At 71.4% G+C, this 115,343-nt stretch carries 97 protein-coding genes and 3 pseudogenes (1 of these 100 running past the window's edge); 61 read left to right on the forward strand and 39 right to left on the reverse strand.

Going from position 1 to position 115,343, the window contains the following annotated elements; genetic code table 11:
* Positions 1-154: 154 nt before the first annotated feature.
* From ABFX50_RS21780 to ABFX50_RS21800, 5 genes are all read right to left on the reverse strand, one after another.
* Positions 155-964, reverse strand: a complete 810-nt coding sequence (locus tag ABFX50_RS21780; protein WP_346149038.1) for an ABC transporter ATP-binding protein — start codon at positions 962-964, stop codon at positions 155-157.
* Positions 965-987: 23 nt separating this feature from the next.
* Complete coding sequence (locus ABFX50_RS21785) at positions 988-1,356, reverse strand: hypothetical protein (RefSeq protein WP_346149040.1); 369 nt, start codon at positions 1,354-1,356, stop codon at positions 988-990.
* A gap of 425 nt (positions 1,357-1,781) precedes the next feature.
* On the reverse strand, positions 1,782-2,204 hold the full coding sequence (locus ABFX50_RS21790) for an SHOCT-like domain-containing protein (protein WP_346149041.1): 423 nt from the start codon (positions 2,202-2,204) through the stop codon (positions 1,782-1,784).
* A gap of 11 nt (positions 2,205-2,215) precedes the next feature.
* The gene (locus ABFX50_RS21795) at positions 2,216-2,473 is read right to left on the reverse strand and encodes a hypothetical protein (RefSeq protein WP_346149043.1); all 258 of its coding nucleotides are present in this window, start codon (positions 2,471-2,473) and stop codon (positions 2,216-2,218) included.
* On the reverse strand, positions 2,473-2,850 hold the full coding sequence (locus ABFX50_RS21800) for a DUF2089 domain-containing protein (protein WP_221241452.1): 378 nt from the start codon (positions 2,848-2,850) through the stop codon (positions 2,473-2,475). Before ABFX50_RS21800 ends, ABFX50_RS21795 begins: the two co-directional genes overlap by 1 nt.
* 299 nt (positions 2,851-3,149) lie before the next feature.
* On the opposite strand from ABFX50_RS21800, the gene ABFX50_RS21805 reads away from it, so the two are divergent.
* The gene (locus ABFX50_RS21805) at positions 3,150-4,034 is read left to right on the forward strand and encodes a TIGR03619 family F420-dependent LLM class oxidoreductase (RefSeq protein ID WP_346149046.1); all 885 of its coding nucleotides are present in this window, start codon (positions 3,150-3,152) and stop codon (positions 4,032-4,034) included.
* A gap of 193 nt (positions 4,035-4,227) precedes the next feature.
* On the opposite strand, the gene ABFX50_RS21810 is transcribed toward ABFX50_RS21805, so the two are convergent.
* Genes ABFX50_RS21810 through murQ form a run of 3 tightly spaced genes read right to left on the reverse strand, consistent with a single transcriptional unit; the run spans position 4,228 to position 8,127 of the window.
* Entirely contained in the window at positions 4,228-6,138 is a 1,911-nt protein-coding gene (locus ABFX50_RS21810; protein WP_346149048.1) for a S9 family peptidase, read from the reverse strand.
* On the reverse strand, positions 6,135-7,235 hold the full coding sequence (locus tag ABFX50_RS21815) for a serine hydrolase domain-containing protein (RefSeq protein WP_346149050.1): 1,101 nt from the start codon (positions 7,233-7,235) through the stop codon (positions 6,135-6,137). The genes ABFX50_RS21810 and ABFX50_RS21815 overlap by 4 nt, the downstream gene beginning before the upstream one ends.
* Complete coding sequence (gene murQ / locus ABFX50_RS21820; protein ID WP_346149052.1) at positions 7,225-8,127, reverse strand: N-acetylmuramic acid 6-phosphate etherase; 903 nt, start codon at positions 8,125-8,127, stop codon at positions 7,225-7,227. The genes ABFX50_RS21815 and murQ overlap by 11 nt, the downstream gene beginning before the upstream one ends.
* 48 nt (positions 8,128-8,175) lie before the next feature.
* Here murQ and ABFX50_RS21825 point away from each other — a divergent pair, with 48 nt between their 5' ends.
* Positions 8,176-9,255: an exo-beta-N-acetylmuramidase NamZ family protein gene (locus ABFX50_RS21825; protein WP_346149054.1), complete on the forward strand. Its 1,080-nt coding sequence runs from the start codon at positions 8,176-8,178 to the stop codon at positions 9,253-9,255.
* 2 nt (positions 9,256-9,257) lie between these two features.
* Here the strand turns inward: ABFX50_RS21825 and ABFX50_RS21830 are convergent, their stop codons facing one another.
* From ABFX50_RS21830 to ABFX50_RS21860, 7 genes are all read right to left on the reverse strand, one after another.
* Positions 9,258-10,091, reverse strand: a complete 834-nt coding sequence (locus tag ABFX50_RS21830) for a GNAT family N-acetyltransferase (RefSeq protein WP_346149056.1) — start codon at positions 10,089-10,091, stop codon at positions 9,258-9,260.
* Complete coding sequence (locus tag ABFX50_RS21835; RefSeq protein WP_183659578.1) at positions 10,088-11,086, reverse strand: ABC transporter ATP-binding protein; 999 nt, start codon at positions 11,084-11,086, stop codon at positions 10,088-10,090. Before ABFX50_RS21835 ends, ABFX50_RS21830 begins: the two co-directional genes overlap by 4 nt.
* Positions 11,083-12,069: an ABC transporter ATP-binding protein gene (locus ABFX50_RS21840; protein ID WP_346149059.1), complete on the reverse strand. Its 987-nt coding sequence runs from the start codon at positions 12,067-12,069 to the stop codon at positions 11,083-11,085. The genes ABFX50_RS21835 and ABFX50_RS21840 overlap by 4 nt, the downstream gene beginning before the upstream one ends.
* Before the next feature lie 3 nt (positions 12,070-12,072).
* Complete coding sequence (locus tag ABFX50_RS21845; protein WP_346149061.1) at positions 12,073-12,966, reverse strand: ABC transporter permease; 894 nt, start codon at positions 12,964-12,966, stop codon at positions 12,073-12,075.
* A gap of 64 nt (positions 12,967-13,030) precedes the next feature.
* Positions 13,031-14,038: an ABC transporter permease gene (locus ABFX50_RS21850; protein ID WP_183659580.1), complete on the reverse strand. Its 1,008-nt coding sequence runs from the start codon at positions 14,036-14,038 to the stop codon at positions 13,031-13,033.
* A gap of 5 nt (positions 14,039-14,043) precedes the next feature.
* Positions 14,044-15,870, reverse strand: a complete 1,827-nt coding sequence (locus tag ABFX50_RS21855) for an ABC transporter substrate-binding protein (RefSeq protein ID WP_346149063.1) — start codon at positions 15,868-15,870, stop codon at positions 14,044-14,046.
* 318 nt (positions 15,871-16,188) lie between these two features.
* Positions 16,189-16,947 (reverse strand): aminotransferase class IV, encoded by a 759-nt coding sequence (locus ABFX50_RS21860; RefSeq protein ID WP_346149064.1) that lies wholly within the window; start codon positions 16,945-16,947, stop codon positions 16,189-16,191.
* A gap of 63 nt (positions 16,948-17,010) precedes the next feature.
* Between ABFX50_RS21860 and ABFX50_RS21865 the strand changes: the two genes are divergently transcribed.
* Positions 17,011-17,442: a nuclear transport factor 2 family protein gene (locus ABFX50_RS21865; protein ID WP_346149066.1), complete on the forward strand. Its 432-nt coding sequence runs from the start codon at positions 17,011-17,013 to the stop codon at positions 17,440-17,442.
* A 79-nt stretch (positions 17,443-17,521) separates the two neighbouring features.
* On the opposite strand, the gene ABFX50_RS21870 is transcribed toward ABFX50_RS21865, so the two are convergent.
* The gene (locus ABFX50_RS21870; RefSeq protein WP_346149068.1) at positions 17,522-18,733 is read right to left on the reverse strand and encodes a M20 metallopeptidase family protein; all 1,212 of its coding nucleotides are present in this window, start codon (positions 18,731-18,733) and stop codon (positions 17,522-17,524) included.
* 62 nt (positions 18,734-18,795) lie between these two features.
* Here ABFX50_RS21870 and ABFX50_RS21875 point away from each other — a divergent pair, with 62 nt between their 5' ends.
* Together ABFX50_RS21875 and ABFX50_RS21880 are read left to right on the forward strand one after the other, a co-directional pair.
* On the forward strand, positions 18,796-19,575 hold the full coding sequence (locus ABFX50_RS21875) for an HAD-IIA family hydrolase (protein WP_183659585.1): 780 nt from the start codon (positions 18,796-18,798) through the stop codon (positions 19,573-19,575).
* Between the two features lie 4 nt (positions 19,576-19,579).
* Positions 19,580-20,200, forward strand: coding sequence for a hypothetical protein (locus ABFX50_RS21880; RefSeq protein WP_346149070.1), 621 nt, complete (start codon positions 19,580-19,582; stop codon positions 20,198-20,200).
* Between the two features lie 8 nt (positions 20,201-20,208).
* Here ABFX50_RS21880 and ABFX50_RS21885 read toward each other — a convergent pair whose 3' ends face one another.
* Positions 20,209-20,661 (reverse strand): NUDIX domain-containing protein, encoded by a 453-nt coding sequence (locus tag ABFX50_RS21885; protein ID WP_346149071.1) that lies wholly within the window; start codon positions 20,659-20,661, stop codon positions 20,209-20,211.
* Between the two features lie 71 nt (positions 20,662-20,732).
* On the opposite strand from ABFX50_RS21885, the gene ABFX50_RS21890 reads away from it, so the two are divergent.
* Positions 20,733-21,656, forward strand: coding sequence for an acyl-ACP desaturase (locus ABFX50_RS21890; RefSeq protein ID WP_428834699.1), 924 nt, complete (start codon positions 20,733-20,735; stop codon positions 21,654-21,656).
* A gap of 7 nt (positions 21,657-21,663) precedes the next feature.
* On the forward strand, positions 21,664-23,580 hold the full coding sequence (locus ABFX50_RS21895; protein WP_346149073.1) for an ABC1 kinase family protein: 1,917 nt from the start codon (positions 21,664-21,666) through the stop codon (positions 23,578-23,580).
* A 3-nt stretch (positions 23,581-23,583) separates the two neighbouring features.
* Here ABFX50_RS21895 and arfB read toward each other — a convergent pair whose 3' ends face one another.
* A complete protein-coding gene (gene arfB / locus ABFX50_RS21900) occupies positions 23,584-23,991 on the reverse strand; it encodes an alternative ribosome rescue aminoacyl-tRNA hydrolase ArfB (RefSeq protein WP_183659589.1) in 408 nt (135 codons plus the stop codon).
* 122 nt (positions 23,992-24,113) lie between these two features.
* Here arfB and ABFX50_RS21905 point away from each other — a divergent pair, with 122 nt between their 5' ends.
* From ABFX50_RS21905 to ABFX50_RS21925, 5 genes are all read left to right on the forward strand, one after another.
* Positions 24,114-24,923, forward strand: coding sequence for a hypothetical protein (locus ABFX50_RS21905; RefSeq protein ID WP_346149075.1), 810 nt, complete (start codon positions 24,114-24,116; stop codon positions 24,921-24,923).
* A gap of 8 nt (positions 24,924-24,931) precedes the next feature.
* Positions 24,932-26,707: an HSP90 family protein gene (locus ABFX50_RS21910; protein ID WP_344840800.1), complete on the forward strand. Its 1,776-nt coding sequence runs from the start codon at positions 24,932-24,934 to the stop codon at positions 26,705-26,707.
* 2 nt (positions 26,708-26,709) lie between these two features.
* Positions 26,710-29,229, forward strand: coding sequence for a hypothetical protein (locus ABFX50_RS21915; protein WP_346149077.1), 2,520 nt, complete (start codon positions 26,710-26,712; stop codon positions 29,227-29,229).
* Positions 29,230-29,291: 62 nt separating this feature from the next.
* A complete protein-coding gene (locus ABFX50_RS21920) occupies positions 29,292-30,785 on the forward strand; it encodes an alkaline phosphatase D family protein (RefSeq protein ID WP_346149079.1) in 1,494 nt (497 codons plus the stop codon).
* Positions 30,786-30,906: 121 nt separating this feature from the next.
* Positions 30,907-31,473 carry an HAD family hydrolase gene (locus ABFX50_RS21925; protein WP_346149081.1) on the forward strand — a complete coding sequence of 189 codons (567 nt, stop codon included), beginning with the start codon at positions 30,907-30,909 and terminating at the stop codon, positions 31,471-31,473.
* Positions 31,474-31,479: 6 nt separating this feature from the next.
* Here ABFX50_RS21925 and ABFX50_RS21930 read toward each other — a convergent pair whose 3' ends face one another.
* The gene (locus ABFX50_RS21930; protein WP_346149083.1) at positions 31,480-32,892 is read right to left on the reverse strand and encodes an FG-GAP-like repeat-containing protein; all 1,413 of its coding nucleotides are present in this window, start codon (positions 32,890-32,892) and stop codon (positions 31,480-31,482) included.
* A 66-nt stretch (positions 32,893-32,958) separates the two neighbouring features.
* Between ABFX50_RS21930 and ABFX50_RS21935 the strand changes: the two genes are divergently transcribed.
* Complete coding sequence (locus ABFX50_RS21935) at positions 32,959-34,188, forward strand: cytochrome P450 (protein ID WP_346149084.1); 1,230 nt, start codon at positions 32,959-32,961, stop codon at positions 34,186-34,188.
* On the opposite strand, the gene ABFX50_RS21940 is transcribed toward ABFX50_RS21935, so the two are convergent.
* Positions 34,170-35,558: an MFS transporter gene (locus ABFX50_RS21940; RefSeq protein WP_346149086.1), complete on the reverse strand. Its 1,389-nt coding sequence runs from the start codon at positions 35,556-35,558 to the stop codon at positions 34,170-34,172. The two genes, ABFX50_RS21935 and ABFX50_RS21940, sit on opposite strands and share 19 nt — an antisense overlap.
* Before the next feature lie 174 nt (positions 35,559-35,732).
* On the opposite strand from ABFX50_RS21940, the gene ABFX50_RS21945 reads away from it, so the two are divergent.
* Positions 35,733-36,611 (forward strand): AraC family transcriptional regulator, encoded by an 879-nt coding sequence (locus ABFX50_RS21945; protein WP_346149088.1) that lies wholly within the window; start codon positions 35,733-35,735, stop codon positions 36,609-36,611.
* 59 nt (positions 36,612-36,670) lie between these two features.
* Positions 36,671-37,123, forward strand: coding sequence for an SRPBCC family protein (locus tag ABFX50_RS21950; RefSeq protein ID WP_346149090.1), 453 nt, complete (start codon positions 36,671-36,673; stop codon positions 37,121-37,123).
* A gap of 45 nt (positions 37,124-37,168) precedes the next feature.
* Here the strand turns inward: ABFX50_RS21950 and ABFX50_RS21955 are convergent, their stop codons facing one another.
* Positions 37,169-37,549: a VOC family protein gene (locus ABFX50_RS21955; protein WP_346149092.1), complete on the reverse strand. Its 381-nt coding sequence runs from the start codon at positions 37,547-37,549 to the stop codon at positions 37,169-37,171.
* Positions 37,550-37,757: 208 nt separating this feature from the next.
* Here ABFX50_RS21955 and ABFX50_RS21960 point away from each other — a divergent pair, with 208 nt between their 5' ends.
* The 3 genes from ABFX50_RS21960 (at position 37,758) to ABFX50_RS21970 (ending at position 40,156) form a co-directional block, all read left to right on the forward strand.
* The gene (locus tag ABFX50_RS21960) at positions 37,758-38,654 is read left to right on the forward strand and encodes a glycosyltransferase family 2 protein (RefSeq protein WP_346149094.1); all 897 of its coding nucleotides are present in this window, start codon (positions 37,758-37,760) and stop codon (positions 38,652-38,654) included.
* 254 nt (positions 38,655-38,908) lie between these two features.
* Positions 38,909-39,547 (forward strand): biliverdin-producing heme oxygenase, encoded by a 639-nt coding sequence (locus ABFX50_RS21965; protein WP_346149096.1) that lies wholly within the window; start codon positions 38,909-38,911, stop codon positions 39,545-39,547.
* A 9-nt stretch (positions 39,548-39,556) separates the two neighbouring features.
* Positions 39,557-40,156, forward strand: a complete 600-nt coding sequence (locus ABFX50_RS21970; RefSeq protein WP_346149098.1) for a TetR/AcrR family transcriptional regulator — start codon at positions 39,557-39,559, stop codon at positions 40,154-40,156.
* Between the two features lie 19 nt (positions 40,157-40,175).
* On the opposite strand, the gene ABFX50_RS21975 is transcribed toward ABFX50_RS21970, so the two are convergent.
* Both ABFX50_RS21975 and ABFX50_RS21980 read right to left on the reverse strand, forming a co-directional pair.
* Positions 40,176-40,829: a response regulator gene (locus tag ABFX50_RS21975; RefSeq protein ID WP_346149100.1), complete on the reverse strand. Its 654-nt coding sequence runs from the start codon at positions 40,827-40,829 to the stop codon at positions 40,176-40,178.
* Positions 40,826-42,055: a sensor histidine kinase gene (locus tag ABFX50_RS21980; protein WP_346149102.1), complete on the reverse strand. Its 1,230-nt coding sequence runs from the start codon at positions 42,053-42,055 to the stop codon at positions 40,826-40,828. Before ABFX50_RS21980 ends, ABFX50_RS21975 begins: the two co-directional genes overlap by 4 nt.
* Positions 42,056-42,222: 167 nt before the next feature.
* Here ABFX50_RS21980 and lon point away from each other — a divergent pair, with 167 nt between their 5' ends.
* Positions 42,223-44,580, forward strand: a complete 2,358-nt coding sequence (gene lon / locus ABFX50_RS21985; RefSeq protein ID WP_346149104.1) for an endopeptidase La — start codon at positions 42,223-42,225, stop codon at positions 44,578-44,580.
* Between the two features lie 82 nt (positions 44,581-44,662).
* On the opposite strand, the gene ABFX50_RS21990 is transcribed toward lon, so the two are convergent.
* Positions 44,663-46,108 (reverse strand): pyridoxal phosphate-dependent decarboxylase family protein, encoded by a 1,446-nt coding sequence (locus tag ABFX50_RS21990; RefSeq protein ID WP_346149106.1) that lies wholly within the window; start codon positions 46,106-46,108, stop codon positions 44,663-44,665.
* An 85-nt stretch (positions 46,109-46,193) separates the two neighbouring features.
* Between ABFX50_RS21990 and ABFX50_RS21995 the strand changes: the two genes are divergently transcribed.
* The 9 genes from ABFX50_RS21995 (at position 46,194) to ABFX50_RS22035 (ending at position 55,639) form a co-directional block, all read left to right on the forward strand.
* The gene (locus ABFX50_RS21995; protein WP_346149108.1) at positions 46,194-47,162 is read left to right on the forward strand and encodes a GlxA family transcriptional regulator; all 969 of its coding nucleotides are present in this window, start codon (positions 46,194-46,196) and stop codon (positions 47,160-47,162) included.
* A gap of 288 nt (positions 47,163-47,450) precedes the next feature.
* Positions 47,451-48,401, forward strand: coding sequence for a methionine ABC transporter ATP-binding protein (locus tag ABFX50_RS22000; protein ID WP_346149110.1), 951 nt, complete (start codon positions 47,451-47,453; stop codon positions 48,399-48,401).
* Complete coding sequence (locus tag ABFX50_RS22005; protein WP_346149112.1) at positions 48,398-49,054, forward strand: methionine ABC transporter permease; 657 nt, start codon at positions 48,398-48,400, stop codon at positions 49,052-49,054. Before ABFX50_RS22000 ends, ABFX50_RS22005 begins: the two co-directional genes overlap by 4 nt.
* 13 nt (positions 49,055-49,067) lie before the next feature.
* Positions 49,068-49,874: a MetQ/NlpA family ABC transporter substrate-binding protein gene (locus ABFX50_RS22010; protein WP_346149114.1), complete on the forward strand. Its 807-nt coding sequence runs from the start codon at positions 49,068-49,070 to the stop codon at positions 49,872-49,874.
* 142 nt (positions 49,875-50,016) lie between these two features.
* Entirely contained in the window at positions 50,017-50,589 is a 573-nt protein-coding gene (locus ABFX50_RS22015) for a hypothetical protein (RefSeq protein WP_346121429.1), read from the forward strand.
* Between the two features lie 99 nt (positions 50,590-50,688).
* Positions 50,689-51,747 (forward strand): C39 family peptidase, encoded by a 1,059-nt coding sequence (locus ABFX50_RS22020; protein WP_346149116.1) that lies wholly within the window; start codon positions 50,689-50,691, stop codon positions 51,745-51,747.
* 10 nt (positions 51,748-51,757) lie between these two features.
* The gene (locus tag ABFX50_RS22025) at positions 51,758-53,278 is read left to right on the forward strand and encodes an acyl-CoA synthetase (RefSeq protein ID WP_346149118.1); all 1,521 of its coding nucleotides are present in this window, start codon (positions 51,758-51,760) and stop codon (positions 53,276-53,278) included.
* A gap of 96 nt (positions 53,279-53,374) precedes the next feature.
* Complete coding sequence (locus ABFX50_RS22030) at positions 53,375-54,031, forward strand: DUF4352 domain-containing protein (protein WP_346149120.1); 657 nt, start codon at positions 53,375-53,377, stop codon at positions 54,029-54,031.
* Between the two features lie 174 nt (positions 54,032-54,205).
* Complete coding sequence (locus ABFX50_RS22035) at positions 54,206-55,639, forward strand: trypsin-like peptidase domain-containing protein (protein ID WP_346149122.1); 1,434 nt, start codon at positions 54,206-54,208, stop codon at positions 55,637-55,639.
* A gap of 74 nt (positions 55,640-55,713) precedes the next feature.
* On the opposite strand, the gene ABFX50_RS22040 is transcribed toward ABFX50_RS22035, so the two are convergent.
* The 5 genes from ABFX50_RS22040 to ABFX50_RS22060 all read right to left on the reverse strand — a co-directional run bounded on the left by ABFX50_RS22040 (position 55,714) and on the right by ABFX50_RS22060 (position 60,716).
* Positions 55,714-56,454, reverse strand: a complete 741-nt coding sequence (locus ABFX50_RS22040; RefSeq protein WP_346149124.1) for an ABC transporter permease — start codon at positions 56,452-56,454, stop codon at positions 55,714-55,716.
* Positions 56,447-57,328 (reverse strand): ABC transporter ATP-binding protein, encoded by an 882-nt coding sequence (locus ABFX50_RS22045; RefSeq protein WP_346149126.1) that lies wholly within the window; start codon positions 57,326-57,328, stop codon positions 56,447-56,449. Before ABFX50_RS22045 ends, ABFX50_RS22040 begins: the two co-directional genes overlap by 8 nt.
* Positions 57,325-57,627, reverse strand: a complete 303-nt coding sequence (locus ABFX50_RS22050; protein WP_183659615.1) for a transcriptional regulator — start codon at positions 57,625-57,627, stop codon at positions 57,325-57,327. Before ABFX50_RS22050 ends, ABFX50_RS22045 begins: the two co-directional genes overlap by 4 nt.
* Positions 57,624-58,238, reverse strand: a complete 615-nt coding sequence (locus ABFX50_RS22055) for a hypothetical protein (RefSeq protein WP_346149128.1) — start codon at positions 58,236-58,238, stop codon at positions 57,624-57,626. The genes ABFX50_RS22050 and ABFX50_RS22055 overlap by 4 nt, the downstream gene beginning before the upstream one ends.
* A 117-nt stretch (positions 58,239-58,355) precedes the next feature.
* On the reverse strand, positions 58,356-60,716 hold the full coding sequence (locus ABFX50_RS22060) for an ExeM/NucH family extracellular endonuclease (protein WP_346149130.1): 2,361 nt from the start codon (positions 60,714-60,716) through the stop codon (positions 58,356-58,358).
* 113 nt (positions 60,717-60,829) lie between these two features.
* Here ABFX50_RS22060 and ABFX50_RS22065 point away from each other — a divergent pair, with 113 nt between their 5' ends.
* Positions 60,830-61,969 carry a pentapeptide repeat-containing protein gene (locus ABFX50_RS22065; RefSeq protein ID WP_346149132.1) on the forward strand — a complete coding sequence of 380 codons (1,140 nt, stop codon included), beginning with the start codon at positions 60,830-60,832 and terminating at the stop codon, positions 61,967-61,969.
* A gap of 1 nt (position 61,970) precedes the next feature.
* Here the strand turns inward: ABFX50_RS22065 and ABFX50_RS22070 are convergent, their stop codons facing one another.
* Entirely contained in the window at positions 61,971-62,414 is a 444-nt protein-coding gene (locus ABFX50_RS22070; RefSeq protein WP_183659619.1) for an SRPBCC family protein, read from the reverse strand.
* Positions 62,401-62,733, reverse strand: a complete 333-nt coding sequence (locus ABFX50_RS22075; RefSeq protein WP_346149134.1) for an ArsR/SmtB family transcription factor — start codon at positions 62,731-62,733, stop codon at positions 62,401-62,403. Before ABFX50_RS22075 ends, ABFX50_RS22070 begins: the two co-directional genes overlap by 14 nt.
* A gap of 91 nt (positions 62,734-62,824) precedes the next feature.
* Here ABFX50_RS22075 and ABFX50_RS22080 point away from each other — a divergent pair, with 91 nt between their 5' ends.
* Entirely contained in the window at positions 62,825-63,493 is a 669-nt protein-coding gene (locus ABFX50_RS22080) for a permease prefix domain 1-containing protein (protein WP_346149136.1), read from the forward strand.
* Positions 63,494-63,557: 64 nt separating this feature from the next.
* Here ABFX50_RS22080 and ABFX50_RS22085 read toward each other — a convergent pair whose 3' ends face one another.
* Positions 63,558-63,902: a helix-turn-helix transcriptional regulator gene (locus tag ABFX50_RS22085; RefSeq protein WP_346149138.1), complete on the reverse strand. Its 345-nt coding sequence runs from the start codon at positions 63,900-63,902 to the stop codon at positions 63,558-63,560.
* Between the two features lie 90 nt (positions 63,903-63,992).
* Between ABFX50_RS22085 and ABFX50_RS22090 the strand changes: the two genes are divergently transcribed.
* The 7 genes from ABFX50_RS22090 to ABFX50_RS22120 all read left to right on the forward strand — a co-directional run bounded on the left by ABFX50_RS22090 (position 63,993) and on the right by ABFX50_RS22120 (position 75,812).
* A complete protein-coding gene (locus ABFX50_RS22090; RefSeq protein WP_346149140.1) occupies positions 63,993-65,165 on the forward strand; it encodes a cytochrome ubiquinol oxidase subunit I in 1,173 nt (390 codons plus the stop codon).
* A gap of 1 nt (position 65,166) precedes the next feature.
* On the forward strand, positions 65,167-65,895 hold the full coding sequence (locus ABFX50_RS22095; protein WP_183659624.1) for a cytochrome d ubiquinol oxidase subunit II: 729 nt from the start codon (positions 65,167-65,169) through the stop codon (positions 65,893-65,895).
* A gap of 7 nt (positions 65,896-65,902) precedes the next feature.
* The gene (gene cydD / locus ABFX50_RS22100) at positions 65,903-67,648 is read left to right on the forward strand and encodes a thiol reductant ABC exporter subunit CydD (RefSeq protein WP_346149142.1); all 1,746 of its coding nucleotides are present in this window, start codon (positions 65,903-65,905) and stop codon (positions 67,646-67,648) included.
* Positions 67,645-69,369 carry a thiol reductant ABC exporter subunit CydC gene (cydC, locus tag ABFX50_RS22105; protein WP_346149144.1) on the forward strand — a complete coding sequence of 575 codons (1,725 nt, stop codon included), beginning with the start codon at positions 67,645-67,647 and terminating at the stop codon, positions 69,367-69,369. Before cydD ends, cydC begins: the two co-directional genes overlap by 4 nt.
* Positions 69,370-69,460: 91 nt before the next feature.
* Positions 69,461-72,649 (forward strand): FtsX-like permease family protein, encoded by a 3,189-nt coding sequence (locus ABFX50_RS22110; protein WP_346149146.1) that lies wholly within the window; start codon positions 69,461-69,463, stop codon positions 72,647-72,649.
* Positions 72,646-75,381: an FtsX-like permease family protein gene (locus ABFX50_RS22115; protein ID WP_346149148.1), complete on the forward strand. Its 2,736-nt coding sequence runs from the start codon at positions 72,646-72,648 to the stop codon at positions 75,379-75,381. The genes ABFX50_RS22110 and ABFX50_RS22115 overlap by 4 nt, the downstream gene beginning before the upstream one ends.
* Positions 75,382-75,434: 53 nt before the next feature.
* Positions 75,435-75,812 (forward strand): thioredoxin domain-containing protein, encoded by a 378-nt coding sequence (locus ABFX50_RS22120; protein ID WP_183659627.1) that lies wholly within the window; start codon positions 75,435-75,437, stop codon positions 75,810-75,812.
* Between the two features lie 160 nt (positions 75,813-75,972).
* Here ABFX50_RS22120 and ABFX50_RS22125 read toward each other — a convergent pair whose 3' ends face one another.
* The 3 genes from ABFX50_RS22125 to ABFX50_RS22135 all read right to left on the reverse strand — a co-directional run bounded on the left by ABFX50_RS22125 (position 75,973) and on the right by ABFX50_RS22135 (position 79,778).
* On the reverse strand, positions 75,973-77,301 hold the full coding sequence (locus tag ABFX50_RS22125) for a class II 3-deoxy-7-phosphoheptulonate synthase (RefSeq protein ID WP_312895982.1): 1,329 nt from the start codon (positions 77,299-77,301) through the stop codon (positions 75,973-75,975).
* Between the two features lie 276 nt (positions 77,302-77,577).
* A complete protein-coding gene (locus ABFX50_RS22130) occupies positions 77,578-78,756 on the reverse strand; it encodes an FAD-dependent oxidoreductase (RefSeq protein WP_346149150.1) in 1,179 nt (392 codons plus the stop codon).
* A gap of 38 nt (positions 78,757-78,794) precedes the next feature.
* Positions 78,795-79,778, reverse strand: a complete 984-nt coding sequence (locus ABFX50_RS22135) for a phosphotransferase family protein (protein WP_346149152.1) — start codon at positions 79,776-79,778, stop codon at positions 78,795-78,797.
* 328 nt (positions 79,779-80,106) lie between these two features.
* Between ABFX50_RS22135 and ABFX50_RS22140 the strand changes: the two genes are divergently transcribed.
* The 5 genes from ABFX50_RS22140 (at position 80,107) to ABFX50_RS22160 (ending at position 85,694) form a co-directional block, all read left to right on the forward strand.
* A complete protein-coding gene (locus ABFX50_RS22140) occupies positions 80,107-81,873 on the forward strand; it encodes an ABC transporter substrate-binding protein (RefSeq protein WP_346149153.1) in 1,767 nt (588 codons plus the stop codon).
* Between the two features lie 75 nt (positions 81,874-81,948).
* The gene (locus ABFX50_RS22145; protein ID WP_183659631.1) at positions 81,949-82,941 is read left to right on the forward strand and encodes an ABC transporter permease; all 993 of its coding nucleotides are present in this window, start codon (positions 81,949-81,951) and stop codon (positions 82,939-82,941) included.
* A complete protein-coding gene (locus tag ABFX50_RS22150) occupies positions 82,938-83,825 on the forward strand; it encodes an ABC transporter permease (protein ID WP_183659632.1) in 888 nt (295 codons plus the stop codon). Before ABFX50_RS22145 ends, ABFX50_RS22150 begins: the two co-directional genes overlap by 4 nt.
* Before the next feature lies 1 nt (position 83,826).
* On the forward strand, positions 83,827-84,771 hold the full coding sequence (locus ABFX50_RS22155) for an ABC transporter ATP-binding protein (RefSeq protein WP_346149155.1): 945 nt from the start codon (positions 83,827-83,829) through the stop codon (positions 84,769-84,771).
* Entirely contained in the window at positions 84,771-85,694 is a 924-nt protein-coding gene (locus ABFX50_RS22160) for an ATP-binding cassette domain-containing protein (protein ID WP_346149432.1), read from the forward strand. Before ABFX50_RS22155 ends, ABFX50_RS22160 begins: the two co-directional genes overlap by 1 nt.
* 16 nt (positions 85,695-85,710) lie before the next feature.
* On the opposite strand, the gene ABFX50_RS22165 is transcribed toward ABFX50_RS22160, so the two are convergent.
* From ABFX50_RS22165 to ABFX50_RS22180, 4 genes are all read right to left on the reverse strand, one after another.
* Positions 85,711-86,850, reverse strand: coding sequence for a 2-oxo acid dehydrogenase subunit E2 (locus tag ABFX50_RS22165; RefSeq protein ID WP_346149157.1), 1,140 nt, complete (start codon positions 86,848-86,850; stop codon positions 85,711-85,713).
* Entirely contained in the window at positions 86,847-87,851 is a 1,005-nt protein-coding gene (locus tag ABFX50_RS22170; RefSeq protein WP_346149159.1) for an alpha-ketoacid dehydrogenase subunit beta, read from the reverse strand. The genes ABFX50_RS22165 and ABFX50_RS22170 overlap by 4 nt, the downstream gene beginning before the upstream one ends.
* Positions 87,848-88,744: a thiamine pyrophosphate-dependent dehydrogenase E1 component subunit alpha gene (locus ABFX50_RS22175; protein ID WP_346149161.1), complete on the reverse strand. Its 897-nt coding sequence runs from the start codon at positions 88,742-88,744 to the stop codon at positions 87,848-87,850. Before ABFX50_RS22175 ends, ABFX50_RS22170 begins: the two co-directional genes overlap by 4 nt.
* Positions 88,745-88,876: 132 nt before the next feature.
* Entirely contained in the window at positions 88,877-89,899 is a 1,023-nt protein-coding gene (locus ABFX50_RS22180; RefSeq protein WP_346149163.1) for an aldose 1-epimerase family protein, read from the reverse strand.
* A 1,203-nt stretch (positions 89,900-91,102) separates the two neighbouring features.
* Here ABFX50_RS22180 and ABFX50_RS22185 point away from each other — a divergent pair.
* The 19 genes and pseudogenes from ABFX50_RS22185 to ABFX50_RS22265 form a co-directional block, all read left to right on the forward strand.
* Positions 91,103-93,040, forward strand: a complete 1,938-nt coding sequence (locus ABFX50_RS22185; protein WP_346149165.1) for a class I adenylate-forming enzyme family protein — start codon at positions 91,103-91,105, stop codon at positions 93,038-93,040.
* A 1-nt stretch (position 93,041) separates the two neighbouring features.
* Complete coding sequence (locus tag ABFX50_RS22190; protein WP_346149167.1) at positions 93,042-94,607, forward strand: condensation domain-containing protein; 1,566 nt, start codon at positions 93,042-93,044, stop codon at positions 94,605-94,607.
* A 68-nt stretch (positions 94,608-94,675) separates the two neighbouring features.
* The gene (locus tag ABFX50_RS22195) at positions 94,676-94,933 is read left to right on the forward strand and encodes an acyl carrier protein (RefSeq protein ID WP_346149169.1); all 258 of its coding nucleotides are present in this window, start codon (positions 94,676-94,678) and stop codon (positions 94,931-94,933) included.
* Positions 94,930-96,288, forward strand: coding sequence for a condensation domain-containing protein (locus ABFX50_RS22200; protein ID WP_346149171.1), 1,359 nt, complete (start codon positions 94,930-94,932; stop codon positions 96,286-96,288). The genes ABFX50_RS22195 and ABFX50_RS22200 overlap by 4 nt, the downstream gene beginning before the upstream one ends.
* A complete protein-coding gene (locus tag ABFX50_RS22205; RefSeq protein ID WP_183659639.1) occupies positions 96,285-96,473 on the forward strand; it encodes an MbtH family protein in 189 nt (62 codons plus the stop codon). Before ABFX50_RS22200 ends, ABFX50_RS22205 begins: the two co-directional genes overlap by 4 nt.
* The gene (locus ABFX50_RS22210; RefSeq protein ID WP_346149174.1) at positions 96,470-97,882 is read left to right on the forward strand and encodes a condensation domain-containing protein; all 1,413 of its coding nucleotides are present in this window, start codon (positions 96,470-96,472) and stop codon (positions 97,880-97,882) included. Before ABFX50_RS22205 ends, ABFX50_RS22210 begins: the two co-directional genes overlap by 4 nt.
* Positions 97,879-99,720, forward strand: coding sequence for a non-ribosomal peptide synthetase (locus ABFX50_RS22215; protein ID WP_346149176.1), 1,842 nt, complete (start codon positions 97,879-97,881; stop codon positions 99,718-99,720). The genes ABFX50_RS22210 and ABFX50_RS22215 overlap by 4 nt, the downstream gene beginning before the upstream one ends.
* Entirely contained in the window at positions 99,717-102,857 is a 3,141-nt protein-coding gene (locus ABFX50_RS22220; protein ID WP_346149178.1) for an amino acid adenylation domain-containing protein, read from the forward strand. Before ABFX50_RS22215 ends, ABFX50_RS22220 begins: the two co-directional genes overlap by 4 nt.
* Positions 102,857-104,194 carry an FAD-dependent oxidoreductase gene (locus ABFX50_RS22225; RefSeq protein WP_346149179.1) on the forward strand — a complete coding sequence of 446 codons (1,338 nt, stop codon included), beginning with the start codon at positions 102,857-102,859 and terminating at the stop codon, positions 104,192-104,194. Before ABFX50_RS22220 ends, ABFX50_RS22225 begins: the two co-directional genes overlap by 1 nt.
* Entirely contained in the window at positions 104,191-104,868 is a 678-nt protein-coding gene (locus ABFX50_RS22230) for a DUF6875 domain-containing protein (RefSeq protein ID WP_346149181.1), read from the forward strand. The genes ABFX50_RS22225 and ABFX50_RS22230 overlap by 4 nt, the downstream gene beginning before the upstream one ends.
* A pseudogene (locus ABFX50_RS51340) lies at positions 104,865-106,253 on the forward strand (condensation domain-containing protein); the annotation flags it as partial. The gene ABFX50_RS22230 and the pseudogene ABFX50_RS51340, both read left to right, overlap by 4 nt.
* A gap of 9 nt (positions 106,254-106,262) precedes the next feature.
* A pseudogene (locus tag ABFX50_RS51345) lies at positions 106,263-107,627 on the forward strand (amino acid adenylation domain-containing protein); the annotation flags it as partial.
* A gap of 435 nt (positions 107,628-108,062) precedes the next feature.
* Positions 108,063-109,397: pseudogene (locus ABFX50_RS51350) on the forward strand (SDR family oxidoreductase); the annotation flags it as partial.
* Positions 109,390-110,706, forward strand: coding sequence for an MFS transporter (locus tag ABFX50_RS22240; protein ID WP_346149185.1), 1,317 nt, complete (start codon positions 109,390-109,392; stop codon positions 110,704-110,706). The pseudogene ABFX50_RS51350 and the gene ABFX50_RS22240, both read left to right, overlap by 8 nt.
* Positions 110,707-110,728: 22 nt before the next feature.
* Positions 110,729-111,781, forward strand: a complete 1,053-nt coding sequence (locus ABFX50_RS22245) for a methyltransferase (RefSeq protein WP_346149187.1) — start codon at positions 110,729-110,731, stop codon at positions 111,779-111,781.
* Complete coding sequence (locus ABFX50_RS22250) at positions 111,778-112,614, forward strand: Cof-type HAD-IIB family hydrolase (RefSeq protein ID WP_346149189.1); 837 nt, start codon at positions 111,778-111,780, stop codon at positions 112,612-112,614. Before ABFX50_RS22245 ends, ABFX50_RS22250 begins: the two co-directional genes overlap by 4 nt.
* Positions 112,611-113,819, forward strand: a complete 1,209-nt coding sequence (locus ABFX50_RS22255; protein ID WP_346149190.1) for a class II D-tagatose-bisphosphate aldolase non-catalytic subunit — start codon at positions 112,611-112,613, stop codon at positions 113,817-113,819. The genes ABFX50_RS22250 and ABFX50_RS22255 overlap by 4 nt, the downstream gene beginning before the upstream one ends.
* Entirely contained in the window at positions 113,812-114,801 is a 990-nt protein-coding gene (locus ABFX50_RS22260) for a glycosyltransferase family 2 protein (RefSeq protein WP_346149192.1), read from the forward strand. Before ABFX50_RS22255 ends, ABFX50_RS22260 begins: the two co-directional genes overlap by 8 nt.
* Positions 114,798-115,343, forward strand: partial view of a ribulose-phosphate 3-epimerase gene (locus ABFX50_RS22265; RefSeq protein WP_346149194.1) — the 5' portion only. 96 nt of this gene lie beyond the right edge of the window; 546 of the gene's 642 nt are visible here — the first part of the coding sequence; it begins with the start codon at positions 114,798-114,800; its stop codon lies beyond the right edge, outside the window. Before ABFX50_RS22260 ends, ABFX50_RS22265 begins: the two co-directional genes overlap by 4 nt.

Genomic DNA, 115,343 nt, shown 5'->3' on the forward strand with positions numbered 1-115,343 from the left:
GACCCTGTCTTGATCGCACCGCCGAACACGTAGACGAACATCAGCATCATGGCGATCGGCATGATCGCGGTCGTGATGATGGTGTCCGGGCTGCGCGTGATGTGGCGCAGGGATCGTCCCAGCAGGACGGTGGTGTCGCCGAAGAAATGCTTGGTCATCGGTGTTCCTTACTCGTTCGTGCCGACGTCGCGTCCTTGCTGTTGGCGCCGACGAGCGTGAGGAAGACGTCCTCGAGGGTCGGCTGCTTCTCGACGTATTCGACCTGGGCGGGCGGCAGCAGCTGCTTGAGCTCCGTGAGGGTGCCGTTCACGATGATCCGGCCCTCGTGCAGGATCGCGATCCGGTCGGCGAGCTGCTCGGCCTCGTCCAGGTACTGCGTGGTCAGCAGCACCGTCGTGCCGTTCGTGGCGAGCTCCTTGACGGCCTGCCACACCTCGATGCGCGCCTGGGGGTCGAGCCCGGTCGTGGGCTCGTCGAGGAAGATGACCGGCGGGTCGCCGATGAGGCTCATCGCGATGTCGAGGCGGCGGCGCATGCCACCCGAATACGTCGAGACCTTCCGCGCGCCCGCGTCGGTCAGTGAGAAACGGGCGAGCAGGTCATCGGCGATCTTGCCTGGATCCTTGAGGTGCCGCAGCCGGGCGACCAGCACGAGGTTCTCCCGCCCGCTGAGGATCTCGTCGACGGCGGCGAACTGTCCCGTCAGGCTGATCGACTCCCGCACCTCCGCCGGGTGCGTGGTGACGTCGAAGCCGTGGACGCTCGCCGTGCCCGCGTCGGCCTTGAGCAGCGTGGACAGGATCTTCACGACCGTGGTCTTGCCGGCCCCGTTCGAGCCGAGCAGGGCGAAGATGCTGCCCCGCGCCACGTCGAAGTCCACGCCGCGCAGCACCTGCAGCTCCTTGTACGACTTCTGCAGGCCCTGCACGTGGATCACAGGCCCTCGGACCTTGTTGGCTGTCATTCAGATGTCCGTTCTCTGTTTCGTCACGACTTGTCGCTTGTGACGCGATCGATGGTGTTCCTGACCCTGCGGGTGATTCGTGAGAAACGCTTCGGTGAACTCGACAGGGGCCTGCCCGGCGACTTCGTGGATCGGGGGGTTCCGTCCACCGCGCTCCGCTCGAACAGAGCGGCGAGATCCTCCAGCGTCGACAGCAGGCTGTCCGCCTTGTCCGGTGGGCCGAGGAACCGCAGGTACCGCTGCAGCGCATCGGTCGTCGTGTGAGAGGTGGTGGGAAGCCGCTGCTCGCGCGCCTTGCATGGCCGATCGCACCGCTTGTCCTCGATCGGCCCGGCGACCGTCTCCGGGTACCGGCAGTAGCGCCGCTCCGGCTCGCTCGGCCCTACGGCCATGAATGCTCGCCTCGATCGCGGAGCTGTGCGAGCCGTTCGGTGAAGCTCCAGGTCCTCCGGAACTCGTCGAGATACTCCCGCCCGTGTGGGTTCAGGGAGTACACCTCGCCACGCATGAGAGCTCGAGGTGGTCGTCGCGGTGAGCGTGCCGTGCGCGTGGTCGGCGAGGTGTCGCCGCCGGCCGAGTTCACCCGCAGGTCGCCGGTGGCCTCGCCGGTTCGGAGTCATCCGCCGGAGTTCTTTGATTGGCCCGCAGGCGCCGATCGTGCGGACGCGGACCTAGCCGCTGCCGGTGTGGAGGTCGACCGGGCGGTGTCGCTGAGCGGCTGAAGTTCAGGTTGGCAGTTCAATCGTGCTCTGCTGTAGCGGGCGCGGCCTCGGGGGGCGTTCCAGCACCCTCCCGGTGGTCCGTCCCAGTGGACGGCCTACTCGCAGAAGACACGCAGGTGGCCATCGGGCTGCTCGAGCTCCACGATCGTCTCGTCGAGGTGCTCCACGAGCGCCTCGAGGTGTTCGGGCTTGAGCTGCGTGAGGTCGAACGGCACGCCCGACTTGCTCAACTCGGCGTTGGCCCGATCCAGTGCCTGCGGCGGGATAAGGGCCGCCAGCTGTACGCCGGCCCGCAGCAGTTGCAGCGGCACCCGCACGTTGAGCCGCCCCGACTCGCCCTCATCGAGGAACTCCATCATCACCCTCAGGTACTTCGCCCTGGCTTTCGGTCGGGCGGCGGGACTGGCCGCCGTCGGCGACTGGGCTCGTTCGAGCGCGGCGATGAGCTGCTCCGCCTCCTCTGCGGTGATCTTGCCCTCGGCCAGCATGTCGAGGATGTTCTTACGCTCTTCATTCATCGGAACCTCTCCTATCGGATGGCTACGAGCACGGCTGTACGGCTGAACTCGAGGTCGACCCGGGTGCCGGGCAACGCGGAGACGATGCGCCAGCCGGTGCCCAGTGCACGCACCACATCGATGCGGAACACGTGGCAGGCCACGGCCGCTCCCAGGACGGCCAGGACCACGACCGGTGAGAACACGAGCACCACGGGGAGCAGCGGGACCCAGACCCGGATGGGACGACGGTCGGGGCGTTTGACCCGTACGGTCAGCAACTGCGGCATCACGTGCGCCCCTCCAGTTCGGACAAGGCCTGCTGTGCGGTGATCTCGCCGCGGCGCAACCGATCGATGACGTCGGCCCGCGACGGCGCCGGATCGGTCTCGACGAAGTCGAGCATCTGCGTGATCCGCTTCAGTCGCGATTTGATCGTCGGGTAGCTCACCCCGAAGATCCGCTCCATCTCCTTGATGGAGCCGTGGCACCGTACGAACGCCGTGACGAAGACCTGATCCTCGACGTTGAGCTGAGCCAGTTGCGGCAGCTCGAACTCACCCTCGATCGCGACGCCGCTGCCAGTCAGACGCACCCGCTCGACGACGAACGGCTGGCCCCGGGTCAGGTTCGTGAGTTCCTGCCAGTCCATCGCCTGATCTCTCATGTTTCAAGTTATACCCGTCTAGCTCTTAACTTTCAATAAGATGATCTTGATTTTCTTAAGTTGGCATCCCTGGTGAGCGAGATGACGGAAGCGGCGTCGCAGGCCCGGAGCTCCCGCTGTGGAGCGGTGGTGCCGTCGTCGGACGTCCCCCGCAGGGTTTCTGTGCCTCGGTACTCCCGCATCACCGCCTTCCACCGCGGCGGCTCCTCGGGGAGGGATCTCGCTGCGCCCTGTCTCTCACCGTCCGCCCGTCCGCGGGACCGGAGGGCGGTGGGGAGGGTGTTCTAGGGTGGCGGTCTATGAGGATCGGATTTGCCGCCCCCGTGTCCGGGCCCTGGGCCACTCGCGACAACCTGCGCAGGATCGCCACGCGCGCCGAGGAGCTGGGGTACCAGGAGCTCTGGACCTTCCAGCGTCTTCTCTACCCGGAGAGCCATCCGATGGGGCCGACCTATCGCAGCGTGCACGATCCCCTCGTCACCCTGGCCTATCTGGCCGGCGTCACAGAGAGCATCAGGCTCGGCGTGGCCGTGGTGAACATCTTCGAACCGCCCGTGCTGGTGGCCAAGCAGGTCGCGACTCTCCAGGAGGTCTCGGGTGGGAGGGTGACGTTCGGGCTGGGGCTCGGGTGGTTGCCCGAGGAGTTCGAGGCCATGGGGGTCGACTTCGCCAAGCGCGGCCGGAGGGGCGAGGAGTTCGTCGAGGTGCTGCGCGCGTGCTGGGGTGAGGAGGTCGTCCGGCATGAGGGGGAGTTCTACCGGGTCCCTGCCTCCCATCTGGACCCCAAGCCGTCGCCGGTGCCGCCGCTGCTGCTGGGCGGTGGAGCAGAGGTGGCGCTCAGGAGAGCGGGACGGCTGGGCGACGGCTGGGTGAGCGCCAGCAGGGAGGATCTCTCTGGCATCGCCGAGAAAATCTACACTGTAAAGGCGGCGGCCAGTGAGGCGGGACGCGATCCCGAGGCGTTGAGGTTCGTGTGCAGAGGCGTCACCAGGGTGAGTGATGCCATCGATGGGCCGCCGCTGAGCGGGCCGTACGCGAAGATCAGGCAGGATGTGGCGGCGCTGGCCGAGCAAGGGGTGACGGAGGTGTTCCACGATCTGAACTTCGACCCCGCGATCGTGACCGCGGATCCCGACGAGGCCATGCGCAGGGCTGAGGAGGCGCTCGAAGCGCTGGCTCCCTGACGCCGTGGCGAGCGCCGCGAGCCGCGGGCGTTCATGAGAGGCCCACGAGGCTCCGGCATGGCCGCCAGGTCCGAACGCGCCTCGCGCACCATGGTCATGGGTGGCCATCGCAGGCCGCGTGGAGTGCATGCTCGCCGGCGCAGGCGAGCATGCGCTCACTGGGGTGGAGCCCGTCCCGGACGGGCGGCGGGGGCTACGTCGTGGGGAGGTGGCGGTTCCACCAGTCGAGGATGGCCTCGAAGCGGGCCACTCGGTGGCTGGGCAGGCCTGAGCGGGACATCTCGTGTCCCTCACCGGGGAACAGCAGCAGCTCCGTCTCGACCCCTCGCAGCTTCAGCGCGACGAAGAGCCGCTGGGCCTGCTCCACAGGGCAGCGCCAGTCGTTCTCCGAGTGGATGATCAGGAACGGCATCCCGATCCGGTGCGCGTGGCTGAGCGGGCTCAGGTCGCGCCAGCGCTCGGGGTCGGGGCCGTAGAGGTCGTGGGCGAAGGACCAGCCGATGTCGCTGGAGCCGTGGAAGCTGTCGATCGCGTTGACGGCCCGCTCGCTGATCGCCGCCTTGAACCGGTCGCCGTGATGGGCGGCCAGCCAGGTGGTCATGTAGCCGCCGTGCGAGCCGCCCAGGACGCCCACGCGGTCGGCGTCCAGGCCGCCGGTGGCCAGGGCGGCGTCGAGGAGGGCGAGCAGGTCGACGGCCGAGACGTTGCCGACGTCGCCGATGACGGCGGCGCCGTGGGCCTGGCCGTACCCGGAGGAGCCGCGCGGGTTGCCCATGACGACGGCGTATCCGGCGGCGGCGTAGACCTGGGCCTCGTCGAACAGGTGCCAGCCGTACTGGGTGAAGGGGCCGCCGTGGATCATCAGCAGCGTGGGGTGCGGGCCCTCGCCCGTGGGGCGGACCACCCAGCCGTGGACGGGGTGGCCGTCGGGGGCGGTGGTGGTGATCTCCTCCAGGGGGAGGGGGGTGAGGGCGGAGAAGGCGGTGGGGGTGCTCTCCTTGCCGTCGCGCAGCACGACGAGCTCGCCTGCGCTGTTCTGGTCGGCGACGGTGGCGACGATGGTGCCCCCGGCGTGGGCGGGCGCGAAGACCTCGCGCCGGCCCGCGATGAGGACCGTGGGCTCGCCCCCGTCGTACGGCACGAGCAGCAGGTCGGAGGCCCCGCGGTTCTCCGAGGGGAACAGCACGCCGTCCGCCGTGGGGACGATGGTGCCTTTGCCGGCCAGATGGTACGGCTCGGCGGCGGTGAGGCGGCGGGGGGCGGCGGAGCCGTCGGCGGGCACGGAGAAGACGCCGTGGTGCCTGGCGATCAGGGTGCGGCCTTCCGGTCCTGGCTCGGCGGCGACGAAGCAGATGGTCTCGCCGTCGGGGGTGAAGCGGGGCAGGCCGACCGAGAGGGTGGTGTCGGTGACCCTGCGCAGGCCGGTGCCGTCGGGCGCGCACGTCCACACGTCGGAGTAGTGGTCGAACCCGCGGCCGTCGTGGCGGGCCGCGGCGAAGGTCAGCCGCGCGCCGTCGGGGCTCCACGCGGGTTCGTCGTGGTCGTGGTCTCCCTCGGTCACCTGGACGGCGGGCGAGGGGGAGGTGCGGGAGGCGAACGGGTCGACGACGAAGACGTGGGACCTGCGGTCGGTGTAGAAGCCGAGGTTGTCCAGGCGGTACTTCAGCCCGGTGATGCGGCGGGGGCGCTCTTTTTCCGGCTTGGTGTCGCCGTACCTGCCCTCCTCGGGCACGCGGGCGACGAAGGCGAGCTGCCGCGAGTCGGGGCTCCACGTGGGCTTGCCCGCGCCGAGGGGCTGGTCGGTGACGCGCCAAGGCTCGCCGCCCGCGGTGGGCATGACGTGCAGCTGAGGCTTGCCGCCGTTCTCCGCGCGGGTGAAGGCGAGCCACCTGCCGTCGGGGGAGTAGGCGGGCTCGGCGTCGCGGCGGCCGCCGGTGAGCTGGCGGGGCTCGCCCGAGCCGTCGGTGGGGACCAGCCAGAGCTCGCCGCGGTACTCGTCGGCGTCGAGGTCGGGCCGGGTCACGGCGACGACCGCCTGCGTGCCCTCGGGGGACACGCTCGGGGTGCCGAGAGTGTGCAAAAGGGAAATATCGCGGGGTTTCATGGCCGAAACACTATCTGTAGCGCCTCGGCAGCGACGGCATGGCGAAGTTCTCTGATGCCCGGACGTCCGCGGACCGGGTGGACGGCGTTGGTCAGCAGGACGACGGTCAGCCGGCGGGCGCGGTCGACGAGCAGGGAGGTGCCGGTGAAGCCGGAGTGCCCGAAGGCGTCGGTGAGCGGGCCGACGACGGCGGGGTCGCCGATGCGGACGCCGAGGCCGTGGCGGAAGGGCGCGTTCTTGACGTCGTGGTCGCGGGTCATCTCGTCGGTGAGGGGCAGGTGTCCGAGGCGCAGGGCCTCGCCGTAGCGGAGCACGTCGTCGGCGGTGGAGAAGACGCCCGCGTGGCCGGCGACGCCGCCGAGGGAGTGGGCGGTCTCGTCGTGCACCTCGCCGATGGCCCTGTGGCACTCGGTCTTGGCGATGCGGGAGACGTCCGCGGGCGCGTGTCCCTGCCCTGCGGAGACCTGGGACTCTCGGGAAGGGCCCGTGGCTGCCGAAAGGGGCGGCGGGGCGGTGTCCTCCAGGAACGGGAGGCGGCGGTAGGCGGTGTCGGTGAGGCCGAGCGGTTCCGTCACGCGGGCACGGACCAGTTCGTCCAGTGGCGCCGCTCCGGCGATCTCCGCGATCCGTCCCACCGTCACCATGCCGACGTCGGTGTACAGGTAGGGACCGCCGACGGGCGAGGTGATCGGGGTGGCGAGGATGGTGTCCATGCGCGCGGCGGGCGGCACGTGGTCCACCCGGTGGGTCGGCTGCAGGCCGGCCGTGTGGGTGAGCAGGTGGCGCAGGGTGATGTGCGGGCGGTCGGCGTAGAAGGCGGGCAGCCAGGTGGCCACCGGCGCGTCCAGGTCGAGCCTGCCCTCGGCCACCAGTGACAGGATCACCGAGGTGGTGAACAGCTTGCTGATGGAGGCCAGGTCGAAGACGGAGTCGCGGCGGGCGGGTGGGCGCACGGGCGCGAGCGTCCCGTCGGGGTCGGTGTAGCGGACCAGCTCGCCTGCGGCCTCGGCGGCCACCACCTCGCCGTCCACGGCGATCACCGCGACGGCGGCGGGCACGACCGAGGGGACGGTGGCGGACAGGACGTCAGCGAGCATGCCGTACCTCGCCGAGCCGGGAGCCGTGCGACTCCAGCAGGGTTCGCGCCCCGTCGGCGTCGACGCCGTGCTCGATCATCACCACCGCGATCTTCGCCTGGCCGCCCGCCGCCTCCAGCGTCTCGCGGGCGGTCTCGGCGGAGACGCCGGTGATGTCGCTGACCATGCGGGCGGCGCGCCCTGCGAGCTTCGCGTTCATCGCCGACATCTCGATCATGTTGTTCCCGTAGGTGCGGCCCAGCCTGATCATCGAGATCGTGGAGATCATGTTCAGCACCAGCTTCTGCGCGGTGCCCGCCTTGAGCCTGGTCGAGCCGGTCACCACCTCGGGCCCGACGACCACCTCGATGGCGTGGCCCGCCGCTGCCGACAGCGGCGTCCTGTGGTTGCACGACAGCGCCACGGTCAGCGCGCCCCGCCTGCCGGCCTCGGCGAGCGCGCCCAGCACGAAGGGCGCCCTGCCGCTGGCCGAGATGCCCACGACGGAGTCGAGCGCGCCGACGCCGCGCTCGGCGAGGGCCTCCTCGCCCGCGGAGGTGTCGTCCTCCGCGCCCTCCACCGACCTGGTCAGCGCGGGCAGTCCGCCGGCGATCACGCCCTGCACGAGGGAGGGGTCGGTGCCGAAGGTGGGCGGGCACTCCGAGGCGTCGAGGACGGCCAAGCGGCCCGAGGTGCCCGCGCCGACGTAGAGCAGCCGTCCTCCCGCCGCCATGCGGGCCGAGATCGCGTCGATCGCCGCGGTGATGGCGGGCAGGACGGCGCCGACCGCGGTGGGAACCGTGGCGTCGGCCTGGTTCATCAACTGGGCGATCTCCGAGGTCGGCAGCCGGTCGATCTGGCTGTAGCGCGGATCGCTCTGCTCCGTGGACAGCTCGGGGAGTGGATCAATCATGACGCTAATTTCCACCTTTGGCATCTCGTATGCAAATAAGCTTCAGCTATGTCTTACGTACGCACCGGAGCCGAACGGCTGGCCGCGGATCCCGGTCTGGTCAAGGGCGGCAGAATCGGCCTGATCACCAACCAGACGGGAGTCCTGAGAGACCTGACCCCCACGCCCACGGCGCTGCGGAACCTCGCCGCGCTCTTCAGCCCCGAGCACGGCGTGCGCGGCACCGTCCAGGACGGCGCCAGCGAGGGCTCGGGCGAGAGCTTCGGCCTGCCCGTCCACGACACCTACCTCAAGGAGGGCGCCGAGCTGGACGGGCTGGTGGCCGCCTCGGGGGTGGACACGCTGGTGTTCGACCTGTTCGACGTGGGAGCCAGGTTCTACACCTACGTCTGGACGATGAAGGACCTGATGGGGTCGGCCAAGCGGCTCGGTCTGCCCTTCGTCGTGCTGGACAGGCCCAACCCGATCGGCGGGACGGTCGCCGAGGGGCCGCTGCTCGACCCGGCCTTCGCCAGCTTCGTGGGCGGGGCGCCGATCCCCAACAGGCACGGGCTGACGGTGGGCGAGCTGGCGCTCTCCCTCGACCCCGGCGTCGAGGTGATCAGGGCGGAGGGGTGGCGCAGGGATCTGCCGTTCGCCGCGACCGGGCTGCCGTGGGTGATGCCCTCGGTCAACATGCCCACGCTCGACACGGCGCTGGTCTATCCGGGCACCGGTTTGTTCGAGGGCACCAACCTGTCGGAGGGGCGCGGCACCACCAGGCCGTTCGAGCTGGTCGGGGCGCCCTATCTGGACGACAGGTTCGCCCCCTCGCTCAACGCCCTCGACCTGCCAGGGGTGCGTTTCCGGGACCTGTGGTTCATGCCGATGTTCAGCAAGCACGCGGGCACGGCCGTCCGGGGGGTGCAGTTGCACGTCACCGACGCGCGGACGTTCAGGCCCGTGCTGACGGCGGTGTCGATGATGTATCTGGCCCGTACGCAGCATCCCGAGGAGTTCGCGACCACCCCGTTCCTCGACAAGCTCTGGGGCTCCGACACGCTCGCGCGCTGCCTGGAGGCTGGAGGGGACCCGCGCGAACTGTGCCCGGAGCCCGCCACCCCCGAGGGCGGGCTCCTGTACGCGTGACCTCAACGCAGATCGCGCCGGTAGAGCCAGAAGACCCGCTCTACCCGTGCGCCCACGGCGCGCGAGTAGAAGCGGAGCGGGCCCACCCAGCCGATCTGCGCCTCGGACAGCCCCGCGGCGTGCTGCTCGGCCAGGCAGCGGCGCAGCAGCACGCCGCCGAGGCCGAGCCCGCGCGCCGCGGGCGAGGTGCCCATCGGGCCGAACCAGCCGGGCCTGGCGCCCCAGGCGGCGAACGCGACGATCTGGCCGTCGCGCCTGGCGTAGTGCAGTCCTGTGGCGCTGCTCGCCTCCCATGCCCAGCGCTCGTTCCACTCCTTCTCGACGAAGGCGGCGACCTCCCTGCGGTCCTGGTCGCCGGCCTTGTGGAGCGTGACGCCCTGCCGTACGGGCGGCTCCTCGGCGGGGGGCGGCAGCGGGGCCGTCATGTTCCACGCGACGTGGTAGCGCTCGTATCCCGCGCTCTCGGCCAGGCAGGCGGCGGCCGTGTATCGCACGTCGATGCCCGGCCACGCGTAGGCGGGCGGGTTGCCCGCGAAGCGCGCCTGCGTCGCCCCCTCGGCACGCAGCCACTCCTCCGCGGCGCGCAGCAGCTCGCGTCCGCGCCCCTTGCCCTGATGGGCGGGGTGTACGGCCAGCAGGTCGATGTGCCCGACCGTGGGATCGCGCTCGGCCAGCGAGGCCATGACGAAGCCGCCCTCGGTGGCCAGCGCCGTCCACCGCCGGGTCTGCGGCGGCGCGGCCAGCCGTGCGACCAGCGCGGGGGCCTCGTCCGCGTCGAGGGTGAGGGCCGCTCTGGCGATCTCGCCCAGCGCGGGCAGCTCGGCCGCGGTGATCACACGCGCCCCAGGTGGGTGGCGACGACGTCGCGCGACTTGGGATGGAAGCACGCGTGCTCCTGCGGGACGCCCTCGGTCAGCCCGAGCACGGGACGGCCCGTCTCGCACTCCTCGGTCCTGAACGGGCAGCGCCTGGCGAACAGGCACCCGGCGTCCTCGTGGCCGGCGTCCAGCGCCTCGGTCGGCACCACAGGCTCGGGTCCCGGCTCCTCCAGGCCGTGCAGCACGGGGATGGCCGACAGCAGCGACTGGGTGTAGGGGTGCACGGGGTCGGAGATGATCGTGTCGACCGAGCCGCGCTCGATGACCTGGCCGCGGTAGATGACGTACAGCTCGCCGTCGTCGCCGATGTAGCGCGCGGTGGCCACGTCGTGGGTGATGAACAGCACGCTCACGCCGAGGCGTTCGCGCAGGTCCTTCAGCAGCGCCAGGATACCGAGCCGGAGCGAGACGTCGATCATGGAGGTGGCCTCGTCGGCGACGAGCATCTCGGGGTCGACCGTGAGGGCGCGGGCGATGACCACGCGCTGGCGCATGCCGCCGGACAGCTGGTGCGGGTAGCGGCCGATCACGCTGGCGGGGTCGAGGCCGACCAGGCCGAGGACCTCGTGCGCGCGCTCGTCGATCCACGACTTGGGCCTGCGCGTCTGCTTGGCGCGCAGCTCCAGCGGGGCCCGCAGCGTCTGGTGGATGGTGCGGGTGGGGTTCAGGGCCGAGTAGGGGTCCTGGTGGATCATCTGGACCTTGCGGAAGAGCCGGTCCTTCGGCGAGGTCACGCTGACGCCGTCGATGGTGATCTCGCCGGTGTCGTAGGTCTCCAGGCCGGCGATGATCCTGCCGAGCGTGGTCTTGCCGCACCCCGACTCGCCGATGAAGGAGGCGGCCCCGCCCTTGGGGATCTGGAAGTCCACCCCGCGCAGCGCCTGCACCGTACGGCCCGCCAGCACGCTTCCGCGCTGCTTGAAGGTCTTGGTGATGCCCTTGCCGCTGATCATGCGTGCTCCTTCACCTTGACCGCGTGGCAGGCGATGATCCGGTCCCCGTGGGGGATGGCCTCGGGGTCGACGGTGTCGCACACGTCCATGCGCAGCGGGCAGCGCTCCCTGAACACGCACCCCTCCTTCGGCACGGTGGTCAGCGTCGGCGGCCTTCCCGGCAGCGCCTGCGCCTGGTTGATGTCACCCGTCAGGCGCGGGATGGCCCTGATCAGGCCGCGCGTGTAGGGGTGCTGCGGGTCGGCGAGCACCTCGCGGGTGGGGCCCTGCTCGACGATGCGGCCGCCGTACATGACCGCGAGGCGGTCGGCGACCTCGGCGACCACGCCGATGTCATGGGTGATGATCATGGTGGTCAGCCCGCGCTCGGCGTGCACCTCGCGGATGATCCGCAGGATCGTCGCCTGGGTGATCATGTCGAGCGCGGTCGTCGGCTCGTCGAGCACGACCAGGTGGGCGTTGAGCACCAGCGCCAGCATGATGCCGACGCGCTGGCGCATGCCGCCGGACAGCTCGTGCTGGTGGGAGTCGAGCACCCGCGCGCCGTCCAGGCCCATGCGGCCCAGCAGCTCCTTGGCCTCCCTCACCAGTCCGCGCAGATCCTCGACGCCGTGCGAGCGGCCCAGGTCGAGCAGCTGCTTGCCGACGGTCTTGAGCGGGTTGAGCGAGTTCTGGGCGGCCTGGAAGACGTAGCCGATGTGGGCGCCCCTGGCCTTGCGCAGCTGCTCGCCCTGGAAGGACACCACGTCGCCGAGGTCGTCGATCTCGACGCTGCCTGCGCTGATGCGTCCGGGCGGTTGCACCGCGTTGAGCAGCGAGAAGGCCAGCGTGGACTTGCCCGAGCCCGACTCGCCGACGATGCCGGTGATCGTGCCCGCCGCCAGCTCCATGCTGACATCCCGTACGGCGGGCAGCTCGCCCGCCGGGGTCTTGTAGACGACCGTGAGGCCGTCGATGCGCACTCCCGGCGCTTGTTTCGCCACTTCCTACTCCTCGCGCAGCCGGGGGTTGAAGATCTCGTCCATGGCGTCCACCACCAGCACGATCCCCAGCGTGAGCAGCAGGATCGCCAGCAGCGGCGCCAGCAGGTAGCCGAGAGCGGTCGGTGTGATCATGGCGCCGGCCTGGAAGACGGCGAGGTTCAGCATCACGCCCCAGTTGTCCGACTCGTAGGGGAGCACGCCCAGGAAGAACAGGCCGACCTGCGCGTAGACGGCGCCGGTCACCGCGATGAGCATGTTCATCGCGATGTAGGGCGCCATGCTGGGCAGCAGTTCCTTGCCGATGATGTGCGTCGTGGACAGGCCGAGCCCGCGCGCCGCCTCGATGAAGCCGCGCTCGCGCAGGGAAAGCGTCTGCGCGCGGACGGCTCGGGCCACCCCGCCCCAGCCGAGCAGGCCGAGCACCAGCCCCATCTGGACGGGGTTGCCGAACTTCCACACCGTCGCCAGCACCAGCAGCAGCGGCAGACCGGGGATGGTGAGCTTCATGTCGGTGATCCGCATGAGCACCGTGTCCCAGCGGCCGCGCTTGAAGCCCGAGTACAGGCCGAGCGCGGTGCCGAGGACCACCGTGATGAGCGCGGTCACCGCGGCGCTGAGCAGCACGTAGCGCGAGCCGGTGATGACCAGCGCGAGCACGTCCCTGCCCTGCGGGTCGGTGCCGAACCAGTGCTCCCAGCTGGGCGGCTGGGTGATGGCGTCGGGGTTGTCGGGCAACTGGGCGGGGAAGAACATCGGCCCGAAGACGCCCATGAACGCGAAGCCGAGAATGATGACGACCCCGACCATGCGGCTGGGCTTGCGCTTCATGACGCGCCAGACGCCGTTCCAGAAGTTGCGGCGAATGGTCGCCGAGGTGCTCTCCAGCACGATGCTCATGGGACCTCCTTCGTCGGCCCCATGAGCGAGCCGCTGTGTCTCATTGTTCGTTCGCTTCGCTCACTCACGAGGCCTCCTCCCCGCTGCGGACCCGTGGGTCGATCACGGTGTAGAACAGGTCGGCCACGATGTTGGCCACGATGACCGACACGGTGATCAGCAGGAACGCGCCGCCCATGAGGGCGTAGTCGCGCAGGGTGATGCTGTCGATGAGCAGCAGGCCGAGCCCCGGATAGTTGAAGATCTTCTCGATGAAGACGGCGCCGCCGAGCAGCAGCCCCAGCGAGAGCGCGAGGATCGTGAACAGCGGCAGGATCGCGTTGCGGGCGATGTAGCGGAAGATGATCGAGCGCTTCATCCCGCGCAGTTCGGCGGCCAGGATGAAGTCATCGCCGAGGACCGTCACGACGCTCGACTTCATGGCCAGGATCCAGCCGCCGTAGGCCGACAGCGCGTAGGTCGCCACCGGCAGGACGGCGTGTTCGGCCAGAGAGCCGAGGTATCCGGCGTTGAAGCCCGGCTCGAACAGGATGTCCACCGGCCCGTCGTGAGGCAGGATCGGGATCAGCGTCGCGAAGATGACGACCAGCAGCATCGCCAGCACGTACTGCGGGATGCCGTGCAGCAGCGAGCCGGAGATGGCCAGGGCGTCGCCCAGCTTGCCGGTGCGCTTGATCGCGGCGTACACGCCCAGGATCACACCCACCAGGAAGCTGAGCAGGGTGCCGAGCAGCACCGGTAGAACGGTCCACTTGGCCGCGTCGGTGAGGACGTCGAGGACGGGCGTGCCAGGCCTGGTGACCGAGACGCCGAGGTCGAAGCGGAGCAGGCCGCTCATGTAGTCGACGTACTGCTCGCCCATGGATCCCGACGGCAGGAACCCGTACATCACCTTGGTGGCCTGCATCGCCGCCTCCGGCGACATGCCGCCCTCGACGAGCTTCTCGTAACGGGCGGCGACCGGGTCGCCGGGGATGTTGTTGACGATGAAGAAGCTGATCGTGGCGACCACGAGGATCATGACGAACCCGCGGGCCAGGTGGCCCGCGAGTCGGCGTGCGATAACCGTCATGGGCGCTACTGCTTCGCCTTGACCAGACCCTGCTGGATCCAGACACCCGAGGGAAGGACGCCGGTTCCCAGACGCAGGACCTCGTCGTCGTGGGGCCAGCCGGTGAAGCGGCTGTTGTTGACGAACTGGTTGTTGATGTAGTCCCACAGCTGGATGACCGGGAGGTCCTGGTTGGCGGCCATGGCCAGCTGGCTCATGATCGGCTTGGCCTCGTCGGGGCCCACCGAGTTCAGCTTGGCGGTGAGCTCGCCGGGGTTGATCTTGGCGCCGTCGACCTCGATCTCCTCGGGGCTGCCCATCCAGTTGCCGGACTTGCCCGCGGGGGAGTGCTTGATCTTGCCGCCGACGTTGGCCCAGCCGTTGGAGACGCCGTAGAGGCGCTGGAAGATGTCGTAGGGCGCGGGGCCGAGCGCGATCAGCCAGAAGCCGACGTCGTACTTACCGGCCGCCAGCTCCTCGAGGTAGACCGGGTAGTCGGCGGTGGTCACGACCTCCGCGTCGATGCCGGCCTTGATGAGCTGGCTCTTGATGTTCTCCTGGGCCGACAGCCAGTCGGAGAAGCCGGCGGGCGCGTGCATGGAGACCTTCCACGGCGTGCCGTCGGCCAGGGTCCACTTGCCGTCCTTCTTGGTCAGGCCCGCGGTCTTGAACTCCTCCTCGGCCTTGGCCAGGTCGGCCTTGTACGGCTCCAGCTTGGGCAGCGTGTCGGGGATCCAGGCGGCGGCGGCCTTCTGGTGGATGCCGCTCGTGGTGGTCGCAGGGGTGCCGCCCTCGGGCGAGGCGACCTTGGTGACCTGCTCGCGGTCGATGAGGTAGGCCAGGCCACGGCGCACGTGCACGTTGTCGTACGGCTTCTTGCTCTGGTTGAAGGCCATGCTCACGGCCACGGGGGAGTAGCCCTTGATGACCTCGCTGCCCGGCGCGGCCTTGATCCGGTTCATCACGTCGGTCGGAGCGGCGACGAAGCCGGAGTGGTCGAGCTTGCCCTGGGTGAGGTAGTTCCAGATCTGCTCGTTGCCGGTGTAGTTGAGGAACTTCACCTGCGAGGGGGCCACGTTGGCGGCGTTGAAGAAGTGCTTGTTCTTGACCAGCAGCGCCTCGCCGGGGTTGACCCTCTCCAGCACGAAGGGGCCGCCGGCGACGTCCTTCGGCGGCGCGAAGGCGATCACCTTCTGGCCGAGCGCGGTGATCTCCTCGCGGGCCTTCTCCGCCTCGGGACCGTCACCGCGGGCGGTCTTGATCGTGTCCCAGATGGTGGCCGGCACCGCGCTGCTCCACACGTGGGAGGGCAGCACCGTGGTGTCGAGCACGCCGCGCGCGAACTTGGGGCTGGGGTTGGCGGGGTCCTGCGTGATCTTGATGGTCTTGTCGTCGACGACCGTGACCTCGGCCGCCGCGCCCGCCGCGCCGGGGGTGACCGCGAAGGCGGTGCTGCCCTGGGTGTAGGCGAGGGCGATGGAGAGCTTCACGTCCTCGGCGGTGACCGGCTTGCCGTCGGACCACTTGGCGTTCGGCTGCAGCTTGAGCGTGATGGCGGAGTTGTCCGGCTCGATCTCCCAGCTGGCGGCCATGCCCGGCAGCGCCTTGTTGGGGTCGGTCAGGTGGTTGACGACCCACCCGATCTTCATCGTCGTGTAGCCGGGGAAGGCGTTGCCCTTGGGGTTGTAAGGGTTGGCCGGCGCGCTCGCGTCGATGCCGGGCCTGTTCACGTCGATCGTGGTGAAGAGGCCGCCACTGGCGCTCCCACCGCCCGCGGGCTTGTTGTCGGTGCTGCTGCACGCTGTCGCCGTGGCGAGACCGAGCAGCGCCACTACGGCTGCTAGTCGCTTCATGTACCGCTCCGTGGGGGGCTTATCGATGGGTCCGGATAGATCGGGGATTGTCCGGACCCTATGGTCAGCCCGCGGATGCGTCAATAATCTCCAGAGGTTGTGAGGTGAATGTAACTTTCCTTCATCGCACGTCACGCTGGAGAAAGGCTGTCACAGGGGGGTGGGGTCGGACGGCGTGCCGGGGCGCGCAGGGACCTGCGTAGTGTATCCGCTGGTCAGCCGGTGTCGAAGAGCCCGTTGACCCGCGTGTTGGCGGCTTTCGGCGCCGCTGTGATGGTGCCGGTGCAGACGAGGAAGTGCGCTGTCGGGTGCCTGCCGCTAGATCGTCTCCCAGGGCTCGTCGGCGTAGAGCCCGAGCAGGCGGGCGGCGAAGGCGCCGTCGAGCGGCAGCGGCGCGTCCTCCAGTCTGCCCACCATGACCACGCCGTGGGAGTTGGTGAGGAAGACCGACTCGAAGGAGGGCAGGTCGCCGATCGCGACGGGGCGGCGCTCCTGCGGGATGCCTGCGGCCCGCAGGCGCCGCTCCATCACCTGCATGGTGACGCCGTGCAGCATCGGCGCGTCCGGCCAGATCACCGCGGCGCCGTCGAAGCAGCCCACGTTGGTGATCGTGCCCTCGGACACCAGCCCCTCCGCCGTGGTGAACAGCGCCTCGTCGAAGCCCCGCGCCCGGGCGCGCGCGCCGTAGTAGCCCTGGGCGAAGCCGCCGGTGTGCTTGATGTGCGGCAGGAAGCGCTGGTGGACGACGGACGTGACGGTCCTGGGCGAGGTGGCGGCCTCCTGGGGCGGCCGCACGGTGACGAACAGGTGCAGCCTGTCGGCCTCCAGCACGTGGACCCGCACGCTGGCGTCGTCGATGTCGTCGCCGAGCGCGGTCCTGATCGAGTCGAGGACCGACCCGGTGTCGAGCCCGGCGTCGTAGAGTTCGAGGTTGGCCGCTTCGAGACGGGCCAGGTGCAGCTCGAGCCCCCTGGTGCGGCGACCGCGCACCTGCATGGCGGTGAAGTGCCCGTTGCGGGCGAGCATGGGCAGGGTGGCGTCGGGCCCGGCGATCCTGCCGTCGATGACCGTGATCACGTGTCCAGGCTACGTTCGCCGCCAGGGGATGCGAAGGTAGCAAGCGTTTGGTTTGATCTGGCCATGGACGAACGTGAGGTGGCCGACCGGCTCGAGATCACCGGGCTGCTGGCCCGCTACACCAGGGCGATCGACACGGGCCGGTGGGAGGTTCTCTCGGAGGTGTTCACCCCCGACGCGGTGATCGACTACCGGGCGGCGGGCGGGATCGCCGGAGGGCTCGAGGAGGTGCGGGCCTGGCTGGCCGAGGTGCTGGCGCACTGGCCTGGAAGGCTGCACCTGGTCGGCGCGCCGGTGATCGACTTCGCGGACGGCGAGGCCGTGGTCGTCGCGCCGTTCACCGACACGCTCTCGCCCTCCAGGGAGATGGTCGGCGCGGACGCCAAGGGGCTGTGCCAGGGCGGCGGGTGGTACCGCCACCGCATGGTCCGCACGCCGTCGGGATGGCGCAGCAGGGAGCTGGTCGAGGAGCAGGCCTGGCGGACCATCGGGTGAGCCGGCCTCCGCGTGACCAGGCCCGCCCCGCACGCCCGGGTGGCGTGATGGACGGGCCCTGGCCGGTGACCTCGGTGGGCTATAGGGGGCCTGCCGCCGTACCCGCGGAGAGCCTGGACAGCGCGAGAGAGGCGTACAGGGCGGCGCCGTCCGGCAGGACGGCGTCGTCGAACTGGGCCTCCGGCGAGTGGTTGTACGGCGCGTCGGCGGGGTCGCGGTCGCTCGGGCACGCGCCGAGGAAGATGAAGGCCCCTGGGACGTCCTCCAGCACGTAGGAGAAGTCCTCCGAGCCCGTGACCGGCTGGGGGGCGACGAAGAAGCGGCCGGGGCCGAACAGTTCGTCGATGGTCCTGCCGGCGAAGGCGGCCTCGTCAGGGGCGTTGACCGTGACCGGGTAGCCCATGCCGAACGAGGCCTCCACGCTCAGACCGTGCGCCGCCGCGATGCCCTCGACCAGCTGCACGGCGCGCTGCTTGACGCGGGCCCTGTTGTCCTTGCTGAAGGTCCTGATCGTGGCGGAGAAGCGGGCGTCGTCGGGGATGACGTTGTCGACGGTCCCGGCGTGGAAGCTGCCCACGGTCACCACGACGGGGTCGAACACGTCGAAGGTCCTGGTCACCATCGTCTGCAGGGCTGTGACCATCTCGCAGGCGGCGGGGACGGGGTCCAGGGCGCGGTGCGGGCTGGAGCCGTGGCCGCCGCGGCCCTTCACGTGCACGTCGAGCGTGTCGGCGGCGGCCATGATCGGGCCGCCGCGCGAGGCGAACACCCCCGGCGGCAGCATGGCCGAGACGACGTGCATGCCGTAGGCGGCCACGGCGCGCGAGCCCGCGGCGTCCAGGACGCCCTCCTCGATCATGTACTTGGCGCCCTCGTAGCCCTCCTCGCCGGGCTGGAACATGAACACCACGTCCCCGGCCAGCTCCTCGCGCCGCGCCGCGAGCAGATGCGCGGCGCCCGCGAGCATCGCGGTGTGCAGGTCGTGGCCGCAGGCGTGCATCCTGCCCTCGTGCGAGGAGATGTAGGGCAGGCTGTTGCGCTCGGCCACGGGCAGCGCGTCCATGTCGCCGCGCAGCAGGACGGCGGGCCCCGGCCTGCCACCCCGCAGCACCGCGGTGACCGAGCTGAGCGACTCTCCCGTGCTGATCTCCAGCGGCAGGCCGTCCAGCGCGGCCAGCACCTTCTCCTGCGTGATGGGCAGGTTGAGGCCGATCTCCGGGGTCGTGTGAAGCGAGTGGCGGAGCTGCACGAGCTCGTCCCGCATGTCCTGCGCGGATTCAAGAAGCGACATGCACCACATTCTTCATGTGTCCGCTATGAGCAGGACAAGTGGCTCTTTGTAGGATCGGGAGGATGACTGAGCGTAAGCCCATCCAGAGCTGGCTGTCGGACATGGACGGCGTCCTCGTGCACGAGGGGCACCCCGTCGCCGGGGCCGACGTGTTCATCAAGCGCCTGCGCGACTCGGGCAAGAGCTTCAGAGTGCTCACGAACAACTCGATCTACACCCCTCGCGACCTCGCCGTACGGCTGCGCGCCGCGGGCCTGGAGGTGCCGGAGGAGTCCATCTTCACCTCCGCCCTCGCCACCGCCCGCTTCCTCGACGACCAGCGCCCCGGCGGCTCGGCCTACGTGATCGGCGAGGCCGGGCTGACGACCGCGCTGCACGAGGTCGGCTACGTGCTCACCGACCTCGACCCCGACTACGTGGTGCTCGGCGAGACCAGGACCTACAGCTTCACCCAGATCACCAGGGCGATCAGGCTCATCGAGGGCGGCGCGCGGTTCATCGCCACCAATCCCGACCCCGTGGGTCCCTCGAACGAGGGCTCGCTGCCCGCCTGCGGCGCCGTGGCCGCGATGATCACCAAGGCGACGGGCGTCGAGCCGTACTTCGTCGGCAAGCCCAACCCCATGATGATGCGCCACGCGATCAACGCCATCGACGGACACAGCGAGAGCACCGCGATGATCGGCGACCGCATGGACACCGACATCGTCTGCGGCATGGAGGCCGGCCTCTACACGATCCTGGTGCTCACCGGCGTGACCCAGCGAGGCCAGATCGACCGTTTCCCCTTCAGGCCCTCGCGGGTGGTCGAGTCCGTCGCCGACCTGATCGACCTGGTCTGACGCCGTGCACAGGATCTATCTGGAGCTGGGGCCGAAGAAGGTCTTCGCCTGCTCCCTCGACTGGCCCGGCTGGTGCCGGGTGGACAAGTCGGAGGAACTGGCCATCGACCGGCTCACCGGCTACGCGCCCCGCTACTGGGTGATCGCCGAGCGGGCCGGCCTCGACTTCGAGCCCGGCGAGCCGATGGTCGTCGAGCGGGTGAAGGGCAGCTCCACCACCGACTTCGGGGCTCCCGACGCCGAGCCCGCCGCCGACTCCGGGCCCTTCGACGCCGCGACCGCGGCCCGCGACGTGGCGCTGCTGCGCGCGGCGTGGGCGCTGTTCGACGAGTGCGCCGCCGTCACTCCAGAGGAGCTGCGCAAGGGGCCGCGCGGCGGCGGGCGCGACCGCTCCAAGATGGTCGCCCACGTGACGGAGGCCGAGCGCTCCTACGCCCGCCAGCTGGGCGTGAGGTATCCGCCCTTCAAGTCGCAGGCCGACCGCGAGGCCATGCGCGAGGAGCTGGCGGCGGTCCTGCTGGCGGGTGGCTCGGGCGCCTGGTCGAGCCGCTACGCGGCCCGCCGCATCGCCTGGCACGTCATCGACCACCTCTGGGAGATGGAGGACCGCAGGTCGCCCTCGTAGGCGGCGCCTTACCGCTTCGCCAGACGAATGAGGCGGGGCAGTGAGGCGATGTGACCGGCCAGGTAGTCGCCCAGCGCCTCGGGCACCAGGTGCCGGGAGGCGATCTCGGAGGGGTCGAGTCTCAGCCGCTCGACCTCGTAGACGCCGCGGGTGGGGTCGTCCCACTCGGGGCCGTGGCGCAGGGCGGGGTCCATGGAGACCAGGCGGCAGCCGTACACGTGCTGGGTCTTCACCGCGCCCTTGTAGGGATAGGACAGCGTGGTCAGCGGGGTGACGGCGGAGACCACCGCGCCCAGCTCCTCCAGCAGCTCCCTGCGCAGGGTGTGCTCCAGGCTCGCGTCACCGGGTTCGACGTGCCCGCCGGGAACCGACCAGTAGAGCGGCCTGCCGGGGACCGTCCGCCGGAAGAGGACCAGGCGCTCATCGTCGTCGAGTAGGACACCTCGGACACTCGGTTGCATAATGACCCTCCATCTCCCTGAGGTAGCCTAACTTACGGTTGCGTAGCTTGAAGGAGATGATCTTTATGGTGATGAGTCAGACAGAGCTCCTGCACGAGCTGGAGCCCGTGGTGGCGGGCGAGCTCGACCGCCACCTCAAGGTGGCCAAGGAGTGGTTCCCCCACGAGTACATCCCGTGGAGCGAGGGCCGCAACTACGACGGCGTCTTCGGGGGCGACGCCTGGCAGGAGTCCGACTCGACCCTCCCCGAGGCGGCCCGCGTCTCGCTGATCGTCAACCTGCTCACCGAGGACAACCTGCCCAGCTACCACCACGAGATCGCGACCACGTTCGGCCGCGACGGCGCGTGGGGCACCTGGGTCGGCCGCTGGACCGCGGAGGAGGGCAGACACGGCGTCGCCATCCGCGACTACCTGACCGTCTCGCGCGCGGTGGACCCGATCGCGCTCGAGCGCGCCCGCATGGTCCACATGGAGGGCGGCTTCCAGACCGAGTACGGCACCATGCTCCAGCAACTGGCCTACGTCTCCTTCCAGGAGCTGGCCACCCGCATCTCGCACCGCAACACCGGCAGGGCCTCGGGCGACCCCACCTGCGAGCGCCTGCTCGCCAAGATCGCCGCCGACGAGAACCTCCACATGCTCTTCTACCGCAACCTGCTCAAAGCGGCCTTCGACCTCGACCCGAACCAGACGATGCGCGCGATCACCGACGTCGTGACGACCTTCCAGATGCCGGGCTCGACCATCGAGGGCTTCACCCGCAAGGCCATGATCATCGCCCACGAGGGCATCTACGACCTGCGCCTGCACCTCGACGACGTGCTCATGCCCGTCCTGCGCCAGTGGGCGGTCTTCGACAAGAGCGACCTCGACGGCGACGGCGCCAAGGCCCGCGACGAGCTGGCCGCCTTCCTGGAGAAGACCGACGCGACGGCCGCCAGGTTCGTCGAGCGCAGGGAGGAGCGCAAGGCGCGCGCCGCCGCCATGCGATGATCTCCGAATGGCTTTGATGATTGCCATTCCCCTCGCGATCACGCTGATCCTGCTGGCCACGGCGGCGCAGCGTCTGCTCGGCGTCAGATTCGGCGCGGTCCGCACGGCGCTGGCCGCGCTGCTGGCTCTCGCGCTCGCCGGGCCGTTCCTGTCGCCCGTCCTGGAGTCCTTCAGGGGTCTCGACGCCGACAAGGACCCCGGCATCGGGCCGATGTGGGTGCTGATCCTCGTCTCGATGTGCGTGGTGCTGATCCCCATGGTCATCCTGGTGATCGGTGAGGCGCTCGTGCCGCCGGGCTCGGTCCCTGGGCCGATCGAGCTGGTCAGGTCGTTGCGCGGGCGCCTGTCCCGCGCCCGCCGTTACTCCCAGATCACCAGGATCGCCTTCAGGCACGGCCTCGGCCCCTATCTGAGGGGCAGGGGCGGCGACCCCGGCGACAGGAGCGGCAGGGCGCGGCTGGCCCGCTCGCTGCGCGAGGCGCTCGACGACGGCGGCGTCACCTTCGTCAAGCTCGGCCAGGTGCTGTCCACCAGGCGCGACCTGCTCCCGCCCGAGTTCATCGACGAGCTCGGGCGGCTGCAGGACCACGTCAACCCCGCGCCGTGGGAGCAGATCTCGCAGGTCGTGGACCTCGACGCGTTCGCCTCCTTCGACCGCACCCCGCTGGCCGCCGCCTCGATCGCCCAGGTCCACGCCGCCCGCCTGCACACTGGCGAGGAGGTCGTCGTCAAGGTCCAGCGCCCCGGCATCGGGGCGGTCGTCGCCAGGGACCTCGACATCGTCGCCAGGCTGGCCGCCACGCTGGAGACCAGGACGAGGTGGGGCCGCTCTCTCGGCCTCAAGGAGCTGGCGGCCGGCTTCTCCGTCGCCCTGCGCGAGGAGCTCGACTTCCGCGTCGAGGCGGCCAACATGGCCGCGGTCGCGGCCTCGGGCGGCGGCGCGGTGACCTATCCGGCGCCGCACACCCCGCTCTGCAGCGAGAAGGTGCTGGTCATGCAGCGCCTGTCGGGCAAGCCGCTGAGCACCGCCCAGGACTTCGAGGGCCCCGCGCTGGCCCGCACGCTGCTCGACTGCCTGCTGCGGCAGATCCTGCTCGACGGCGTCTTCCACGCCGACCCCCATCCCGGCAACATCATGCTGCTGTCCGACGGCTCGGTCGGCCTGCTCGACTTCGGCTCGGTCGGACGCCTCGACGCCTCCCTGCGCGCGGCGCTGCAGCGCTTCCTGATGGCCATGGACAGGCAGGACCCCCTCGGCGTGACCGACGCGCTGCTCGAGGTCGTGCCCAGGCCCGAGGAGATCGACGAGGCGGCGCTGGAGCGGGCGCTCGGCCAGTTCATGGCCAGGCACATGGGGCCGGGGACGGACAGCGCCGTGATGTTCACCGACCTGTTCAAGATCGTCTCCGAGTACGGCCTGTCGATCCCGCCCGAGGTCGCGGCGGTCTTCAGGGCGCTGGCCACGCTCGAGGGCACACTGGTGCGGCTCTCGCCCGGCTTCAACCTGATCGGCGAGGCCAGGGAGTTCGCCGCCCGCTACCTGGCCGAGCAGATCGGCCCCACCACGGTGAAGGAGGCGGTGGCCCAGGAGGTCACCGCGCTGCTGCCGATGCTGCGCCGCCTGCCCAGGCGGGTGGAGCGCATCGCCAGCGCGGCCGAGCACGGCCGCTTCTCGATGAACGTGCGGCTGCTCGGCGACGAGCGCGACCGGCGCTTCCTGACCGGCCTGCTGCACCAGACGCTGCTGACGGTGCTCGGGGCGACGGCGGGGCTGATGGCGGTGATGCTGCTGGGCATCGAGGGCGGACCCACCGTGATCACGGGACGGATGTCGCTGTACGAGCTGATCGGCTACAACCTGCTGGTGATCAGCGCGATCCTGGTCCTGCGCGTGCTCATCCTCGTCTTCCGCCCGCGCGAGTGAGCGTCAGATCTCGCGGCGCAGGCGCTTGACGTCGGCGCGCTGCTTCTTGGCCGACAGGCGGCGCTCGACCGAGCCCCTGCTCGGCTTGGTGGGACGGCGCCGCTTGGGCGGTGGCGCGATGGCCTCCCTCACCCGCTGGGCCAGGCGCTGAGCGGCGGCCTCACGGTTGCGCAGCTGGGAGCGGTACTCCGACGCCGCCACGGTGATCACCGGGGACGGCAGCCGCTCCAGCGCCCTGGCCTTCAGCGCCTCGGGCAGCGCCGAGGTGGCCGAGAGGTCGAACAGCAGCTCCACCCGGCTGTCGGTGGTGTTCACCCCCTGGCCACCCGGCCCCGACGAACGGGAGAAACGCCACACGAGCTCGTCGCCTGGAATGGCGATCGAGTCGTTGACGATCAACGGGCCTGTCATGCGGAACACCTCCTCTTCCGGAACCGTACCCGGGTGACATATGCCCGCGGCAACGCAATTTTCCCCTGCAACCATTCCGCAAGCCGCCGATGGCACCATTTCCCGAAACGTGGGGAGTGATCATGGCGGGGATCGTCGGTGTGCACGGCATCGGCAAGTACAACTACTACCTCCAGTCCGGCAGGTCCGTGGAGGGCGCGGCGGAGGCGATGCGGGTCAAGTGGAACCGCTATCTCGGGGCGGGTCTCGGGGGCGAGCCCGGCGTCTGCTTCGCCGAGGTGGCCTACTACGCCCATCACCTCAACGACCACGGCAAGGTCAGGCGGGTGGAGGAGATGCGCGCCGCCGAGGAGCGGGTCTTCGTCGAGTGGGCCAGGCAGCTCGGGGTGGGGGAGAGCTTCACCGGCGCCCTGAAGGCGCTCACCGGATGGCTGCTGGCCAGGCTCGACACCAGGGCGGCGGCCTTCGCCGCGCTGTTCTGCCCCGAGGTGGCGGCCTACCTCACCGACGAGGCCAGGCGCGAGCGCTGCCGCCGGGACGTGGCCGAGGTGCTGAGGCGGCGCGCCCCGCGCGTGGTGGTCGCGCACTCCCTGGGCAGCGTCGTCGCCTACGAGACCCTGCACGCCAACCCCGACATCGAGGTGGACCTGCTGATCACCCTCGGCAGCCCGCTCGGCATGCGCAACGTGGTCTTCGAGCGGCTCTATCCCGCTCCCGCGGACGGCAGGGGCGAGCGGCCCAAGGGCGTGAAGCGCTGGGTCAACATCGCCGACAGGCACGACATCGCGGCCATCCCTCCCGGGCTCGGCGGCTGCTTCACGGGCGTGGACGCCGAGGCGCTGGTCGACCTCGACTGGCTCGACTTCCACACCGTGGAGAAGTACCTCGGCTGCGGCGCACTGAACGCGCACCTACGGCCATTCCTGGCATAGTGACGCGGGTGGAAAATGCCTTTCAAGTGGATCTGCGTGGTGTCGTCGACCTGCTGAGCCGCCACCTCTACTCCAGTCCCCGCGTCTACGTGCGAGAACTGCTGCAGAACGCGGCCGACGCCATCACCGCACGCGGGGAGGGCGAGGGCCGGATCGCGATCGAGGTGGGCGAGGGCGGCCCCGCGGGTCTCGTGCGCGTGCACGACAACGGGATCGGCCTGACCGAGGCCGAGGTGCACACGCTGCTGGCCACGATCGGCCGCTCCTCCAAGCGCGACGAGCTCGGCTTCGCCAGGCACGAGTTCCTCGGCCAGTTCGGCATCGGGCTGCTGTCGGGCTTCCTGGTGGCCGACGAGATCCACGTCGAGACCAGGTCGGTGACCGGCACCCCCACCGTGAGCTGGATCGGAAGGTCCGACGGCACCTACTCGGTGGCCGCCGCGGCCACCGAGCGCGAGGAGCCGGGCACGACCGTCACGCTGAAGGCACGCAGGGACGCCGCGGAATGGGTCGACGAGCGCACCGTCACCGAGCTGGCCGCGCTGTACGGCTCGCTGCTGCCCGGCAGGGTGAGCGTGAACGGCGTCGCCACCACCGTCGAGGGCCCGCCGTGGCTGGCCGCGCACGAGACCCCCGACGCGCGCAGGGCCGCGCTGCTGGAGTACGGCAGGCAGCTGTTCGGGTTCACCCCCTTCGACGTCATCGACCTGGACGTGGCGGAGGCCGGACTCACCGGCGTGGCGTTCGTCCTGCCCAGCCCCGCCAACCCGACCGCGCGCGCCACCCACCGCGTCTACCTCAAGCGCATGCTGCTCACCGAGCGCGCCGAGGGCGTGCTGCCCGACTGGGCCTTCTTCGCCCGCTGCGTGCTGGACGCGGGAGAGCTGCGCCCGACCGCGAGCCGCGAGGCGCTCTACGAGGACGACCTGCTGGAGCACACCCGCGACCAGCTCGGCCGCCAGCTGCGCGAGTGGCTGGTCAGGCTGGCCGAGACCGACCCCGCCAGGCTGCGCGCCTTCCTGCGCCTGCACCACCTCGGCGTCAAGGCCCTGGCCCTGCACGACGACGACATGCTGCGCCTGGTCGACAGGTGGCTGGAGTTCGAGACCAGCGACGGCCCCATGACGCTCGCCCAGTTCAGGACCCGCCATCCGAAGGGCCGCTTCACCTCGAGCGTGGACGAGTTCCGCCAGCTGTCGGCCGTGTCGGGCGCGCAGGGCGTCGGCCTGGTCAACGGCGGCTACGTCTACGACAGCGACATCTTGCAGCGCCTGCGCCGAATCGACCCCGACGCGGGTCTCGAGCGCCTCGACCCGGGCGAGCTGGCCACCCACCTAGGGCCCGTGGACCCCGGAGCCGACCTGGCGGCCAGGCCGTTCATCACGGCGGCGGCCCGCGTGCTCGACCCGCTCGGCTGCGAGCTGGTCCTGCGCGACTTCGACCCCGCCTCGCTGCCCGCCCTCTACCTGACCAGCCGCGCCGCCGAGCACCAGGCCGAGCTGCGCGAGGCCCGCGAGGCCGCCGACGACCTGTGGGCCGACGTGCTGGGCGCGATGGAGCGCACGGTCGCCGCCGAGCGCCCCCGACTGGTGCTCAACCACCGCAACCCGCTGGTGCGGCGCGTGGTCCTGCTCAAGGACCTGTCGCTGGCCGCCACCGCCGTGGAGGCGCTGTACGGCATGGCGCTCCTGCACGGTCACCACCCCCTGCGCGCCGCCGACACCGCCGCCCTGAACCGTTCGTTCCTCGGCCTGCTCGACTGGGCCGTCCTCGGCAAGGAGTGACCATGGCCGACGTGGAAGAGATGCTGGACCAGGCCCGTGAGATGCCGTACGGCGAGGCCAGGTCGATCCTGCTCGAACAGGCGCTCAAGGCCGCCGCCCACGACAGGGAGCTGGCCTTCGAGGTGCGGCTGGAGCTGACCGAGGCCTACCAGTACGGCGCCGAGCCCGCCAAGTCCTTCGCCACCTTCTCCCGCAGCGTCGCCGAGTACGACGCCGACCCCGGGCGCTGGTCGGACTGGCACACCTACAGCCTGCTGTGGCAGTTCAAGTGGATCGCCAGCGACATGCGCCGCTTCCCCGAGATCCCGCTCCAGCGCGCCTACGACGCGCTGGAGGAGATGGAGCGCCGCTACACCCAGGCGGGCTACGGCTCGCACGCCATCCACACCCAGCGCACCTACGTCGCCGAGCACATCGGCGACAGGGCCGCCGCCGACGAGTGGTTCCACAGGTGGCAGACCACCCCGCGCGACGACATGTCCGACTGCGAGGGCTGCGACCCCAGCGGCAAGGTCTGGCACCTGGCCTGGATGGGCCGCGACGAGGAGGCCATCGAACTGGCCGCGCCCGTCGTCGCGGGGCACCTGACCTGTCACGTCCAGCCGCAGGGCATCCTGAGCAACCTGCTGCTGCCGTACGTGCGGACCGGCAGGCTCGAGGCCGCGGCGGCGGCGCACCTGCGCGCCTACCGGCTGGTCCAGGGCGACGCCAACTACGTCGACGACTTCGGCGACCACATGGAGTTCTGCGCGCTCACCGGCAACGAGACGCGCGGCCTGGAGATCCTCCAGCGCGAGCTGCCGCTGCTCGACCGCTCGCCCACGCCCAGCGACCGCATGCACTTCGCCGGCTGCGCCGCGCTGCTGCTGCGCCGCCTCGAGGACCTCGGGCACGGCGGGCTGACCGTCCGCCGTGACGGCAGCGACGTGCCGCTGGACCGGCTGCGGGCCGAGCTGGAGAGCGACGCGCGCGACCTGGCCGCCCGCTTCGACGCCCGCAACGGCACCGGCGAGCAGACCCGCAGGCTGGAGGCGCGCCTGGCGGCCGAGCCGCTGGTGGAGCACCTGCCGCTGACCCCGCACGCCCGCAGGGTGGCCATCCCCGTCACCCAGCCGGTCGCGCCGCCCCCCGCCGCCGGCCCCGCCGAGCTGCTCGACCTGGCCGAGGAGGCCTGGCGGCGCAGCGACCTCGACGCCGCCTTCGCCGCGTGGGAGCGTTACGACGCCGTCAGCGGCGAGGCGAACGGGCGGCGCACGGACGCGCTCGGGCTGGCGGCCGTCCTGGAAGGCGAGCCGGAGGAGGCCGTGCGGCTGTGGGAGCGCGCGGCCGAGCTGCACGGGCAGGCGGGCGACGAGGTGCGGCGGCAGATCACGCTCGGCAGGATCGGCCTGCTCACCCAGGACGTGGCTCTGGTGGAGGAGACCCACCGGTGGCTGCTCGCGCACGGCGACGAGAGCAGGCGCAGCGGCTCGCTGTCCCGCCTGGCCCAGGCCTACGCGGGGGCCGGCAGGACCGAGGAAGCGGTCGCCGCGCTCCAGGGCGCGAAGGAGGGCACGCTGCTGTCACTGCTGGCCCAGCTGCAGGTCGACGAGCCCGTCGCGGTGGAGACGGCCCGCGCGGCCCGGCAGGCGCTGAGGGCCGAGGGCGACGTGCTGACCCTCGCCAGGACCGCGCTGCTGCACGGCCGGCTCATCCAGCGGCACGGCGGCGACCTGGAGGAACTGCTCGGCGCCTTCGGCGAGGTGCTGGCCGTGGCGCCCCGCTCGGAGGCGGAGCTGCGCGCCGTCGCGCACGCCTCCAGGGGCGAGGTGCTGGTCATGGTGGACCGCGCCGCCGAGGCGGCCGAGGACCTCATCGAGGCCGTGGCCCTGTTCACCGCGCTCGGCAGCCCTGACAGCGCCGCGCTCGCCAGGGTGGACCTGGCCACCGCCTACCTCGCCACCGGCAGGCCGATGGACGCCGCGGTCACCGCCGAGGAGGCCATGGCGCTGCTCGACCCCGACGACCTGGACAACAGGACGGCCGTCCAGTGGGCCCGCGCCAACGCGCTCGGCCTGCTCGACGACCACGAGGGCGCGCTGGCCGACTTCACCGCCCTGATCCCGCTCTACAAGGAGCCGATGCAGGCCGCCAGGGCCGCCGACTCGGCCGCCAGGGTCCTGGACAGGCTCGACCGCGACGCCGAGGCCGCCGAGGCGTTCGCCACCGCCGCCGGGTACTACGAGGCGGCGGGCAGCTCGGGGGACAGGGGCCGCATGCTGCGCCGCCGCGCCCTCTCGCTGCACTGGGCGGGGGAGAGCGAGCGGGCGCTGGAGGCGGGCGAGCAGGCTCGCCCGCTGCTGGAGGACGAGCCCTTCGAACTGGCCACGCTCGCCTACGACCAGGCTCGCGTGCTGCAGGCGCTCGACCGCAATCCCGAGGCGGTGGCCCGCGCCCGCGAGGCGCTGGAGCAGTTCACCGCGCTCGGCGACTCCGACGCCGCCGAGACCGCGAAGGAGCTGCTGGGCTGGCTGGAGGACTGATGTTCATCTCCGCTTGACTCGGCTGTCATGGCCGGGTCAGCGGAGCAGGACATACCTGGGGCGTGGAACGCAGAACCTTCCTCGCCGCGACGGCCGCCTCCTTCCTCCTTCCGCCCTCCCGATCCCTGGCAGGCGACCCCTTCACGCTCGGGGTCGCCTCCGGAGACCCCTCCACGGACGGCTTCGTGCTGTGGACCCGCCTCGCGCTCGACCCGCTCAGCGGGGACGGCAGGGGCGGCATGCCCTCCCGCTCCCTCGACGTCGAGTGGCAGATCTCCACCGACGAGCGCTTCTCCAAGGTCGTCAGGTCCGGCACGGCCACCGCCTCGCCCGGCGCCGCGCACAGCGTGCACGTCGAGGCCAGGGGGCTGGAGCCCGGCAGGGAGTACTTCTACCGCTTCAGGAGCGAGGGCAGGCTGTCGCGCACCGGCCGTACCAGGACCACACCCGTCGGCGCGCAGCCGCTCACCTTCGCCGTGGCCGCCTGCGCCCACTACGAGCACGGCTACTACACCGCCTACCGCCGCCTCGCCGAGCAGGAGCCCGACCTGGTCGTGCACCTGGGCGACTACATGTACGAGTACGGCCCGAGCGGCTACACCGCGCTGGCGGGCAAGGTCCGCACGCACACCCCGGGCAAGTGCGCCACGCTGGCCGACTACCGGCTGCGCCACGCGCAGTACAAGAGCGACCGCGACCTGCAGAAGGCGCACGCCGTCGCCCCCTGGCTCGTCGCCTTCGACGACCACGAGCTGGAGAACAACTGGGCGGGCCCGGTCTCGAGCACCGGCGCCCCCGGCTTCGCCCGCCGCCGCGCGGCCGCCTTCAGGGCCTACTACGAGAACATGCCGCTGCGCAGGGCCAGCCTCCAAGGCGCGGTGCTGCGGGTGAACAGGCGCGTCTCCTGGGGCACGCTGGCCCGTTTCCACCTGCTCGACACCCGCCAGTTCCGCGACGACCAGGCCTGCATGGACGGCGTGCGCGCCTCCTGCGACGAGCGCCTGTCGGCCCGCCGCACGCTCCTCGGCGACGACCAGCGGCGCTGGCTGTCGGAGGGCCTGCGCTCCTCCACCACCCGGTGGAACCTCCTCGGCCAGCAGATCATGATGGCCCAGCGCGACTACAAGGTCGGCCCGGGACGCGAGGTCAACCTCGACTCGTGGGACGGCTACGCCCCCGAGCGGACCAGGCTGCTCGGCTGGCTCCAGGAGACCTCCAACCCCGTCGTCCTGACCGGCGACGCCCACATGCACCACGACGCCGAGCTCAAGCTCGACTTCGACGACCCCTCCTCGCCCGTGGTCGCCCGCGAGCTGGTCGCCTCGTCCATCGCCAGCGACGGCGACGGCTACCGCGACAAGGCCTGGATCGCCGAGGCGCTGGCGGAGAACCCGCACATCTCCTACATCGACCAGCGCCGCGGCTACCTGGCCGCCAGGCTCACCTCCACCGAGCTGTCCGTCGACTTCCGCACCCTCGACTACATCTCCCGCAAGGGCGCCCCCGCGAAGACCACCAAGACCGTCACCATCCACGCCGCCGCATCGGCCGGATAGACACGTTGACGGCCTTTCCCCCTCTCTGACGCCGAAGAGCGGCCTGGTCCATGCGGATGCCGCCCGAGTCCGAGGCCACCACCCTGGACGATCTCGCGCACGACTGGTGGGATTGATCCCCATGAACTGGGTCCTGTTCGACTACGGAAACGTCCTGTCCCTCCCTCAGCCGCACTCCGACGTCGAGGCCATGGCCCAGGCCACGGGCCTCGACCTGCCCGCCTTCAGGCAGGGCTACTGGAAGCACCGCCTCGAGTTCGACAGGGGCACGCTCAGCCCCCAGGAGTACTGGTCGCTGGCGCTCGGACGGCAGGCGGGCGAGCAGGAGGTCGACGGGCTCGTCGATCTCGACGTGGCCAGCTGGTCGCACGCCAACGAGGGCACGGTCGCGATCATGCGGCGGCTGCCGCGCGTGGCGCTGCTGTCCAACGCGCCGGTCTGCCTCGCCGACGGCATCGACCGCCTGCCGTGGATGGCCGGGATCGAGCCGCGCTTCTACAGCGGCAGGATGGGCATGGTGAAGCCCGACAGGGAGATCTATCTCGCCGTCCTGGAGGGGCTCGGGGCCGAGCCCGGCGAGGTGACGTTCGTCGACGACCGGCTGGAGAACATCGAGGCCGCCGAGCACGCGGGCCTGGTCGGCGTCCACTTCCGCGACGCCTCCGACCTGGAGCCGCTGCTGCGCTGACCCCGCTCAGCCGAAGGCGTAGCCGTACAGGCCGGGGCCGCTGGCGAGCCTGCGCGCCTTGGCGGGGCGCAGGCCCGCCGACGAACCGGGCACCAGCGTGACCACTCCCCGCCCCGGCGCGGCCACGACCAGGCCGTGGACGGGGCGGCGCACCGACAGCGTGCGGTAGCGGCCGACCGAGGGCAGCGCGGCCAGCGAGGCGCCGAAGTCCCGGCCGCTGCCCTTGATCAGCAGGTCGCGGTGCCTGCTCAGCCCGCCTCGCCTGCCGCCCGCCAGCACCTGCACCGCGTTCTCGCCCGGCACGCCCACCGCCAGCTCGGCGTTTCCATCGCCGTTGAAGTCGCCGGCGGCCAGCGCCGCGCCGAACCTGTCGGAGTAACGCGGCGTCCCCTTGAGCAGCCGCTGCGTCCACGCCTCCCAGCGTCCGGTTCCGTAGCGGACGTGCACCATGCCGTCGCCGTAGTCCATGGCGCGCTGGTTGGCGCTCAACCCCTCACCGGGCACGCCGATCGCCAGGTCGTCGCGGCCGTCGGCGTCGAAGTCGGCGGCGGCCAGCGAGCCGCCGAAGGCGTCCCACTTCTCCGCGGCGCCCTTCACCCCCTGGCTCGACTGCGTGTACTGGACGTTCCTGCGGGTGCGCGGGTTCACCACCGTCACCGAGCCCTGACCGTCGAAGCGGACGGTGTCGGCGGGCGCGCCGATCGCGATCTCGTCCTTGCCGTCGCCGTCGAAGTCGCCGGTGGTCAGCGCCGCGCCGAACTGGTCGGTGACCGCGCCCCGCTGGCGCAGGCCCTTCTGGGTGAGCTGGTAGCGCGCGCGGCTCTTGAATCCGTGGACGACGACCGCGCCGCCCCCGCCCATCGCGGGAGCGCCGATGACCAGTTCGTCGGCTGCGTCGCCGTCGAGGTCGCCTGCCGCCAGCGCCGCGCCGTACCGGTCGGAGCCGCGTCTGGAGGGCGACAGCTGCCTGCCGGCGGTGAGGCCGCCCGTCGAGCCGTGGAAGAGCTGGACGGCGCCGTTGCCGTCGGCGCCGGGAACCGGCGCGCCGAAGAACTCCTCCGACACCCCGACCGCGAGGTCGCCGCAGCCGTCGCCGTCGAAGTCGCCCGCCGCGAGCGCCGAGCCGAAGGAGTCGCCGTTCTCTGGGTTGCCTGGAACGCCGGGCGTGGCCTGGGAGAGGCGCTCCTTGCGGCCCGAGCCGTACATGATCGTGACCGCGCCCGCGCGGGCGTGACCGTCCACGCTGTCGTACGGCGCGGCGATCGCCAGGTCGGCCAGCCCGTCGCCGTCGAAGTCGGAGGGGCGCCCCGCGCACTCCTTCACCGAGGCGGCGGCGGCGGGGGAGGTCGTCGAGGGCAGCGGCAGCAGGGGCAGGGCGAGGCAGGCGGCGGCGAGCAGGGCGGTACGAGAGACGTCCATGCTGGGATGGTCCCCAGGCCCGTAGAACCCGGCCTTAACGCCCAGGGAACGTGCCAGGATAGACGGGTGGACATCGACCTCGCGGACCTGGACTTCTGGCGCAGACCACTCAAGGAACGGCACGAGGCGTTCGCCAGGCTCAGGCAGGCCGACCTGCCCGTCTTCTTCCCCGAGAAGAAGGTCCCGCTGCTGCGTTCGGGCACCGGCTTCTACGCCCTGGTCCGCCACGCCGACGTCGTCGAGGCCAGCCGCAACGCCAAGGTCTTCTCCAGCGAGCCCGCCGTCACCAACCCCGAGCCGCCCGGCTGGGTCAAGCACGTGTTCGGCGAGTCGATGGTCAACATGGACGACCCCCGCCACGCCAGGCTGCGGCGCATCGTCTCGCGCGCCTTCAGCCCCAGGATGCTGCAGGGCCTGCAGGCCGACATCGAGAAGGCCTGCGCGCGCATCGTCGACGACGTGATCGCCAAGGGTCCTGGCGACTTCGTCTCCCAGGTGGCCGCGCGCCTGCCCATCCACGTCATCTGCGACATGATGGGCATCCCCGAGAGCATGCGGGCCAAGGTGCACGAGCACGTCGACGCCTCCACCGCCTACAGCGGCGTACGGCCCAGCCTGCTGCAGAGCGCCAGGCTGGCGGGCAAGAACGTGGTGGCGCTGCTGGCCCTGCAGCGCATGGTCATCCAGCTGGGCCACGAACGGGTCGCCGAGCCGGGCAAGGACCTCGTCTCCGCCCTGGTCACCGCCAACCCCGACGGGGAGAAGCTGACCGACAAGGAGCTGGGCTCCTTCTTCGCGCTGCTGCTGGTGGCGGGCAACGAGACCGCGCGCAACACGATGGCCCACGGCATCAAGCTGCTCACCGACCACCCCGCCCAGCGCGAGCTGCTGATGTCCGACTTCGACGGCCACGTCAACGGCGCCATCGAGGAGATGGTCAGGCACGTCTCGCCGATCATCCAGTTCCGCAGAACCGTCACCGAGGACTTCGCGCTGCGCGGCCTTGAGCTGAAGAAGGGCGACCGCGTGGTCCTCTTCTACGGCTCGGCCAACCGCGACGAGGAGGTCTTCCCCGACGCCGACGCCTTCGACATCACCCGCGACACCAAGCCGCACGTCGGCTTCGGCGGCCCAGGCCCGCACTTCTGCCTCGGGGCCAACCTGGCCAGGCAGGAGATGCGGACGATGTTCCGCGAGCTGCTGACCAGGCTGCCCGACATCAGGTCCGTGGGCGAGCCCGAACTGCTGGTGTCCAACTTCGACAACAGCGTGCGCAGTCAGTCCTTCACCTTCTGAGGCGCCAGCACGTTCGTGGTGATGGTGAAGAAGGTGATCAGCGCAGACACGGCCATCATGCCCGCGCTGATCAGCATGGCCTTGGTGAAGCCCACGTCGAAGCGCGCGGGATCCCCGAGCGCGTCACCGACCAGGCCGACGAAGGGCGGGATCGCCGCCACCGCCAGCAGGCTGCCGGTGCGGGCGACGGCGTTGTTGACGCCGCTGGCCGTACCGGCGTAACGCTCCTGGGCGGTGGCCAGCACGGTCGCGGTCAGCGGCGCGACGGCCGCGGCCAGACCGAGGCCGAAGACGGTGACGGCCGGCAGCACCTGCAGCCAGTAGCTTGAGCCCTCGCCGATCGTGCTCATGAGCAGGAACCCGACGCCCGCCACGAGGATGCCGATCGTCATCGGCAGTCGCGGGCCGTACCGCCTGGCCGTCTCGCCCGCCCGCGCCGACAGCAGCATCATCAGCGCCGTCACCGGCAGCAGCGCCGCGCCCGCGGCGACCTCGGAGAAGCCCGCGACCACGATCAGCTGCAGGGTCAGCAGGAAGAAGACCACGCCCATGGCCGCGTACATGATCAGCGTCACCACGTTGACGGCGGTGAACACGCGGTTGTTGAACAGGCTCACAGGCACCAGCGCATCCGGCGACCTGCGGATCTGCACCGCCACGAAGGCGACGGCCAGCACCACGCCCACGACCAGCGGAATCGGCTGGCCGCTCTCGATCAGCCCGTAGGTGATGCCGGCCAGCGCGAGCGCGGCCAGCACCGAGCCGAGCACGTCGAAGCGGCCCGCCGCCTGCTCGTCCTTCGACTCGGGCACGTGCCTGAGCGTGGTCAGGACGACGATCGCGGCGAACGGCAGGTTGATCAGGAAGGCCCAGCGCCAGCCCGCGGTCTGCACCAGCCAGCCGCCCAGCAGCGGGCCGATCGCGCTGGCCACACCGCCGAGCCCGGACCAGGCGCCCACCGCCCTCGGCCGGTCCTCGCGCACGAAGCTCGCCTGGATGAGCGCCAGCGAGCCCGGCGTGAGCAGCGCGCCGCCCACTCCCTGGAGGGCGCGGGCCAGCACCAGCGTCTCGACGTTGGGCGCGGCGCCGCACAGCGCCGAGGCCAGCGCGAACCACACGGTGCCGATCAGGAAGATCTTGCGACGGCCGAAGCGGTCGCCGAGGGAGCCGCCGAGCAGGATGAGCCCCGCGAGAGTGAGGGTGTAGGCGTTGATCGTCCACTGGGCTCCCGCCATGTCGGCGCCGAGCTCCCTGCTCAGGGCGGGCAGCGCGACGTTGACGATCGTGCTGTCGAGCATGGCCAGGCCTGAGCCGAGCACGGTGGCGGCCAGGATCCACCGGCCCTGAGGGGATTTGAGCTGGACTTCCATGACGGCAATCTTGTCGTAGCCCTCTGACAGGACTGGACACCCCCCTCCCAGGCGAGCCCCCTGTGACCATGCACGAGCACCTCCGGTGGGTCCGGCCTCCAGGGGGTGTCGAGCATGGGGCGCCCATCGGCCTTGGTCCCGGTGAGGGTGAACATCGCCGACTAGACTCGCAGCGTGTTCGACTCGCCTGACTTCGATCTGGCGTCCTATGCCGGCTTCGATACGCCGGTGTACGCGCGGCACACGTACAACAGCTGGGACGACGCCGGTTGGCGATCACTGCTCGTCCAAGGCTTCGACCACGCGCGCGAGGTCGAGCACCTCGCGCTCCCCGCGGTGTCCGACCTGCATCTCGTGCTCTGCTTAGCCGGAAGTGCGGACATGTGGACACATGCCGGTGGCAGGCCCGTCCGGCGCCGCTGGGTTCCCGGCCATCTGGAACTCATGGTCCCCGGCCGCGCGAGCTCACTCAGCTACCGGGCGACGCCAGGGTTGAGCACCATCCAGGTCCACCTTCCCTCGCCGACCGTGCGGCAGGTCGCCGGAGCGCTGGGCGGTCGTGCGCCCGACTTCGAGGCGCTGTCGGCCGTCCTGCGAGGGGGAGATCCGGTTGTCGAACAGCTCCTCCGCTCGCTGCCGGGCGCCGGCGACGTCGGCGACCTGTACGCGGAGTCCGCCGCGGCGTTCCTCGCCACGCACCTGCTGACCCGCGGCAGGAACGAACGCCTGCCCGGGCCCGAGCACGCCGCCGTCAGGGCAGGCGTCGCCATCATGCGGCAGCGCCTGGCAGAGCCTCTGACGCTGGCCACCATCGCCGCCGAGGTTCATCTGAGCGTGTACCACTTCGTCCGCGTTTTTCGGCAGGCCACCGGCCAGACGCCCCACCGCTACCTCACCCGGTTGCGGATCGAGCAGGCGCAGCGGCTGCTGTCCACCAGCTCCCTCACCATCGAGCAGATCGCCGGGCGGTGCGGGTTCGCCAGTCCGGGCGCGCTGTCGTCGGCCTTCCTGCGCCAGACCGGTGTCCGGCCCTCGGCGTACCGCAAGAACTGATCGATCCTCGGCAATCGCGCGCATGTCCCAGGAAGGCGGCGGAGCCTACGTTGGGGCTCATGCCGTACTCCTATGCCGTGACCGCACGCTCGAAAGCCGATCCTGATGCCGTCTTCGCGGCGCTCACTCACGCGGCCACCTGGCCGGTGTGGTCGCCGATCGGCTCGGCCGACGTCGAGGACGGCGACGCCATGGGCCGGCAAGAGGTCGGCGACACCAGGATCTTCCGCACCGGCCGTCACGTCGCCCGGGAGCGGATCGTCGAGCTGATCACCGACCGGCGGTTCGTCTACGACAACGTGGGCGGTCCTTTCCGGTCCTACCGCGGGACCGTCGATCTCACCCCGGTACCCGCAGGCGGCACCGACATCGCCTGGTCCGCCACCTTCGAGCCCAAGCTGCCGCTCTCGGGTGGTTTCTGGCGGTGGTACCTGACCCGCTTCATGCGACGCATGGCAGACGGTCTCGCCGCATACGCCGATGGGGGAACCGTGGACGGAGGCGTCGAGTGACTTTCAGGCGGCTCGCGGCTGTCTCTGCCCCTCCTCGACCCCTTCCTAAGCTCCTTGGGGATGCCGCCGGTACAGCAGGCAGAACTCGTTGCCCTCAGGGTCGGCCAGCACGACGAACCCCTCGTCGCCCTTCTGGCCGACGTCGACGCGCGTGGCGCCCAGCCCGACCAGCCGCTTCACCTCAGCGTCCACATCGACTCCGTCGGGGACATGGAGGTCGGGATGGTTGCGGTTCTTGTCGCGCTTGGGGGCGTCCGTCGGCTGAAGCCAGACCGTCAACGAGCCTCGCGGCGCGTCCGCCGGCGGCCACAGGTGCGGGCCCTCGCCGTCGTGCTCGATCTCGTAGCCCAGCGCCGCCGACCAGAACGCCGCCATCTTCCGGCTGTCGTGGACGTCGAGCGTCCACTGCGCGAACCGGCTCGTCATGATGTCTCCCCTCTTCGATTCTGGCCTCGCCCTCCATCTGTTTCACCGATCGGCCTCGCCATTCAACCCGGCGCCCTCCCGCCGACGCAGCCGCCCGTCCAGGGGTGAAGGCCCCATAGGGTGACTGAGGTCACATTCGGGCGGAACGTGCCAGGCGGGGCGTGATCGTTAGGGTGGTGGCTGACCGCACCCCCCGGGAGACACGGCATTGTTCACCTTCGTCATCCCCGCGCACAACGAAGAGGCCACCGTCGCCGCCATCGTCGGGCAGGCGCGCGCCGCCGCAGGGCCGGGCGACAGGATCCTGGTCGTCGACAGCGCCTCGACCGACGCCACCGCGCGGCGTGCCGCCGAGGCGGGGGCGGAGGTCCTGAGCGGGCCGAAGGGCAAGGGCGCCGCGATGAACGCCGCGATCGACGTGGCCGGCACCGAGTGGGTGTGCTTCCTCGACGCCGACCTGGTCTCCTCGGAGCTCAACGTCGCCGCCGAACTCCGCGCGGCAGCCGCCTCCGGCACCGCGGGACACGTGGTGGGCGACTACGAATACGATCACCCCGGCACGATCCTCAGCTCGACGTTCACCATCTACGAGCCGCTGACCGAGAGGTTCTTCCCTGAGACGGGGTTCATGGGGGCGAACGCGCTGACCGGCTACCGGGCGGTGCGCCGGTCGCTGCTCACCGAGCCGCTTCCTGCGGACTTCGGGGTGGAGTCCTTCCTCAACATCACGCTCGCGCTGGCCGGTGCGCGGGTGCAGGTTCGCCATCTGGGTGTCATCGGCAGCCGGTTCCGTCCCACGGGCGGCGCGATGGCCCGCGAGATCGGCACGGCCATCCTCGACCTGGCCGAGGCGCACGGCCGTCTCGACAGCGGCGAGCGTGGGGCGTGGGAGGCGTGGCTGGAGGAAGGCGTCGCCGCCATCGCACCGCAGGCGGCCGACGGCGGCAGGTCGGCTACGCTGGCGCGCCTGTTCGCCGCGGTCCGTCGGCCGATGCCGTCCACTCCCGCACCCCGGCAACCTCGAGAGCGGACCACGGACGGACGCCACATCCCGGGCGTGCTCACCCGGACGTGCCCCAACTCGATCCGCGTGCACGGCGGCTGACCCGGCCCCGGTGATCGCACGCTGTCCGGCGGCTCCGACGGGTTTCGGCGCAGTCCGCGCGACGGCGTCTGGTGGCTCGGCCCGGTGACCTGGGGTGGCTGTCCGGCAGGCCTGATCGGGATCACCGGTGTGGATCTATCGGCGGGGTGATCGAGCGCCTCGCCAGGCAGCCCGTGGTCGCCCTGACCCCAACGTTTATGACATGGTGTCGTCATCGACTTGACGTGAGTCGCCGGTTTTGGTGACACTGTGTCATGACCTTCTCCGAGACCCTTCGCGCGGCCACCTGGAGCGACCACGAGTCGGCCGAGGGCGAGAGCTATCTCACCGAGCTGATGGCGGGACGGCTCAGCGCCGAGGAGTACGGCGAGATGGTCGCCCAGCACTACTTCGCCTACCTCGCGCTCGACGGAGCGGCCGAGCGGCTGGCCGAGCACCCCGTCGCAGGGCGCTTCGTCTTCCCCTCGCTGTACCGTCAGCGGGCGCTGGAGCGGGACCTGGCGACGATCTACGGCCCCACGTGGGAGTCGCGCATCGCTCCGTCCAAGGCGACCAGGACCCTGGTGGCCCGCATCGAGCAGGTCTCCGACTGGCCGGGCGGCTACATCGCCCACCACTACACCCGCTACATGGGAGACCTGTCGGGCGGCCAGTTCATCAGGATGGAGCTGCAGAAGATCTACGGCTACGGCAAGGGCGGCGGCGTCGACTTCTACGTCTTCGACGAGATCGGCTCGCTGCCGCGCTTCAAGAACGAGTATCGCGCCCGCCTCGACGCCCTCGCGCTCGACGAGGCGGAGGAGCAGCGGATCATCCGCGAGGTGCGGCTGGCCTACCAGCTCAACACCGAGGTGCTGGCCGAGCTGCTGCACACGGTCAGGTCGGCGGCCTAGCATAGGCCCATGCCCAGGATCAGCGCCGCCACGATCGGCGAGCACCGCGCCCAGACGCAGGACCGCATCCTGCAGGCGGTCTCGCGGCTGTCGCGCGTCCAGGGCATCGACGCGATCTCGATGACGGACGTGGCGCACGAGGCCGGCATCACCCGCACCGTGCTCTACAACTACTACCCCGACAAGGCGGCGCTGCTGCTCGCCTTCACCGAGCGCGTGACGCACTACTTCATCGAGGCCTACACCGCGCAGCTGCCGCCGTCGGCCTCGCCCTCGGAGCGGCTGCGCGCCTTCGTCAGGCTGCAACTGGCCGGGCTCGTGGCGCATCCGCATCCCGGCGCCGCGGGGCTCAGCGCCTCCCTCGGCCCCGACGCCTACCAGCAGCTGGCCGACCACGTGGCGCCGATGCAGCGCATCCTGGTCGAGATCCTCGACAGCGGCGCCGCCTCGGCGGACTTCCACCTGCAGGACGTCGAGGCCACCGCACGCATGATCATGGCCGTCATCGGAGCCGAGCGGGAGCCGCTGATCAGCGGGCGGGTGAGCGTGGAGGCGGCCGAGGAGATCGTGTCGGGCTTCGTGCTCCGCGCGCTCGGCAGCGCCTCCTGATCAGGTCGCGCCGCCTCGCTCACTCGCCGGGGCGCACCAGCCCCGTCTCGTAGGCGTAGACGATCGCCTGGGCCCTGTCGCGCAGGTCGAGCTTGGTCAGCACCCTGCCCACGTGCGTCTTCACCGTCTGCTCCGCCACCACGAGCCTGGAGGCGATCTCCTGGTTCGACAGTCCCTGCGCGATCAGCGTCATCACCTCGGTCTCCCGTTCGGTCAGCTCGGCCAGCCGCTTCACCGTGGGCGCCCTCGGCCCGCCCAGCCTGGCGAACTCGTGGATCAGCCGCTTGGTGACGGCGGGCGCGATCAGCGCGTCGCCCGCCGCCACCACCCGCACCGCCTCGGCCAGCTGCGCGGCAGAGGCGTCCTTCAGCAGGAACCCGCTGGCGCCCGCCCGCAACGCCTCGTAGACGTAGTCGTCCAGGTCGAACGTGGTGAGGATGAGCACCTTGGTGCGGGCGGAGGCCATCAGCCGCCTGGTGGCCTCCAGCCCGTCCATGACCGGCATCCTGACGTCCATCAGCACCACGTCGGGCGCCAGCTCGGCGACCCTTTCCAGCGCCTCGGCGCCGTTGGCGGCCTCGCCGACCACCTCGATGTCGGGCTGGCTGCTCAGGAAGACGGTGAACCCGGTGCGCACCATGCCCTGGTCGTCGGCGATCAGCACCCTGATCATGACGCTCCCTCCAACGGCAGCACGGCTTTCACCTCGAACCCGCCCCCTTCCATGGGGCCCGTCTCCAGCGACCCGCCCAGCAGCGAGGCCCGCTCCCTCATGCCCAGCAGCCCGTGCCCCGCGCCGCGCGGGCCGCCCGGCCTGCTCGCGGGGCCGTTCGTGACCCGGATGCGCAAGTGGTCGTCCCTGACGAGCTCCACGGCCACGGTCGAGCCCGGCGCGTGGCGCATGGCGTTGCTGAGGGACTCCTGCACGATCCTGTACGCCGAGACCTCCACGGCCTTCGGCAGCCCGTCGAGCTCGCCGGAGCGTTTCACGAGGACGGCCAGGCCCGCCGTCCGGGCGTTGGCCACGAGCTCGTCCATCCTGTCGAGCCCGGGAGCGGGCGCGGTGTCGGTGCGGCCGTCCTCGTCGCGCAGCACGCCCAGCACCTGGCGCAGCTCCTTGATCGCCTCCAGTGACAGCCCGCGGATCTGCGCGAGCCCCGCATCCAGGCGCGCGGGGTCGCCCCCCGCCTCCAGCGGTACGGCCTCGGCCTGGATCGCGATCACCGACAGGTGGTGGGCGACGACGTCGTGCAGCTCGCGGGCTATGCGCGCCCTCTCGGCCAGGACCGAGCGCTCCTCGACGGCCGTGTCCCTGCTCAGGGTGGCGCTGCGCCGCACCCTGACGTTGTAGCCGAACAGGACGACCACGCTCAGCGCGATGCCCGCAGGCACCACCGACTCCCCGAGGACGAACCACGCGGCCACGAGCGAGATCGCCCACACCGCCGACGTGATCCGTCTGTCGCACCTGACGGCCACGGAGTAGAGGACCAGCAGGCACATGATGGCGCCCTGCATCAGGAAAGAGCGGGCTCCGTCGAGCAGGTGGCTCATCCACAGCGCCGAAGGAAGGAGCGCGAGAGCCAGCCGCCATGCCGCCAGCGGCCAGCGGTCGCGCAGCGCGACAGGCAGCGAGAAGCCGGTCGCGGTCAGCCAGAGCAGCCACATCGGCTGCGGTGCGGCTTCGGTCAGGTTCGTCAGGTCGCTGAGGACGGTGCCGAACAGCGCCCAGGCCAGCAGGAGATCGGCCACCTGCACCAGATCGAGGTGGTCGAAGGGCAGCAGGCCGCGCAGCGGCCTGGGCATCGCAGGGCGCAACCTGCGCGAACGTGGGGACGCGGGGTCGGCCTCGCCCCTGAAGAGCGCGAGCCTGAAGGGCTGGACGACGGCCGAGATCACCGCAACAGCCTACGAGGCTCTGACCAGGCCCGCATCAACCCTGAGAGTGATCCCTCGGAGGTATCACTTACATCATTACGATCGCTGTGAGCGAACATCGGCAACTTCGGGAACATTGGAGGGCTCTCGTTAATTGAGTCGGTATAACTCAACCCTTTGGAGTTCAGATGAGTGAGAGCTTGATCCTCCCGGTCCTGCCACTCGACGACGAGGTGGTCCTGCCGGGCATGGTGGTCCCTCTGGACCTGTCCGACTCCGAGGTCCGGGCTGCGATCGACGCGGCTCAGGCTTCTGGTCTCAACAAGCCGCGGGTGCTCCTCGTTCCCAGGATCGACGGCCGTTACGGCGCCGTCGGCGTCCAGGCCGTGGTGGAGCAGGTCGGAAGGCTCCCAGGGGGTGAGCCCGCCGCCGTCGTCCGTGGCGTCAACAGGGCCAGGGTCGGCAAGGGCACGACGGGCCCGGGCGCGGCCCTGTGGGTGGAGGTGCTCACGGTCGACCCCGTCCAGGTCGGCGAGCGGGCACAGGAACTGGCCAAGGAGTACAAGGCCCTGGCCACCACCATCTTGCAGAAGCGCGGCGCGTGGCAGGTGGTCGACCAGGTCAACCAGATCGACGACCCCTCCGTGCTGGCCGACAGCTCCGGCTACACCCCTTGGCTGAGCACCGCGCAGAAGGTGGAGCTGCTGGAGGCCCCCGACCCCGCCGACCGGCTGGCCAAGCTGGTCGAGTGGTCGCGTGAGCACCTGGCCGAGCTGGACGTGGCCGAGACGATCCGCAAGGACGTCCAGGAGGGCATGGAGAAGCAGCAGCGGGAGTTCCTGCTGCGCCAGCAGCTGGCCGCGGTCCGCAAGGAGCTCAAGGAGCTCAACGGCGACACCGAGACCGAGGAGGAGGACTACCGCGCCCGCGTGGAGGCGGCCGACCTCCCCGAGAAGGTGCGTGAGGCCGCGCTCAAGGAGGTCGACAAGCTGGAGCGGACCTCCGACCAGTCGCCTGAGACCGGCTGGATCCGCACGTGGCTCGACACCGTCCTCGACATCCCGTGGAACGAGACGAGCGACGACAACTACGACATCGCGGGCGCCCGTGAGGTGCTCGACGCCGACCACACCGGCCTCGACGACGTGAAGGACCGCGTCATCGAGTACCTGGCCGTGCGCAAGCGCCGCCAGGACAAGGGCCTCGGCGTGGTGGGCGGCCGCCGCAGCGGCGCCGTCCTCGCTCTGGCGGGCCCTCCCGGAGTCGGCAAGACGTCGCTGGGTGAGTCCGTGGCGCGCGCCATGGGCAGGAAGTTCGTCCGCGTCGCCCTCGGCGGCGTGCGCGACGAGGCGGAGATCCGCGGACACCGGCGCACCTACGTCGGCGCGCAGTCCGGCCGCATCGTCAGGGCGATCCGCGAGGCGGGCTCGATGAACCCGGTCGTGCTGCTCGACGAGATCGACAAGGTCGGCGCCGACTACCGGGGCGACCCGACGGCCGCCCTGCTCGAGGTCCTCGACCCCGCGCAGAACCACACCTTCCGCGACCACTACCTGGAGGTCGAGCTCGACCTGTCGGACGTGCTCTTCCTCGCGACGGCCAACGTCCTGGAGGCCATCCCGGGGCCGCTGCTCGACCGCATGGAGGTCGTCACCCTCGACGGCTACACCGAGGACGAGAAGGTGGCCATCGCCCGCGACCACCTGCTGCCCAAGCAGCTGGAGCTGGCGGGCCTGACCGCCGAGGAGGTCACGGTGGAGGAGGCGGCGCTGCGCAAGCTGGCCGCCGAGTACACCCGCGAGGCGGGCGTGCGCTCCCTCGAGCGCTCGATCGCCAGGATCCTGCGCAAGGTCACGGCCAAGGACGCGCTGCCGTCCGTCGTCGGCGAGGACAGCCTGGTCGACTACCTGGGCAGGCCGCGCTTCGTTCCCGAGGCGTCGCTTCCCGAGTCCAAGCAGCGCACCTCGGTGCCCGGCGTGGCCACCGGCCTCGCGGTGACCGGGGCGGGCGGAGACGTCCTGTACGTCGAGGCGTCGCTGGCCGACCCCGAGACGGGCGAGACGGGGCTGACCCTCACCGGCCAGCTGGGCGACGTGATGAAGGAGTCGGCGCGGATCGCGCTGTCCTACCTGCGCTCGCACGGCGCGGAGCTGGAGCTGCCCGTCACCGCGCTGAAGGACCGCTCGGTGCACGTGCACTTCCCCGCGGGCGCCGTCCCCAAGGACGGCCCCTCGGCGGGTGTCACGCTCACCACGGCCCTGGCCTCGCTGCTGTCGGGACGGCTGGTCCGCAACGACGTGGCGATGACCGGCGAGATCTCCCTCACCGGCAGGGTGCTGCCCATCGGCGGCGTCAAGCAGAAGCTGCTGGCGGCGCACAGGGCGGGCATCACCACCGTGCTCATCCCCGCCCGCAACGAGCCCGACCTGGACGACCTGCCCAAGGAGGTCCGCGACGAGCTGACCATCCACGCGGTGAGCGACGTGCGCGAGGTCCTCGACATCGCGCTCGCCCCCGCGAAGGTGGCGCAGACGGCCGCCGCGTGACCGCGGCCGTCTGACCGTCGCCCCTGAGCCGCCCCGCCGTCACCGTACGGCGGGGCGGCTTCCTCACGTGCGACGGCCTCGATCAGGCGGTCCGCGTCCTCTTGCGGGCCTCGGCGAGCGCGCTGACCACGGCCTCGAGGTCGGCGGGGCCCGTTCGATGGCTGGTCACGCACAGGCGGATGGCGGGACGGCCCGCGAGGCGGACCGTGCTGAGCCACGCGGCGCCGCTCCTGACCACGTGATCGGCGACGGCGGCGTGCCAGGCGGCGCTGCGCTCATGGCCTTCCGCCTCGGCCTCGGGAGCCGTCACGCAGACGACGGGCAGAGGGGTGTCGTTGATGCGCGACCAGCCCTCCTCGGCGAGACGGCGCGCGAGCACCTCTCCGAGCCGCACGTCCCGCTCGAGCTGCGCGGCGTAGGCATGCCTGCCCGCCACGGCGAGGGCCAGGAAGACCTTCAGGCCGGCGAAGCGGCGTGACCACTGCACGCTGGTGGCGTAGGGGTCGGGAGCGTCCTCGCTCTCGGCGGGCATGTACGAGGTCGTCGCGTGGAAGCTCTCCGAGAGAGCCGCCGGATGCGGGGTGAGGAACATGCCCGCGCCCATCGGCGCCGACAGCCATTTGTGCGCGTCCACCGTGACGCTGTCGGCCAGCTCCACCCCTGCCAGCAGCGGGCGCAGCGCGTCGGACAGCGCGACCGCGCCCGCCCACGCGGCGTCGACGTGGAAGTGCAGGTTCCACTCCCGCGCCAGGGCGGCCAGCTCGCGCAGCGGGTCGAGCGCGCCTCCCGCCGTCGTGCCCGCCGTACCGACCAGGAGGAAGGGCTGCAGGCCTGCAGCCACGTCGGCCGCGCGCATCTCGCGCAGCCTGGCCGTGTCCATGCGGTGCGCCGCGTCGGCGGGCACCAGCCGTACGGCGTCGCGGCCCAGCCCCGTCATGTGCGCGATCTTGAGCCAGGCCAGGTGGCTCTCGGCGGAGGCGTACAGCACGGGCCGCCCGGGCAGGCCGGAGAGTCCCGATCTCGGATAGGTGGCGAACCGGCGGGTCATGGCGACGACGACCGCCGTCAGGTTGGCCTCGGCGCCGCCCACCGTGAAGGCGCCCTCCGTGGTGGCGGGCAGGCCGAGCCTTCCCGCCATGAAGCGCAGCACGTGCCGCTCCATCTCGACGGCGGCGGGCGCGTGGCTGTAGGCGGCCAGCTGGGGATTGACCCCGGCGGCGACGAGCTCGCCCGCCACGCCCCACCAGGTGGGGGTGGGGTTGAACAGGCCGAAGTAGCGGGGGTGCGTCGTGTGCACTCCCCAGCGGCGCAGCGCCTCCATGACCTCGGGCAGCGCTTCGGCGGATGGCCTCGCCACCTCGAAGTCCTGGCCGGCCAGCCATTCGCGCAGCCGCGCGGTGCCGGGCTCCGGCGGCGCCACCGGCCCCTCGGCCACCTCCTTCGCGTGCCGTACGACCAGGTCCACGGCGGCCGTCAGCAGCCTGGCCCCTTCTTCCTCGCCCACGTCGAGCGGTCCCGCATGGTTCATGACACCACTGTCGCCGGGCGGGCCTCCCGGCTACCAGTGGCGAAAATGTCGTGTTCCACAAGATTCGAGCCACTAGATTGGCGGCATGGCCAGGATCCGCGTGGTCGTCCCCGTGCTGGACGAGTGCCCGCTGTTCGAGCTCGCCGTCCCCTGTGAGGTCTTCGGCAGGGACCGCCGCGACCTGACCCCCGACTGGTACGACCTCGCGCTCTGCCAGAGCACCGACCAGGAGCAGAAGTCGCTCAACGGGCTGTCGTTGCGGGCGCCCCACGGGCTGGAGGCGATGCGCTCGGCCGACCTCGTCGTGGTGCCCGCCTGCGCGGACGCCTCCTACCGCCCGCCCGAGGCGCTGCTGAGCGCGCTGGTCGAGGCGCACGACAGAGGCGCGCGGATCGCCGCCGTGTGCTCGGGCGCCTTCATCCTGGCCGCCGCAGGCCTGCTCGACGGCCGTGAAGCCGCCACGCACTGGATGCACGCCGACGAACTGCGGCGGCGCTACCCGAGGGTCGAGGTCAATCCGCGTGCCCTGTTCGTCGACGAGGGCGACGTCCTCACCAGCGCGGGCACCGCGGCGGGCATCGACCTGTGCCTGCACATCGTCCGCCGTGACTTCGGCGCGGCCGTGGCGGCGGAGGTCGGCCGCAGGATGGTCGTCGCGCCGCAGCGGGAGGGCGACCAGGCGCAGTACGTGTCGCCCGTCCTGCCGGTCCCGGCCCAGGACAGAGGGCTCGGCCCTGTGCTGGGGTGGGCGCTCGAGCGGCTGCACGAGCCCGTCACCATCCCGCAGCTGGCCGAGCAGGCCAGGATGAGCACCAGGACCTTCACTCGCCGCTTCCGCCACGAGACGGGCCAGACCCCCATCGGGTGGCTCACACGGCGGCGCCTGGACAGGGCGCGCGAGCTCCTGGAGACCACGCGCCTGCCGGTCGACGCCGTGGCCGAGCGCTCGGGCTTCAGCACGGGCAACGGCCTGCGCCAGCACTTCACGAAGGTGCTCGGCACCACGCCCTCCGCCTACCGCCGCGCCTTCCGGAGTGTCGGCGACACGGAGTGAGGAGACCTTCAGGGGGCGGCCCGCAGTGAGCCACTTCACATCGTGGCCGGGGAATACCCCCTCGCACGAGGTCGTTGGCCTCGGTGTGAACGAGATGCGAATGCGCATGTGTACGGGCTGTCAGGCCCGCCGGTAGCGCACCCTTCCCACCCTCTCGTTCAAAGGCACTCCGATGATCCGACCCAGCTTCGTGCTGCGCCGCCTGAGTCACCTGCCGTTTCACCCAGGCACCCGCTGACGCTTCCCCCGCGTTGACTGTCCATTACCGACTCCGTTGTGGGGAATTTCGTGATTCAGGCTTCTGGCCTGCGCAAGTCGTACGGGAGCATCGTCGCGCTGGACGGTGTCGACCTGGACGTGCGTCAGGGTGAGATCTTCGGCGTGCTCGGCCAGAGCGGCGCCGGCAAGAGCACGCTGCTGCGCTGCGTCAACCTTCTGGAGCGCCCCGACCAGGGCACCGTGACGGTGGCGGGCCAGGAGATGACCGCGCTGGGCGAGCGCGAGCTGCGCGCCGCCAGGCAGCGGATCGGCATGATCCACCAGCACTTCGCCCTGCTGTCGTCGCGCACGGTCGCCGGCAACGTGGCCTTCCCCCTCGAAGTCATGGGCGTGGCCAGGAGCGAGCGCGCGGCCAGGGTGGCCGAGCTGCTCGACCTGGTCGGCATCGCCGACAAGGCCGACGCCCACCCCGGGCAGCTGTCAGGCGGCCAGAAGCAGCGGGTCGGCATCGCCAGGGCCCTGGCGGGCAACCCCTCGGTGCTGCTCGCCGACGAGGCCACCTCGGCGCTCGACCCCGGTACGACCGCCTCGATCCTCGCCCTGCTCAAGCGGCTCAACACCGAGCTCGGGCTGACCATCCTGCTGATCACGCACGAGATGAACGTCGTCAAGAGCGTGTGCGACTCGGTGGCCATCATGACCGGAGGGCGCATCGAGGAGTCGGGCCCGATCAGGCAGCTCCTGACGACGCCCGGCTCGCGCCTGGCGGCCGAGCTGTTCCCCCTTCCGGCACCGGCCAGGGGTGACGTCACGATCACCTTCACCGGCGCGGCGGAGGAGCCGGTCATCTCCCAGCTCGTGCGGAAGTTCGACGTGGACGTCAACATCCTCGGCGGCGCGCTGGAGGAGGTGGCCGGCGGCTCGGTCGGCCGCCTGCGGGTCTCGCTGGACGGCGCCGAGTCCGCGACAGCCCTCACCTACCTGCGCGAGCGCGGCCTGATCGTGGAGGTGGCGGCATGACCTGGCAGGAGATGGTCCCGCTGCTGGGACAGGCGACGTGGGAGACGGTCCTGATGGTCGTCTGGTCCACGCTGTTCACCGTCCTGTTCGGGCTGCCGCTGGGCGTCGCGCTGGTCGGCACCTCGCGTGACGGCCTGTTCCCCTCGCGGGCGGCCAACCAGCTGCTCAGCCTCACCGTCAACATCGGCAGGTCGCTGCCGTTCATCATCCTGATGATCGCGGTGATCCCCTTCACCCGCCTGCTCGTGGGCACCACGATCGGGCTCTACGCCGCCATCGTGCCGCTGACCATCGGCGCGGTGCCGTTCTTCGCCAGGCTGGTGGAGATCGCGCTGCGCGGGGTCAGCCCCGACGTGGTCCAGGCCGCGCACGCCATGGGCGTCAGCCGGCTGTCCATCGTGACCAAGGTGCTGCTGCCCGAGGCCAGGGCGGCGCTGGTCGCGGGGGTCACCGTCACCGTCATCACGCTGGTCTCGTACTCCGCCATGGCAGGGGTGATCGGCGCGGGCGGCCTGGGCGACCTGGCCATCCGCTACGGCTACCAGCGGTTCGAGACGCCGCTCATGATCGCGACCTGCGTGGTCATCATCATCCTCGTCCAACTGGCGCAGACCCTCGGCGACGCCTTCGCCGACCGTCTGGCCAAGCGATAACTGGAGAATCACTGTGCGTACGTTGTTTGGTGCTGTCATCGCAGCCTTCCTAGCGCTTGTTCTGACGGCCTGCGGATCGTCCTCGGCGGGTACGGCCGACGACACGCTCAAGGTGGGCGCCACCCCGACCCCCCACGGCGAGATCCTGAAGTACATCTCGGACAACCTGGCCGCCAAGGAGGGACTGAAGCTGGAGGTCGTCGAGTTCAGCGACTACGTGCCGCTGAACCCGCAGCTCCAGGAGGGCCAGCTGGACGCCAACTACTTCCAGCACCAGCCCTACCTCGGTGACTTCAACAAGGAGAAGGGCGCCAAGCTCACCTGGGTGGAGAGCGTGCACCTGGAGCCGCTGGGCCTCTACTCCAGCAAGGTGAAGGACGTCGCCTCGATCGCCTCCGGCGCCAGCGTGGCCGTGCCCAACGACGCCACCAACCTCGGCCGCGCGCTGAAGCTGCTGGCCGACAACGGCGTGATCACCCTCAAGGAGGGCGTCGGCACCGCCGCCACCGAGCGTGACGTCACCGCCAACCCGAAGAACATCGCCTTCAAGCCGCTCGACGCCGCCCAGCTGCCCCGCTCGCTCGAGGACGTGGACGCCGCCGTCATCAACGGCAACTACGCCCTGGAGGCCAGGCTCAACCCGGCCACCGACGCGCTCGTGGTCGAGAAGGCCGAGGGCAACCCGTACGCCAACGGCCTGGTCGTCCAGGACGGCAAGCAGAACGACCCGCTGGTGCAGAAGCTGGCCAAGCTGCTCAAGTCCCCGGAGGTCAAGAAGTACATTGAGGACACCTATAAGGGTGCCGTCATCCCAGCCTGAATTTTTCCTGTGAAAGATCGGGAATATCCACTTATCTGATATTTAGGGCCCGGCCAGGCGTTTCAAGTGGATTGTAAGCATTCGGCAATCGCCCAGGCGTAGGAAGAGCGTGACAGAAACTCTCTTCCCGAGGAGAACCCGAATGCGATTCGTTTCACGAATCCTGACCGGCGCCGCCATCGCCACAGCAGTGGCTGTCGGCGCCCCGGTGGCCGCCAGTGCCGCGACCACCGGCGCGGCGACCACCGGCACGTCCTGGGGCGCGTACCACTCCAGCGACCACAAGGCGCAGGCCTCCGGTCAGGTCGACGTGGCCAAGAAGTCCTACAAGACCTGGCACTGGGAGACCTTCTACAAGAAGGTCCAGGTGTGCTGGAAGGACAAGCACGGCAACAAGCACTGCGTCTGGAAGAAGAAGCCCTACAAGAAGAAGGTCTGGACCTGGAAGCACGACTTCTTCTTCACGGTCGACAGCACCCTCACCAACCACAAGTGGTGGGGCAAGAAGAAGTACGTCTGCGCCTGGGAGACCTTCAAGGTCATCAACCACGACGGCTCCGCCTACCTCAAGAGCTTCAAGAACTGCGGTAAGGGCGACGCCGACTACTCCTTCTCCGGCAAGAACGCCAAGCACATCTACGTCGATGTGAGCCGGGGCAGCTACAACGGCCCGAAGGGCTTCCACTCCGGTTGGAAGGCCGTGTACCACGCCTGACAACTCGCCATAAAGGGACGTGATCTCCTTGAGAGATCACGGCCTTTTGTTGGGATTGCCGGAGGGCCCCCGGCGGGCAGCTGTCAGGATATGCAACTTGTGATCGCTATATTGCTGGCGATTTATGGGCACGGTGTGCCGGGAGAGGCGCAGGCCGCCTATCGCAGGGAGGCGATCGGCGCCTTCAGCCCCTTCGTCAGGTCGGGCGCGTGGGAGACCTCGCGGTGGACGGGGCCCGAGCGGGAGATCGGCTTCGCGGCGGACGAGCTGGTGCCCTCCTGGACCGCCGACACCCCTGAGGGGAGCTGGCTGCGGGTCGAGGTCAGGGTGCCGGGCTCGGGCTGGTACGTCATGGGCAGATGGGCCTACGGCGAGAGCGGCATCAGGCGCACCACGGTGAAGGGTCAGGCCGACGCGGCGGGCACGGTCGCGGCCGACGTGCTCAGGCTCAGCAGGCCGGTCACCTCCTATCAGCTGAGGGCCACCCTTCTGCGCAGGCCGGGCTCCGCCGTACGGCCTCTTCTGCGCAGCCTGGGCGCCGTGGCCTCGGCGCGCGGCGTCCCCGCCAAGGGGAGCGCGGGGGCGGCGTGGGGACGCGAACTCGGGGTGCCGCGCAAGTCGCAGCTCGCGCACGCGGACCACGGAGGGCGCGCCTGGTGCAGCCCCACCTCCACGGCCATGGTGGTCGGCTTCTGGGGCAGGGGCCCGCGCCCCGCGGACATCGCCTGGGTGCGCAGGAACGACCCCGATCCCGCCGTCGACCACGCCGCCAGGCACACCTCCGACAGGGCGTACGGCGGCAGCGGCAACTGGGCGTTCAACACCGCCTACGCGGGCGCGTTCGGGCTCGAGGCCTTCGTGACCAGGTTCCCCTCTCTTGCCGCGGCCGAGCCGCTGATCGCGTCGGGCGTTCCCTTCGTGGCCTCGCTCTCGTTCACCGCCGAGGAGCTGGGGCGCGACAGCGATGGTCACCTGGTCGTGGTGACCGGCTTCACCGCCGAGGGCGACGTGATCGCCAACGACCCCGCCGCGCGCGGCGTGCGGGTGGTCCTGCCCCGCGACGCCTTCGAGCGGGCCTGGGTGCGCTCCAGCTCGGGCACCGCCTACGTGATCCACCCGCCGGGCAGGGGCCTTCCTGCCGGCGTGGTAACCGAATAGTGTTCTGGTCATGCATCCGGGAGCCATCGCAGCAGTCACCCCCGACAAGCCCGCTGTGATCATGGCGGGCTCCGGGCAGGTCGTCACCTACCGTGAACTGGAGGAGGAGTCGAACAGGCTCGCGCACCTCTTCCGCTCGGCCGGGCTCAAACCGGGCGACCATATCGCTTTCATGCTGGAGAACCACCCGCTCTTCCTGGTCATCGCCTGGGCTGCGCAGCGCTCGGGGCTCTACTACACCGCGATCAGCTCGCGCCTGCGGAGCGAGGAGCTGAACTACATCGTCGAGAACTGCGAGGCCAGGATCTTCATCTCCTCGGCCGGGCTGGCCGAGGTGGCCACCACCGTCTCCGCGCCGGGCGTGGAGCGCCGCCTGATGCTCGACGGCGTGGCCGAGGGCTTCGAGTCCTACGAGAAGGCGGTCGAGGGGCTGCCCGCGACGCCGATCGAGGACGAGTGCCAGGGCTCGGACATGCTCTACTCCTCGGGGACCACGGGACGGCCCAAGGGCGTCAAACCGGCCCTCTCCCAGGCGCCTCTCGACACCCCCGGGCCGCTGCTGCAGCTCATCCAGTTCCTCTTCGCGCCGTCGGACGACAGCGTCTACCTCTCGCCCGCGCCGCTCTACCACGCCGCGCCGCTACGCTACTGCCTGCAGTTCCAGCGGCTCGGGGCGACGGTGGTGGTGATGGAGCGCTTCGATGCCGCCGAGTACCTCGCGCTGGTCGAGCGGTACAGGGTGACGCACTCGCAGCTGGTGCCGACCATGTTCATCAAGATGCTCAAGCTGCCCTCCAGGAACGACTACGACCTGTCGTCCCTGAAGTGCGCGATCCACGCCGCCGCGCCGTGCCCCGTCCCCGTCAAGGAGCAGATGCTCGACTGGTGGGGGCCGATCATCCACGAGTACTACGCGGGAACCGAGGGCAACGGCTTCCTCTACGCGGGCCCCGCCGACTGGCTGGCCCACAAGGGCACGGTCGGCCGCCCCCTTCTGGGCGTGGTGCACATCCTGGACGAGGAGGGCGACGAGCTGCCGCCAGGCGAGCGCGGCACGGTCTACTTCTCCGACGGCCCGCGCTTCGAGTACCACGGCGACCCCGACAAGACCCGCTCCGCGCAGGACCCGCGAGGCAGGGGCTGGACCACGCTCGGCGACATCGGCTACCTCGACGAGGACGGCTTCCTCTACCTGACCGACCGCCGCTCCTACATGATCATCTCAGGCGGGGTGAACATCTACCCCCAGGAGGCGGAGAACGTGCTGTCCGTCCACCCGAAGGTGGCCGACGTGGCCGTCTTCGGGGTGCCTGACGAGGAGATGGGTGAGCAGGTCAAGGCCGTCGTCCAGCCCGCCGACCCCGCCGAGGCGGGGCCGGCGCTGGAGGCCGAGCTGATCGAGTACTGCAGGGAGCGCCTGGCCCCTTACAAGTGCCCGAAGAGCGTCGACTTCCGCGACGAGCTGCCCCGCCATCCGACGGGCAAGCTCTACAAGCGCCTGCTGCGCGAGGAGTACCTCGGCAAGCGCTGAGCCGTCCATGCCGAACCCGCATGTAACAGCGGTGACGCCAACAACGGGAGCCTCAGGAACGTCACAACCCGTGTTCTCACCGACACGGAGGCTCCCATGGCGCACCCTTCTTCCGACCCGAGCCGGCACACCCAGCCCGGGCACACGCACCCGCAGTACGGCGGCCCGCCCCGCCGCAAGAGCAACGCGCCGCTGATCCTCATCGTCATCGCCTCCGTCCTGCTCCTCGTCGGCGGCGGCTGTGCGGCTCTCATCGCCGTGGCCACCGGCAGCGGCGAGCCCGGCACGACGGCCGCCGTCGAAACGGGGAAGGCGGACGGAGGCGGGGCCGAGAGGTCGAAGCGGCCCGCCGAGCCGAAGGCGGCCGGGATCGGCGCGGCCGTGCGCGACGGCAAGTTCTCGTTCACGGTCACCAAGCTGGAACGACGCGAGCGGATCGGCAGCGACGTGATCGGCGCCGACGCTCAGGGCGTGTTCCTCCTCGTCCACGTCAAGGTCGAGAACATCGGCGACGAGGCGCAGACGTTCATGGCCGCGGCCCAGAGGCTCCACGCGGGAGGCAAGCAGTACGAGGCCGATTCCGGCGCCTCCATCTACCTGGACGACGCCAAGTCGCTCTACGAGACGATCAACCCCGGCAACGTGGTGAAGGGCGTCGTCCTCTTCGACGTCCCCAAGACGCTGAAGCCGGAGACGATCGAACTCCACGACTCCCTCTTCTCGGGCGGCGTCCGGGTGTCCCTCGCTGAATGAGTTTTCTCTGAGAGATTCGGCGCGCCACCCCCGCTCGACCTGCGGTGATAAGCGCGGCGTCAGGGCGTGCCGGGACTGCGGATCACCGGCTTAACCGGCGTTTACAGCCGGGTTGACACCCTGGGTGTACGGCACGCCACGGTGGCGGGCCTCAGTGGCCTCTTGGGGATGGAAATGAACACGAACGAGCCTCGTGAGCAGGGCGAAGGCAACGTGGGTGGGGGATGGACCCAGTTCGGTTCCCAGCCCCCCGTTGCTGGGCGGTTCCCGCAGGGCGCGCCCTCGGGCACACCGCAGGGCGCCCCTTCCGACCAGGCGCAGGGCGCCACCCCGCACAGCACGCAGGGCGCTCCTGCGAGCAGCGCTCAGAGTGTGACGGACGGCGGCGCGCCGGGGGCGCCCGCGGCCGAGGACAGGGTGTTCGCGCACGGGGCGCCCTCCTCTGACGACACGACGATCATGGCGGCGCCGGCCGTGCCGAAGCAGCGGTCGCGGTTCACGGCGGGGCAGAAGGCGATCGCGGGGCTCGCGCTGGCGGCCACCGCGCTGGTGGGCGGCGCCGCGGGAGCGGTGACCGCCAACGTCTTCGGCGGCGGCGGGGGCACCGCCGTGGCCGCCTCGCCCAACCCCACGTTCAAGCAGGTGTCGAACCCGCTGACCGTGGCCGACGTCGCCCAGAACGTGCAGCCGTCGGTCGTGCGGATCCAGGGACAGACAGGGGAGGGCTCAGGCGTCGTCCTGTCAGCCGACGGCCTGATCCTCACCAACAACCACGTGGTCGTCGGCGCGGGGCAGGGCGGCGGCTCGATGACGGTGAAGTTCAGCGACGGCAAGACCGCCAAGGCCACGGTCGTGGGCACCGACCCCGCCACCGACCTGGCGGTCATCAGGGCCGAGGGCGTCTCGGGGCTGACCAAGGCCTCCCTCGGCGACAGCGACGCGCTGCGGGTCGGCGACGCGGTGCTGGCCATCGGCAGCCCGCTCGGCCTGGACGGCTCGGTCACCGCGGGCATCATCAGCGCGCTGGACAGGACCCTCACCGTCGGCAACGAGGACGAGGGACGGCAGCAGTTGCCGCCGGGATGGGGCAACCAGCGCAGCCAGTCGCAGGGCTCCACCACCACGATCGGCGGCGCCATCCAGACCGACGCCGCCATCAACCCCGGCAACTCGGGCGGCGCGCTGGTCAACGCCTCGGGCGAGGTGATCGGCATCAACACCGCCATCGCCACGGGCGGCACCGGCAGCGGCAACATCGGCGTCGGCTTCGCCATCCCGATCAACACCGCCAACCAGGTGGCCCAGCAGCTCATCGAGAGCGGCAAGGTGAGCCACGCCTACCTCGGCGTCAGTGTCACCGACGCGACGGGCGACGTCCCCGGCGCGCTGGTGCGGCAGGTGCAGCAGGGCAGCCCCGCGGCGAAGGCGGGGCTGAAGGAGGGGGACCTCATTACCAGGATCGGCGACAAGCCGGTCGATGGGGGAGATACCGTAGTGGGACAGGTCAGAGGTTTCAAAGTCGGCCAGCAGGTCAAGATCACATATATGAGGAACGGTCAGACCCAGGAAGCGACCGTGACCCTCGAGGAGAAGAAGACCACCGAGTAGAACCCCCCTCGCTAACGGAGGTACCGTCGAGATCGCTGCGGACTCGGCGGTACCTCCCCCCTTTTCTGTCGTGACTACTGGAACCTGCGCCCCTCGTCACGGCGGTAGGCCCACACCGCCGCCGCTCCTGCCACGATCGTCCAGACCGCCAGCATGACCAGCGCCAGCGGCGTGGCGGGCAGGTCCGTGGTCGCGGCCCAGACCAGCTCCATCGCCCCCCTGCTCGGCAGGTACGGCGCGATGGCGCCGATGAAGGCGGGCGGGTCCAGCGGATTGCCGAGCAACCCGCCGCCGATGGCGATCGGGAAGAACAGCACCTGCGAGACCGCCACCGCCGCCTTGGCGGGCAGCGAGTAGCCGACGAGCAGCCCCAGCATCATGAACGGCAGCGCCCCCACGAGCAGCGCGCCGAGGCCGAGCAGCAGCTGCAGGGGGGTGGCGGTGGCCTCGGTCAGCAGCGCGGCGACCAGCATCACGGGAACGACCGCGATCAGGGTGATGGCCAGCGAGGTGAGCATCCGTCCCGCGAAGCGGGGGAAGGGCCCCGCGGGCAGGGTGCGAAGGTAGGGGTCCCACGGCTTGCCCCTGTCGTCGGCGACACCGATGCCGAGGCCCATGAGGCTGCTGGACATGACGGCGAACATGGTCATCGAGGCCGTTCCGACCGTCGCGGCCAGCGGGTGGTCCCCCGCGAACGGCACGACGAAGGCGAGCATCGCGACAGTGGGGAAGAAGACGCTGGCCACGATGGCGATCGGGACCCGCAGGTGCTCGAGGAACTGGTAGCGGGTGTGGAGAAGGACCAGGCTAGACATCGACGGTCTCCTTCGAGGTGATGGCGAGGAAGGCGTCCTCGAGCGTGGCGGGGCTGATCTCCAGATCGGCGAACGCGACGCCGCTGGCCACCAGGTCGAGCACCAGCCGGTCGGAGTCGGGGGTGAGCAGGTGGTGGCGGCCCTCCACCCGCTCGGCGCTGACCACGCCCGGCAGCTCGGGCAGTTCGGCGACCGACAGGCTGACCCTGCGCACGCCGACCATGCCGCGCACGGCCTGGATGGTGTCGTCGGCCAGCACCTTGCCGCGGCCGATCACCACCACCCGCTCGGCCAGCGCCTCGACCTCCTCGAGGTAGTGGCTGGTGAGCACGACGGTGCCGCCTTCGGCGTGGAAGGCCCTGATGCCCTCCCACAGCGCCCTGCGCGCCTCGACGTCGAGCCCGGTGGTGGGCTCGTCGAGGAAGACGATGCGAGGACGGCCCGCGAAGGCCAGCGCCACCGCGAGACGGCGCTTCTGGCCGCCCGACAGCCCGCCCACCTGGCGCTTGGCCAGGTCTCTCAGGCCGAAGCGGTCCAGCAACTCCCACTTGTCCAGCTTTTTCGGGAAGTGGGAGGAGACGAAGTCGACGATCTCGCCGACCTTGAGCGCCTCGGGCAGACCGGTCTCCTGGGGCGTCACGCCGATGCCCTGCCGTACGCGGGGGTCGGAGGGGTTGCCGCCCAGCAGTTCCACCAGCCCCTTGGTCGGCTTGCGCAGGCCCACGAAGAGGTTGACGAGCGTTGACTTGCCCGCGCCGTTCGGGCCGAGCAGGCCGACGAGCCTGCCAGCCTCGATCTCCAGTGACACGCCGTCGAGGGCGTTCACCTCGCCGTAGCGCTTGCTGACTTCCACGGTCCTGGCCAGGGTGGTCATTGCTCTCCTCCAAGAAGGGCGCGGATCGCGACGGTGTATTCCTCGAAGGCCAGCCGTCCGCGCCTGGTGAGCGCGACGTAGGTGACGGGGGTGCGGCCCTTGTGCGTCTTGGTGATCTCGACGTAACCCGCGTCCTCGAGTTTCGTCAGGTGCACCGAGAGGTTGCCCGCGGTCATGCCGAGCAGGTCCTTCAGCCCGGGGAAGGCGATCTGGTCGCCCTCGCACAGGGCGTTGAGCGTGGCCACCACGCGCAGCCTGGCCTGGGCGTGGATGACGGGATCGAGGTCGGGAACGCTCACCCGCGCCGCCTGAGCACGATCCCCGCCACGAAGAAGCCGCCGCCCACGAGCAGCGAGATCAGCAGGGAGTGCCAGCCCGGGCCGAGCATGGCGCCGACCGCGTTGACGACGGCCACCCAGACCCCGATCAGGAACATCGGCCACTCGCGCCAGACCGCGCCGCCCGCCATGTAAAGGACGGCGACGACCAGCAGCGAGACCGAGGCGTAGAGCAGGCCGACCTGCTCCCGAGGGAGCAGCGGGGCGAAGCGGCTCACGATCAGGCTCATCGACATCATTCCGACGAACCATGAGTAGCCGTACATCATCCCACGCTGGGCCGACTCCCCGCGGACCTGGACGCCGCCGGACCTCGCGGTCCAGAACAGGAAGGCTCCGGCCAGCAGCTGGCCGCCGAACAGGATGGACAGAGCGAGCTGCCAGCTGATCGGGGCCAGCGGGCGGCCGTCGAGGCCGTAGGACAGGAAGAACGCGCCGAACCCGACCATCCAGGCGACGCCCCACGGGGCGTACAGGAGCAGGGGGTCGGGTTGGAGCCTGCGCGCGGTGGCGGCGCTCTGTTCCTCGATGAGCCGCATCATCTCGGCGGGGCTGAGGTCTTCCTCGTCCACGTCGCTCCCCATAGGTCCGTTTTGTCAACTAGTTTGTACTGTAAACCTGATTGCGCCGCAAACGCAAGAGCGGCCCCTTCCCGTGGAGGGAAGGGGCCGCAATGAGGCGGGGTCAGGTCAGTTCCCGCCTCCCGGCAGGGACAGACCGATCAGCAGGGGGTCGTGGTCGGAGGAGCGGAAGGCGTCGGGCCGGTACAGCGCCGGCGGGTTGTACTCGGTGTTGTAGTCGAGGATGCGCGGCTCGTCGGAGTTGACGTGCCAGATCGTCGCCCCGGTCACCCGCTTGAGCAGCTGCTTGCCGACCAGCGCGTGGTCCAGCTCGCCCGCAAGGCCGTTGAACAGGTAGCTGTAGCGCATCGGCGCGGGCACGAACCGCTTGGTCACGCTGGTCAGGCCGCCGGCCTCCAGCTTGTCGATCGGGTCCTCCTCGCCGTAGGCGTTGAGGTCGCCGAGCACCAGCGGGTTGGGCAGGTCGAGGGAGGAGATCAGCCCGAGGACGGCCTCGGACTGCCTGACCCGCAGCGGGTTCCAGCACGACTGCCCGTCACCCTGGTCGGCCTCGGGACCGCTGGGCGGACAGGACCCCTTCGACTTGAAGTGGTTGACGATCATCGTGAACGGCTGGCCGCCACCTGCGCGCCTGAAGGTCTGGATCAGCGGCGGCCTGCTGAAGACCGCGTCCTCGGAGGAGCGCGCCACGCCGACGGGCGAGACCCTGGCGGTCTTGTAGATCATCGCGACCTGGATCTCGTCCGTGCCGGGGAAGGGGTGCGCGAGGGCGGCGTAGGTGCCCGAGCCCACCTTGGCGTTCAGCGCGTCCGTCAGCGCCTGCAGCGCGGTCTGCCCGTTGTTCTCGACCTCCATGAGGCCGACCACGTCGGCGTCGAGTCCCTGCAGCGTCGCCACCAGCTTGTCCAGCTGCCGCTGCTGCTCCACGGCGGTGGTCGCGCCGCGCGAGCCGAGCGTGGTGAACCAGTTCAGCGTGTTCAGGCTGGCCACCTTGACGTTGCCGCCGACGGGCAGCGGCCTGGGCAGGCGGGGGTTGGTCGGCAGGAAGGTGATCGGCTTGGTGGGCTGCAGCCGGTAGGCGCCGAAGCCGTAACCGAGCACGCCGGTCACTCCGAGGGCGGTGTCGCCGGTGCGCACCACGCGCGGGCTGGTGTACGGGATCGTGGCGGGGTTCTCCCTGCTGGATCCGTCGTCGATCAACAGCGAACGGCGGGCGTCGAGCGCCGCGTCCACACCGGGCCTGTCGGTCGGCTGGTAGAGCCGTCCCTCGGAGGAGACGGTGACCTCGCCGAAGCGGCCGAGGTTGTAGTGCTCGGTGACGGTCAGCGGCTCGGCGAAGCGGACCAGCATGTTCTCGACGGGCTCGAAGGTGGTTCCCTCCGCCCTCGGCAGCTGCTGGGGCTGCGCGGGGACCGTTCCCGTGCCGCAGACGTCGATCGCGGTGACGGGCGACAGCTCGGTCCAGCCGTTGAACTCGACCACCTTGCCGGTGACCAGGACCCTGTCGCCTGCCTTGACGTCCTTGAAGGTGTCGCGGGCGAAGGCGAACAGGCCCTCGGAGGTCTTCGGGTCGGAGTCGGGCGTGGCGTCCTGGAGGAAGAAGCCGCTCAGCTCCGTGCTCTTCTGGAAGTCGCCGGTCACGACGCCCTCCACCCGCACGGTCTGACCGGCCAGCGGGCTGGCCTCGCCCGTGCCCTGGACGGCGGCGATCTGGTGGGTCGCGGCCGTGTCACAGGGCTCGCCCGTGGGCGACGGCGTCGGCGTCACCGTGGGGGACGGCGTGGGAGTCGGCGTGGGGGTCGGCTCCCCGGTGCCTCCGCACGGCGTCGCGGGAGAGGCGGTGTTGCGCGGGGCGGGCGCGCCGGCCTCGAGGTCGGCGGCGTTGTCGTCGGTGTCGGCGCACCCGCTCGCCTTGCGCAGGGCCGCCGTGCCGTTCGTCAGGCCGGGGGCCGCTGCCGAGCCCTCGAAGAAGTTCGCGGTGCCGAAGCCGACCAGGTCGGCGATCTGTGCCGTCTGCTCGGGCGTACAGGCGGTGGGGCTGCCGTTGCAGGCCAGACCCGTGGCCGAGCGGACCAGCGCCACCTTGCCCGCGCTGCCGCTGACGTTGATGGAGCCGGTCGCGTCGGGTGCGGGCAGCGCCGTGCCGGGGTTGGCGCCCGCGGCGAGCTGCACCAGGTAGTACTGGCCGGCCGCCAGCGTGCCGGAGAGCCTGGCCACGTTGGCGGCGAAGTGGCCGGTGCCGGTGGCGCTGGTGTACTGCACCGACCAGCCGTCGACGGCCACAGGGGCGGAGCTCCTGTTGAAGAGCTCCACGAAGTCGTTGGCCAGCGGCGCGCCGGTGTTGCCGCCGCCGCCGTAGACCTGGCTGATGACGACCGGCCCCGGCGCCGCGGAGGCGGGGGCGGTCGAGAGGGTCGCCACGCCCGCGGCGGCGAGGCCGAGAGCGACAAGGGCGGTTAAAGCTCGCATGACCGGCACTTTAGATGGTGATAACCGAACGTAACGCCACAAAGGGATGAAATCATCTACCCTTGCCAGACGCCGGCCCCCGACATGTCGTCTCATGACCTAGCAACGCGGGTATGACCAAGGACATGGACTGGGCCACGTGTTCACACTCCCCGTCATGCACGGGAGTCGCGCGTCAGCCGTACGGTCGCTGTCTGTCACATCTGTCACCCGAGCAACTGGCCGACGCGCTCGAGGGCCTGCGCCCCGGGCGGCAGCTCGACCTCCGCGGGACCACCGTCGACGGCGAGCTGCTGGTCAAGGTCCTGGCCGCCACGGAGGGCAGGCCGGGCAGGTCCCGCATGGACCTGGCCCGCTTCACCGGCGAGGCGCGCTTCACCGAGGTCCGCTTCCAGGGAGACGTGTCGCTCGACGGCGCCAGGTTCGACCGGCTCGCCTCCTTCTTCGGTGCGACGTTCATGGGCAACGTCTCGTTCACCGGGGCCAGGTTCGCCCGTCAGCTGTCCTTCCACGGCGCCACCGTGCGCGGCCACGCCTGCTTCGACAGGGCGGTGGTGGCCAGCGACGCCCTGTTCGGCGAGGCCGTCTTCGCCCGCGGGCTGTCGTGCGAGCGGGCCAGGTTCGACGGCTACGCCACCTTCGACGGCGCCTGGTTCGGGGAGCTGGCCGCCTTCAGAGGCGCCAGGTTCGGCAGGACGCTGTCGTTCAGGAAGGTGCGGGGGAGGGCAGGCTTCGAGTCGGCGCACTTCGCGTCGTCGGCCTACCTGTCGGCCACCGGACGGCTGGCCGCGACGGGCGCCCGCGCCGACGGCGCGCTCGACCTGGCCGTCGAGGACTGCTCGCTCGACCTGCGCAGGGTGGAGGTGCGGGGCACGACGGCGATCAGGCTCACCGGCTCGCACGCCGACCTGGAGTCGGTCGTGCTGCGCGGCCCCGCGACCGTTACAGGGCGGGGGTTCTGCACGATCAGCTCCCTGCGCGGGGCCGCCGCCCCCGACCTGTCGCTGTTCGGTCTCGACCTGTCGGCCTGCAGGTTCGCCGGGCTCGCGCACCCGTCGGGCCTGCGGCTGACCGGCTGCACGTTCGCCTTCACCTCCAGGGGCGTACGGCTGAGCCTGCGCTGGCCCCCGCTGCGCTGGTTCTCCCGCCGCAGGGCCCTGCCTGGCCAGCACCGATGGCGCGGCTGGACCCAGGGCCCCGACGGCCCCCCGCCCCCCGACGGCCTGGCCGAGATCCACGGCGAGCAGCGCTGAGCTACCCCATCTCGGCCAGCACCTTCTCGATGGCCCTCATGTGCATGGAGCGCCACCCGCCTCCCATGATCTTGCGGGAGACCTGCTGCCTCGGGTCGTCGGGGTCGAAGCCCTCGTGGTCGAGGAAGAGCCTGGTTCCCCTGCCCTCGGGCTCGAGCCGCCAGGTGACCGTCCAGCCGAGCCGGCTGCCGTCGTCCCAGCTCAGCTTGATCAGCCTCTCCTTCTCGATCTCGAGCACCTCGCAGTAGACCGTCCCCGAGAACTCCGCCGCCTCGACGGGAGTGCCCTGGAAGGTGAACGTGTGACCCACCTCGGGCCGGAAGTCGCCCGGCATCAGCCACTTGTTCAGGTGCTCGGGCTCGGTCAGGGCTCGCCACACCTTGGCGGGCGGGTGGGCCAGGAACTGGTCCACGTGGATCGCGCGCAGGTCTTCAGCGGTCGTCATCGTCTCTGTCCTCCATGTCGTCGAGCACCGTGCCGAGGTCGGCGAGCCGTTCCCGCCAGAACCGTTCGTAGGGGGTGAGCCAGTCGCGTACCTCCATGAGGGGCGCCGCCTCCAGGCGGTAGTGCCGCTCCCTGCCGTGGCGGCTCTCGGCGACCAGCCCGGCGTCCTTGAGCACCTTGAGGTGCTCGGAGACGCTCGGCCTCGCCATGTCGAACCGTTCGGCGAGCCTGCCCACCGGCTGGGAGCCGCCGTCGAGGAGCAGTTGGAGAAGCTGCCTCCTGGCCGGGCTGGCGAGCGCCGCGAACACGTCTTCTCGCATGTCGCCGACTATACGTCGGAAATTTCCTACCAGTCAATCTCAGGGATCTCCCCGATGTTGACCCTCGGAGGGGCTTCGTACACTGGAGACCATGCTCATCGACGACTACGTGGCGGGACTCGCGCGGGCTCTCGACGGTCCGGCCGGCCCCAAGCGTGACCTGGTCGTCGAGGCCCGCGACAGCCTGGTCGACACCGCCGAGGCCTACCAGGAAGAGGGCATGGCCAGGGTCGAGGCCGAGCTCCTGGCCGTCGAGGAGTTCGGCGAGCTGCGCGAGATCGCCCCCGCCTACCAGCGTGAGCTGACCGCGACAGCGGGGCGCAGGCTCGGCGCGCTGCTGTTCGTCAGCGTGCCGCTGACGACGCTGCTGTGGAGCCTCATCTGGGCCTTCTTCCCCGTGGACGCCGACGCCTGGGCGCACAGGCCCGACTGGTTCCTGCTCGCGGCCCGCACGCTCGACCTGTTCCACATGGCCACCGGTGTGCTCGGCGGGCTGACCCTGCTCGTGCTCACCTGGGGCTCGCGCTGGGTCAGCAGGCCCGAGCGGGTGACCCGCCTGCTCGCGGTGTGGGTGTGGACGATGCTGCCGGTGACGCTGCTGCTCAGCGCCGCCCTGCAGTACGGCTCCCAGGGCCCGGCCGGCTTCTCCGCCTTCCTGCCCGGCATGATCCTCTCGCTGACCACGCCTCTGCTGAACGGCCTGCAGCTGTACGCCGCCGCCCGCTGCCTGCGCCTCACTCGCCGGCTCCGAGCAGCCTGACCCTCAAGCCCGCCCTTGGGGTCGGGCCGTCACGCCTGGCTCTGGCTTCGGGCGTGGCCCTGGCTCACCCGGTCGTCTTCGCCCGCCCCGCGCCGGGCTCCAGCACGCTCGCGATCACCTCGGCGAACTCCCTCCAGGCCGACCGCTCGCCCGCCAGCTGCTTGGCCCCCGAGGAGGTCAGCCGGTAGGTGCGCCGCTTGCGCCCGCCCACCGTCGCCCACTCGCTGGCCAGATAGCCGACCCTCTCGAGCCTGCGCAGCGCCGGATAGACGGTCCCTGTGGGGACGGCGAGCGCGCCGCCGCTGCGCTCCTGCAGCGCCTCGATGATCGCGTAGCCGTGCAACGGCTCGTGCTCGAGCACGGAGAGCAGCAGGGCGTCCATGTGCCCGCGAAGCGCGTCGGGATTCACATCGCCCATCCTAGATCCGCGTTCGTCATGTAGGCAGTCTACATGTAGCCTCTCTATATGTAGGCAGACACAACGACGGAGTTTGATGCGATGGACGTCCTGGACCTGGCCCGCCTGCAGTTCGCGCTGACAGGCAGCCTGCACTTCCTCTTCGTGGCCCTCACGCTGGGCCTGGCGCCGCTCGTGGCGATCATGCACACCCGCTGGGTGCGCTCGGGCAACCCCCTCCACGAGCACATGACCCGCTTCTGGGGCCAGATCTACGTGATCAACTACGCTCTGGGCATCGTCACGGGCCTGGTGATGGAGTTCCAGTTCGGGCTGAGCTGGAGCGGCCTGTCGCACTACGCGGGCGACGTCTTCGGCGCGCCGCTGGCCATGGAGACGCTGGTCGCCTTCTTCCTGGAGTCGACCTTCCTCGGCCTGTGGATCTTCGGCTGGCACCGGCTGCCCAAGGCCCTGCACCTGGCCTGCATCTGGATCGTCACCTTCACCGCCTACGGCAGCGCCTTCTACATCATGATCGGCAACGCCTTCCTGCAGAACCCGGTCGGCTCCGTCGTCAGGGGCGACCACATGGAGCTCACCGACTTCGGCGCGCTGATGTCCAACAGCGCCCTGGTCGGGGCCTTCCCGCACGTCATCGGCGCGGGTCTCGCGGCAGGTGGCTTCGTCATGATGGGCGCCAGCGCCTACCAGCTCCTGCGCCGCACCGCCTACCTGGAGTTCTTCACCAAGTCGCTGCGCACGGGGGTCGTGGTCGCGGCCATCGGGGTCGTGGTCGCCGTGGGCAGCGGTTACGCCCAGTTCGGCCTGGTGCAGGAGGACAAGTTCGAGGCCAACACCGGGGCCGCGGTCGGGCTCGGCTTCATGATGCTGATCGGCGAGCTGCTCCAGCTGGTGGTGGTCTTCCTGCTGCTGCCGACCGTCTACTGGCTGCCGCGCTGGCGCTGGACGCACCCCATCCTGATCATCATGACGCCGCTGCCGTTCCTGGCCGCCGTCTTCGGCTGGATGGCCAGGGAGATCGGCAGGCAGCCATGGATGATCTGGGAGCGGCTCACCGTCGCCGACGCCATGTCGCCAGGCCTGACCTCGGGCATGGTCACCACGTCGCTGATCGGCTTCACCGGCGTGCTCGGCCTGCTCGCCGTCGTCGACTACGTCCTCATCGCCCGCGCGGTACGGCGCGGGCCCGAAGACCTCGCCCTCGGAGCCTGGCCCCGAACCCCCGCCCCCGCGCCCGTCCGCCTGGAGGTCTGACATGGAAGTCGTCTGGCTGCTCGCCTTCGCCGTCCTGCTGGCGGGCTACTTCGCCCTCGAGGGCTTCGACCTGGGAGTGGGGCTGCTGATGGCCGGCCGTCCCCAGGAGCGCAGGGACCGCATGGTCGCGGCGATGGCGCCGTACGTGCTGGCCAACGAGGTGTGGCTGGTGGCCGTCGCCGGGGTGCTGTTCGGCGCGTTCCCCGTGCTGGAAGGCGAGGTGATCTTCGCGCTCTACCCGTTCGTCGTGTCCATGCTGCTGGGCTGGATCGTGCGCGACGCGGGCCTGTGGTTCCGCCGCAGGATCGAGGGGCGCGCGTGGCGCGGCTTCTGGGACCTGATGATCTCGCTCGGCTCCTTCGTGCTGGCCTTCGGCTGGGGGATGGTCATCGGCTCGGTCGCAGGGCTGCCGTGGATCGCCGGGCTCGGCCTCGGCGCGCTCACCACCGCGCTGTTCGCCTTCCACGGCAGGACCTTCCTGGCCTGGAGGGAGGGGCGGGGCGGCGGCAGGGTCCTCGCGCTGTCGGGGCTCGCGGCCGCCGCGCCCGTCGTCGTGCTGCTGGCGGCCGTCGCGCCGCACCTGCTCGACCACGCCGCACCTGCCGCGACGCTGAATGTGCTCAGTCTCATGGTGGCCCCGTTCGCACCCCTCATGGTGGGCGCGCAAGTATGGGTGTGGCGCACCTTCCGTCCAGGCAAGGGCTCCGACCGCATCCCGTCGTTCTTCTAGAGGGCTCGTGCACAAGGATCTCCTGCGGCTCATGCGAGCCGAGCGCTCGGTACGCGCGCATCTGACCGTCACCCTGGCCGCCGCCGTGATCGCGGGGCTGCTCGTGCTCGTCCAGGCCGAGCTGCTCGCGGGGGTGCTGTCGGGCAGGTTCGCCACCGGCGCGCTGCTGTTCCTGGCGGCCGTCGTCGGGCTGCGCGCGCTGCTCGGCTGGGGGCAGGGGATCTTCGCGGCGCGCACCTCCACGGGAGTGAAGTCCGCGCTGCGCCACAGGCTGCTGGCCAGGCTCCAGGAGCTCGGGCCCGCCAGGCTGTCGGGACACCGCTCGGGCGAGCTGGTGACGCTCACGGGGCGCGGCCTCGACGCGCTCGACCCCTACCTGACCGGCTACCTGCCCGCCATGGCCGTGGCGGGCGTGGTGCCGGTGGCCGTCCTCGTCAGGCTGTTCGCGGCCGACCTCACCAGCGCGGTCATCGTGCTGATCACGCTGCCGCTCATCCCGATCTTCGGGGCCCTTGTCGGCATGCACACCAAGGCGGTCACCGAACGGCAGTGGCGCGCGCTGTCCCTGCTCGGCGGGCACTTCCTCGACGTGGTGCGCGGCCTGCCCACCCTGCGCGCCTTCGGCAGGGCCCGCTACCAGGCGAGCGTCATCCAGCGGGTGGCCGACTCGCACAGGTCGGCGACCATGCGGACGCTGCGGGTGGCCTTCCTGTCCTCGCTCGTGCTCGAGCTGTGCGCCTCGCTGTCGCTCGCGCTGGTCGCGGTGCCGATCGGGCTGCGGCTGCTCGGCGGGTCGCTCGACCTGACGACCGCGCTGCTGGTGCTCCTGCTCGCGCCCGAGGCGTACCTGCCGCTGCGGATGATGGGCACCCGCTTCCACGCCTCGATGGAGGGAGTCGCGGCGGCCGACGCGGCCTTCGCCGTCCTCGACGACGCCGCCGCCCCCGAGCAGCCCAGGGTCGCCGTCCCCGCCGCTGCCGCCGCCCCCGAGCAGGCCAGGGCCGTCGCCGTCCCCGCCTCCGGCGGTCCTCCCGAGATCCGCCTGGAGAACGTCACCGTCCGCTATCCCGGCCGCGACGACCCGGCCCTGCGCGAGGTCTCCCTGGTGATCACTCCAGGGGAACGGGTGGCGCTGGTGGGGGAGAGCGGCGGCGGCAAGAGCACCCTGCTGCATCTGCTGCTCGGCTTCGTCGCCCCCACCGAGGGACGCGTGCTGGTCGACGGCGCCGACCTGGCCGAGCTCGACCTGACCGCATGGCGCGACCGGCTGGCGTTCGTGCCCCAGCGCCCGCACCTGTTCGCCACCTCGGTCGCCGACAACATCAGGCTCGGCGCCCCCTCGGCCTCACCCGAGCTCGTACGGCAGGCCGCCGCCGCCGCGCACGCCGACGAGTTCGTCGACGTCCTGCCCGACGGCTACGACACGCTGGTGGGGGAGCGCGGCGCCAACCTGTCGGCGGGCCAGCGACAGCGCCTGGCCCTGGCCCGCGCGTTCTGCCGTCCTGACGCCTCGCTGCTGCTGCTGGACGAGCCCACCGCGCGCCTCGACGGCCGCAGCGAGGCCGCCGTCGTCACCGCGACCGCCGAGCTGAGCATGGGGCGCACCTCGGTGATCGTCGCGCACCGGCCAGCGATGATCGACCTGGCCGACCGCGTGATCCGCATCCAGGAGGGGCGGGTCGTCTCCGACGTCCTCGCCGCGAAGAGCCTGGTCCCAGGCGCGGGCGCCGCGCAGGCGGGAGACGAACGATGACCACCACCACTCAGCCGGGTATCGAGGTGACGGAGCCGATGTCCGGCCGCCGCATGGGCCTCCGCCTGCTGTGGGCCGTGCTCGCAGGGGCGGCGGCCGAGCTGACCGGCCTCGGCCTGATCGCCTCGGCCGCCTGGCTCATCACCAGGGCAGCCGAGCAGCCGCCGCTCGCCGCGCTGAGCGTGGCGATCGTCGCGGTGCGGGCGTTCGCCACCAGCAGGGGCGTCTTCCGCTACGCCGAGCGCCTGACGGGTCACGACGTCGCCCTGCGCGCCCAGGCAGCCACGCGTGAGCGCCTCTACCACTCGCTCATCCCGCCGAGAGCTCCCCGGCACGGCGGCGCCGACCTGCTCAGCCGCATGGTGGACGACACCGACGCCGTCCAGGACCTGCTGGTGCGCTGCCTGCTGCCCGCCACCTCCGCGCTCATCACCGGGCTCACGGCCGTCGTCATCGCCGTCACCGTGCACCCCGCGGCCGCGCTGGTGCTGCTGGCAGAGCTGGTCGCCGCAGGCGTGCTGCTGCCCGCAGGCACGGCGGCCGCCGCCCGCCGCTGGTCGGCCCGCATCGCCGCCGCCAGGGCCGCGCTCGCCGAGAGGGTGGCCGACCTCGTGCACGGCTCGGCCGACCTGACCGCCTACGGCGCGGGCGAGCGAGCCCTGTCAGGCGCGCTGGACGCCGACGCCGCGCTGGCCGCGCTCGAACGCCGCCAGTCCCGCGTCCACGCGGCGGCGCTGGCCGTCGGGGTGCTGGTGCAGGGGCTGACCGTGGCCGCCATCGTGCTGCTGGCCCAGGGCTCGGGCGCGGGCACCGTCGCGACGGCCGTCCTGGCCCTCACAGCGCTGGTCTCCTTCGAGCCCGTGCTGCCGCTGGCCGCGGCGGGGGAGCGCTTCGCGGGGATCTCAGCGGCGCTGAAGCGGCTGAAGGAGGTCCGCTCGGTGCCGCCCGCCGTCACCGAGCCCGGCACCCCCGCGCCCCTGCCGGGAGCGCCGCTGACCGTGGAGATCGACGACCTCGTCGTACGGCACGCGCCCAACGCCCCCGCGGCCGTCGACGGGGTGAGCCTCACGTTGACCCCTGGCAAGCGCGTCGCCCTGGTCGGCCCCAGCGGCGCGGGCAAGAGCACGCTGCTGGCCGCCCTGATGCGCCTGGTCGAACCCGAGTCGGGAGCGATCACCGTCAACGGCGCCGATCTCACGTCCCTCGACTCCGACGACGTCAGGACGCTCATGACGGGCCTGACCCAGGACCCCTACATCTTCCAGACCACCCTGCGCGACAACCTGCGCCTGGCCGGCCCCGACGGCACGGACGAGGACCTGGAGCGGGCCGTGCGGCGGGCCCGCCTGGAGCGCTGGGTGTCGCGCACCGGCTGGGACGCCCAGCTCGGCGAGGACGGGCGGACGGTCTCGGGCGGGCAGCTGCAGCGCCTGGCCCTCGCCAGGGCGCTCCTGTACGACCCTCCCGTGCTGCTGCTCGACGAGCCCGCCGAGGCGCTGGACGAGGCCACGGCCGACGAGCTCATGGCCGACCTGCTCGACGTGACGCACGGCCGTACGACGCTCATCGTCACCCACAGGCTCAGGGGCCTGGAGGAGGTGGACGAGATCGTGGTGATGGAGCACGGCAGGGTCATCCAGCGAGGACGCCACGACGAGCTGGTGGCGAGGCCCGGCTACTACCGTGATCTCTGGCAGTCGGAGGCGCTGGTCTCGGGATGATCTCAACTATGTGATGAAATCAAAGCAATCGTTGCGTATGTGAGTTTTGTCCCGCGAATGTTCTCCCGTACCTGATCAGAGGGGGAACCGGATGCGGGGCCGGACGACGTGGGTGCTCAAGCGTGCCGTCAGCGAGCCGCTTCTGCCCCTCACCGCCTTCGCGGCGATCCTCCTGGCGACCACCACGCTCGTGTCGTTGTCGATCTACATCTCCTCCGTGGTCGACGTCGGCGTCCGCTGGAGCGTGACACACGCCGACGGGGCCGACACCTCGGCGGAGGTCTCCACCTGGATCAAGGGCGCCACGTTCCCCCAGGCCGACGCGGCCGTACGCGCCCAGGCTGCCGAGTCATTCGGCAGGTTCAGGCCGGAGATCGTCTCGTCCGTCACCTCGAGCGCCTTCCACGGCGAGGACGGCGTGCGGCTCTTCTTCACCACCCGCTCCGACCTGGAAAGGCGCGCGAAGCTGGTGCAGGGCAGGTGGGCCGGTCCCGGCGCAGGACCGCTCCAGGCGACCCTGGCCCAGGACAGCGCCCAGCGCCTCGGCGTGCGCGCGGGCCAGGAGCTCACCGTACGGCGCGGCGAGACAGGCCCTCCCACCACGGTGCTGGTCACCGGCGTGTTCGCCACCCCCGACGACCTCTATCCCCGCCTGGACCCCGCCAGGAGCTCGCTCATGCTCTCCCAGGAGAGCTTCATGGCGCGCTTCACCGACCAGATGCTCGGCTCCTGGTACGTCATGCCCGACCTGAGCGGCGTCAGCACCGGCGACCTGGCCGGCCTCGCCGCGGCGGCCGCGCGCCTGCCCGACCAGCTCAAAGCTCGCCCGGCCTGCGCCGACTGCGCGGTCAGGGAGGAGCTGTCGGCCTACCTCGGCCAGCTCGACCGCAGCGCCCTCGTCGGCCAGTCGACGATGCTGGTGCCGGTGCTGCAGCTGCTCATCCTGGCCGGCTACTCCCTCATGCTGACGGCCAGGATGCTGGCCGACCGCCGCCGCATGGAGGTCGCGCTGCTGCGGGCCAGGGGCGCGGGCATGGGAGGGCTGGTGTCGCTCAGCCTGACGGAGGCGCTGCTGATCGCGCTGCCGAGCGTGCTGATCGCCCCCTTCGTCGCGCCGCACGTGCTCAACGGGGTGAGCGGCCTGCTGTGGGCGCAGGCGGGGGCGGTCAGGGTGCCGGCCGCCCCCGAGCCCCTGCCGTTCGTGATCGCCGCCCTCGCCGCGCTGGCCGGAGCGGCACTGCTGGCCGCGTCGGCGGTCAGGAGCGCCCGCCGTACCTACGTGGAGGAGCAGGCGGCGCGTGGGCGCGGCGACCGCAGGGGCGTGCTGGCCAGGGCGGGCGGCGACCTCGCCCTGCTCGTCGTGGCGGCGCTCGCCGTCTGGCAGCTCACCAGGTACGGCTCGCCCGTCACCGCGACCACCGGCGGCGTGCTCGGCATCGACCCCATGCTGGTCACCGGGCCCGCCCTCGCCCTGCTGAGCGGCGGGATGCTGGGCATGCGCCTGGTGCCGTGGACCTCCAGGATCGTCTCCGCCCTGACCTCGCGGCGCACGACGCTGGCCCCCGCGCTCGGCGCGTGGCAGGTCAGCCGCCGCCCGCTGCGCTACGTCGGCCCCGCGCTGCTGCTGACGATGGCCGTGGCCATCGGGGTGCTGTCGATCACCACCACGACCACGTGGGAGTCGTCCCAGCGCGACCAGGCCGGCCACAGGGTCGGCGCGGACCTGCGGATCTCTCCCGTCCTCGACCAGGGCGAGGTGGGCGGGCTCGGCGCGGGCAGGGTCTACGCGCGGCTGCCGGGCGTGCGCGCCGTCAGCCCCGCCTTCCGCGACTCGGTGGCGATCGGCGCGGGCTCGGCCCAGCTGCTCGCGCTCGACGCCGACCGCCTGGCCGAGGTCATGAACCTGCGCGAGGACCTGTCGGCCACCCCGCTCGCCGACCTGGCGAGCGCGCTCAAGGCGGGCAGGCCCTCGCTCGGCTCCGTGCCGATCCCCGGCACGCCGTCCGTGCTCAGCCTGCCGCTGCGCACCCAGGCGCCCGCGCCGCTCGACGCCGCGATCCTGCTCACCGACGCCGACGGGGTGCGCTGGCGGCTCGGCCTGACCGACAGGGGCTCGGGCGACGAGCGCCATCTGGTCGCCGACCTGGCCTCCCCCGCGGGCCGGGCGGGGAAGATCGCCTACCCGCTGGCGCTGCGCGGCTTCTCCTTCGGCGAGACGGGCGCGCCCGTCGTGCTCGGCGCGCTGACCGCGGACCAGGCCGAGGTGCCGCTGCCGGGCGACGTGGTGTGGACCGGCTTCGAGCAGTCGAGCCTGCAGGGGGCCGCGGGAGTCGGCGAGGGCAGGGCCAAGGAGGTCCGCGCCGGCGAGGACGCGCTGTTCGGCCTCGACGCGATCCCCGCCAGGGGCAAGGCGGTGGTGCTGGCCTTGCCGCCTGACACGCCGCCCGAGCGGGTGTTCGGCGCGACCGTGGACGGCAGGGCGACCCTGCCCCAGCCGCTGCCCGTCGTGATCACCGACGAGCTTGCCGCCCAGGAGAAGCTCTCCGCGGGCACGAAGCTGTTCCTGCCCTTCGACGCGACCACCTCCCACCTGGTCGTGGCCGCCGTCGTCGACAGCCTGCCAGGCACGGACGTCGGCGAGCCCGCCGTCCTGGTGGACCTGCCGACCATCGCCGACAGGGACGTGCTCACCGTCAACGCCCCGCCCAGGGTCACCGAGTGGTGGGCCGCGACGGCGGACGGCGACCCGTCCGCCGCCACCGCGGTCCTGGCCGCCCACCCCGGCTGGAGCGACCGCGTGCTCGAAAGGCAGACCGTCTTCACCGAGCTGCGCGACGACCCGCTGGCCGGCGGCCTGCAGGGCGCGCTGCTGGTCGGCTTCGCCGCGGCGGTGATCTTCGCAGGGCTCGGTTTCGCGGTCAACGCCGCCGTCGCCGCCCGCGAACGCTCGGCCGAACTGGGACTGCTGCACGCGCTCGGGGTGAGCTTCCGCCAGGTGCTCGGCCTGCTCGCGGTGGAGCAGACGTTCCTGATCGGGCTCGGCCTGGTGGGCGGCACCCTGCTGGCGGGCGGCATGGCGACCGTGGTGGTGCCGCACCTCGTGCTGTCCGGCCAGGTCACCGCGGTGACGCCGCCGGTCAGGCTGGACATCCCGTGGATCCAGACCGCGATCCTGCTCACGGTCATCGCGGCGGCCCTGTTCGCGATCGTCGCGGCGCTGGCGGGCTCGCTGCGCCGCCGCGGCCTGGTGCGGGCCAGGCACGCGGGGGAGGACGCATGACCATACTCAGGCTGGCAGCGCGGCTGGCGCTGCTGCACAGAGGCATCACCGCGCTGCTGGCGCTGCTGGTGCTCACCGTCACGTTCCTGGGCGGCGCGCTTCCCCGGGTCTTCGAGGACTCCTACGAGCGCTCGCTGCGGCAGGCCGTCCAGGAGACCAGGCCCGAGCTGCTCGAGATCGCCGTGGGCGCTCGCTCGGCGTTGCCGTCGCGGCGGCCGAACAGCGCCGCCGACCTCGACGCGGTCACCAGGAAGCTGCGCGCCGCCATGCCGCAGGCCCTCGCCCCGTTGATCGGCGAGGTGACGTACGGCGTGAGCACGAACCGCGTCAGGCTCGTCGGCCACGTGGGGCATCAACCCCGCCGCAACAACTTCGTCGACCTGGCATGGAACAGCGGGGCGGCCGAGCGGGTCCGCTACGTCAGGGGCGAGGCGCCGTCGGCGGTCACCACCGGGGCCAACCCGCTCACCGCGCGATCGACGCCCAACCCCTACCAGGACTCCGCGCTGAGCATCGTGCTGGCCAAGCCGACGCTGACCACCGTCGAGGCCGGGCTGCCCAGCGACGTCACCGGGCAGATGGGGATCGAGATCGGCGACACGATCGTCTCCGGAGCCGGGGTGCTGATCAAGGTCACCGGGCTCTACGAGCCGATCGACCCCTCCGACCCCTTCTGGTCGGCGTACCCCTCGATGTCGCACGTGTACATCCCCGACCCCGCCGCCAACTCGGCCGCCTTCGTGGTCACCGGCCTGGTCGGCGAGCAGGGCGTCGCCGTGATGGCGGGCGTCAGCGCGCCCATGCACTACCGGTGGGGGTTCGCGCCCGTTCCCTCCGCCTTCCGCATCGAGCAAGCACCCGGCACCGCGTCGGCCTTCGACGCGTTCACCGCAGCGGCGCGCAAGCTGTCGACCCCGGTCATGCCGTACAAGGTGACCAGCCAGCTGCCGAAGATCCTGGAGGACTTCCTCGGCAAGCTCGGGGTCACGCGGACACTCATGGGCCTGCTGCTGGCCGGGCTGTTCGCGGTCGCGTTCGGCGTGGTGGCGCTCGTGGTCGGCCTGCTGCTCGGCCGCGTCGCCGCCGGCCTGGTCGCGGCCAGGGCCAGGGCTGCCTCGACGAGCCAGTTCGCGGCCGTCGCTGCCACGGTGATCCTCCTCGCGGTCCTTCCCGGCTCGCTGCTGGGTTTCGTGCTCTCCCGCCTGGTGCCGGGGCTGGACACCACCGTCTCCCTGCTGTCCGCGCCGCTGCCGGCCCTGGCCACCCTCCTGTACGGCATGGCCCGCCTGCTGCTGACCCACCGGCAGCCGCTCGTGGAGCAGCGCGACGACCTGGTCGCCAGGCCGTTCACGCCGCGCAGGCTGGTGATCGATCTCCTGGTCGTCCTCCTCGCCGCGGTGGCGGCCTACCTCGCCGTCACGCGCGGCGTGACGACCGCCCAGTCCGCCTCGGGCGGCGACCCGCTCCTGGTGGCCGCGCCCACCGTGGTCGCCGTCGCCTGCGCGCTGGTCGTGCTGTGGGGCTACCCGTACCTGCTGCGCCTGCTGTCCTTCGGCGCGGCCAGGAGCAGGACGGCGGTGCTGTTCCTGGCGGTCGCCTCGGCGGCCCGCTCCAGGACCGCCGCCACGCTGCCCGCGCTGATCCTCGTCCCCGCCCTCACCCTGTCGGTCTACAGCGCGCTCACCCTCGACGCGCTGGACGCGGGGCAGCGCGCCGCCGCCTGGCAGCGGACGGGCGCCGACGCCAAGGTCGGCGTCGGCGAGGGCGTGATCTCGCCCGCCGCCGTCGAGAAGGTCCGCGCCCTCCCAGGTGTGCGGGAGGTCCTGCCCGTGGAGCTGCGAGAGGGCCGCCTGTCGGGCGGCACGCTGTCCTTCTCCTACCTGCGCATGGACACCGCCGCCTACGCGCGGCGGCTCGGCTCGGCCCCCTCCGTGGTCGGCGCGCCCGTGGCGGCCGTCAACAGGGCCGCCACCGCGGCCAAGGGAGCCTCCGTGCCCGTCCTGGTCACCGGCGGTCTCGGCAAGGCGCGCAGCAGGCCGATCGTGCTGGAGGGCGGCGAGAGCGCGCCCGTCGTGGTCGACCACGTGGGCCACATCGAGCGCTTCCCAGGGGCCGACCCGCTGGGCGAGCTGCTCGTCCTGCCCACCTCCGTGCTGCCCGAGCAGAAGGTCGCGATGCGGCCGAACGGCCTCCTCGTCTTCGGCGACGCGCTGTCGGCCGCCGACCTGGAGCGGGCGGCGGGGCCGGGCGCCTCCGCGAGCACCCGTGAAGGGGACCTGGCCTCGATCGTCTCGACGCCGCTCACCAGGACGATCAAGCTGGCCTTCCAGCTGACGGCCATCGTGCTGGCCCTCTACTCCCTGCTGGCGGTGTGGGTGAGTGTGGTCGCCGGCGCGGCCGAACGCGACCGCAGCATCTCCTTCCTGTCCACCATGGGCATGTCGGGCGCGCAGGCGCGGGCCATCACGCTCGGCGAGATCTCACCGCTGGTGGTCACGGCGGCGGTGGCAGGCATCGCGCTGGGCACGCTCTTCCCCGCGCTCTTCGGCGGGGGCGTCGACCTGAGCGGCTACGCGGGCGGGCTGCCCGTCGGCTACACCGTCACCTGGAGCACCCCGTTGCTCCTGGGCGCGGGGGTGACGCTGGCCGCGCTCCTGGGCGCCGTGGGACACGTCGCGCTGTCGGGCAGGAGGAAGGCCGGTGTGGCGCTGCGGGCCGGGGAATCAGCGTGAAATGCTGACGGTTCTAAGGAAAGCAAGCGAGACGACGATATGAGGAGCCACTTGTGGCGACTATCGAAGTAACCGACCAGAACTTCAACGACATCGCCGACAAGGGGATCGTCCTCCTGGACTTCTGGGCGGCCTGGTGCGGGCCGTGCAGGACGTTCGGGCCGATTTTCGAGCAGGCGTCGGAGAAGCACGCCGACGTCACCTTCGGCAAGATCGACACTGAGGCGCAGCGAGGGCTGTCGGAGGGGTTCGAGATCACCTCGATCCCGACGATCATGGCGATCCGCGACGGCATCGTCGTCTTCGCCCAGCCAGGCGCTCTTCCCGCCCCCGCGCTCGAGGACCTGATCGGCCAGGTCAAGGCTCTCGACATGGAGGCCATCAAGGCCGAACTCGCGCAGGAGATGGGCACGGCTCCCGAGCAGCAGTGACGCCATGACGCGACGAGCCCTCACCCCGCGGGGTGAGGGCTCGCGTCACGTGTGGCCAGGCCCGCCCCCGAAGCGGGGGAGCGGGCCGTCACGTGGGTCGGACGGCGCCGTTCCCCGGCCGGACCGGCCGTTGCGCGGTCGGACCCCGGGCGGGTTCGGGTCAGACCGAGCGGTAGAGCTCGGCCACCCTGAAGGCCAGGTCGAGCGACTGGCCCCGGTTGAGCCTGGGGTCGCAGGCCGTCTCGTAGCGCAGCGCGAGGTCGCCCTCGACGATCTCCTGGCCGCCGCCCACGCACTCCGTCACGTCGTCGCCGGTGAACTCGATGTGGATGCCGCCGGGGTGCGTGCCGAGCGCGCGGTGCACCTCGAAGAAGCCGGCCACCTCGTCGAGCACGTCGTCGAGGCGGCGCGTCTTGTGCCCGCTCGGCGCCTCCCAGGTGTTGCCGTGCATCGGGTCGCAGATCCAGGCCACCTTCGCCCCCGAGGCGGTCACCTTCTCCACCAGCGTGGGAAGGTGCTGGCGGATCTTGGAGGCGCCCATCCGCGTGATGAACGTCAGCCGGCCCGCCTCGTTGTCGGGGTTGAGCTTGTCGACCAGCGCGAGGGCCTCCTCCGGCGAGGTCGTGGGGCCGAGCTTGACGCCGATCGGGTTGCGGATGCGCGAGAAGAACTCCACGTGCGCCCCGTCGAGCTGCCTGGTGCGCTCGCCGATCCAGACCATGTGCGCCGACACGTCGTACGGCAGGCCGGTGCGTGAGTCGACCCGGGTGAGCGCCCTGTCGTAGTCGAGGATCAGCGCCTCGTGCGAGGAGTAGAACTCCACCGTGTGGAACTCCTCGGGATCGGCCCCGCAGGCGCGCATGAACGCCAGCGCCTGGTCGATCTCGCGGGCCAGCTGCTCGTAGCGGCGGCCCGCGGGCGACTCGGCAACGAAGTCCTGGTTCCAGGCGTGGACCTGTCGCAGGTCGGCGTAGCCGCCCTTGGTGAAGGCCCGCGCGAGGTTCAGCGTGACGGCGGAGGAGTGGTAGGCCCTCAGCAGCCGCCACGGGTCGGGCCTGCGCGACTCGGGGGTGAACTCGAACCCGTTGACCATGTCGCCGCGGTAGGCGGGCAGCTCGACGCCGTCGCGCACCTCGGTGCCCTTGGAGCGCGGCTTGGCGAACTGGCCGGCCACTCGCCCGATCTTGACCACCGGCACCTTGGCGGCGTAGGTGAGCACGATCGCCATCTGCAGGAGCGTCTTGAGCTTGTTGCGCACGTTGTCGGCGGTCGCGCCCGCGAACGTCTCGGCGCAGTCGCCGCCCTGCAGGACGAACGCCTCGCCCCTGGCCACGGCGGCCAGCTGGTCCTTCAGCTGGTCGCACTCGCCGGCGAAGACCAGCGGGGGCAGGCCGCCGAGCTCGGCGACGACCTTCTCGAGCTCGCTGCGGTCGGGCCAGTCGGGCTGCTGGGCCGCGGTCATGGTTCGCCACGAATCAAGGTTGCTCACGGCATACGAGGGTATTCCACTCGCCCCCGCGCGCGGACACCGATGTCCACGTAGTGAGAACGCCGTCCGCGGGCGATCGCCGCCTCGGCGAGGCGTCATGGCGGCCCTTCAGGCCCCGCAGGGCCTGCGTCGCAGGTGCGTACGGCCATGCCGGGCCGTAGGAGCGGGATCTTCGGCGCGGGCACGCCGCCGCCGAAGCGCAAGCCAGACTGGACGCAGTCTTTGCCCTGCTTTCAGGGTGGCGTGCCGTTCGTGACCTTCAGCGCGTCTTTCGAGTCACTTCGCGCTCACGTGCTCGGGGCGGACGCCGTAGCCGACGAAGCGCGCGAGCAGCCGCCCCACCAGCCTGCCGACGACGGGAAGGGCCGCGAGGTCGGGCAGGCCCGTCGCTCTCGCCGACCCGCTCAGCGCGGGCTGGATCAGCCGCCGCTGCGCCACCTGCTGGGCGAGCTGCGTGGCCTTCGTCGGGAACATCCGCCGCCGCTGCACCTTGAGCAGCGCGGAGGGGCCTTCGCTCAGCAGGATGTTGGCCGTGGCCACCGCGTCCTGCACGGCCAGGTTGATGCCCACCCCGAACACCGGTGACATGGCGTGGGCCGCGTCGCCGATGCACAGGAAGCCAGGCCGGTACCACCGCTCGAGCCGGTTCAACGCCACGGTGAGCACGCTGACGTCCTCGAAGCCCGCGATCGCCTGCGTGCGGTCGCCGAGGAAGGGAAGCAGCCGCTCGACCTGGCGGCGCAGCTCGCCGACGCCGTCCGCGCGCAGTCTCTCGGCCTCGCCCTTCGGGATGACGTAGCCGAGCTGCCAGTAGGTCTCCCTGTTGATCGCGACCATCATGTGCCCCGCCGAGACGCGCAGGAAGGTCTCGCCCGGGTCGCCGTCCACGCGCGGCATCCTGAACCAGACGACGTCCATCGGCGCGCCCAGCTCCTTCGGCACCAGCCCCGCGGCCGCCCTCAGGGTGGATCCCCGCCCGTCGGCGGCGATCGTCACCTCGGCCCTGAGCTCGTGCTCGCCCTCGGCGTCGCGGTAGCGCAGCCCGCGCACCGCGCCGCCCTCGCGGATCAGGCCGACGGCCTCGGCGTTCATGAGCAGCCGGAAGTTCGGGTACGTCGCGGCTTCGGTGGTGATGAGGGTGAGGAAGTCCCACTGCGGGACGAAGGCGATGTAGTTGTAGGGGCCCGGCAGGTCGCGCAGGCTCGAGATCCTGGTCCTGCCGGTGTCGGTGACCAGGTCGATCCCGTACGCCTTGCGGTGCGGGATCCGGTGGAAGGCCTCCGCGAGCCCCAGCTCGTCGAGCACCTGGAGGGTCGAGGGGTGGATCGTGTCACCCCTGAAGTCGCGCAGGAAGTCGGCGTGCTTCTCCAGCAGGGTCACCTCGACGCCCGCCCTGGCCAGCAGTAGAGCGAGCACGGCGCCCGCCGGGCCGCCGCCCGCTATCACACAGCGCATAATTCATCATGCGCTGAAAACGAGCGGCCGCGCAAGCGTCACCCGTCGAGCCGGTCCAGCACCTTGACCAGCGAGGACATCGCCAGATCGCGCAGCGGGGCGTACTCCTCCTCCGGGTACTGTCTGGGGCCGTTCTCCACCAGCAGGATCAGGTAGAGGTAGGCCCGGTAGAGGTCGAGCCGCCGGTGCGCGCCGGGGGTCAGCTCCAGCGGGCGCACCGCGCGGTAGCCGGCCAGCAGCGGGTCGTCCTCATCGATCTCGTTGAAGATCGTCGGGGTGATGAGCTCGGCGAGCGGGTCACCCCAGAAGGCGCGCTCGTGGTCGATGATCGCCTGGATGCTGGGCGCGGCGTTCAGGTCGAGGAAGACGTTGCCCGCCCAGACGTCGAAGTGCACCAGGTGCGGCGTGGTCACCTCGTCCAGCGCCTCGGAGGCGCCCTCCAGCAACGCCCTCAGCTCGGCGACGGGCCGGGGGAGGGGCGTCCCCTGATAGCGCACGGCGTCGTCGAGCAGCGCGCCCGTCATCCGCAGGTAGGCCTCGCGCCAGGTCGCGCCGGTCAGGCCGTTGTGCGGGTAGCCGTAGACGTCGCCCGTCACCCCGTTGAGCCGCGCCAGGTGGCCGCCGAGCTCGTACCTGAGCGCGGCCTGGGCGGCGTCGTCGAGCTCCGCCTGGTTCCACGGCGTGCCGTCCAGCACGGTCATGACGAGGTAGTCGCCGCCGAGCACGGGGTCGTCGAAGCCCGCCTTCAGCAGATTCGCGATCGGCACGCCCGCATCCGCCGCGTGGGCGTAGGCGGCGGCCTCCATGCGCAGCAGGTCTCGTTCGTAGGTGAGCTGGTCGAGGTCGGGAGGAGGGGACAGCTTCAGCACGACATGGCGGCCGTCGTCGAGGATGAGCTTCCACACGGCGTTGGCGAAGCCGTCGGCCAGCTCGACCGCCTCGCGCACGTGCGAGCCGAGAGCCCTGTGGGCGAGAGAGGAGAGGGCGTCGGCGCTGATGCGGCGCTTGGTTCTGCTGTCCACGCTCGGATGATCCCTCCATGCGGCATTCCAGATCAAACTGGAGCGTTATGGGCTTTATGAAAAGCCGACCTGTGGAAACGCTCCCACGCTACCGTGTTTCTAGGATTTATCGGCATATCTCGGATACGTCACGCGTACCGCAGCGCTATTGACATCGGGATTCGTCAATTTTACGGTCGCGTTACCTGTCCGGCGCGGCGGAAGGCTTTGCGAGTGGGAGCGCTCCCATGTCATGAGGCGCGTCAATCCGGTTCAGGCCATCGGGGGGATGGTGCTCGAGGAGAACTCCGCCAGGGCGAGATCCCTGCGCGGGGACAAAGGAGATTCCATGCGAAACCGATGGCGCGTGCTCATGCCCCTGCTCGCGACCTGCCTGGTCGTGACAGCCTGCACGTCGGGGCAGACGCCCACGCCCGCCGTACAGTCGAGCGCCCCTGGCGCGGCGGCGAGCCAGGCGCCCGCCCAGGGCGGCGAGGGCGCGTTCCCGCGCAACCAGACGCTGTACACCGGCGGCACCCAGTGGGGAGCGCCCGCCAACTTCAACCCCATCAGGAACTGGGACCACGCCACGGGCACGAACGGCCTGGTCTACGAGCCGCTGTTCCTGTTCGACCCCAACACGGGCCAGTTCACCCCGTGGCTGGCCGAGAGCGGAGCCTGGAGCGACGACACCACCTACGAGCTCAAGCTGCGCCAGGGCGTCACCTGGTCGGACGGCAAGCCGCTGACCGCTGACGACGTGGTGTTCACCTTCGAGCTCGGCAAGATGAAGACGGTGCCCTACGCCAACCTCTGGACCTTCCTCAAGAGCGCGGAGGCGGTCGACGGCCAGACGGTGAAGTTCACCTTCACCAAGCCCAACTACCAGCAGTGGGCGAACGCGCTCTACAGCAGGGTGATGCTGCCCAAGCACGTCTGGGAGGCCCGCTCGGAGGAGGACGTCGTCAACGGCGTCAACGACAAGCCCGTCGGCACGGGCCCCTACAGCTACCACAGCCACGACCAGGACCGCGTGGCCTGGGTCAAGCGTGACGGCTGGTGGGCCACCAAGGCGCTGAACAAGGACGTCAAGCCCAAGTACATCGTCGACATCGTCAACTCCAGCAACGAGGTCGCCATGGGCCTGCTGCTGCAGAACGGCCTCGACCTGAGCAACAACTTCCTGCCCGGCATCGCCAACCTGGTCAAGGGCAACTTCGGGGTGAAGACCTACTACCCCGAGCCGCCGTACATGCTGTCGGCCAACACCGCGTGGCTGGTGCTCAACACCCAGAAGAAGCCGATGGACGACCCGGCCTTCCGCAAGGCCGTCGCCAGTGCCGTCGACACCAAGAAGATCGTCGAGGGCGTCTACGGCAACCTGGTGCGTCCGGCCAACCCGACCGGCCTGCTGCCGCAGTGGGACAAGTACGTCGACCAGAGCGTGGTGAGCGAGCTCGGGTTCTCCTTCGACCAGGCCAAGGCCAAGAAGATGCTGGCCGACGCGGGCTACAAGGACACCGACGGCGACGGCTTCGTCGAGAACAAGGACGGCTCCAAGATCCAGCTGAAGATCGAGGTCCCGGCCGGCTGGTCGGACTGGATGGAGTCGATCAGGGTCATCGCCGAGAGCGCCAAGGCGGTGGGCGTCAACCTCACGCCCGAGTTCCCCGACTACAACGCGCTGGTCGACAAGCGCTCGTCGGGCAAGTTCGACATGATGATCAACAATGAGCGGCAGCTGTCGAACACGCCGTGGATGTATTACGACTACCTCTTCCAGCTGCCGATTCAGAAGGCCCAGAACACGGTCAACTTCGGCCGCTACGAGAACAAGAAGGTCTGGGACCTGGTCCAGGAACTCGACGGCAAGAAGCCCGAGGACGAGGCGGGAATGAAGGAGGTCCTGTCCAAGATCCAGCGCATCCAGCTGGAGGAGATGCCGGCCATCCCGCTCTGGTACAACGGCCTGTGGTCGCAGACCACCAGCTCGGTGTGGACGAACTGGCCCTCCTCGGCCCCCGACGCGCCCAAGTCCGCGCCGACCATGTGGCGCAACTGGCTGGAGCTGGGCGGCATCCTGACGCTCACCGAGATCCAGCCTGCGAAGGGCTGACCTCTGGCCGCCGCCCCCTCCCCTCGCCGGAGGGGGCGGCTCTCCGCCCTTCGCCGTCCTACCTGGAGTCATCGCGTGCGACGCTATTTCGGCAGGAAGCTGCTCATCTACGGACTGACGTTCTTCGCGGCGGTCACGATCAACTGGCTGATCCCCCGGCTCATGCCGGGTGATCCCGTCGCCTCGATGGTGTCGAGGGCCAACCTCGCCCAGCCCGAGGCGGTGGCGGCCATGCAGGCCTACTACACCGGCCTGTTCGGCCTGGACCTGCCCGCCTGGCAGCAGTACCTCAACTTCTGGGGCGCGCTGCTGCGCGGGGACCTCGGGATCAGCATCTGGCTGTTCCCCACGCCCGTGGCCGACGTGATCACGCGCGCCGTGCCGTACACCCTGGGCCTGCTCGTGCCCGCCATCCTGCTGAGCTGGTGGGCGGGCAACAGGTTCGGCGCCTTCGCGGCCAGGCGCAGGCTGCTGGACAACACCGTGCTGCCCGTCGGCTACATCCTGACGGCCACGCCGTACATGTGGCTGGCCATCCTGCTGGCCTGGGGGCTCGGCATCGTGGCAGGCGTCTTCCCCGTCGCGGGTGGCTACAGCTACGCGATGCGGCCCAACCTGTCGTGGGAGTTCGTCGGCAGCCTGGCCCTGCACTGGTTCCTGCCGTTCCTGTCGCTCTTCCTCGTCGCCTTCGGTGGCTGGGCCATCGGCATGCGCAACATGATCATCTACGAGCTGGAGGCCGACTACTCCTCCTACCTGTCGGCGCTGGGCGCTCCCCAGCGGCTGATCCGCCGCTACGCCTTCAGGAACGCGGTGCTGCCGCAGATCACAGGGCTGGCTCTGCAACTCGGCGTGCTCGTGGCGGGCGCGCTGGTCACCGAGGTCGTCTTCTCCTATCCGGGTCTCGGCAGCCTGATCCTCAAGGCCATCCAGAACCAGGACTTCTTCCTGTTGCAGGGCGTCTTCCTGTTCATCGTGATCGGCGTGCTGGTCGCCAACTTCGTCATCGACATCGTCTACGTCCTGGTCGATCCGCGTACCAGGGCGGGGATGGGGGCTGAGGCATGAGCGTCGTTCCCGACGAGAAGGCCGCCGTCGCCACCACGGGGGTCCGCGCCGAGGCGCTGCACTTCGCGCTGCGCAACGGCAAACTGCTGGCCGGCCTCACCGTCCTGGTGGTGCTGCTGGTCCTCGGGCTGTTCGGGCCGATGGTCGCCGCCGCCGACCCCAACGCCTACGTCGGGCCGCAGTTCGCCCCGCCGTCAGGTGAGCACTGGTTCGGCACCACGATCTTCGGACAGGACATCTTCACCCAGTTCATCCACGGCCTGCGCGCGACCTTCCTGGTCGGCCTGCTCGGCGGCGGCATCGCCGCGGTCATCGGCATGGCGATCGGGTTCACCGCCGGATACAGAGGCGGCATCGTGGACGAGATCCTCAACATGCTCACCAACATCGTCCTGGTGCTCCCCGCGCTGGCGGTTCTGCTGGTGATCAACGCCTACCTCGGCATCCGCAGCATCCCCGTGCAGGCCGTCTTCATCGGGCTCACCTCATGGCCGTGGGTGGCCAGGGCGATCAGGGCCCAGACGTTCTCGCTGCGCAGCCGCGAGTTCGTGGATTTGGCCAGGCTCAGCGGCGTGCGCCCCTGGCGGATCATGACCAGGGAGATCGCTCCCAACATGAGCTCCTACCTGTTCATGGCCTTCATCCTGCTGTTCGGCGGCTCCGTGCTGATCGGCGCCTCCCTCGACTTCATCGGCCTGGGCCCGACCGACTCGATCTCGCTGGGCCTGATGCTCAACAACGCCGCCCGCTACAACGCGCTGCACCTCGGCATGTGGTGGTGGTTCATCCCGCCCGGTCTCGGCATCACGGCCGTCGTCGGCTCGCTCTACGTGATGAACGTCGGACTCGACGAGGTGTTCAACCCCAAGCTGAGGGAGATGTGACATGACCTTGAAGGTGGAGGACCTCAGGGTCTACTACCGGACGCTCAAGGGGGACGTGAAGGCTCTCGACGGCGTCACCTTCTCCCTGGCCGACGGGGAGATCATGGGCTTGGCCGGCGAGTCAGGCTCGGGCAAGTCGACGCTCGGCAAGAGCCTCATCAGGCTCGACGGCAGGATGCGCCACATCGGCGGCTCCGCCGAACTCGACGGCAAGAACCTGCCGGTCGGCGACACCCACGCCATGAACCCCTTCAGGTTCCACGAGGTGTCGCTCATCCCGCAGTACGCCATGAGCGCCATGAACCCGACGAGGAAGATCGGCCGGATGGTCGACGAACTGCTCAGGTCGAGGGGCGTGGCGCCCATGCGGCAGGAGCTCGAACGGCGCGTCGGGCTGGTCGGCCTCTCCGCCGACGTGCTCGACCGCTACCCGATCGAGCTGTCGGGCGGGATGAAACAGCGCATGGTGATGGTCATCTCCACGCTGCTCGACCCCTCCCTGCTGATCGCCGACGAGGTCACCTCGGCCCTCGACGTCTCCTCGCAGAAGGCCGTGGCCAAGACGCTCCTGGAGTTCAGGGACCGCGACCTCGTCAAGAGCATGATCGTGGTCACCCACGACATCTCGCTCGTCTACCAGATCGCCGACACGATCATGGTGATGTACGCGGGCAAGCTGGCGGAGAAGGCGACCGCCGACGTCATCGTCTCCGCGCCGCGCCACCCCTACACCCAGGCACTGATCTCCTCGCTGCCCGAGGTCGGCGTCCGCTACGAGGAGCGCAGGCTCCAGGGCATCCCGGGACGCCCGCCCTCACTGCTCGACCCGCCGAAGGGCTGCAGGTTCAGGAGCCGCTGCCCGCTGGCCTTCGAGCGCTGCGCGGAGGAGCCGCCCTTCGCCGAGGTCGCGCCTGGACACTCCGTCGCCTGCTGGAAGGCCGTGTGATGCTGAGACTGGACAGGGTCTCCAAGACCTTCAGGACGGGCTCGTTCGGCGGGCGGGAGCTGCACGCCGTACGGGAGGTGGGTTTCGAGGTCGCGCAGGGCGAGGTCGTCTCCCTGATCGGGGAGAGCGGCAGCGGCAAGACCACGCTGGGCAGGATGATCCTGCGCCTGGCCGCGATCTCGGAGGGCTCCATCACCCTGGACGGCGTCGACGTCGCCAGGCAGAAGGACTACTACAGGTCGGTGCAGGGCGTCTTCCAGGACCCCTTCAGCTCCTACAACCCCATCTTCAAGGCCGACAGGGTGCTGGAGATGATCAGGCAGAGGTTCTTCCCCAGCATGGGCGCGGCCGACTGGCGCGGCAGGGTGGAGAGCTCGCTCGCGGCGGTACGGCTGGACCCCGGCGGCGTCCTCGGCAAGTACCCCCACCAGCTCAGCGGAGGGCAGCTGCAACGCCTGCTGATCGCCCGCGCCCTGCTGCTCGACATCAGGATGCTGGTCGCCGACGAGATCATCAGCATGCTGGACGCCTCGACCAGGATCGACGTGCTCAACCTGCTCGGCGAGCTCAAGGGGAGAGGGCTCGGCATCCTGTTCATCACCCACGACCTTTCGCTGGGCAACTACGTCAGCGAGAAGACCGTCGTGCTGCGCAGCGGCAGGGTCGTCGAGATGGGCAGGACCGAGCTGGTCTTCGGCAACCCCCTGCACCCCTACACCAGGAACCTGCTGGGCTCGGTCCCGCGGCTGCACCGCAGGTGGTCGGAGGAGGAGGACGCGCCGGAGGAGGAGGCGACCTGCTTCTACCACGGCGCCGCGGGAAGCGACGCCACGTGGCCCGGCCTCGTGGAGGCCGAGCCCGGCCACTTCGTCGGCTGCGCCACCTCGGGCACGTGCGCGCCCGCCCTGGAGCTGGTGCGCTGACAAGGAGCCGTCGCGGTCAGGCGAGCTGCTCGGGTGAGCGAAGGAGCTCCCTGGCCGCGACGAGGAAGGCCACCGCGTCGCGGCCGTTGAGCACCCTGTGGTCATAGGCGACGCCCAGGTTCACCACCTGCCTGGCGACGGGCGCTCCTTCGCCGTCGAGCTCGAGCTCGGTCCTGACGGCCGCCAGCGACAGGGCGCTGGTGTGGCCGGGGAAGACCACGGGCACGGCGAACGCGACGCCCGGATCGGTGTGCAGCGTCACCACCGTCGAGGGGTCGCGCAGGTCGCGCTCCCTGAAGCCGTCACCCATCGAGGCCCTGCGGAACTCCATGAGATCCTTCGACACCTCGGCCAGCGACCTGGTGCCCGCGTCGCGTACGACGGGGACGGCCAGGCCCTTGCCCGTGTCGAAGGTGACGCCCACGTGGGCGGCGGGGGCCAGGCGCACGACGCCGTCCGGCTCGGCTTCGGCGAAGAACAGCGGGAACCTGTCGCGCAGCAGCCCTGCCGCTCTGACGAGCAGCTCGGGAAGGCCGACCAGCGTGCGGTACGACCTGGTCGCCGTCCTCGCCATGGCGAGCGCGGCGTCCACCTCGACGGTCAGCGCGGTGAAGGCGGCGGGCACCGTCCTGTGCGACTCGGACACCAGCTCGGCGGTGCGCCGCTGCGCCCTTCCGAGGGTCACTCTCTCGTGCTGCGGGTACGGCGGCGCGGGAGGCTCCGGAGCCTCCGGCCCGGCGGCCAGCCGCTCGATGTCGGCCCTGCGGACCAGCCGGACGCCGAGGGCGCGCACCCTCTCCTCCGACACGCCCGCCGAGGCCATGAGCGCCCGCGCGGGCCCGGTGATGACGATCCCGTCATGCTGTGGCCGGTGGCCGGGCTCGACGTCCTGGCGAGGGTCTTCCAGGCCGGCGAGGGGTTCGGAGCCGGGCAGCAGGTGGGCCACCGTCTGGCCCGGCTCGATCTCGGCCCCCTCGGGAAGCAGGCGGCGCACCACCCCTTCCCCCTCGGCCGCGATCTCCTCGGTCGCCTTGGAGGTCTCCACCACCACGAGCGGATCGCCCTCCGCGACCCGCGACCCCTCCTCGGCCACCCACTCCACCACGATGTAGTGGGTGTCGTTGCTGTTCAGCCTCGGGACCCTGACCTCGATCACGAGAGGGCCCCGAGCACGGCCGAGCGGATCGTGCTGTCCTGCACCATGATCTCCCGTTCCAGGTGAAGCGCCGTGGGAAGGATGCTGTCGGCCGCGTTGACCAGGCCGATCGGCTGCCGAAGGGTCGGCCAGAGCGGGCCGTACAGCCGCCTGGCGACCTCGGCGCTCCAGGTGCCGCCCTCGCTGCCGTCGTCGGCCACGCAGACGTGTCGTGCCGCCGACAGCCTCTCGAGCACCGCCTCCTCCAGCGCGAGCGGGTACAGCGTGGCCGGGACCAGCAGCTCGCAGGCCACCTCGTCGTTCAGCAGCAGCTCGCGCATGGCCGCGACCGCCCTGTGCGCCATGCCTCCCGGCGTGACCAGCACGCAGTCGGGGGCGCCCGCCTCCGGCAGGAACACCCGCGCCCATCCGGGCCGCTCGCCGAGCAGTTCGAAGCGGAAGAGGTCGTCGACGACGCCGTTCTCGAACGCCTGGCGGGTGTAGAGGATCTTGTCCTCGAACACCACGGACGGCTCGCCCGTCGACAGCAGATGGGTGAGCAGCACACCGGGGTCGTGGAAGGGGGACAGCTCGTGGACGCCGAGCCCGGGCACGCCGATGAGGTGCTTCTGGGGGCTCTGGCTGTGCGTGGGCCCGTAGCCCCTTCCGCCTCCCGAAGGGCAGCGGACGACCAGGGGCATGGGCACGCGCCTGCCGTACATCGTGGTGGACTTCGCCGCGAAGTTGACCAGCTGGTCGAAGGCCAGCGTGACGAAGTCGGCGAACATGATCTCGACGATCGCCTTGTCGCCCGCCAGTGCCAGTCCCGCGCCGACGCCGACGATGGCGCTCTCGCTGAGCGGGGTCGAGCGGACCCGGTCGCCGAACGCCGTGGACAGCCCCTTGGTGATCTTGAAGGCTCCGCCGTACGGGTCGGAGAGATCCTCGCCCAGGAGGTGCACGCTCGGGTCGGACTTCAGCAGCTCGTGCAGGGCGAGGTTGAGCTGCTCGGCGACCCTCACGCCCTGTCCCAGACCGACGGCGGCCTGGCCGCGACCTCGTCGGCGAGCCGTTCGACCCGCTCGCGCTGGGCGAGGTCGACGCGGAGGAAGCGCTCAGGGTCGGCCCGCCGGTAGCTGGTGTACCAGTCGGCTTCGCGCGCGCGAAGCAGATCGGATTCAGGACGGGAGTCGTCGCCCTTGCTGTGGGGGCCCAGCCGGTGCGTGGCGAACTCCACGACGAGCGGCCTGCCGCGCTCGCGGACCTCGGCGACGGCGGGGCGCAGCGCGTTCCTGATCGCGGCGACGTCGGTGGAGTCGATCGCGAGGTGGTCGACGTCGAAGGCGGCCGCCCTCGCCGCGACGGAGCCGGCGAGCTGGAGGCGGGTCGGCGTGGACTGGGCGATGCCGTTGTTCTCCACGACGAGCAGGAGGGGGACCTGCCAGAGGCTCGCGAGGTTCAGCGCCTCGTAGACCGAGCCCTCGCCCCAGGTGCCGTCGCCGACGTAGACGCAGGTGAGCGCGCCGGTCCCGGCCATGCGCAGGGCCACGCCGACGGCCACGGGCAGGCTCTCACCCTGGACGCCCGTCGACAGGAAGCGGCGGTGGTAGATGTGCTGGCTGCCGCCGACGCCGCCGCAGAGCGCGCCCTCGCGGCCCATGATCTCGGCCAGCAGGCCGTGGGGGTCGAGGTGGCGGGCCAGGAAGTGCCCGTGGCCTCGGTGGTTGCTGAACACGAAGTCGTCGGGACGCAGCAGGGGAGAGAGGGCGACGGGAATGTGCTCCTGGCCGAGACACGTGTGGGTGGTGCCGTGCAACAGGCCGCGCTCGAAGAGGCGGAGCAGGGCGAGCTCGAAGTGCCTGATGAGCAGCAGCCTTTCGAGGTCGTCGTCCTCGATGGTGGCCGGCGGACTCATGTGATCACCTGTCCTCCTCGGAGGGTACGGCCTTGGGAGCGCTCCCAAACGGTAAGAGCCACCGGCACGGCGCGTCAAGGAGGCCGGAGACTCCGGGCCGGGATCGGCATCCTCCGGCCCGGCCCGCGAGAGCTAGAGGGCCGCGATGGTCCAGGAAGCCTCGTGCTTGTCGCCAGGGGACAGCACCACCAGGTCGGTCCCCGAATTGAACGCGTCGGGCGGGCAGGTCATCGGCTCCACGGCCAGCCCGGCGTGGCCGAGGCCCGTGCCCGTGCACACCTGGACCCATGGGAGCTCCGCCGCCTGCCAGCTCATCTCCACCCCGCCGCCCGGCCCGCGCACCCGCACCCGCACGAGCCCGTCCACGCCGTCCGTCCGCCCGGCGTCCGCCGCACTCTCACCGCGAAGCCCCGATCCCCCGTGCCCCGTGCCCGCCTGGCAGGAGACCTGGCGGGCGCCCTCTGATCCTGACCCTCGGCTGCCCGTCTCCAGGTCTCCATGTGCCAGGGCGGTGAACGCGTGGTCGATGGCCGTGTCGCCGATCACCCGGGGCGTCCTGAAGTCGTACGGCGTGGACGCGACGTCCTCCAGCGCGACCGGGAGCAGCGCCTCGTCCACCATCGCCACGACGGAGGCGGGCAGGTGCAGTTCGTAGGCCGTGACGTCGTCGCCTGCCAGCAGCCACGGATGCGGACCGCACCCGTAGGGGGCGGGCCTGTCACCCACGTTCTGGACGGTCAGCGTGGTGGTCAGTCCGTCGCCGTCGAGCCGGTGCACGACCTGGAACGACAGGGCGAACGGGTATCCAGGCGACGGCGCGAGGTTGAGGGTCAGCCTGGCGAAGCCGTGCTCGTCCTCGACGGTGAACAGCTCGGCGACGCTCCAGCGGGCCTCGGCGACCAGCCCGTGGAGGGCGTGGCCCCTGTCGGGCTCGTTGACGGGCAGCCGGTGGACGTCGCCGTCGAAGGCGTAGCCGGCGCCGCCGACCCTGTTCGGCCATGGGGCCAGCAGGGTGCCGCTGTAGTAGGGGATGGGACCTTCGGCCGGCCAGCCGGTGATCAGGTCGCGGTCGCCGTGACGCAGCATCCGTACGGCCGCGCCGCACTCGGCGACGGCCGCCGTGTAGCCGCCGCCGTGAAGGAGGAGGTCGGTCAAGGGAGGTCCTTTCACGGGGCGAACCTGGCGCGGCTCGAACGGGTCAGCGGGGGTGGGGCGATCGAGGGGATGGCGCGGCTCTTTGGGGGCCGGGGATGAGAGCGCCGATCGGGCGGACCAGGGGAGTGGGGCGGGGCGGACGGGGTTGCCTTGGGCGACCTGAGCGGCCCAGAGCCTTACTGGAGGTCGGAGCGGCACAGGTTGTTTCACGGCGGTGGGGCGGTCGGCGGGAGTCCTCGTCCGGGGGTTGGGCTGCCGGCCTGGGCGTCGATCGGGAGCAGGTAGGACGGGCGGAAGGATATCGCCTGGCGCATATCACCAGACACGAGCCCGCAGCCGGCGACCTCAGGACCATCCCAGCGAAGAGGACCGAAACGCGCCACTCCGACCACCCCTCGGACTGCACCAGACAACTCACCGGCCCCTCCGGACCACCCCTCCGGCCGACGCCGGACAAGACGGGACCACCCCTCCGGCCGACGGACAAGACGGGACCGCCGGTCCGGTGGTGCCGGATACGTCGCCCGGTGTTGCTGGATCGCCGCGCCGGACATCCTGGATCGTCCGTCCGGCGCTGGACGATACGGGATCGCCGATCCGGTGGTGCCGGACATTTCGCCCGGCATCTCCGGATCGCCACGAACAACTCCGGGACCGCCGGTCCGGTGGTGCCGGACACGTCACCCGGCGTCGCGGGATCGCCGCGCCGGACAACCCCGGAACGCCGATTTCGGTGGTGGCGGACAACTCATCCGGCATCTCCGAAATCGCCCATTCGACGGCGCAATACCGCTTCGTGGATCCCGCTCAGGGGGGTCAGGCCGTCCTCCTTCGATGGGAGCGCTCCCAGCTCAAGGTAAGGATTAGTGGAGATCGGTGTCAACGTCTGGATGTCTTCGCAGGCGAACCCGTGTCATCGACGTGCATAAAGAGCCATAAATCGGGATATGTCATGGGAATTTCGGCCGAGAGCTTGACGTGATCTGCTGCACACTCCTAGCCTCCCATCCGTGGGAGCGTTCCCACTCGAACGAATTCCGCCGCCGTCCAGACGGTTCCGACCGTACGGCGCAGGAGCGCAGCCCGGACGCCGGGCGCAGAACAGACACCGCACCACCAGGGCACTCTGCCGTACCGAACCATCAGAGCGCCCAGGACACCGCACCACACGCCGATGCAACGTCTGTCTCACAAAGGGCATTCATGTCGACAGTCGTGGACCACCCGAGGGGCTCTCCCGGCCCCACCACCGTGCCTGACCTCCTCCGCGCCCGCGCGGCGCTCGAACCCGACCGGGTGGCGTTAGCCGTCGCCGGTCATGGCGAGCTGACCATGCGGGAGTGGCACCTGCGCGCCGACTCCGCCGCCCATGGCCTGCTCGCCCGAGGGCTCCGGCGCGGCGAGCGCGTGGGGTTGCTGTTCGCCGCGAAGGACTGGATCGCCTTCGCGGTCGCCTACTGCGCCGTCCAGCGGGCCGGAGCGGTGGCCGTGCCCCTGTCGGACCGTCTGGCACCGGCCGAACTCGCCTACATGCTGGACGACTGCGCGGCCGTGGGGGTGCTCCACGGGGAAGGCACTCTCCCTCCGCCGGGCGCGTACTGGTCCTGCCAGGCGACAGATCTGGAAGCAGGGCCCGAGAACCTGCCCCGTCCCCCGGGCGTCGAGTCCGGCCACCGTACGGCCGGCGAACAGGCTCGGGGACACCTGCTTGGCGTCGTGGCCGGTCAGGGTCAGCACCACCAGGCCGCTGACGGGCCCGCGCTCCTGCCTTGTGCGCCGGGCGCCCAGCCTGAGCTCGTCACGAGCCCGCCCAAAGGCGGCCTTGCACCTCTTCCTCGCATCCCTGGCGACGAGCTCGTCACGAGCGCCCCAGAAGCCGGGCCTGAACTCGCGGGCAACTTGGGGTGCCGGGCTGGGCTCGCGGACGACATACAAGACGGGGCTGGGCTGCATGGCTTACAAGGCGGGGCTGGGCCTGTGCATGGCTTACAAGGCGGGGCTGCGGACGGGCGGGGTTCGGGTGCCGGGGTGGCGCGGGGGTGGGTGTCTCAGGGTGGTGTCGGGGTCGAGGTGAACCCGGGCGACTTGGCCCAGATTCTCTACACCTCCGGCACCACCGGCAGGCCCAAGGCGGTGGGGGCCAGCCACGCCAACCTGACCCACGACAGGGCCCTACGGCCGAACCGGCGCAGGTTCGCCCACTCCACCCGCCTGCTGCATGCCTTCCCCATCGGCACGAACGCAGCCCAGGCCATGCTGATGAACGCGCTCGACGCCCACCCCACTGTCATGACGCTGCCGACGTTCACAGCGGCGAGGTTCGCCAGGCTGATCGAGTCGCACGCCGTGGGGACGGTCTTCGTCGTCCCCTCCATGGCCAGCGAGCTGCTCAACCACGGCGCGCACGAGCGGCACGACCTGTCGAGCGTGGTCCTGCTCGGGTCGGCGGCGGCGGCGCTGCCGCCCGCGCTCTCCCTACGGCTGTCGGCCGCCTTCCCCAACGCGACGCTCGTCAACTACTACACCTCGACCGAGGCGGCGCCGGCGCAGACCGTGATGGTCTTCGACAAGGACAGACCCGCGGCACTGGGGCGCGCGGGGTTCGGCAGCGCGCTGCGGGTGACCGGCGAGGACGGCAGGCGCCTGCCCCCCGGCGAGGTGGGCGAGATCTGGCTCCGCTCCGCCGCCGCACCCCGCTCGTACATCGGCGGCCGGACGGCTGGCAGCAGCGGTGAGGGGAGCGGGGGCGGGGTGTTCAGGGAGGGATGGGTGCGGATGGGGGACCTCGGCTACCTCGACCGTGACGGCTACCTCTACCTCGTGGACAGGGAGAGCGACGTGGTCAAGTCGGGCGCCTTCAAGGTGTCCACTCTCCAGGTCGAGGCCGCGCTGTACGAGCATCCTGGCGTCGCCGAGGCCGCGGTGGTCGGAGTGGAGCACCCCGTGCTGGGGACCGCGCTCGCCGCCGCCGTCGTGCCGCGCGGACCTGACCTCTCCGTGACAGCGCTGCGCGCGTTCCTGGCCGACCGGCTGGCCAGGCACGAGATCCCGCACCGGGTGCTGGTCGTGGCCGACCTGCCGAGGAACCGGTCGGGAAAGGTCGTCAAAGAGGAGCTTCGAGCCATGATCGGGAAGGCGTGACATGACGAGATCCCTGGTGGGCGGCCCTGACCTGGCGTCCCTCGCCCAGCACGGCATGTGGGTGACCGAGCGCTCAGGCGCGGCGGGCCCCACACCCCGGACGATCCCGCTGCCGGGGCATCCGGCGGTCTACCGCATGCCGTTGGCCGTCTGGTTCGACGGTCCGATGGAGGTCGGCAGGATGCTGGCCGCCTGCGGCGAGGTCGTGCGGCGGCACCCGGTCCTCACCTCCACGCTCGCCGAGCGCGACGGCGTCCTGCGCCTGCTGACCGGCACCGCCGAGGTGCCCGTCACGCTGGCCGAGGCGCCGGCCGACCCGCTCGACCTGGCGGGCGAAGGCCACCTCGACCTCGCCACCGGCCCCCTGGCCCGCTTCACGCTGGCGAGGACCGGGCCGGACCGGCACCTGCTGGTGTTCGCCGCCCACCACATCGTCTTCGACGGGATGTCCAAGGACATCCTGGTGCGCGACCTGGCCGCCGCCTACGCGGGCGAGCCGCTGCCACCGCTGCCCGTGCCGTACGGCGAGGCCGTCGAGGACGAGAACGCCCGCGTGCGTGACAGGCTCCCTGGCGCGGCGGAGTTCTGGCGCGCCCGCTGGCACGACTCCAGGGAGCTCGTCCTGCCGGGCCTGGGCACGCCCACCCTGCACGCCGCGCCTGGAGACGCCGTCGACTTCGTCCTCGGCGACGAGGTGGGGAGGACGGCCGCCCCGCTGGGACTGACCCGCTTCGAGGTGGTGCTGTCGGCGCTGCGGCTGCTGTTGCACGCGTACGGCAACGCCCGCGCCGCCGTGGCCGTCGACCTGTCCACCAGGACGGAGGCGACCAGGGAGCACGTCGGGCTGTTCGTCAACGAGCTGCCCTTCGACGTCGTGCCGTCGGGCACGTTCGCCGAGTTCGCCGCCGACGTGCGGGCGGAGCTGCGCCGGATGTACGCCTACAGGCACGTGCCGCTGGCCAGGGCGCTGGGCGGGGTGAGCCCGCGCGCGGCGCTCACCCCCGTCTCGCTCAGCTATCGCTCCAGGAGCGAGGCCGAGCCCGTCTTCCCAGGGCTGGCCGCCTCGGTGGAGTGGATGATGTTCAACGGAGCCGTGCGCAACACCCTGCATCTTCAGGTCGTGGACGGTCCGAGGGGGGCGGCGGCCAGGCTGCAGTACAACCCCCGCCACCTCGGCAGGGACGGCTGCGAGAGCGTGGCCGCGGACCTGACGGCGCTGCTGCGCGGCGTCGCCGAACGGCCGCACGCGCCGATCGACGACCTCCCGCTGCCTTCGAGTGTCGCGGGCGCGGGCGGCGGAACCGGTCTCCAGCGGCCGAGAGCCGCAGGGACGGACGCCGGCCTGGTCGTGGCCGTGGGCGAGATCTGGCGCCAGGTGCTCGACCTCGATCACGTCGACCCCGGCGACGACCTGTTCGACCTGGGCGGCCACTCCCTGTCCATCACGCAGATCATCGCGAAGGTCAGGGACACGATGGCCGTCGATCTGCCGTTCGAGGTGTTCATCGACGATCCGACCGTCGAAGGCGTCGCCGCCGAGGTCGCCAGGCAGAGGAGCCTCGCGTGAGCCAGGCAGAGGAGCCTCGCATGAGGCCGCTGGAGGAGCCTCGCGTTAGCCAGGCGGAGGAGTCTCGCATGAGGCCGGTGGAGGAGCCTCGCGTCAGGCGGCGGGTGGCGGAGCTGGTCTCGCGTGCGACCGACGGTGAGCTGGAGGTCGAGGAGATCATGGCCGCCGACTGCTCGCTGACCGCCCTCGGTGTCGGCTCGCTCGCCTTCCTGCGCCTGATCGACGCGCTGGAGGAGGAGTACGGCGTGCAGATCGACCTGGCGGCGCCCGCCGGCGCGCTCGACAGCCTGGACGAGATCGTCGCCCACCTCGGGGCGACACGATGATCACAGAGGTCGGCGGCGAGAGCGTGGAGTTCACCGGCGAGCGGGTGGCCGGCGCCCCGCTCACCTGGGGCCAGCAGTCCATCTGGCACTCCACCCGCTGGCTCGAGGACGGCGACCCGTACTTCAACCTGCCATGGGTGCTGCCCGTCCACGGCAGGCGCGACCTGAAGACCGTCCTTTCGGCGTTGGGCGCGCTGCTCGACAGGCACGAGAGCCTCCGCACCACCTGGGAGGACACCCCTCGCGGGCCGGTCCAGCAGGTGAAGGGCCACGGCGAGCTGAGGGTCGAGGTGGTCGAGGCCGCGGAGGTGAAGCCCAGGCAGGCCGCCGCGACCGTGGCGGCCGAGCTGGCGGCCACCGGCTTCGACTACGCCCGCGAGCTGCCTCTGCGCTGCTCGGTGGTCTGCGACAGCGCCGGCCGTCCAGGGGCGCTCGCCTTCGCCCTGACGCACTTCGCGGTGGACGGCTGGGCGCTGGACCTGCTGGCCGCCGAGTGGCGAGCGCTGCTGACGGGCAGGCCGCTGCCCGCCCCCCTCTGGCATCCGCTCGACCAGGCCGCCTTCGAGCAGGGGGAGGGCGCGGCGCGGGGCGCGCGCTCGCTGCGCTACTGGCGCGAGGCCATGGACAGGGCGCCTGCCACGCTGTTCGGCGAGCGGAAGCAGGAGCCCGAGCGGCCGAGGTTCGTCAAGGTCGGCATGGAGTCGGCCGCGCTGGCGGCCGCCGCCGAGATCCTCGCGGCGCGCTGGGCGGTCAGCACCACCAGCGTCCTGGTCGCGGCCACCGCCGTCCTGCTCGGTGAGATGACGGGACAGCGTGACATCGCGCTGCAGTTCATCGTGGGCAACAGGCACGACCCGCGGATGCGCGCCATGGTCGGCACCGCCGTCCAGGACGGGCTGTTCGTCCTCGCCATCCCCGACGGGCACGTCGCGGACGCGGCCAGGGCCGCGCACGCCTCGGCCATGGCCGCCTACCGGCACGCCCACTACGACCCCGCCGAGCAGCGGGCGCTGCGCGACGAGCCGGGCAGGCCCGACCTGTCGGCCTACTTCAACGACGTGCGGTCCTTCCCCGGCTGGCCGAACCGGCCGAGGGGACATCCCGCCGAACTCACCGGCAGGACCAGGACCTTCCACGCGGGCGCGTGGGACGAGGTGGACGCCTCGTTCTTCCTTTCCACGGGCCCCGCGACCGACACCTGCCAGCTCTACCTGCTGACCGACACGGCCAGGCTGTCACGGGCGGCGGCCGAGGCGATGCTGCGGGCGATCGAGACGCTGCTCGTCACGAGCGTCACGCGGGACGTGCCGCTCGCCGGGATCGGCGGGCTCGGGATCTACGAGGAGACGCGATGAGCGACGACATGATGCTGGTGGTCGTCAACCACGAGGAGCAGTACTCCGTGTGGTGGGCCGACCGCGACCCGCCCTCGGGCTGGACTCCGACAGGCTTCGCCGGCACCAGGCAGGAGTGCCTGGACCACATCGCGACCGTCTGGACCGACCTGCGCCCGCTCAGCGCGCGGGGGACGGAACGTTGATCTCCGCCGACCGGCGTCAGGAACTGCTGGGCCGCCTGGCCGCGCTGCCGCCCGAGCGCCGGGCGGCCATGCGCAGGTCGCTCGGCTCGTCGAGGCCCGAGGGCAGGGTGTGGCCGCTGTCGTTCGGGCAGGAGCGGCTGTGGTTCCTCAGCAGGTTCGACCCCACCGACACCAGCTACCACGTGCCGTGGACCGTGCGGCTGCGCGGCCCCGCCGACGGGGGAGCGCTGGAAGCGGCGCTGGGCCGCATCGTCGAACGGCACGAGGTGCTGCGCACCAGGTTCGTGATGGAAGGGGACAGATCTGGACAGGTCGTGCTGGCGCCCCACCCTTTCGCGCTCGAACGCCTGGATCCGCGGCCCGATCCTGACGCCGCGGTGGCCGCGTACACGGGCAGGCCGTTCGACCTGCGCCACGACCCGCCGATCAGGGCGGCGTTGCTCCGCCTCGGTCATGACGACCACCTGCTGTCCATCGTGGTCCACCACGTCGCCGTCGACGGCTGGTCGCTGGACGTCCTGATGAGGGAGCTGGCCGCCTGCTACGAGGCGGCCAGGCGGGGCGGGGAGCCCGAGCTGGCCGAGCTGCCCCTGCAGTACAAGGATTACGCGGTGTGGAGCAGGGAGCGTGCGGACGGCGAGGGCAGCGGGCACCTCGGCCACTGGAGGGAGAGGCTGGCGGGAGCGCCCGTGCTCGACCTGCCCACCGATCATCCCCGCCCCGCCCGGTGGACGGGCAGGGGCGGACGGTGCCGGCTCGCCCTGCCCGACGCGAGGACGGCCAGGCTGGAGGCGTTCCTCAAGGGCGAGCGGTGCACGCTGTTCATGGGCCTGCTGGCCGTCTTCCACGCCGTGCTCGCAAGGGCGGCGGGCCAGGACGACGTCTGCGTAGGGGTGCCCGTCGCGGGTCGCGACCGCACCGAGTTCGCGCCGCTGATCGGCTACTTCTCCAACACGCTGGTGCTCCGAGGCGACCTGTCGGGCGATCCCTCCCTCCGTGAGCTGTTGCGCCGAACCAGGGTCGCGACCCTGACCGCGCTCCAGCACGCCGAGGCGCCGTTCGAGCGGGTGCTCGCGGCGGCCGGCACGCCGCGCGACCTCAGCAGGCCGCCGCTGTGCCAGGCGATGTTCAACCTGTCGCACCACCTGCCCAAGGCCGATCTGCTGCGCGCCACGATGGCCGACCTGTCCGTGGCCGTGTGGCCGCCGCCGCCGGGGGGCCGTACCAAGAGCGAGATCTCGGCCGACCTGTACAGAGGGCCCGAAGGACTGGGCGGGTGGCTGGAGTTCAACAGCGACCTGTTCTCCACGCGGCGGGCGGAGGGGCTCGCGGCGGACTTCGCCGCACTGGCCGGACGGCTGGCCGACGAGCCCGACCTGCGGCTGTCAGAGCTGAAAGGACGATCGTGACGACGCTGGAACTGCTCAGGCGCAGGCGGGCGTCGGCCCCTCGGGCCGTCGCCGTCAGCGGCGTGGACGGCGAGCTGACCTACGAGGAGCTGCTCGGCCGCGCCGACGCCCTGGCCGGGCTGCTGCGCGAGCACGGCGTGCGGCCAGGGGTGCCCGTCGGGCTGTGCATGCCGCGCACCACCGGCATGGTCGTGGCGCTGCTGGCCGTCTGGGCGGCCGGCGGCGCGTACGTGCCGCTCGACCCCGGCTTTCCCGCAGGACGGCTGCGGCTGATGCGCGAGGACGCGGGCGCCGGCCTGGTGCTGACGCAGGAGGGCGTGGACCCGAGCCTGCTGGCGGGCGCGTCCATGACGCTGACCCTCACCCCGGGCGGAGAGGCGGCCACCGCGGGGCGTCTCCCCCTGGTGGAGGAGCACGGAGACCTCGCCTATCTGATCTACACCTCCGGCTCCACCGGCGGGCCCAAGGGTGTGGCGGTCACGCACCGCGCGGTGACGAACCTGATCGAATCCTTCACCGGCCTGCTCGGGCTCAGCTCACGCGATGTCTGGCTGGCCGTCACCACGCTGTCGTTCGACATCTCCGTCCTGGAGCTGCTGCTGCCGCTCGCGTGCGGCGCGCGGGTCGCCCTCGCCTCCGCGGCGGAGGCCGCCGACGGCAGAGCGCTGCGCGCCCGCGCCCTCGCCGAGGGCGCCACGGTCATGCAGGCCACCCCCTCGGGCTGGCGGATCCTGTTGGAGGCGGGCGTGCCCGAGAGTGTCGGCCTGCGCCTGAGCGGCGGCGAGGCGCTGCCGCGAGACCTGGCCGACCGGCTGCTGGAGGGCGGCGCCCGGCTGCTCAACGTGTACGGCCCGACCGAGACCACGGTCTGGTCCACCGCGGGCGACGTCGCGCAGGGCGCGGGCCCCGTCGACCTCGGCCTGCCGATCGCCCGCACCCGGCTGCACATCCTCGGCCCCGACGGCAGAGCCGTGCCTCCCGGGGAGCAGGGCGAGCTGCACATCGGCGGCGACGGTCTCGCCAGGGGCTACCACGGCATGCCCGCGCTGACCGCCGACCGCTTCCTGCCCGACCCGTTCTCGAGCGAGCCAGGCGCCCGCATGTACGCCACCGGCGACCTGGCCACGCGCACCCCCGACGGCAGGCTGCACTACCTCGGCAGGGCCGACCAGCAGGTCAAGATCCGCGGCTTCCGCATCGAGCTCGGCGAGGTCGAGAGCGCCCTGCGGGCCGCCCCCGAGGTACGGCAGGCTGCGGCCCGCGTGCACGAGGGCCCCGACGGGCAGCCCAGGCTGGTCGCCCACGTGGTCCCGAACGAGCCGTGCGAGGCGGAGGAGCTGTGGCCCGCGCTGCGCGAGCGCCTGCGCGCGGCCCTTCCCGAGTACATGGTCCCCGGCCGTCTGGTCGTCATGGCCGCGCTGCCGCTCACCCCCGGCGGCAAGCTCGACAGGAACGCGCTGCCGCCCCCCGACTGGTCCCGCGCGGTCGCCGCCTACCGGGCGCCCACCACCCCTGTCGAGGCCGAGCTGGCCGAGCTGTGGGGCGAGGTGCTCGGCCTCGGCGAACCCGTCGGCGTGGACGACGACTTCTTCGACCTCGGAGGGCACTCGCTGGCCGCGGGCCGCATCATCGCCAGGATCCAGTCGAGGTTCACCGTCGAGGCGCCGATCCTCGTTCTCTTCGAGAACCCGACCGTCGCGGGCCTCGCCCGCGAGCTGGACCGCCTCGACGACAGCGGGCTCGACCTGACCACCGTCGCCGCGCTGCACGACCAGCTCGACGGGCTCAGCGCCGAGGACCTGGACGCGCTCTTCGACGAACTGGCGCAGGGCTCGTGAAGGCGCCCCTGTCGCCCGCGCAGGAGCGGCTCTGGCTCCTGCAGCGACTCGACCCCGACGACGCCGCGTACACGATGTACCTGGTGCGCCGCCTGCGAGGCGCCCTCGACACCGCCGCGCTGACCAGGGCGTTCGGGCAGGTCGTGGCGCGCCACGAGAGCCTGCGGACCTCCTTCGCCGAGCAGGACGGCGTGCCATGGGCGATGGCCGAGCCTCATGGAGCGTCCGCGCCGCCCGTCGAGTGGCTGCCCGCGGCAGGCGAGCGTGAGGCCGCCGAGCTGGTCGCCGAGCGCGTCAACGCGCCATTCGATCTGTCGGAGGGTGTCCCGCTCAGGATCGCGGTCGTCAGACTCGCCGCCGACGACCACGTCCTCTGCCTGACGCTGCACCACATCATCGCCGACGGCACCTCGCTCAACCTCCTGCTGGACGAGCTGGGCGAGTGCTACGGCGCCGCCGTCGAGGGCCGCGCGCCGGTCCTGGCGAAGCTGGGGGTACGGCCGAGCGACTACGCACGCTGGCAGCGGCACAGGGCCGAGCGGGCGGCGCCGTACTGGCTGGAGCGGCTGGCCCGCCCGCCCGTCACCGAGCTGCCCTTCGCCCGCGCCCGTCCGTCGGGAACGGGCGCCTTCCACACGGTCCGCGTCGACGCCGGCCTCGCGGGGCGCGTCGAGCGGCTCGCGGGACGGCACCGCGCCACGCCCTTCATGGTGCTGACCGCCGCCTACCAGGCGCTGCTCTCGCGGCACAGCGGGCAGCGGGACCTGCTGGTCGGGGCGGTCTTCGCCGGGCGCGACAGGGTCGAGCTCGAACCGGTGGTCGGCTACCTCGCCCAGACCGTCGTCCTGAGAGCCGACCTCGGCGGCGACCCCTCCTTCGCCGAGCTCCTGACCAGGACGAGAGCGGACGCGCTGGCCGCCATGGGCAGGCCGGGCCCGCCGTTCGAGCGGCTCGACCTGCCCGTGGACACGCTGCTGCCGACCATGCTCGTCCTCCACGACCGCGTCTCGCCGCCCGCCTCGTTCGGCGGGCTGGAGGTGTCGGACTTCGCGGCGGGATACCGGCAGGCGAAGGTCGGGCTGCTGCTGGAGGGGGCGTGGGACGACGACGGCGGTCTCGTGCTCACCTTCTGCCATGACACCGGGCTGCTGGACAGGGCCGAGGTGGAGCTGCTGGCCGCCAGGTTCGTGCGGCTGCTGGAATCCGCGGTGGACCGGCCGCACGAGGCCGTGTCCGACCTGCGGATCTGGACGGACCAGGACGAGAGCGCCATCAGGGCCCTCGCCTCCCCGCGCCCCGCTGCCCGCGAGGACGCGCGCGGCGTGCCAGAGCTGATCGAGGCGTCGGCGCACGGACGGCCGGAGGCTCCCGCCGTCCTCTGCGGCGAACGGACCGTCACCTACGGCGAGCTGTGGGCGTGGGCGGGAGAGCTGGCCGCGGCGCTGCGTGGGCACGGGGTGCGCGAAGGCGACGTGGTGGGGGTGTGCCTGCCCCGCTCCATCGAGGCGATCGTCGCCCTGCTGGCCGTCTGGCGGGCGGGCGCCGCCTACCTGCCGCTCGATCCTGACGATCCGCCCGAACGGCACGCGCCGGCCCTGGAGACGGCGGGGGCCGCCCGCGCGGTCTCCAGGATCGGACTGCCCGGCGACATCCAGGTGATCGACCCCGCGACCCCGCACCCGAAGGCCCCGCAACCCAAGGCCCCCCACGTGGAGTCGCCGCAGGGGCCGCCGCCCGCGCCACCCGGTCCCTCGTCGGCGGCTTACGCGATCGCCACCTCGGGCTCCACGGGTCGTCCCAAGACCGTCCTGGTCGAGCACGGCGCCCTCGCCGCGCGCGTGCGCTGGATGCGCGAGGAGTACGGCCTGACACCGGCCGACCGTGTCGTCCAGTTCGCCTCGCTGAGCTTCGACGCCCACGTCGAGGAGATCTTCCCCGCGCTCGCCGCAGGAGCCTGCCTCGTGCTGCTGCCCGAGGGCGCCACCGGCCTGCCCGACGTGCTCGGCAGCCCGGCGGGCCGCGGCGTCACCGTGCTCGACCTGCCCACCGCCTACTGGCACGGGCTGACCGAGACCGCAGACGAGGTGGCCTGGCCGCCCGGCCTGCGGCTGGTGATCATCGGCGGCGAGCAGGCCGACGCCGCCGCCGTGGCCCGCTGGCGCGCAGGTCCCTGCCGGGACGTACGGCTGGTCAACACCTACGGGCCGACGGAGACCACCGTGATCGCCACCGCCGCCGACCTGGGCGCGGACGACGCGGCGCGCAGGCCGCCGATCGGGCGGCCCATCGCGGCGACGTCGGCGCTCGTGCTCGACGTGCGCGGCCGTCCGCTTCCCGCGGGAGCGGCGGGCGAGCTGGTCGTCGGCGGAGCGGGCGTGGCGCGCGGCTACCTCGGCCGCCCCGATCTGACGGCCGACCGTTTCGTCCCCGACCCTTCGGGACACGGCGCGCGACGCTACCGCACAGGCGACAGGGCCCGCCTGCGCTCCGACGGCTCGCTGGAGTTCCTCGGCAGGCTCGACGACCAGCTCAAGGTGCGCGGCGTGCGCGTCGAGCCGGGCGAGGTCGAGGCCAGGCTGACCGGACATCCAGGGGTCGGCGCGGCGGCCGTCACCGCCAGGGGTGACGACCTGGTGGCCTACTACACGGGCGCGGCCGAACCCGCCGAGCTTCGCGCCCACGCCGCCCGCGCGTTGCCGCGCGGCCTGGTGCCCACCCAGTGGGTACGGCTGGACGCGCTGCCGCTGACGACCGGCGGCAAGCTCGACAGGGCCGCGCTGCCCGAGCCGTCACGCACGCGGACGGCCGGCGGCGTCGCTCCACGCACCGAGACCGAGCAGCTGGTCGCGGACGTCTGGGCGGGGCTGCTCGGACTCGACGAGCTGGGCGTCTTCGACGACCTCTTCGAGCTGGGCGCCCACTCGCTGCTGGCCACCCGCCTCGCGGCCAGGCTGCGCTCGATGCTCGGCGTCGAGGTGCCGATCCGCGCCGTGTTCGAGCGGACGACGGTCGCCGCGCTGGCCGAGGTCGTGGAGGAGCTGTTGCTCGAGGAGATCGCGGGCCTGACCGAGGAGGAGGCGCTCGACGTGCTGACCGGACAAGTGGGAGCGCTCCCGTGCGGAGAGGGAGGGCCCTGATGGGAGAGAGCGTGACGATCGTCGGCGCGGGACTGTCGGGGTCGCTCCTGGCGATCCTGCTTGCCAGGCGCGGCCACCGGGTGGAGGTCTTCGAACGGCGCGGCGACCCGCGCGTGGGCGCCCACGACGCGGGACGGTCGATCAACCTCGGGCTCTCGGCCCGCGGCATCATGGCGCTGCGCAGGGCGGAACTGTGGGAGGAGGTCAGGCCGCTCACCGTGCCGATGCGCGGACGACTCGTCCACAGGCGGGGCAGGCCGCCCGCCTTCCACCCCTACGGCAGGGACCCCTCCCAGATCCTCTACTCGATCAGGCGCGACGCCCTGGCCACGCTGCTCGTCTCCCGGGCCGAGAAGGAGCAGGACGTGCGCTTCTTCTTCGACACCCGCTGCGTCGCCGTCGACAGGGAGCGGGCGGCGATCACCGTCGAGGGGCAGGCGGGGCCGCGCGAGGTGCGCGCCGACTTCGTGGTGGGCGCCGACGGCGCGTTCTCCGTGGTGCGCGCCGAGACGCACAGGGGACTGCCCGCCGACTTCCGCCAGGAGTTCCTCGACTGGGGGTACAAGGAGCTGACCATCCCGCCCGCACCCGGCGGCGGCCCGCGCGTGCCGATCGAGGCGCTGCACGTGTGGCCCGGCAGCGAGGGCCTGGTCGTCGGCCACCCCAACCTCGACGACTCCCTCACCTGCACGCTGTTCATGGCCCACGACAGGCTCACCGCGCTGACCGGCGAGGACGAGGCGGAGGCGCTGTTCCTCGAGCACTTCCCCGGACTGCTCGATCTGGTCCCCGACCTGGCCGGCCAGGTGACGGCAGGGCCCGTCGGCCACCTGGTCACCGTCCGCACCTCGCCGTGGCGCCATCGTGACCGCGTCGTCCTGGTCGGCGACGCCTGCCACGCCGTCTACCCCTTCTACGGCCAGGGCATGAACTCCTCCTTCGAGGACTGCGTCGTCCTGGACGAGCGCATGGCCGCCCACCCCGGCGACCGCGCCGCGGCCTTCGCCGCCTACCAGGAGCTGCGCAGACCGCACACCGACGTGCTGGCCGAGCTGTCGGCGCAGAACTTCCTCGAACTGCGCGACGGGCTGCGCTCGCCGCTCCATCTGGCCAGGAAGAAGGCCGACCACGCGCTGCACAGGCTCTTCCCCCGCGCGTGGGTGCCGCTCTACACGCTGGTCTCGCACACCACCACGCCCTACGGCGACGCGCTGCGCAGAGCCCGTGTCCAGGACCGCGTCGCGGGGGCGGCGGTCCTGGCGGGCACCGCGCTGCTGGCGGCGGCCGCCCTCCGTGGCGTACGGCGGGCTCGCGGCGACAGGAGAGGTCCTTCGTGATCACCCATCCCCAGGACGAGTCGATGATCCTCTTCGAGGCGGCGGACCTGGTCCCCGCCGGGCCTGACGGCGACGGCCGGGCGGGCGAGCTGCTGCGCCTCCACGGCGACGAGCTCAGGGCCGTCGTCACGTGGGCGCGCGAGTACCTGTGCAGGCCGCATCCCGAGCTGGGACGCAGGGGGGCCGTCTGCCCGTACACGCAGGCCTCGCTCGACAGGGGGGCCTTCCTGATGGCCGTACTGCCGGGCAGGCCCGCAGGGGTCGCCGAGCTCACACAGGTGATCGAGCGGCACAGGGACTGGTTCGCCGAGCTGGCGCCGAGGGAGCGGCCCGAGTCCCTGCACAGCACCATCCTGGTCCTCCTGCCGGGCATGGCCGACGACCTGGCGGCCATCGACGCGGCCCAGGCCGAGCTGAAGGACGAGTTCGTGCCACACGGACTGATGATCGGAGAGTTCCACGACGGCCCCCCCGACAAGCAGGGGCTGTGGAACGCGGCGTTCAGGCCGCTGCGCAGCCCGGTCCCGATGCTGGTGATCCGGCACATGGTCGCCACCGACCTGCCGTTCCTCATGACCGACGCCGCACACCTGTCGGCCTACAGGCGGGTCTTCGGCGACCACGTTCCCGCGCACCTGCGGGAGCTGGCCGAGAGCGTGGTGAGCGAGCCGTGACAGAAGCGTCGCAGAAACCCCCCGGACGCCCCGGCGCACTGCCCGAGGGGGCTCTGGCCAGGCTGATCGAGCGCAGGAAGGGCACGGGCATCCCCAGGCGCGAGCCTGGCCTGGCCGTACCGCTGACAGGGACGCAGGAGCGGCTGTGGTTCCTCGACCAGGCGGGACAGGACGCCGCGGCCTACCTGTGCTGGGCGGGCAACAGGCTCAGGGGGCCGCTGGAGACGGCGGCGCTGCGCGCGGCGCTGGCGGCCGTCGTGGCCAGGCACGAGGCGTTACGCACCGCCATCGTCGAGGGGCCTACCGGACGACCCGTCCAGGTCGTGCGCGCCCTCGCCGAGCTCGACCTCGACGCGCTCCTCGAGCTCGCCTCCGTCCCGCCGCCCTCCGGCGAGGAGGCGGCGCGACGCCTCGCCGACGCCTTCGTGGCCAGGCCGTTCGCGCTGGACAGGCCGCCGCTCATGCGGGCGCTGCTCGTCGAGCTCGCTCCCGACGACCACATCCTGCTGCTCTGCCTGCACCACATCGTCTGCGACGGCCCCTCCCTCGAGGTGATCCTCGACGAGGTCCACGCCGCGCTCGCGGGGGAACGGCAGGACCCGGCTCCTCCCACGCAGTTCCCCGACTACGCGGCCTGGCTGGCGAGCAGGGGAGGCAAGCAGCTCGAAGCCGACCTGCGCTACTGGCGGCGGCAGCTGGCAGGGGCTCCCGCCCTCCTCGACCTGCCCGCCGACAGGCCGAGGCCCCCGGCGCCCAGCGGGCGCGGCGCCAGGCACTCCCTCCCGCTGCCCCGCGAGCTCGCCCTCCGGCTGGCCGAGTTCGCCGGACGGCGCAGGGCGACGCCGTTCATGCTGGTGACGGCCGCGCTCGCGGTCACGCTCGCGCGCCACGCCGACCAGGACGACATCGTGATCGGCACGCCCGCCGACAACAGGGACCTGCAGGAGCTCGAACGCTCGGTCGGCATGTACGCCAACACCGTCGCGCTGCGCTTCGGACTCGACGGCAACCCGACGCTGGCCGAGGTGCTCGACCAGGTCAGGAGGGTGGACACCGAGGGGCTTGACCACAGGAGGGCGCCGTTCGAGGAGGTCGTCGGGCTCGTCGGCGGACGCCGCGACCTCAGCCACAACCCGGTCTTCCAGGTCATGCTGGTGGTCGAGCGGGCGCCTCGCCGGCGGGCCTCCACGGCGGCCGGGCTCACGGTGGACGGCTGGGCGCCGCCCGTCCCCGCGGCGCGATTCGACCTGACCGTCGTCGCGGTGACCGGCCCCGAGACCTTCGAGCTGCACCTGGACTACGCCAAGGACCTGTTCGACGAGGGCACGGCGGCGGCGATGGCCGAACGGCTCGCGGCGGTGCTGGAGGCGCTGGTCACCGACGAGAACCAGCGCATGTGGCACGTCCCGTTCCCTCCCCCCGAACCACCCACTCAGCCACCTCGGACGGAGGACGCGCCCTGGGAGTCGGTGGTGGACAGGATCGCCGGCTGGGCGGCCAGGGCCCCCGAGGCGCCCGCCGTCGTGGGCGAGGAGGGCACGCTCGGCTACGGCGAGCTCCTCGCGCGCGCGGACCTGCTCGCCGACCGGTTACGCACGGTCCTGGCCGGGGGTGAGCGCGACCAGATCGTCGCCCTCGTGCTGCCCGCGGGAGCGGAGGCGGTCGTCGCCGTCCTGGCCGTGCTGCGGGCCGGGGCCGCCTACCTCCCCTTGGACCCCGGGCATCCGCCCGCCAGGCTCGCGGCCCTGCTCCGCGAGGCGTCGGCGGCCGCGGTGATCGTGGCCCCCGGCCTGGAGCCGACGGTAGGCGACTACGACGGCCCCATCCTGCGCTCGAACTCCGCATCGGCCGAGACCACCTCGTCCAGGACAGGGAGCTCTTCGGCCGGGTCGGGGACCTCGTTCGCCGGAGAGGGCAGCCCGCGTGAGGTGGGTCCTGATGACCTGGCGTACGTGATCTACACCTCCGGATCCACCGGCGCGCCCAAGGGCGTGATGGTCACCCATGGCACGCTCGACAGGCTCACCCGCTCCTTCGCCGACCTCCACGGGTTCGGGCCGGGACAGCGGCTGCTGATGCTGCCCCCGCTGACCTTCGACGCCTCGGTAGGGGACCTGTTCCCCGCCCTCACCACCGGCGCCGCCGTCGTGCCACACCCCGAGCCCGCCCGTCTCGACGGCGCCGAACTCGTCAGGTTCTGCCGTGAGCACGGCGTCACCGCGGTCGACACGGCCGCCTCGCTGTGGCGACGCTGGGTCGGCGACCTGGCGGCCACGGACGTCCCCGACGACTGGCCGGTGCGGATCATGATGATCGGGGGAGAGGAGGCCAGGGCAGAGGACGTCCGCGCCTGGCAGCGGATCACCGCGGGCCGCTGCGATCTCTACAACCACTACGGACCCACCGAGGCCACGGTCTGCGCCACCGTCCACAGGTTCGGGGGCGGCGACGACCTCGGCGCGCTGTGGCGGGTGCCCATCGGGACCCCGCTGCCCCACGTGACCGCTCGGGTCCTCGACCGACACGGCGGGCTCGCACCCGTGGGCGTGGTGGGCGAACTGCACCTCGGGGGCGACTGCCTGGCCCGCGGCTATCTCGGCCGCCAGGACCTGACCGCCGACCGCTTCGTCCCCGACCCGTACGGCCCGGCGGGCAGCCGCCTCTACCGCACGGGCGACCTGGCCCGCATGAGGCGAGACGGAAGCCTCGAGTTCTGCGGGCGGCGCGACCGGCAGGTGAAGATCCGCGGCCACCGGGTGGAGCCGGCCGAGGTGGAGGCCGCCATCGCCGCCCACCCGGGCATCGCCGACGCCGCCGTGATCGCGAAGGACGACCGCCTGATCGCCTACCTCACCCTCGCACCATCAACGACCCCCACCTCCCCGACCTCCGCCACGCGGATCTCCGCCACCACTTCCCCGACCTCGGCCACGCCGATCTCCGCGAACGCGGCGGATGGCGTCGGGAGAGCCGGCGGGGCGGGGGAGCGGGAGGGCGGTGTGCTCGAAGGGCTGCGGCGGCGGCTCAGGGGCCGGTTGCCTGGACACCTGCTGCCCTCCCAGTTCATCGTCGTGCCCGCCATCCCGCGGACGGCGCACGGCAAGGTGGACCAGGCCGCGCTCCCACCCCCCGACCGGCGGACCGGCGAGCACGTGCCGCCCGTGGGCGCCGTCGAGACGGCTCTCGCGCACGTGTGGGCGCAGGCGCTCCGCGTGCCCGAGGTGGGAAGGACCGACAACTTCTTCGAGCTCGGCGGGCACTCCCTGCTGGCCGCGAGCGTCGTCGCGCAGACGCGTCGCGTCCTCGGCGTGGAGGTCCCGCTGTGCGCCCTGCTGGAGAGCGCCGACCTGTCCGACCTCGCCGCCCTGATCGAAGGCCACCGCGTGACGGAGGACGACCCCGACCTCGCGGCCGAGGCCGCTCTCCCCGCCGACCTCGTAACCCTCGCGCAGACCCGTGAGGTCCTCGCGACGCCGGCGACGAGCCCGTCTGCCGTGCTCGTCACGGGCGCGACCGGCTTCCTCGGCGCGCACCTGGTCGCCCAGCTCACCGTCCGCACCGAGGCCGACATCCTCTGCCTCGTCAGGGCCTCCGACGAGCGTGAAGCCGCGGCGCGGGTGCTGGACAACCTCCGCTCCCACGGCCTGGAAGCCGACCCGGCCAGGATCGTCGGGGTGCCGGGAGATCTGGCCCAGGAGCGGTACGGCATGACGCCGGACGCCTTCGCCGCGCTCGCCCGCCGTACCGGCGTGATCTGTCACAACGGCGGCAGGGTGAACTTCGCGGAGAGCTACGCCAGGCTGCGCCCGGTCAACGTCGACGGCACGCTGGAGGCGATGCGGCTGGCCGCGCTCGGAGGAGCCCGCCTGCACCTGGTCTCCACGCTCGGCGTCTTCCTCGGCGACGCCCACAGGGGCAGGCCGGTCACCGAGCTGGACCCTCCCGACGACCCCGAGGGGCTCGGCAGCGGCTACGACCAGAGCAAGTGGGTCGCCGACAGGCTCGCCCGCGAGGGCAGGACGGCGGGCCTGCGGGTGTCGGTGCACAGGCCCGCCAGGGTGAGCGGCGACAGCCGTACGGGAAGGGGCAACGCGGGCGACTACTTCAGCCGCCTGCTGGCCACCTGCGCCGCCCTCGGCGCGGTGCCCGACCTGCCGTTCGAGGAGGATCTCGCGCCCGTCGACTACGTCGCGGCCGGGATCGCGCACCTGGCGCTCACGAGCGACGCCGACGGCGAGCACCACTACTTCAACGGCGCGACCATCTCCTACGCGGGCATCGCGCGGACGATGGGCGCCGATCTGGTGCCGTGGGGCCGGTGGAGGTCGGCCGTCCTGGAAGGGGGCGAGCGGCTGCCGCTGGCGCCGTTCGCGGCGACGCTGCCGGAGCAGACGCCGCGCTTCGAGCGACCGCTGTTCGACTGCGGACGCACCGAGAAGCTCCTTTCTGCGGCGGGCATCACCTGCCCGCCCGCCGACACCGCCCTGCTGGACAGGTATCTGGGCCACCTGGGGTCCGGTCGTGAGTGAGCGCGCGGACATGATCCGCTTCGCGGGCATCTGGACCGCCTCCCTGCTCTCGGGCGTCGGCTCCAGCCTGACCGCCTTCGTGCTCGGCGTGTGGGTGTACCAGACGACGGGCTCGCCGACCCAGTTCGCGCTGGTCATGCTCTGCGGGCTGCTGCCCGGCATCCTGATCGGCCCGTTCGCGGGGATGGTGGCCGACAGGTTCGACAGGCGGTGGGTGCTGATCGTCACCGACTGCCTCGCCGCGCTGCCCACCGCCGCGGTGGCCGCGCTGGTGAGCACGGACCTGCTGGAGGTCTGGCACCTGTGCCTCGCGACGGCGATCAGCGCCGCGTGCGGGACCTTCCACGTGACGACCTACCAGGCGATGACCCCGCTGCTGATCCCCGCGAAGCACCTCGGCAGGGCCAACGGCCTCATGCAGCTCACCGCGGCCTCGCAGATCGCCGCGCCGGTGCTGGCCGGAGGGCTCATGGTGGCCATCGGCATGGCGGGGGTGCTGGTCGTGGACCTGGCCACGTTCAGCGTGGCCGTCCTGACGCTGCTGCTGGTCAGGCTGCCCGCGACCGTCCTGCGGCCCAACCAGGGCAGGGAAAGGCCCGCCGTCGGGGCCGACCTCGCGTGGGGGTGGCGGCACCTGCGAGCCAGGCCCGCGCTGATGGGCCTGGTGCTCGTCCAGACCGGGTTCAACTTCGTGTTCGCGGTCGCGGGGGTGCTCGTCCAGCCCCTGATCATGTCGTTCGCCTCGCCCGGCGTACTCGGCGTGCTGATGTTCGCCGGGGGCGCGGGCATGTTCGCCGGCGGCCTGTTCATGGCGGCGTGGGGCGGGCCCGCCCGGCGGGTCGGCGGGATGGCCCTGTTCATGGCGCTCGGCAGCCTCTTCCTGATGGCCCACGCCCTGCGGCCCTCGCCGCTGCTCGTGGGGGTGGCCGCCGCCGCCTTCCTGTTCACGCTGCCCGTCGTCAACGGGTGCGCGCACACCGTCATGCAGGCCAAGGTCGAGCGGGACGTGCTCGGCAGGGTCCTCGGCACCGCGCACTCGCTGGGCGCGGCGGCCACGCCCATCGCCTACCTGCTGGCCGCCCCACTCGCCGAGTACCTGGCCGACCCCCTGCTACGGCAGGACGGCGCGCTCGCCGGCAGTCTCGGCGCGGTCGTCGGTGTGGGCGAAGGAAGGGGCATCGCCCTGGTCCTGCTCGCCGACGGCGTGCTGCTGGCCGCGCTGGCCGCCGCCGTCGTCCTCGCCCCCCGGCTTCGCACGCTGGAGAGCGCCCTGCCCGACGCCGCGCCTCAGAGCGTCACCACCGGCTGACCGCACCGCAGAAAGGACCCGTATGCCGCTCGCCCTGCCGCCCGACGAGGCCCGCGCCTTCCTCCAGGGACAGGCGCCCGCCCCGATGCTCGACCTGGTCGGCATGATGGCCTGCCACGCCGTCACCGCCGGGCTGCGCCTGGGCCTGTTCGACGCGCTGGCCGAGGGAGCGCGCGACCTCCCCTGGCTGTCCGCCGAGCTGAAGGCCGACCCCGAGGCGCTGACCCTGCTGCTCGACCTGCTCGTCCGCACCGGATACCTGGAGCGGGAGGAGCACGGCTACGCCAACAGCGCGGCCTCCGCCGCCTCGCTGTGCACGGGCTCTCCCACCTACTACGGCCACGTCCTGCCGGTATGGCACGCCATCGTCGGCGAGCTCTGGGACGGCCTGGCCGACGCCGTACGGACGGGCCGCCCGCCCGGCGGCTTCTACCCCTGGCTCGAACAGCGGCCCCGGCTCTCCGCGGCCTTCCACACCCTGCAGGGCGGCCTGGCCTCCTGGCTGGCCGAGGAGGTCGTCGAGCTGGCCGGACCCCTGGAGGGCGCGACCGGCCTGCTCGACCTCGGCGGCGGCCACGGACTCTACAGCGAGGCGTTCTGCCGCGCCCACCCCCGGCTGACGGCCACCGTGGTGGACCTGCCCGGCGCGCTCGAGGACGGCACGACGCACGAGCGCGTCACCCGCCACGCCGCCGACCTCGCCAAGGAGGGCATCGACGGGGAGTACGACGTGGTCCTGCTGTTCAACGTCCTGCACGGCTTCCCCGAGGAAGAGGCGAGGGGCCTGCTGGCTCGGGCGGCGGGCGCCGTACGGCAGGGCGGCCGGTTGCTGGTGCTGGAGACCGTGCTCGAACCCACGGACGAGCACAGGGGAGGGCAGGCGGAGGCGGCGTTCACGGCGGGCTTCTCGCTCAGCCTCTGGCACACGCAGGGCGGCGCGGTCCGCCCCGCGCGGACGATCGAGGACTGGCTCGGCGAGGCCGGCTGTGTCGCGCTCGCCCGTCACGAGCTGAGCCGCTCGGCCACGCACACGCTCTTCATCGCCACCCCCGCCGGAAGGGAGGCGCTCCGATGACGCTCGGATGGAACGACTCCGTGGGGCTCGTCGTCGCCGACGTGGACGACACTCTCGCCCCGCCCTTCCACGACCTCGGCGACGAGCTGGCCGACGAGCTGACCGCCCTGCTCGCCTCGGGGGTCAGGATGCTGCTGGCCAGCGGGGCGGGGCTGGAGGGGATCAGGGAGAGGGTGGTCTCCCGCCTGCCCGCCGAGCTGCGGGCAGGCGTCCTGGTCGCGCACTGCAACGGCGCCGAGGTGTACGGCTTCGACGAGCGCGGTGAGCAGCGCGAGCAGGTCATGTTCTCGGTCGTCGACGCGGCCCATCGCACGACGCTGCGCGGCGCGGTCCACATAGCCGAGCTGCTCATGAAGGAGTTCGATCTCGCCCACGCCGAGGGCCGGCCGAGCCGGGGCGCCGCGCTGCTCGACGACAGGGGCGTGCAGGTCACCCTCGACCTCAGCGGGCCCGCCGAGCGCGACCCGGTGCTCGCCAGGGCCCGCGAGCTGCTGGAGGAGAGCGGCCTCGACGTGGAGGCCCGTCCAGGCGGCGCCTCCGCCGTCGACCTCGTGCTGCCCCACGTGGACAAGGGCCATGCCGTACGCGCGCTGATCGGCTGCGGCCTCGCGGGGCCCGGCGAGGTCGAGGTCTGGGGCGACCAGTTCTCCGTGCGCGGGGGCGGCGCCGACGTGGCCATGGCCATGGCGGTGCCTCAGGGGAGCCGAGTGATCAGCTTCAGGGCCGTGCCGCCGTGCGACGTGCCCGCCGTACCCGGCATGCGGATCTGGCCAGGTCCGCGCCATCTCGACGAAGGCGTCCTCGATCACCTGAGAACAAGGAGAAACCCATGAAGATGGCGCGGTTGTTCGACGACCATGCCCGCGAACCTTTCACGCTCCTCGGCGTGGGACCGATGAGCCCGACCGTGGTGGACGCCTCCATCGAGTGCGCGGCCGAGCACGACGCGCCCATCGTGTTCATCGCCAGCCGCAACCAGGTCGAGGCGCGCGACCTCGGCGGCGGGTACGTCGCGGGATGGACCTCGAGAGATCTGCGGGAGTACGTGCGGGAGCGGGCAGAGGCCCACGGCCACGCGGGACCCCTCTACGTGGGGCGCGACCACGGCGGCCCGTGGCAGCGCGACGACGACCACCGGGCGGGCCTCGGCTGGGAGGAGGCGATGGACAGCGCGATGCGCTCCTACCGCGAGGACATCGAGGCCGGCTTCGACTACCTGCACATCGACACCGCCAAGGACCCCGCCTTCCCCCGCGGCGTGCCGCTCGATCTGGCCGCCGACCGCGCCGTCCACGTGCTGCGCGAGGTCGAGGCCTTCCGCGCGGGTGGCGGCCACCCCGAGGTGGCCTACGAGGTCAGTCTGGAGGAGGCCAACGGCACCAGCTCCACCCCCGCCGACTTCGCCTACTTCATGGACACGCTGCTGAAGCGCGTCGAGCACCACGGACTGCCCAGGCCGCTGTTCATGGTCGGTAACACCGGCACACTCACCGGGCTGAGCCAGGCCGGCCGCGTCGACTTCGAGACGGTCGGCGCGCTGGCCGAGACCGCCGCGCGGCACGGGGTCGTGCTGAAGGAGCACAACGCCGACTACCTCCCCTTCGACGACCTGGCCAGGCATCCCGCCGCGGGCATCGGCATGGCCAACGTCGCACCGGAGTTCGGCAGGCTGCAGACCGAGGCGCTGCTGCGCCTGGCGGCGCTGGAGAGCGCCGCCTGCCGCCGCCGCGGCCTGCCGGGCTCGGCCTTCGGCGAGATCCTGACCGACCTCGTCTTCCGCTCCGACCGCTGGCGCAAGTGGGTCCGCTCGGGCGCGGACCTGGCCACCAGCGACGCGGTCGTGCTGGCCAACGGCCACTACTTCGACAGCCACCAGTCCGTACGGCAGGCGCGCGCGGTCCTGATGCGCAACTGCGCCACCATGGGCATCTGCGCCGACCCCGCGGGCTTCGTCCGCCATTCGATCAAGGAGGGGCTGCGCCGCTACCTGTTCGCCTTCGAGCTGACCGGACGCAACCAGGAGCTGTGCGTTGCCTAGCCCCGCCGCCTTCGTCATCCCCTTCTGGTCGGACGGCCGGCCGCACCGGCTGCGCTACCTGCGGGAGGCGCTCGACAGCGTCGCCGCGCAGACCGACCCCGACGTGCTCGCCATCGTCGTCGACGACGGCTCGGACAGCGAGCGCGACCTGGCCGAGCTGACCGGATGGGCCGAGCGCGACGACCGGCTCCTGCTGGTCAGAGCCGCCGACAACAGGGGCCCCGGCCGCTGCCGCAACCTCGGCGTCGCCGCCGCCCGGCGCGCAGGCGCCGAGCTGATCTGCTTCCTCGACTCCGACGACCTCGCCCACCCCGCAAGGGCCGCGACCGCCCGCGCGATGCTGGCCGCCGACCCCGAGGCGGACGTGGTCTACTCGGGCTTCACGGTGATCGGCGACGACGGCGCCCAGGTGCCGAAGGAGCGCCTGATCAGCGGCATCAGGATCATCATGGACGACATCGACCGGCGCCCGCTGGAGGGCCACGACTGCTGGATCCCCATCGCCGTCGAACGCGACAACCTGACCATCCCCTCCGCGCTCAGCGCCCGCACGACGCTGGCGGCCGCCGTGCCCTTCCCCGAGCACTGCCGCTTCTTCGAGGACACCCACACGTGGCTGCGCTACTCCGCCCACGGCGCCAAGATCCTGTTCGCGCCCGGCACGCCGTCCCGCTACCGCGTGCCCGACGACACCAAGGGCAGCGAGTCGCGGCTCAGGGCGGGCGGCATCGAGGCGTTCAACAGGCTGAGGGTGGAGGTCACCGCGCCGGGCCTGGCCGAGGCGGTGCGGCTGGCCGTACGGCGGGGCGTCATCGACGAGGCGCGCGGGCTGGCCGTCCGCACCAGATACCTGCTCAACGTGGCGGCGATGCTGAGGCTCGAGGGCAGCCACGAGACCGCCGACGATCTCGTACGGCAGGCGCGCGAGCTGTCGCCCGCCGACTTCGCCGCCTACCGCGGGCGCTACGAGGTGGACGCGTGAAGGCCTTCGTCTCGCTGTGGTCGGCCGACCCGCTCGACATCGGAGGCGACATCGACCGCGTGGCGGGCCACGCCGACGGCTTCCACATCGACGTCACCGACGGGCATCTCACCCCGCAGCTGCTGTTCGGTCCCGACTTCGTCGCCGCCGTGCGCAAGCGGACCGAGCTGGCGATCGAGGTCCACCTCATGGTCACGCACGCCGACGTCTGGATCGGCCCCTTCCTCGAGGCGGGGGCCGACATCGTGACCGTGCACAGGCGAAGCACCCGCGACCTGCCCGCCACGCTCGCCCGCGTGGCCGAAGGCGGCGCCACGCCCGGGCTGGCCGTGGAGACGCACGAGCAGGTGGGCGACGTCACAGCCCTCGCGGGCGCCTTCGACCGGCTGCTGCTCATGGGTACCGAGATCGGCGTCAAAGGGGTGGAGGTCGACCCCCGCGTCTACGGCAGGATCGGCGAGGCCGTCGCGCTGCGGGAGGGCATGGGCGGCTTCGACCTCTTCGTGGACGGCGGGATCAGGCGGCACACGGTCGGGCTCATG

This window comes from Nonomuraea recticatena, from assembly GCF_039533245.1.
In the GTDB taxonomy this organism is placed as follows: Bacteria; Actinomycetota; Actinomycetes; order Streptosporangiales; family Streptosporangiaceae; genus Nonomuraea; species Nonomuraea roseola.

Coding starts and splice junctions, on each gene's coding strand:
- ABFX50_RS21800 (WP_221241452.1), bottom strand. CDS start 2,850: ATGAGAGATCAGGCGATGGACTGGCAGGAACTCACGAACCTGACCCGG.
- ABFX50_RS22045 (WP_346149126.1), bottom strand. CDS start 57,328: ATGACCACCCTGGCCAGGACCGTGGAAGTCAGCAAGCGCTACGGCGAG.
- ABFX50_RS22250 (WP_346149189.1), top strand. CDS start 111,778: ATGACGCTCGGATGGAACGACTCCGTGGGGCTCGTCGTCGCCGACGTG.
- ABFX50_RS21805 (WP_346149046.1), top strand. CDS start 3,150: ATGAGGATCGGATTTGCCGCCCCCGTGTCCGGGCCCTGGGCCACTCGC.
- ABFX50_RS22065 (WP_346149132.1), top strand. CDS start 60,830: ATGACCAAGGACATGGACTGGGCCACGTGTTCACACTCCCCGTCATGC.
- ABFX50_RS21940 (WP_346149086.1), bottom strand. CDS start 35,558: ATGGAAGTCCAGCTCAAATCCCCTCAGGGCCGGTGGATCCTGGCCGCC.
- ABFX50_RS22140 (WP_346149153.1), top strand. CDS start 80,107: ATGCGAAACCGATGGCGCGTGCTCATGCCCCTGCTCGCGACCTGCCTG.
- ABFX50_RS21955 (WP_346149092.1), bottom strand. CDS start 37,549: ATGACGAGCCGGTTCGCGCAGTGGACGCTCGACGTCCACGACAGCCGG.
- ABFX50_RS21925 (WP_346149081.1), top strand. CDS start 30,907: ATGAACTGGGTCCTGTTCGACTACGGAAACGTCCTGTCCCTCCCTCAG.
- ABFX50_RS22075 (WP_346149134.1), bottom strand. CDS start 62,733: ATGCGAGAAGACGTGTTCGCGGCGCTCGCCAGCCCGGCCAGGAGGCAG.
- ABFX50_RS21885 (WP_346149071.1), bottom strand. CDS start 20,661: ATGCAACCGAGTGTCCGAGGTGTCCTACTCGACGACGATGAGCGCCTG.
- ABFX50_RS21905 (WP_346149075.1), top strand. CDS start 24,114: ATGGCGGGGATCGTCGGTGTGCACGGCATCGGCAAGTACAACTACTAC.
- ABFX50_RS22150 (WP_183659632.1), top strand. CDS start 82,938: ATGAGCGTCGTTCCCGACGAGAAGGCCGCCGTCGCCACCACGGGGGTC.
- ABFX50_RS21815 (WP_346149050.1), bottom strand. CDS start 7,235: ATGCTCGCTGACGTCCTGTCCGCCACCGTCCCCTCGGTCGTGCCCGCC.
- ABFX50_RS22155 (WP_346149155.1), top strand. CDS start 83,827: ATGACCTTGAAGGTGGAGGACCTCAGGGTCTACTACCGGACGCTCAAG.
- ABFX50_RS22190 (WP_346149167.1), top strand. CDS start 93,042: ATGACGAGATCCCTGGTGGGCGGCCCTGACCTGGCGTCCCTCGCCCAG.
- ABFX50_RS22030 (WP_346149120.1), top strand. CDS start 53,375: ATGGCGCACCCTTCTTCCGACCCGAGCCGGCACACCCAGCCCGGGCAC.
- ABFX50_RS22035 (WP_346149122.1), top strand. CDS start 54,206: ATGAACACGAACGAGCCTCGTGAGCAGGGCGAAGGCAACGTGGGTGGG.
- ABFX50_RS21930 (WP_346149083.1), bottom strand. CDS start 32,892: ATGGACGTCTCTCGTACCGCCCTGCTCGCCGCCGCCTGCCTCGCCCTG.
- ABFX50_RS21995 (WP_346149108.1), top strand. CDS start 46,194: ATGGCCAGGATCCGCGTGGTCGTCCCCGTGCTGGACGAGTGCCCGCTG.
- ABFX50_RS22090 (WP_346149140.1), top strand. CDS start 63,993: ATGGACGTCCTGGACCTGGCCCGCCTGCAGTTCGCGCTGACAGGCAGC.
- ABFX50_RS22175 (WP_346149161.1), bottom strand. CDS start 88,744: ATGAGTCCGCCGGCCACCATCGAGGACGACGACCTCGAAAGGCTGCTG.
- cydC (WP_346149144.1), top strand. CDS start 67,645: ATGACCACCACCACTCAGCCGGGTATCGAGGTGACGGAGCCGATGTCC.
- ABFX50_RS22095 (WP_183659624.1), top strand. CDS start 65,167: ATGGAAGTCGTCTGGCTGCTCGCCTTCGCCGTCCTGCTGGCGGGCTAC.
- ABFX50_RS22060 (WP_346149130.1), bottom strand. CDS start 60,716: ATGCGAGCTTTAACCGCCCTTGTCGCTCTCGGCCTCGCCGCCGCGGGC.
- ABFX50_RS22185 (WP_346149165.1), top strand. CDS start 91,103: ATGTCGACAGTCGTGGACCACCCGAGGGGCTCTCCCGGCCCCACCACC.
- ABFX50_RS22040 (WP_346149124.1), bottom strand. CDS start 56,454: ATGTCTAGCCTGGTCCTTCTCCACACCCGCTACCAGTTCCTCGAGCAC.
- ABFX50_RS22205 (WP_183659639.1), top strand. CDS start 96,285: ATGAGCGACGACATGATGCTGGTGGTCGTCAACCACGAGGAGCAGTAC.
- ABFX50_RS21845 (WP_346149061.1), bottom strand. CDS start 12,966: ATGAGCATCGTGCTGGAGAGCACCTCGGCGACCATTCGCCGCAACTTC.
- murQ (WP_346149052.1), bottom strand. CDS start 8,127: ATGATTGATCCACTCCCCGAGCTGTCCACGGAGCAGAGCGATCCGCGC.
- ABFX50_RS21790 (WP_346149041.1), bottom strand. CDS start 2,204: ATGAATGAAGAGCGTAAGAACATCCTCGACATGCTGGCCGAGGGCAAG.
- ABFX50_RS21990 (WP_346149106.1), bottom strand. CDS start 46,108: ATGAACCATGCGGGACCGCTCGACGTGGGCGAGGAAGAAGGGGCCAGG.
- ABFX50_RS22160 (WP_346149432.1), top strand. CDS start 84,771: ATGCTGAGACTGGACAGGGTCTCCAAGACCTTCAGGACGGGCTCGTTC.
- ABFX50_RS21870 (WP_346149068.1), bottom strand. CDS start 18,733: ATGTCGCTTCTTGAATCCGCGCAGGACATGCGGGACGAGCTCGTGCAG.
- ABFX50_RS21835 (WP_183659578.1), bottom strand. CDS start 11,086: ATGATCAGCGGCAAGGGCATCACCAAGACCTTCAAGCAGCGCGGAAGC.
- ABFX50_RS22130 (WP_346149150.1), bottom strand. CDS start 78,756: ATGCGCTGTGTGATAGCGGGCGGCGGCCCGGCGGGCGCCGTGCTCGCT.
- ABFX50_RS22225 (WP_346149179.1), top strand. CDS start 102,857: ATGGGAGAGAGCGTGACGATCGTCGGCGCGGGACTGTCGGGGTCGCTC.
- ABFX50_RS22025 (WP_346149118.1), top strand. CDS start 51,758: ATGCATCCGGGAGCCATCGCAGCAGTCACCCCCGACAAGCCCGCTGTG.
- ABFX50_RS21895 (WP_346149073.1), top strand. CDS start 21,664: ATGGCTTTGATGATTGCCATTCCCCTCGCGATCACGCTGATCCTGCTG.
- ABFX50_RS22245 (WP_346149187.1), top strand. CDS start 110,729: ATGCCGCTCGCCCTGCCGCCCGACGAGGCCCGCGCCTTCCTCCAGGGA.
- ABFX50_RS22070 (WP_183659619.1), bottom strand. CDS start 62,414: ATGACGACCGCTGAAGACCTGCGCGCGATCCACGTGGACCAGTTCCTG.
- ABFX50_RS22080 (WP_346149136.1), top strand. CDS start 62,825: ATGCTCATCGACGACTACGTGGCGGGACTCGCGCGGGCTCTCGACGGT.
- ABFX50_RS22015 (WP_346121429.1), top strand. CDS start 50,017: ATGCGATTCGTTTCACGAATCCTGACCGGCGCCGCCATCGCCACAGCA.
- ABFX50_RS21855 (WP_346149063.1), bottom strand. CDS start 15,870: ATGAAGCGACTAGCAGCCGTAGTGGCGCTGCTCGGTCTCGCCACGGCG.
- ABFX50_RS21975 (WP_346149100.1), bottom strand. CDS start 40,829: ATGATCAGGGTGCTGATCGCCGACGACCAGGGCATGGTGCGCACCGGG.
- ABFX50_RS22110 (WP_346149146.1), top strand. CDS start 69,461: ATGCGGGGCCGGACGACGTGGGTGCTCAAGCGTGCCGTCAGCGAGCCG.
- ABFX50_RS21825 (WP_346149054.1), top strand. CDS start 8,176: ATGTCTTACGTACGCACCGGAGCCGAACGGCTGGCCGCGGATCCCGGT.
- ABFX50_RS22005 (WP_346149112.1), top strand. CDS start 48,398: ATGACCTGGCAGGAGATGGTCCCGCTGCTGGGACAGGCGACGTGGGAG.
- ABFX50_RS21970 (WP_346149098.1), top strand. CDS start 39,557: ATGCCCAGGATCAGCGCCGCCACGATCGGCGAGCACCGCGCCCAGACG.
- ABFX50_RS21890 (WP_428834699.1), top strand. CDS start 20,733: ATGAGTCAGACAGAGCTCCTGCACGAGCTGGAGCCCGTGGTGGCGGGC.
- ABFX50_RS21780 (WP_346149038.1), bottom strand. CDS start 964: ATGACAGCCAACAAGGTCCGAGGGCCTGTGATCCACGTGCAGGGCCTG.
- lon (WP_346149104.1), top strand. CDS start 42,223: ATGAGTGAGAGCTTGATCCTCCCGGTCCTGCCACTCGACGACGAGGTG.
- ABFX50_RS22200 (WP_346149171.1), top strand. CDS start 94,930: ATGATCACAGAGGTCGGCGGCGAGAGCGTGGAGTTCACCGGCGAGCGG.
- ABFX50_RS21850 (WP_183659580.1), bottom strand. CDS start 14,038: ATGACGGTTATCGCACGCCGACTCGCGGGCCACCTGGCCCGCGGGTTC.
- ABFX50_RS21810 (WP_346149048.1), bottom strand. CDS start 6,138: ATGAAACCCCGCGATATTTCCCTTTTGCACACTCTCGGCACCCCGAGC.
- ABFX50_RS22195 (WP_346149169.1), top strand. CDS start 94,676: ATGAGGCCGGTGGAGGAGCCTCGCGTCAGGCGGCGGGTGGCGGAGCTG.
- ABFX50_RS21875 (WP_183659585.1), top strand. CDS start 18,796: ATGACTGAGCGTAAGCCCATCCAGAGCTGGCTGTCGGACATGGACGGC.
- ABFX50_RS22255 (WP_346149190.1), top strand. CDS start 112,611: ATGAAGATGGCGCGGTTGTTCGACGACCATGCCCGCGAACCTTTCACG.
- ABFX50_RS21950 (WP_346149090.1), top strand. CDS start 36,671: ATGCCGTACTCCTATGCCGTGACCGCACGCTCGAAAGCCGATCCTGAT.
- ABFX50_RS21795 (WP_346149043.1), bottom strand. CDS start 2,473: ATGCCGCAGTTGCTGACCGTACGGGTCAAACGCCCCGACCGTCGTCCC.
- ABFX50_RS21915 (WP_346149077.1), top strand. CDS start 26,710: ATGGCCGACGTGGAAGAGATGCTGGACCAGGCCCGTGAGATGCCGTAC.
- ABFX50_RS21785 (WP_346149040.1), bottom strand. CDS start 1,356: ATGGCCGTAGGGCCGAGCGAGCCGGAGCGGCGCTACTGCCGGTACCCG.
- ABFX50_RS21965 (WP_346149096.1), top strand. CDS start 38,909: ATGACCTTCTCCGAGACCCTTCGCGCGGCCACCTGGAGCGACCACGAG.
- ABFX50_RS22115 (WP_346149148.1), top strand. CDS start 72,646: ATGACCATACTCAGGCTGGCAGCGCGGCTGGCGCTGCTGCACAGAGGC.
- arfB (WP_183659589.1), bottom strand. CDS start 23,991: ATGACAGGCCCGTTGATCGTCAACGACTCGATCGCCATTCCAGGCGAC.
- ABFX50_RS21865 (WP_346149066.1), top strand. CDS start 17,011: ATGGACGAACGTGAGGTGGCCGACCGGCTCGAGATCACCGGGCTGCTG.